At 67.3% G+C, this 113100-nt stretch carries 102 protein-coding genes, 3 tRNA genes and 1 pseudogene (2 of these 106 running past the window's edge); 75 read left to right on the top strand and 31 right to left on the bottom strand.

The genetic code is table 11. The features are described 5' to 3' along the window. Together MC375_RS13850 and MC375_RS13845 are read left to right on the top strand one after the other, a co-directional pair. On the top strand, positions 1–702 hold the 3' portion of the coding sequence (locus MC375_RS13850; RefSeq protein ID WP_242103984.1) for a succinate dehydrogenase iron-sulfur subunit. Its footprint begins 90 nt before the window's first position; 702 of the gene's 792 nt are visible here — the last part of the coding sequence; the start codon falls outside the window, past its left edge; the stop codon is at positions 700–702. 85 nt (positions 703–787) lie between these two features. After that, positions 788–1207: an MAPEG family protein gene (locus MC375_RS13845; protein WP_242103983.1), complete on the top strand. Its 420-nt coding sequence runs from the start codon at positions 788–790 to the stop codon at positions 1205–1207. Between the two features lie 9 nt (positions 1208–1216). On the opposite strand, the gene MC375_RS13840 is transcribed toward MC375_RS13845, so the two are convergent. Beyond that, positions 1217–1492: a polyhydroxyalkanoic acid system family protein gene (locus tag MC375_RS13840; protein ID WP_242103982.1), complete on the bottom strand. Its 276-nt coding sequence runs from the start codon at positions 1490–1492 to the stop codon at positions 1217–1219. A gap of 73 nt (positions 1493–1565) precedes the next feature. On the opposite strand from MC375_RS13840, the gene MC375_RS13835 reads away from it, so the two are divergent. The 5 genes from MC375_RS13835 (at position 1566) to aroA (ending at position 7596) form a co-directional block, all read left to right on the top strand. Then, positions 1566–2363 carry an FHA domain-containing protein gene (locus MC375_RS13835; RefSeq protein ID WP_242103981.1) on the top strand — a complete coding sequence of 266 codons (798 nt, stop codon included), beginning with the start codon at positions 1566–1568 and terminating at the stop codon, positions 2361–2363. Between the two features lie 59 nt (positions 2364–2422). Next, complete coding sequence (gene serC / locus MC375_RS13830; RefSeq protein WP_242103980.1) at positions 2423–3508, top strand: phosphoserine transaminase; 1086 nt, start codon at positions 2423–2425, stop codon at positions 3506–3508. A 479-nt stretch (positions 3509–3987) separates the two neighbouring features. Further along, positions 3988–5172, top strand: a complete 1185-nt coding sequence (gene pheA, locus MC375_RS13825; protein WP_242103979.1) for a prephenate dehydratase — start codon at positions 3988–3990, stop codon at positions 5170–5172. A gap of 4 nt (positions 5173–5176) precedes the next feature. Beyond that, positions 5177–6289, top strand: a complete 1113-nt coding sequence (gene hisC, locus MC375_RS13820) for a histidinol-phosphate transaminase (RefSeq protein WP_242103978.1) — start codon at positions 5177–5179, stop codon at positions 6287–6289. Then, positions 6286–7596 carry a 3-phosphoshikimate 1-carboxyvinyltransferase gene (gene aroA / locus MC375_RS13815; protein WP_242103977.1) on the top strand — a complete coding sequence of 437 codons (1311 nt, stop codon included), beginning with the start codon at positions 6286–6288 and terminating at the stop codon, positions 7594–7596. Before hisC ends, aroA begins: the two co-directional genes overlap by 4 nt. A gap of 78 nt (positions 7597–7674) precedes the next feature. Here aroA and MC375_RS13810 read toward each other — a convergent pair whose 3' ends face one another. Together MC375_RS13810 and MC375_RS13805 are read right to left on the bottom strand one after the other, a co-directional pair. Beyond that, positions 7675–8256 carry an energy transducer TonB gene (locus tag MC375_RS13810; RefSeq protein WP_242103976.1) on the bottom strand — a complete coding sequence of 194 codons (582 nt, stop codon included), beginning with the start codon at positions 8254–8256 and terminating at the stop codon, positions 7675–7677. An 87-nt stretch (positions 8257–8343) separates the two neighbouring features. Beyond that, on the bottom strand, positions 8344–9021 hold the full coding sequence (locus tag MC375_RS13805; protein WP_242103975.1) for an energy transducer TonB: 678 nt from the start codon (positions 9019–9021) through the stop codon (positions 8344–8346). 142 nt (positions 9022–9163) lie between these two features. On the opposite strand from MC375_RS13805, the gene serS reads away from it, so the two are divergent. Further along, on the top strand, positions 9164–10570 hold the full coding sequence (gene serS, locus MC375_RS13800) for a serine--tRNA ligase (RefSeq protein WP_242103974.1): 1407 nt from the start codon (positions 9164–9166) through the stop codon (positions 10568–10570). A gap of 58 nt (positions 10571–10628) precedes the next feature. Further along, a complete protein-coding gene (locus MC375_RS13795) occupies positions 10629–11402 on the top strand; it encodes a sulfite exporter TauE/SafE family protein (RefSeq protein WP_242103973.1) in 774 nt (257 codons plus the stop codon). A gap of 23 nt (positions 11403–11425) precedes the next feature. On the opposite strand, the gene MC375_RS13790 is transcribed toward MC375_RS13795, so the two are convergent. Beyond that, positions 11426–12007, bottom strand: a complete 582-nt coding sequence (locus MC375_RS13790) for an NAD(P)H-dependent oxidoreductase (RefSeq protein WP_242103972.1) — start codon at positions 12005–12007, stop codon at positions 11426–11428. A gap of 111 nt (positions 12008–12118) precedes the next feature. On the opposite strand from MC375_RS13790, the gene MC375_RS13785 reads away from it, so the two are divergent. The 3 genes from MC375_RS13785 to MC375_RS13775 all read left to right on the top strand — a co-directional run bounded on the left by MC375_RS13785 (position 12119) and on the right by MC375_RS13775 (position 14330). Beyond that, on the top strand, positions 12119–13126 hold the full coding sequence (locus MC375_RS13785; protein ID WP_242103971.1) for a LysR substrate-binding domain-containing protein: 1008 nt from the start codon (positions 12119–12121) through the stop codon (positions 13124–13126). A gap of 221 nt (positions 13127–13347) precedes the next feature. After that, a tRNA-Ser gene (locus tag MC375_RS13780) sits at positions 13348–13437 on the top strand. A gap of 242 nt (positions 13438–13679) precedes the next feature. Then, positions 13680–14330, top strand: a complete 651-nt coding sequence (locus MC375_RS13775; RefSeq protein ID WP_242103970.1) for a response regulator transcription factor — start codon at positions 13680–13682, stop codon at positions 14328–14330. A gap of 99 nt (positions 14331–14429) precedes the next feature. On the opposite strand, the gene MC375_RS13770 is transcribed toward MC375_RS13775, so the two are convergent. Continuing rightward, positions 14430–15818, bottom strand: a complete 1389-nt coding sequence (locus tag MC375_RS13770) for a hypothetical protein (protein ID WP_242103969.1) — start codon at positions 15816–15818, stop codon at positions 14430–14432. Between the two features lie 158 nt (positions 15819–15976). On the opposite strand from MC375_RS13770, the gene MC375_RS13765 reads away from it, so the two are divergent. The 5 genes from MC375_RS13765 (at position 15977) to MC375_RS13745 (ending at position 19391) form a co-directional block, all read left to right on the top strand. Next, positions 15977–16618 (top strand): hypothetical protein, encoded by a 642-nt coding sequence (locus tag MC375_RS13765; RefSeq protein WP_242103968.1) that lies wholly within the window; start codon positions 15977–15979, stop codon positions 16616–16618. 69 nt (positions 16619–16687) lie between these two features. Continuing rightward, complete coding sequence (locus MC375_RS13760; RefSeq protein ID WP_242103967.1) at positions 16688–17437, top strand: sulfurtransferase; 750 nt, start codon at positions 16688–16690, stop codon at positions 17435–17437. 30 nt (positions 17438–17467) lie between these two features. Then, on the top strand, positions 17468–17620 hold the full coding sequence (locus tag MC375_RS13755) for a hypothetical protein (protein WP_242103966.1): 153 nt from the start codon (positions 17468–17470) through the stop codon (positions 17618–17620). Between the two features lie 9 nt (positions 17621–17629). After that, complete coding sequence (locus tag MC375_RS13750; protein ID WP_242103965.1) at positions 17630–18880, top strand: threonine synthase; 1251 nt, start codon at positions 17630–17632, stop codon at positions 18878–18880. A 46-nt stretch (positions 18881–18926) separates the two neighbouring features. Then, on the top strand, positions 18927–19391 hold the full coding sequence (locus MC375_RS13745) for a hypothetical protein (protein WP_242103964.1): 465 nt from the start codon (positions 18927–18929) through the stop codon (positions 19389–19391). A 70-nt stretch (positions 19392–19461) separates the two neighbouring features. Here the strand turns inward: MC375_RS13745 and MC375_RS13740 are convergent, their stop codons facing one another. Continuing rightward, complete coding sequence (locus MC375_RS13740) at positions 19462–20298, bottom strand: helix-turn-helix transcriptional regulator (RefSeq protein ID WP_242103963.1); 837 nt, start codon at positions 20296–20298, stop codon at positions 19462–19464. 122 nt (positions 20299–20420) lie between these two features. Between MC375_RS13740 and MC375_RS13735 the strand changes: the two genes are divergently transcribed. Then, positions 20421–20831, top strand: coding sequence for a hypothetical protein (locus MC375_RS13735; protein WP_242103962.1), 411 nt, complete (start codon positions 20421–20423; stop codon positions 20829–20831). Between the two features lie 48 nt (positions 20832–20879). Here MC375_RS13735 and MC375_RS13730 read toward each other — a convergent pair whose 3' ends face one another. From MC375_RS13730 to MC375_RS13720, 3 genes are all read right to left on the bottom strand, one after another. Beyond that, a complete protein-coding gene (locus tag MC375_RS13730; RefSeq protein ID WP_242103961.1) occupies positions 20880–21635 on the bottom strand; it encodes a gamma-glutamyl-gamma-aminobutyrate hydrolase family protein in 756 nt (251 codons plus the stop codon). 75 nt (positions 21636–21710) lie between these two features. Next, a complete protein-coding gene (locus MC375_RS13725) occupies positions 21711–22913 on the bottom strand; it encodes an NAD(P)/FAD-dependent oxidoreductase (RefSeq protein WP_345779290.1) in 1203 nt (400 codons plus the stop codon). A 38-nt stretch (positions 22914–22951) separates the two neighbouring features. Further along, the gene (locus tag MC375_RS13720) at positions 22952–24913 is read right to left on the bottom strand and encodes a DEAD/DEAH box helicase (RefSeq protein WP_242103960.1); all 1962 of its coding nucleotides are present in this window, start codon (positions 24911–24913) and stop codon (positions 22952–22954) included. Positions 24914–25008: 95 nt separating this feature from the next. Here MC375_RS13720 and MC375_RS13715 point away from each other — a divergent pair, with 95 nt between their 5' ends. The 5 genes from MC375_RS13715 to MC375_RS13695 all read left to right on the top strand — a co-directional run bounded on the left by MC375_RS13715 (position 25009) and on the right by MC375_RS13695 (position 30977). Further along, on the top strand, positions 25009–26619 hold the full coding sequence (locus MC375_RS13715; RefSeq protein WP_242103959.1) for a protein adenylyltransferase SelO: 1611 nt from the start codon (positions 25009–25011) through the stop codon (positions 26617–26619). 81 nt (positions 26620–26700) lie between these two features. Further along, on the top strand, positions 26701–27354 hold the full coding sequence (locus tag MC375_RS13710; RefSeq protein ID WP_242103958.1) for a DUF5666 domain-containing protein: 654 nt from the start codon (positions 26701–26703) through the stop codon (positions 27352–27354). Between the two features lie 473 nt (positions 27355–27827). After that, positions 27828–29726 (top strand): ATP-binding cassette domain-containing protein, encoded by a 1899-nt coding sequence (locus tag MC375_RS13705; protein ID WP_242103957.1) that lies wholly within the window; start codon positions 27828–27830, stop codon positions 29724–29726. A 103-nt stretch (positions 29727–29829) separates the two neighbouring features. Continuing rightward, entirely contained in the window at positions 29830–30369 is a 540-nt protein-coding gene (locus MC375_RS13700; protein WP_242103956.1) for an SRPBCC domain-containing protein, read from the top strand. A gap of 2 nt (positions 30370–30371) precedes the next feature. After that, entirely contained in the window at positions 30372–30977 is a 606-nt protein-coding gene (locus tag MC375_RS13695) for a YdeI/OmpD-associated family protein (protein WP_242103955.1), read from the top strand. A 39-nt stretch (positions 30978–31016) separates the two neighbouring features. On the opposite strand, the gene MC375_RS13690 is transcribed toward MC375_RS13695, so the two are convergent. Then, positions 31017–32804, bottom strand: a complete 1788-nt coding sequence (locus MC375_RS13690) for a M14 family metallopeptidase (RefSeq protein WP_242103954.1) — start codon at positions 32802–32804, stop codon at positions 31017–31019. A 139-nt stretch (positions 32805–32943) separates the two neighbouring features. Between MC375_RS13690 and MC375_RS13685 the strand changes: the two genes are divergently transcribed. The 11 genes from MC375_RS13685 to MC375_RS13635 all read left to right on the top strand — a co-directional run bounded on the left by MC375_RS13685 (position 32944) and on the right by MC375_RS13635 (position 46269). Then, positions 32944–33576: a glutathione S-transferase gene (locus tag MC375_RS13685; protein ID WP_242103953.1), complete on the top strand. Its 633-nt coding sequence runs from the start codon at positions 32944–32946 to the stop codon at positions 33574–33576. Between the two features lie 142 nt (positions 33577–33718). Beyond that, complete coding sequence (locus MC375_RS13680) at positions 33719–35341, top strand: oligopeptide:H+ symporter (RefSeq protein ID WP_242103952.1); 1623 nt, start codon at positions 33719–33721, stop codon at positions 35339–35341. Between the two features lie 18 nt (positions 35342–35359). Beyond that, positions 35360–35971 (top strand): rhomboid family intramembrane serine protease, encoded by a 612-nt coding sequence (locus MC375_RS13675; protein WP_242103951.1) that lies wholly within the window; start codon positions 35360–35362, stop codon positions 35969–35971. An 88-nt stretch (positions 35972–36059) separates the two neighbouring features. After that, complete coding sequence (locus MC375_RS13670; protein WP_242103950.1) at positions 36060–36812, top strand: histone H1-like repetitive region-containing protein; 753 nt, start codon at positions 36060–36062, stop codon at positions 36810–36812. Between the two features lie 19 nt (positions 36813–36831). Beyond that, positions 36832–37116: a GNAT family N-acetyltransferase gene (locus tag MC375_RS13665; protein WP_242103949.1), complete on the top strand. Its 285-nt coding sequence runs from the start codon at positions 36832–36834 to the stop codon at positions 37114–37116. Positions 37117–37158: 42 nt separating this feature from the next. Beyond that, a complete protein-coding gene (locus MC375_RS13660; protein WP_242103948.1) occupies positions 37159–37872 on the top strand; it encodes a pseudouridine synthase in 714 nt (237 codons plus the stop codon). 207 nt (positions 37873–38079) lie between these two features. Further along, positions 38080–38292, top strand: coding sequence for a cold-shock protein (locus tag MC375_RS13655; RefSeq protein WP_242103947.1), 213 nt, complete (start codon positions 38080–38082; stop codon positions 38290–38292). Positions 38293–38510: 218 nt separating this feature from the next. Continuing rightward, positions 38511–39335 carry a DUF3298 and DUF4163 domain-containing protein gene (locus tag MC375_RS13650; protein WP_242103946.1) on the top strand — a complete coding sequence of 275 codons (825 nt, stop codon included), beginning with the start codon at positions 38511–38513 and terminating at the stop codon, positions 39333–39335. A gap of 56 nt (positions 39336–39391) precedes the next feature. Beyond that, entirely contained in the window at positions 39392–40513 is a 1122-nt protein-coding gene (cfa, locus tag MC375_RS13645; protein WP_242103945.1) for a cyclopropane fatty acyl phospholipid synthase, read from the top strand. 257 nt (positions 40514–40770) lie between these two features. Continuing rightward, on the top strand, positions 40771–45372 hold the full coding sequence (locus MC375_RS13640; protein ID WP_242103944.1) for a DEAD/DEAH box helicase: 4602 nt from the start codon (positions 40771–40773) through the stop codon (positions 45370–45372). Positions 45373–45420: 48 nt separating this feature from the next. Then, positions 45421–46269 carry a UdgX family uracil-DNA binding protein gene (locus MC375_RS13635; protein ID WP_345779289.1) on the top strand — a complete coding sequence of 283 codons (849 nt, stop codon included), beginning with the start codon at positions 45421–45423 and terminating at the stop codon, positions 46267–46269. Positions 46270–46318: 49 nt separating this feature from the next. Here MC375_RS13635 and MC375_RS13630 read toward each other — a convergent pair whose 3' ends face one another. Beyond that, complete coding sequence (locus tag MC375_RS13630) at positions 46319–47392, bottom strand: DUF1615 domain-containing protein (protein WP_242103942.1); 1074 nt, start codon at positions 47390–47392, stop codon at positions 46319–46321. A 286-nt stretch (positions 47393–47678) separates the two neighbouring features. On the opposite strand from MC375_RS13630, the gene MC375_RS13625 reads away from it, so the two are divergent. Both MC375_RS13625 and MC375_RS13620 read left to right on the top strand, forming a co-directional pair. Beyond that, positions 47679–47945 (top strand): DksA/TraR family C4-type zinc finger protein, encoded by a 267-nt coding sequence (locus MC375_RS13625; RefSeq protein ID WP_242103941.1) that lies wholly within the window; start codon positions 47679–47681, stop codon positions 47943–47945. A 108-nt stretch (positions 47946–48053) separates the two neighbouring features. After that, positions 48054–48308 carry a hypothetical protein gene (locus MC375_RS13620; RefSeq protein ID WP_242103940.1) on the top strand — a complete coding sequence of 85 codons (255 nt, stop codon included), beginning with the start codon at positions 48054–48056 and terminating at the stop codon, positions 48306–48308. Between the two features lie 150 nt (positions 48309–48458). Here the strand turns inward: MC375_RS13620 and MC375_RS13615 are convergent, their stop codons facing one another. Continuing rightward, positions 48459–48965 carry a hypothetical protein gene (locus MC375_RS13615; RefSeq protein ID WP_242103939.1) on the bottom strand — a complete coding sequence of 169 codons (507 nt, stop codon included), beginning with the start codon at positions 48963–48965 and terminating at the stop codon, positions 48459–48461. 167 nt (positions 48966–49132) lie between these two features. On the opposite strand from MC375_RS13615, the gene MC375_RS13610 reads away from it, so the two are divergent. Beyond that, on the top strand, positions 49133–49558 hold the full coding sequence (locus MC375_RS13610; RefSeq protein ID WP_242103938.1) for a hypothetical protein: 426 nt from the start codon (positions 49133–49135) through the stop codon (positions 49556–49558). A gap of 59 nt (positions 49559–49617) precedes the next feature. On the opposite strand, the gene MC375_RS13605 is transcribed toward MC375_RS13610, so the two are convergent. Further along, positions 49618–52650, bottom strand: coding sequence for an Rne/Rng family ribonuclease (locus tag MC375_RS13605; protein WP_242103937.1), 3033 nt, complete (start codon positions 52648–52650; stop codon positions 49618–49620). Positions 52651–53126: 476 nt separating this feature from the next. Between MC375_RS13605 and MC375_RS13600 the strand changes: the two genes are divergently transcribed. Then, positions 53127–54128, top strand: a complete 1002-nt coding sequence (locus tag MC375_RS13600) for an RluA family pseudouridine synthase (RefSeq protein ID WP_242103936.1) — start codon at positions 53127–53129, stop codon at positions 54126–54128. Between the two features lie 100 nt (positions 54129–54228). Here the strand turns inward: MC375_RS13600 and MC375_RS13595 are convergent, their stop codons facing one another. Beyond that, complete coding sequence (locus MC375_RS13595; protein ID WP_242103935.1) at positions 54229–54570, bottom strand: 4a-hydroxytetrahydrobiopterin dehydratase; 342 nt, start codon at positions 54568–54570, stop codon at positions 54229–54231. 100 nt (positions 54571–54670) lie between these two features. Here MC375_RS13595 and MC375_RS13590 point away from each other — a divergent pair, with 100 nt between their 5' ends. Together MC375_RS13590 and MC375_RS13585 are read left to right on the top strand one after the other, a co-directional pair. Then, complete coding sequence (locus MC375_RS13590) at positions 54671–55267, top strand: NfuA family Fe-S biogenesis protein (RefSeq protein WP_242103934.1); 597 nt, start codon at positions 54671–54673, stop codon at positions 55265–55267. Positions 55268–55321: 54 nt separating this feature from the next. Continuing rightward, a complete protein-coding gene (locus MC375_RS13585; RefSeq protein ID WP_242103933.1) occupies positions 55322–56968 on the top strand; it encodes a transmembrane repetitive protein in 1647 nt (548 codons plus the stop codon). 137 nt (positions 56969–57105) lie between these two features. On the opposite strand, the gene MC375_RS13580 is transcribed toward MC375_RS13585, so the two are convergent. Then, complete coding sequence (locus tag MC375_RS13580) at positions 57106–57555, bottom strand: cytochrome c (protein ID WP_242103932.1); 450 nt, start codon at positions 57553–57555, stop codon at positions 57106–57108. Between the two features lie 8 nt (positions 57556–57563). Then, positions 57564–57938, bottom strand: coding sequence for a cytochrome c (locus MC375_RS13575; RefSeq protein ID WP_242103931.1), 375 nt, complete (start codon positions 57936–57938; stop codon positions 57564–57566). Positions 57939–58310: 372 nt separating this feature from the next. Between MC375_RS13575 and MC375_RS13570 the strand changes: the two genes are divergently transcribed. The 3 genes from MC375_RS13570 to MC375_RS13560 all read left to right on the top strand — a co-directional run bounded on the left by MC375_RS13570 (position 58311) and on the right by MC375_RS13560 (position 66173). Next, on the top strand, positions 58311–59390 hold the full coding sequence (locus tag MC375_RS13570; RefSeq protein ID WP_242103930.1) for an efflux RND transporter periplasmic adaptor subunit: 1080 nt from the start codon (positions 58311–58313) through the stop codon (positions 59388–59390). Positions 59391–59536: 146 nt separating this feature from the next. Then, positions 59537–63067 carry an efflux RND transporter permease subunit gene (locus MC375_RS13565; protein WP_242103929.1) on the top strand — a complete coding sequence of 1177 codons (3531 nt, stop codon included), beginning with the start codon at positions 59537–59539 and terminating at the stop codon, positions 63065–63067. Between the two features lies 1 nt (position 63068). Then, on the top strand, positions 63069–66173 hold the full coding sequence (locus tag MC375_RS13560; RefSeq protein WP_242103928.1) for an efflux RND transporter permease subunit: 3105 nt from the start codon (positions 63069–63071) through the stop codon (positions 66171–66173). A gap of 16 nt (positions 66174–66189) precedes the next feature. On the opposite strand, the gene MC375_RS13555 is transcribed toward MC375_RS13560, so the two are convergent. The 3 genes from MC375_RS13555 to MC375_RS13545 form a co-directional block, all read right to left on the bottom strand. Continuing rightward, complete coding sequence (locus tag MC375_RS13555) at positions 66190–67401, bottom strand: TraB/GumN family protein (RefSeq protein ID WP_242103927.1); 1212 nt, start codon at positions 67399–67401, stop codon at positions 66190–66192. Between the two features lie 240 nt (positions 67402–67641). After that, complete coding sequence (locus tag MC375_RS13550; RefSeq protein WP_242103926.1) at positions 67642–68403, bottom strand: alpha/beta hydrolase; 762 nt, start codon at positions 68401–68403, stop codon at positions 67642–67644. A gap of 185 nt (positions 68404–68588) precedes the next feature. Beyond that, a complete protein-coding gene (locus MC375_RS13545; RefSeq protein WP_242103925.1) occupies positions 68589–69194 on the bottom strand; it encodes a TetR/AcrR family transcriptional regulator in 606 nt (201 codons plus the stop codon). Between the two features lie 105 nt (positions 69195–69299). Here MC375_RS13545 and MC375_RS13540 point away from each other — a divergent pair, with 105 nt between their 5' ends. Beyond that, positions 69300–70382: a diguanylate cyclase gene (locus MC375_RS13540; protein ID WP_242103924.1), complete on the top strand. Its 1083-nt coding sequence runs from the start codon at positions 69300–69302 to the stop codon at positions 70380–70382. Here the strand turns inward: MC375_RS13540 and MC375_RS13535 are convergent. Next, positions 70379–71263, bottom strand: coding sequence for a carbon-nitrogen hydrolase (locus tag MC375_RS13535; RefSeq protein ID WP_242103923.1), 885 nt, complete (start codon positions 71261–71263; stop codon positions 70379–70381). The genes MC375_RS13540 and MC375_RS13535 overlap by 4 nt on opposite strands. A 99-nt stretch (positions 71264–71362) precedes the next feature. Here MC375_RS13535 and MC375_RS13530 point away from each other — a divergent pair, with 99 nt between their 5' ends. Beyond that, positions 71363–71971, top strand: a complete 609-nt coding sequence (locus MC375_RS13530; protein ID WP_242103922.1) for a hypothetical protein — start codon at positions 71363–71365, stop codon at positions 71969–71971. Between the two features lie 72 nt (positions 71972–72043). Here MC375_RS13530 and MC375_RS13525 read toward each other — a convergent pair whose 3' ends face one another. From MC375_RS13525 to ykgO, 3 genes are all read right to left on the bottom strand, one after another. Next, positions 72044–73111: an agmatine deiminase family protein gene (locus tag MC375_RS13525; RefSeq protein WP_242103921.1), complete on the bottom strand. Its 1068-nt coding sequence runs from the start codon at positions 73109–73111 to the stop codon at positions 72044–72046. Between the two features lie 48 nt (positions 73112–73159). After that, positions 73160–73483: a hypothetical protein gene (locus tag MC375_RS13520; protein ID WP_242103920.1), complete on the bottom strand. Its 324-nt coding sequence runs from the start codon at positions 73481–73483 to the stop codon at positions 73160–73162. A 185-nt stretch (positions 73484–73668) separates the two neighbouring features. After that, positions 73669–73794, bottom strand: coding sequence for a type B 50S ribosomal protein L36 (ykgO, locus tag MC375_RS13515; RefSeq protein WP_010342887.1), 126 nt, complete (start codon positions 73792–73794; stop codon positions 73669–73671). Positions 73795–73929: 135 nt separating this feature from the next. On the opposite strand from ykgO, the gene cmk reads away from it, so the two are divergent. From cmk to galU, 7 genes are all read left to right on the top strand, one after another. Next, the gene (gene cmk / locus MC375_RS13510) at positions 73930–74613 is read left to right on the top strand and encodes a (d)CMP kinase (protein ID WP_242103919.1); all 684 of its coding nucleotides are present in this window, start codon (positions 73930–73932) and stop codon (positions 74611–74613) included. Positions 74614–74808: 195 nt separating this feature from the next. Beyond that, on the top strand, positions 74809–76497 hold the full coding sequence (gene rpsA, locus MC375_RS13505; protein WP_242103918.1) for a 30S ribosomal protein S1: 1689 nt from the start codon (positions 74809–74811) through the stop codon (positions 76495–76497). A 62-nt stretch (positions 76498–76559) separates the two neighbouring features. Beyond that, on the top strand, positions 76560–76862 hold the full coding sequence (locus MC375_RS13500; protein ID WP_242103917.1) for an integration host factor subunit beta: 303 nt from the start codon (positions 76560–76562) through the stop codon (positions 76860–76862). A gap of 105 nt (positions 76863–76967) precedes the next feature. Then, positions 76968–78146, top strand: coding sequence for a lipopolysaccharide assembly protein LapB (gene lapB, locus MC375_RS13495; RefSeq protein ID WP_242103916.1), 1179 nt, complete (start codon positions 76968–76970; stop codon positions 78144–78146). A gap of 4 nt (positions 78147–78150) precedes the next feature. Further along, the gene (locus MC375_RS13490; protein ID WP_242103915.1) at positions 78151–79152 is read left to right on the top strand and encodes a hypothetical protein; all 1002 of its coding nucleotides are present in this window, start codon (positions 78151–78153) and stop codon (positions 79150–79152) included. Continuing rightward, positions 79149–81056 carry a nucleoside-diphosphate sugar epimerase/dehydratase gene (locus MC375_RS13485; RefSeq protein ID WP_242103914.1) on the top strand — a complete coding sequence of 636 codons (1908 nt, stop codon included), beginning with the start codon at positions 79149–79151 and terminating at the stop codon, positions 81054–81056. Before MC375_RS13490 ends, MC375_RS13485 begins: the two co-directional genes overlap by 4 nt. After that, entirely contained in the window at positions 81056–81982 is a 927-nt protein-coding gene (galU, locus tag MC375_RS13480) for a UTP--glucose-1-phosphate uridylyltransferase GalU (protein WP_242103913.1), read from the top strand. Before MC375_RS13485 ends, galU begins: the two co-directional genes overlap by 1 nt. Positions 81983–82080: 98 nt before the next feature. Here galU and MC375_RS13475 read toward each other — a convergent pair whose 3' ends face one another. The 3 genes from MC375_RS13475 to MC375_RS13465 form a co-directional block, all read right to left on the bottom strand. Next, entirely contained in the window at positions 82081–83283 is a 1203-nt protein-coding gene (locus MC375_RS13475) for an acetyl-CoA C-acyltransferase (protein ID WP_242103912.1), read from the bottom strand. A 149-nt stretch (positions 83284–83432) separates the two neighbouring features. Next, a complete protein-coding gene (locus MC375_RS13470; protein ID WP_242103911.1) occupies positions 83433–85808 on the bottom strand; it encodes a 3-hydroxyacyl-CoA dehydrogenase/enoyl-CoA hydratase family protein in 2376 nt (791 codons plus the stop codon). 21 nt (positions 85809–85829) lie between these two features. Then, positions 85830–86456 (bottom strand): TetR family transcriptional regulator, encoded by a 627-nt coding sequence (locus MC375_RS13465; RefSeq protein ID WP_242103910.1) that lies wholly within the window; start codon positions 86454–86456, stop codon positions 85830–85832. Between the two features lie 244 nt (positions 86457–86700). On the opposite strand from MC375_RS13465, the gene ndk reads away from it, so the two are divergent. From ndk to MC375_RS13410, 11 genes are all read left to right on the top strand, one after another. Then, entirely contained in the window at positions 86701–87126 is a 426-nt protein-coding gene (ndk, locus tag MC375_RS13460) for a nucleoside-diphosphate kinase (protein ID WP_242103909.1), read from the top strand. A 34-nt stretch (positions 87127–87160) separates the two neighbouring features. Then, a complete protein-coding gene (gene rlmN / locus MC375_RS13455) occupies positions 87161–88357 on the top strand; it encodes a 23S rRNA (adenine(2503)-C(2))-methyltransferase RlmN (RefSeq protein WP_343223527.1) in 1197 nt (398 codons plus the stop codon). Continuing rightward, positions 88341–89174 carry a type IV pilus biogenesis/stability protein PilW gene (gene pilW, locus MC375_RS13450; protein WP_242103908.1) on the top strand — a complete coding sequence of 278 codons (834 nt, stop codon included), beginning with the start codon at positions 88341–88343 and terminating at the stop codon, positions 89172–89174. The genes rlmN and pilW overlap by 17 nt, the downstream gene beginning before the upstream one ends. Continuing rightward, on the top strand, positions 89171–89971 hold the full coding sequence (locus tag MC375_RS13445) for a helix-turn-helix domain-containing protein (protein WP_242103907.1): 801 nt from the start codon (positions 89171–89173) through the stop codon (positions 89969–89971). The genes pilW and MC375_RS13445 overlap by 4 nt, the downstream gene beginning before the upstream one ends. An 86-nt stretch (positions 89972–90057) precedes the next feature. Next, positions 90058–90696 (top strand): tetratricopeptide repeat protein, encoded by a 639-nt coding sequence (locus tag MC375_RS13440; protein WP_242103906.1) that lies wholly within the window; start codon positions 90058–90060, stop codon positions 90694–90696. A gap of 5 nt (positions 90697–90701) precedes the next feature. Further along, a complete protein-coding gene (gene bamB / locus MC375_RS13435; protein WP_277929492.1) occupies positions 90702–91919 on the top strand; it encodes an outer membrane protein assembly factor BamB in 1218 nt (405 codons plus the stop codon). A gap of 108 nt (positions 91920–92027) precedes the next feature. Further along, on the top strand, positions 92028–93428 hold the full coding sequence (gene der, locus MC375_RS13430) for a ribosome biogenesis GTPase Der (protein WP_242103905.1): 1401 nt from the start codon (positions 92028–92030) through the stop codon (positions 93426–93428). A 92-nt stretch (positions 93429–93520) separates the two neighbouring features. Then, complete coding sequence (locus MC375_RS13425; protein WP_242103904.1) at positions 93521–94093, top strand: molybdenum cofactor guanylyltransferase; 573 nt, start codon at positions 93521–93523, stop codon at positions 94091–94093. After that, complete coding sequence (gene glp / locus MC375_RS13420) at positions 94090–95316, top strand: gephyrin-like molybdotransferase Glp (protein WP_242103903.1); 1227 nt, start codon at positions 94090–94092, stop codon at positions 95314–95316. Before MC375_RS13425 ends, glp begins: the two co-directional genes overlap by 4 nt. Positions 95317–95331: 15 nt before the next feature. Further along, on the top strand, positions 95332–96474 hold the full coding sequence (gene moeB / locus MC375_RS13415) for a molybdopterin-synthase adenylyltransferase MoeB (protein WP_242103902.1): 1143 nt from the start codon (positions 95332–95334) through the stop codon (positions 96472–96474). A gap of 70 nt (positions 96475–96544) precedes the next feature. Beyond that, positions 96545–97678 carry a DUF2272 domain-containing protein gene (locus MC375_RS13410; RefSeq protein WP_242103901.1) on the top strand — a complete coding sequence of 378 codons (1134 nt, stop codon included), beginning with the start codon at positions 96545–96547 and terminating at the stop codon, positions 97676–97678. Between the two features lie 19 nt (positions 97679–97697). Here the strand turns inward: MC375_RS13410 and MC375_RS13405 are convergent, their stop codons facing one another. After that, positions 97698–98000 (bottom strand): DUF1244 domain-containing protein, encoded by a 303-nt coding sequence (locus MC375_RS13405; RefSeq protein ID WP_242103900.1) that lies wholly within the window; start codon positions 97998–98000, stop codon positions 97698–97700. 98 nt (positions 98001–98098) lie between these two features. On the opposite strand from MC375_RS13405, the gene folD reads away from it, so the two are divergent. The 5 genes from folD to tadA all read left to right on the top strand — a co-directional run bounded on the left by folD (position 98099) and on the right by tadA (position 103211). Next, positions 98099–98962: a bifunctional methylenetetrahydrofolate dehydrogenase/methenyltetrahydrofolate cyclohydrolase FolD gene (gene folD, locus MC375_RS13400; RefSeq protein WP_242103899.1), complete on the top strand. Its 864-nt coding sequence runs from the start codon at positions 98099–98101 to the stop codon at positions 98960–98962. Positions 98963–99111: 149 nt separating this feature from the next. After that, the gene (gene guaB, locus MC375_RS13395; protein WP_242103898.1) at positions 99112–100572 is read left to right on the top strand and encodes an IMP dehydrogenase; all 1461 of its coding nucleotides are present in this window, start codon (positions 99112–99114) and stop codon (positions 100570–100572) included. Positions 100573–100631: 59 nt separating this feature from the next. Then, positions 100632–102197 (top strand): glutamine-hydrolyzing GMP synthase, encoded by a 1566-nt coding sequence (guaA, locus tag MC375_RS13390; protein WP_242103897.1) that lies wholly within the window; start codon positions 100632–100634, stop codon positions 102195–102197. A 3-nt stretch (positions 102198–102200) separates the two neighbouring features. Beyond that, positions 102201–102710 carry a DUF1993 domain-containing protein gene (locus MC375_RS13385; RefSeq protein WP_242103896.1) on the top strand — a complete coding sequence of 170 codons (510 nt, stop codon included), beginning with the start codon at positions 102201–102203 and terminating at the stop codon, positions 102708–102710. A 6-nt stretch (positions 102711–102716) separates the two neighbouring features. After that, positions 102717–103211, top strand: a complete 495-nt coding sequence (gene tadA, locus MC375_RS13380; RefSeq protein WP_242103895.1) for a tRNA adenosine(34) deaminase TadA — start codon at positions 102717–102719, stop codon at positions 103209–103211. 6 nt (positions 103212–103217) lie between these two features. Here tadA and MC375_RS13375 read toward each other — a convergent pair whose 3' ends face one another. Next, on the bottom strand, positions 103218–103718 hold the full coding sequence (locus MC375_RS13375) for a DUF2721 domain-containing protein (protein ID WP_242103894.1): 501 nt from the start codon (positions 103716–103718) through the stop codon (positions 103218–103220). 39 nt (positions 103719–103757) lie between these two features. Here MC375_RS13375 and orn point away from each other — a divergent pair, with 39 nt between their 5' ends. Next, a complete protein-coding gene (gene orn / locus MC375_RS13370) occupies positions 103758–104330 on the top strand; it encodes an oligoribonuclease (RefSeq protein WP_242103893.1) in 573 nt (190 codons plus the stop codon). Here orn and MC375_RS13365 read toward each other — a convergent pair. From MC375_RS13365 to ppsA, 3 genes and pseudogenes are all read right to left on the bottom strand, one after another. After that, entirely contained in the window at positions 104327–105280 is a 954-nt protein-coding gene (locus tag MC375_RS13365; protein ID WP_343223529.1) for a mechanosensitive ion channel domain-containing protein, read from the bottom strand. The genes orn and MC375_RS13365 overlap by 4 nt on opposite strands. Positions 105281–105405: 125 nt before the next feature. Then, a pseudogene (locus MC375_RS13360) lies at positions 105406–106443 on the bottom strand (putative PEP-binding protein); the annotation flags it as partial. Further along, on the bottom strand, positions 106437–107906 hold the full coding sequence (gene ppsA / locus MC375_RS13355) for a phosphoenolpyruvate synthase (protein WP_277929491.1): 1470 nt from the start codon (positions 107904–107906) through the stop codon (positions 106437–106439). The gene ppsA and the pseudogene MC375_RS13360, both read right to left, overlap by 7 nt. A 113-nt stretch (positions 107907–108019) precedes the next feature. On the opposite strand from ppsA, the gene MC375_RS13350 reads away from it, so the two are divergent. The 6 genes from MC375_RS13350 to MC375_RS13325 form a co-directional block, all read left to right on the top strand. Continuing rightward, on the top strand, positions 108020–108841 hold the full coding sequence (locus MC375_RS13350) for a pyruvate, water dikinase regulatory protein (protein WP_242103892.1): 822 nt from the start codon (positions 108020–108022) through the stop codon (positions 108839–108841). A gap of 142 nt (positions 108842–108983) precedes the next feature. Beyond that, a complete protein-coding gene (locus MC375_RS13345; RefSeq protein WP_242103891.1) occupies positions 108984–109508 on the top strand; it encodes a DUF1249 domain-containing protein in 525 nt (174 codons plus the stop codon). A gap of 21 nt (positions 109509–109529) precedes the next feature. Next, a tRNA-Ala gene (locus MC375_RS13340) sits at positions 109530–109605 on the top strand. Positions 109606–109661: 56 nt separating this feature from the next. Continuing rightward, positions 109662–109737 (top strand) — tRNA-Glu (locus MC375_RS13335). Between the two features lie 914 nt (positions 109738–110651). Further along, positions 110652–112484, top strand: coding sequence for a copper resistance system multicopper oxidase (locus MC375_RS13330; protein WP_242103890.1), 1833 nt, complete (start codon positions 110652–110654; stop codon positions 112482–112484). Continuing rightward, positions 112481–113100, top strand: the 5' portion of a protein-coding gene (locus MC375_RS13325; protein WP_242103889.1) for a copper resistance protein B. The gene runs 400 nt beyond the window's last position; the window shows 620 of its 1020 coding nt (coding positions 1–620); it begins with the start codon at positions 112481–112483; its stop codon lies off the right edge, out of view. Before MC375_RS13330 ends, MC375_RS13325 begins: the two co-directional genes overlap by 4 nt.

The following is a 113100-nucleotide window of genomic DNA, read 5'->3' as shown; positions in this document are numbered from 1 at the left end:
AAGGTCTACCGCTGGAATCCGGAGGACGGCGAGAACCCGCACACCGACACCTACCAGGTCGATCTGGACAAGTGCGGGCCGATGGTCCTGGACGCGCTGATCAAGATCAAGAACGAGATCGATCCGACGCTCACCTTCCGCCGGTCCTGCCGCGAGGGCATCTGCGGCTCGTGCGCGATGAACATCGACGGCACCAATACCCTGGCCTGCACCAAGGCGATCGACGATTGCGGCAAGGGCAGGGGCGAGGTTCCGGTGTATCCGCTGCCGCACATGGACGTGGTCAAGGACCTGGTCCCGGACCTGACCCATTTCTATGCGCAATACGCATCGATCCAGCCCTGGATCCGCACCCAGAGCGCGCCGCCGCCGGATCGCGAACGCCTGCAGTCGAAGGAAGATCGCGCGAAGCTGGACGGCCTGTACGAATGCATCCTGTGCGCCTGTTGCAGCACCAGCTGCCCGAGCTACTGGTGGAATGGGGAGCGCTACCTCGGGCCGGCCGTGCTGCTGCAGGCCTATCGCTGGATCATCGACTCGCGCGACGAGGACACCGGCGCACGTCTGGACGACCTTGAAGACCCGTTCAAGCTGTACCGCTGCCACACGATCATGAACTGCGCGCGCACCTGCCCCAAGGGCCTCAATCCGGCCAAGGCGATCGGCGAGATCAAGCAGCTGATGCTGGCGCGGCAGGTCTGACGCCTGTGTAGGAGCGCCACTTTGGCGCGACAGCCTGCATGATTGTTCCGGCGCGCCGCAGTGGCGCCGGATCCCGGGAGCGACCATGAACAACGCAATCTGGTGGCCCGCCGTGGGAATGGCGGCTTTGACCTGTGCCGTCTGGTTTCGCATGTACTACGTGCGCATCGGGCAGATGAAGCGCGAGCGGATCCACCCCCAGTCGGTGGCGACTTCGGCCGAGGCGGCAGCGAGGCTTACCGACAGCCGCGCCGCGGACAATTTCCGCAACCTGTTCGAATTGCCGGTGCTGTTCTACCTGGCGCTGGCGTTGGCCGCGCAGGCTGGCCTGGTGGATACGGCCGTGGTGCTGATGGCGTGGACGTTCGTGGCGCTGCGGGTCGTGCACAGCGCGATCCAGTGCGGCTACAACAAGGTGATGGACCGCTTTTACGTCTATGCGGCCGGCGCCTTCGTACTGTGGGCCCTTTGGCTGCTGCTGGCGGTACGCCTGCTGCTGGGCTGAGCGGGTGGCTCAGCTGAAGCGTTCGCCCAGCACCCGCCGGATTTCGCTTTCGATCGGCCCCTTCAGCGCCGACAGCAGAAAGCCCAGCTGGGCGGTGACGTGCAGGTGTTTAGCTGCGAGCGCGATCCTCCCGTCCACGCCCGAACGGGTGAAGCTCAGGGTATCGCCTTCCCAGGCGTATTCGATGTCGAAGCGCTGCGCGAGCTTCTTGGCCACTTCCTCCACCGCCTTGCGGGCCTTGGGCAGCGGCATGGAGTGAGGGTGGCGGATGTCGATGCCGGGCATGCCTGTCTCTGCGTTTGCGTGATCGGCAAAGCCTAGCATCCGACCGCGGCCCGGCGTGCTAGATTCCCGCCGCGTGGATAACCTCAAGCTACGAGTCACCGAAGACGGCACGGAGTTGTCGCTGCACGAGGGCGTGCAGGCGATCGCGCGCGATGCGGCAGGACTGCATGCCGCGGCGGACGACGCCGATGCGATCGTGCGCTTCTGCCTGGACCGGCGCGGGGTTTGGCTTGCGGTCGCCGAAGGCGCGGGCAGCGTGCACGTGAACGGGCGCCGGGTGCGGCGCATGGCCATGCTCCGGGTCGGCGATGCGGTGTACGTGGACGGCGTGGAGATGGTGCTGACGCGCGACCAGCCGATTGCGCTGCCCGACGATGCACTGCCCGCCGACCTGCAGGCGCCGCCCGGAGACCTCCGGGTCGTCCTGCGCGGGGTGGGGGGCAAGCATCACGGCCGCAGCTTCACCCTGGAGCATCCGCGGCTGGTGGGCAGCGCCGCCGAAGCGGACATTCGGATCGACGACCCGGCGTTCGCCGAGCGCCATGCCCAGCTGTCCCAGGTGGGTGCGCAGATCGTCCTGCGCGACCTCGGTACGCCCGATGGCAGCCTGCTCAACGGCCAGCCGGTCCGCGACGCATTGCTGCGGCCGGGCGACCAGCTCGTGTTCGATGCCCAGCATCGGTTCGTGGTGGAAGGCCCTGGCGCGACGGCCAAGCCGCTGGCGGCCGGGATCGGGCTCGAGGTCGAGGACGAGACGCAAGCGCGAACGCCCCGCGCCCGCACCTGGCGGCGCTGGCCCTGGCTGTTGCTGGCCGCGTTGCTGACGGCCGGCGCGCTGGCGCTGTTGCTGCTGTTCGGAGCCGCACGCTAGCGACGCGCCCTGCTGCAGTGCGGCATACTCGGTGCTCTCCGCATTGCCGATATGCCCGCATGCCCCGTGTCTTCAATTTCAGCGCCGGCCCGGCAACCCTGCCCGAAGCAGTGCTGCGCCAGGCCCAGGCCGAAATGCTCGACTGGCACGGGCTGGGCGCCTCGATCGTGGAGATCAGCCACCGCAGCGCCGAGTTCATGCAAGTCGCCGAGCGCGCCGACGCCGATTTGCGCACCCTGCTGGCGATCCCCGACAGCCATGTCGTCCTGTACCTGTCCGGCGGCGCCACCACCCAACAGGCGTTGATCGCGTTGAACTTCGCCGGCGCCGGGCAGACTGCCGACTATGTCGTCAGCGGGCATTGGAGCAAGACGGCGATCCGGCAGGCAGCACCGTATGTCGCGGTGAACATCGCCGCCAGCAGCGAGGAAGATCGGTTCCGCTCGTTGCCAGGACGTGAAGGCTGGCGGCTGTCGCCCGATGCCGCTTACGTGCACATCACCGCGAACGAAACCATTCATGGGGTGGAATACCGCACCACGCCGGAGGTGGGCGATGTGCCGCTGTTCGCCGATTTCAGTTCGTCCATCGCGTCCGAGCCGCTCGACGTGGCGAAGTACGGACTGATCTATGCCGGCGCGCAGAAGAACCTGGGTCCGGTCGGCATCAGCGTCGTGATCGTGCGCCGCGAGCTGCTCGAACGCAGCGGCCAGCATCGCGCGGAGATTTTCGACTACCGCGCGCACGCGGCGCGCGATTCGATGCTCAACACGCCGCCCACCTGGAACTGGTACATGCTCGGGCTCACTGTGCGCTGGATGCTGGAGCAGGGTGGGGTCGATGAGTTCGCGCGACGCAATGCCGAGAAAGCCGCACTGCTGTACGCGACGATCGATGCCGGCGACGGTTTCTATCGCAACGAAATCGAGGCTTCCGTACGCTCGCGGATGAACGTACCCTTCTTCCTGCACGATCCTGCGCTGGACGCGATGTTCCTTGCCGAGTCGCGCGCTGCCGGATTGATGGCGTTGAAGGGACACAAGGCGGTTGGCGGCATGCGCGCGTCGCTGTACAACGCGATGCCGGTCGAAGGTGTGCGGGCGCTGGTCGATTTCATGCGCGATTTCCAGGCGCGGCATGGATGAAGGCTTTGCCGGTTTCTTCCAGAAGTCAGTGCATCCGGAAACCCGGAGGGCGCCGGCCATGGATGGCCGGCGTTTTCGGATCGAGGCAGGATGCCGAGTCCGAAAATTCCCGCGGCACCGCAAACGCCTTGAGCGGTTTTGACGTCACGAGGAAGGTGCTTTCTTTTGGTTACTTTTCTTTGCACCAGCAAAGAAAAGTAACTCGCCGGAAGGCGAAAGCCCTGCTCTTCAGTGGCTAAATCCGGTGCGGCATATTGCGAAGAGCAGGATCAACGGCGTTTCGCCCTTGCGGGCGAGTTACTTTCTTTTGCTGGCCCAAAAGAAAGTAACCAAAGAAAACGGCCTCCTCGTGAGATCAAGATCGCTCAAGGAGGGCGGAGTGACGTCGCCATTTTCGGACTCGCCATCCTGGCTCGGTCCGAAAACGGCGGCCATCCATGGCCGCCGCCCTCCGGGTGTCCGATTCAATTGAGTGCGTGATGAAAAATCAGAAAGCAAAAAGCAACAAGAAGGCGGAGTCGGAGAAGCCGACGAAGAAGCAGCCCGCCGCATCGGGCAAACCTGCCAAGAAGGAGGCGTCCGCCGCAAAGCCCGAGCTCGCCGAGGTTCGCGCGCAGATCGACGGGATCGATCGCCGCATCCAGGAGCTGATCGCCGAGCGTGCGCAGTGGGCGCACCAGGTGGGCAAGGCCAAGGGCAAGCTGGCGGCGGCGGTGGACTATTACCGGCCGGAGCGCGAGGCGCAGGTGCTGCGCCGGGTGGTGGACCGCAACGACGGACCGCTGTCGGACGAAGTGCTGGTGCGCCTGTTCCGCGAAATCATGTCGGCCTGCCTGGCCCAGCAGGAGCCGTTGAAGATCGGCTACCTCGGGCCGGAAGGCACGTTCTCGCAGCAGGCGGTGCACAAGCACTTCGGCCATTCGGCGCACGGACTGCCGCTGGCGAGCATCGAGGAAGTGTTCCAGGAAGTGGCGGCCGGGCACGCCGATTTCGGCGTGGTGCCGGTGGAGAATTCCGGCCAGGGCACGATCCAGGTCACCCTGGACATGTTCCTCACCTCGCCGCTGCGCATCTGCGGGGAAGTCGAACTGCGGGTGCACCAGCACCTGCTGTCGCGCAGCGGGCGGATCGAGGACATCGAACGGATCTATTCGCACCCCATGTCGCTGGCGCAGTGCGGCGGCTGGCTGCGTGAGCACCTGCCCAAGGCGGAACGGATCCCGGTGTCGAGCAATGCCGAAGCGGCGCGCCGCGCGCGCAATGCCGACGACGCTGCAGCGATCGCCGGCGAGTCGGCCGGCCACGTGTACGGCCTGAAGAAGATCGCAGGTCCGATCGAGGATCGCAGCGACAACACCACCCGCTTCCTGGTGCTGGGGCGTGAACTGTTTCCGCCCTCGGGCCACGACCGCACCTCGCTGCTGGTCTTCATCCGCGACCGGCCGGGCGCGCTGTACGGGGTGCTGGAACCGCTGGCGCGGCGCGGCATCAGCATGAACCGGATCGAGTCGCGGCCTGCGCACGGCCATCTGTGGCAGTACGCGTTCTTCATCGACGTGGCCGGCCATATGGACGAATCGCCGCTGAAGGATGCGCTTGCCGAAGTGGGGGAGCACAGCGGCGAGGTGCGCGTGCTCGGCTCCTATCCGGTGGCGGTGCTCTGACGCCATGATCGACTTCGAAACCCTGGCGCGTCCTGGCATCCGCGACCTGCGCGCGTACGACCCGGGACACGACCTGATCTCGCTGCGGCGCCGCTTTGCCGAGGCCCAGCTGGTCGAACTCGGCTCGAACGAGAATCCGTACGGCGCCAGCCCCCTGGCCAGGCAGGCGGTGGTCGATGCGCTGGCCTCGATCCACATCTACCCAGATCCACTGGGCGGCGACCTCAAACGTGCGCTTGCGGCCACGCACGGCGTCGACACATCGCGGATCCTGCTCGGCAATGGCTCGCATGAGCTGCTGATGCAGTTCGCGCAGGTGTTCGCCGGCCCCGGCGACGATGTCGTGGCCTCGAAGTTCGGCTTCGCGGTGTATTCCCTGGCGGCGCAGGCGGCCGGCGCCAGGCTGCAGCCGGCGCCTGCGCACGGGCGCGACCATCCGATGCCGCGGGGCCACGATCTTGCGGCGCTGCGGGCCGCGATCGGCCCGCGTACCAAGCTGGTGTACCTGGCCAATCCCAACAATCCCACCGGCACCTGGTTCGGGGGCGAGGACTTCGAGGCCTTCCTCGACGACGTGCCGGGCAATGTCATCGTGGTCGTCGACGAGGCCTATGCGGAGTTCGTCGACGCGCCCGACTACGCATCCGCGCTGCCTCTCACCGCGCGGCACCGCAACCTGGTCGTCACCCGCACCTTCAGCAAGGCCTATGCACTGGCCGGACTGCGGGTGGGATTCGCGATCGCCGACCCCGGCCTGATCGCGGTGATGGAGCGGGTGAGGGAAAGCTTCAACGTCAACGCAGTGGGACTGGCCGCCGCGGAAGCGGCGCTGGCCGACACCGCCCATCTGCAGGCGTCGCTGGCTGGAAATGCGGCCCAGCGTGCGGCGCTGGCCGAGGCGCTGCGCGCGCGTGGCCTGAAGGTTTCGCCTTCGCAGACCAATTTCCTGCTGGTCGAGTTCGGTGCGAATGCATCGCGGATCGAAGCGAACCTGGTCGCCCGCGGCGTCGTGCTGCGACCGATGGTCGGCTACGGCCTGGGCGAATGCCTGCGCATCACCGTGGGCACCGAAGACGAGAACCGGCGCCTGCTCGAAGCGCTGGACGGGTCCGCATGAGCGCGCGACAGGACTGGATCTGCAGGCCAGGCACGGCGCTGCGGGAGCAAGTCGCCTTGCCCGGCGACAAGTCGGTCTCGCACCGCGCGATCATGCTGGCCTCGCTGGCCGACGGCACCTCGCGCATCGACGGATTCCTCGAGGGCGAGGACACGCGCGCCACCGCAGCCATCTTCGGCCAGCTGGGGGTGAGGATCGATGCGCCATCCGATGGCGTACGGGTGGTTCATGGCGTCGGCATCGACGGCTTGCGCGCACCGGACGCGCCGCTGGACTGTGGCAACGCCGGTACCGGCATGCGCCTGCTGACCGGCTTGCTGGCGGGGCAGGGCTTCCCGTGCACCCTGGTCGGCGATGCCTCGCTGTCGAAAAGGCCGATGCGGCGGGTGATCGATCCGCTGGCCCGCATGGGCGCGCGGATCGACGCCGGGGCAGCTGGAGTTCCGCCGCTCACCATCCACGCAAACAGTTCTCTGCAAGGCATTGACTACACAAGTGAAATCGCCAGCGCGCAGGTAAAGTCCGCGATCCTGCTGGCTGGCCTGTATGCGCGCGGGACCACGGTGGTGCGCGAACCGCAGCCCACCCGCGACTACACCGAGCGCATGCTGGCCGCGTTCGGGTACCCGATCGAATTCGAGCCAGGAACGGCACGCCTCGAAGGCGGTCACCGGCTGCACGCAGTCGACGTGCAGGTGCCCGCCGACTTCTCGTCGGCTGCGTTCTTCATCGTCGCCGCAACCCTCATCCCGGGCTCGGAGCTGCGCCTGCCGCGCGTCGGCATGAACCCGCGCCGGACCGGCCTGCTGCATGTGCTCCGGGCCATGGGCGCTGACATCACCGAAACCGCTGCGCGCGAGGAGGGCGGAGAACCGGTCGCCGACCTGCTGGTGCGGCATGCGCTACTGCGTGGGATCGTGGTGCCACAGGTGCATGTGGCCGACATGATCGACGAGTTTCCCGCATTGTTCGTGGCCGCCGCCTGTGCGCAGGGAGACACCGTCGTGACCGGCGCTGCGGAACTGCGGGTCAAGGAATCCGACCGCATCGCAACCATGGCGGCCGGCCTGCGTGCTCTGGGGATTGGCGTCGACGAGGCGCCGGACGGCGCCACCATCCACGGCGGAGCCTTGCGGGGCGGGACGATCGACAGTCATGGCGACCATCGCATCGCCATGGCCTTCGCCGTGGCCGCGCAGCGTGCCGCAGGTCCGGTCGCGATCCATGACGTGGCCAACGTGGCGACCTCGTTTCCGGGCTTCGACCGGCTGGCGAAGCAGGCCGGTATGGGGCTCGAAGCCGGATAGCCGTTTTCGGTCACCGCCCGGCATGCCGGGTGGCCGGCCGCTCCCTCCGCCTTGGGCGGAGGGAGACAAGCGTGCCGACTACTGCTGCTGCAGCTTGAACTCGACCGGCACCTCGACCACGGCGGCGACCTTCTTGCCGTCCTTGATCGCTGGGTTGAAGCGCCACTGGCGCACGGCGTCCACCGCGGCGCGGTCCAGATCGCGCGAGCCGCTGCGACGCGCGACCTCCACATTTGTGGGCACGCCGTTGGCGTCCACGTCCACGCGCACGAGCACGGTGCCTTCTTCCTGGTTGCGCGCCGCCGCGGCCGGGTACTCGGGCTCGACCCGTGCGATGGGGGTCACGTCGCGGTCGGCAGGGACCTTGGGACGCGCGGCTTCGCGGGTCCGTTCGCTGCGCCGGCGCTCGTTGGCCGCGGCCCGCTCGCGTTCGGCCTGCGCGGCGACTTCCTCCTGGCTGGTGATCGCCGGTTCCACCGTGGGCGTGGTTGCGGACAGATCGGGACCGGGCTGCATGCTGCGGTTGTAGTACCACCAGCCGAGCGCGGCCAGGGCGAGCAACAACAGGATCCAGATCAACGGACTGACGCCGCGGCGTGGCTCCTCCGGCGGCAGCGGTTGCGGGTTGAGGTCGCTGGTGCCTTCTCTCGGGTCGGACATGGCGTACTCCTCGTCACGGGACGCGGCGAGGGTTTCACATGGTTTGTTCAGCTTCCGTCACGAGCCAGACCGGGGATGCGCAGCGGTTCAGGGATGGAATTCGATCGGAATCAGGACTTTCGAGGCCACCGACTGGCCGTTGCGGACCGCCGGGCTGAATTCCCAGCGCCGCACGGCGCGCACCGCCTCGCGGTCGAGCGCACGCGAGCGGCTGCTTTGCACCACATCGACCTCGGCCGGGCGGCCTTGGGCATCGACCTGCACCTGCAGCAGCACCGTGCCCGCCTCGCCACGCTGCGCGGCCGACGCCGGATACTCCGGTGGAGGGCTGCGGAGCGGTTTGGCACTGGCGTCCGGACGCGCGGCGGCCACCGGTTCGGAGGGTGCGGCCGGTGCCGCGGGGATGACCGGCTCAGCGCTCGAGGGCTCATCCGGCAACGGAAAGCCGCGGCTGTCGACCTGTTCGGGTTGCCCGGCCGATACGGCGGAATCCCCGGCTTCACGGCCCGGAGCGGCATCTTCGCCCCCCACCGCATCCGGCGTCGGAAGCGGCTCGAAGACCTGGTCGGCGCGTCCGCTGACGGGGGCATCGCCCGCGCGGAAGAACCCGTCGTCCTCGCCCTGGCCCACGATCAGCAGGAACAGCACCAGGCCCACGCCGAACGCCATCCCCGCCAGCAGCAGCGTGCGACGCGACAGGCCGGAGGGCAGGGCAAACCAGGGCTTGCGCGAAGGCGGAGGTGCCACGGGCGGAGTAGAAGCCATTGCGATCTCGTGTCGGGGGACGACGCATTTTCGCACGCGGCCGCGGCATGTCCGGGCGCACCGGCTTTCGCCGAGGCCGGCGCGGAACACCTCGCCTTGCGGACACGCGATAATCCGCATTCACCAATGCCAGCGATGTCCGATGCTCGACCCCGCCCTGCTTCGTTCCGATCCCGCCGGCCTCGCGCAGCGCCTATCGACCCGCGGCTACGTCCTGGACGTCCCCGCGGTGGAGGCGCTGGAAGTCGATCGCAAGCGCCTGCAGGTACGCACCCAGGAGCTGCAGAACCTGCGCAATACCCGCAGCAAGGCGATCGGCCAGGCCAAGGCGCGGGGCGAGGATGTCACGTCGCTGATGGCCGAAGTGGCCGGTTTCGGCGAGGAACTCAAGGCTTCCGAAGCCGATCTGGAGAGGATCCGCCACGATCTCGAGCAGATCACGCTGGGCATTCCGAACCTGCCCGACGCGTCCGTGCCGCCGGGCGAGGACGAATCGGCGAATGTCGAAACGCATCGCTGGGGCACGCCGCGCCGCTTCGATTTCGCGGTGCGCGACCACGTGGAACTGGGTGCGCGCGATGGCTGGCTGGATGGCGAAACCGCGGCCAAGCTCTCCGGCGCACGGTTCACGGTCCTGCGCGGTCCGATCGCCCTTCTGCACCGTGCGCTGGCCCAGTTCATGCTGGACCTGCACGTCCATGAGCACGGCTACCAGGAAACCAACGTGCCGCTGCTGGTCAACGCCGAGTCGATGCGCGGCACCGGCCAGCTGCCGAAGTTCGAGGACGATCTGTTTGCGACGTTACGCAGCGAATCTCCCGGGACCTGGATGCTTAGCGAAGAGAACTTCCGGGCATTTGCCAACATCGTGAGTCACGGCAAGGGAGGAAAGATTTCCTTTGAAGACATCGCAGATGACGCGAAGCTTCTCGCTAGGTCGTATGTCGACAAGTACCTCATTCCTACCTCAGAAGTCCCGCTCACCAACATCGTCCGCGATGAGATCGTCGACGAAAGCCGCATGCCGCTGCGCATGACCGCGCATTCGATGTGCTTCCGCTCCGAGGCCGGCAGCCATGGCCGCGATACCCGGGGCATGATCCGGCAGCACCAGTTCGAGAAGGTCGAACTCGTATCAATCGCCAAGCCCGATGAAAGCGAGGCCGAACACGAGCGCATGACCCGCTGCGCCGAAGTGGTGCTGGAGAAGCTCGGTCTGCCGTACCGGCGTGTGCTGCTGTGCACCGGCGACATGGGATTCGCTGCGCGCAAGACCTACGATCTGGAAGTCTGGCTGCCCTCGCAGGACAGCTACCGCGAGATTTCCTCGTGCTCCAACTGCGGCGATTTCCAGGCCCGGCGCATGCAGGCGCGCTGGCGCAATCCGGCGACGGGCAAGCCCGAACTGGTGCACACCCTCAATGGGTCCGGGGTCGCCGTGGGGCGCGCCCTGATCGCGGTGATGGAAAATTACCAGCAGGCCGACGGGTCGATCGAAGTGCCCGAGGTCCTGCGACCTTACATGCGTGGCCTGGACCGCATTTCCTGACGGCCTCGAGCCAGGCGTCGTGGCATAAGCAGCGGAGATTGCCCGTCGGCGCAAGCGCATGGAATTCCTGATTCCCAGCACCGTTGCACTGCTGGCCTCGCTGCTGACCTTCTTTTCCGGATTCGGCCTGGGTACGCTGCTGCTGCCGGCGTTCGCGCTGTTCTTCCCGGTCGAGCAGGCCGTGGCGATGACCGCGGTGGTCCACTTTCTCAACAACCTGTTCAAGCTCGCGTTGACCGGACGCCACCTCGACCGCGGCGTACTGCTGCGCTTCGGCGTGCCGGCGGTCGCGGCGTCGCTGCTCGGCGCCTGGTTGCTGGTGAAGCTGGCCGGTGCGGCGCCCGCATTCGGATGGTCCGGCTTCGGACGCAGTTTCAACGTCACACCGGTGGAACTCGTCGTCGGAGTGCTGCTGCTCGCGTTCGCGTCGGTCGACCTGGTGCCGCGCTGGCGCGATGCCAGCTTCGACCCGCGCTGGATGCCATTGGGAGGCGTGCTCAGCGGTTTCTTCGGCGGCCTGACCGGCATGCAGGGCGCGCTGCGATCGGCCTTCCTGTCCCGCGCCGGCCTGGACAAGCATGCGTTCATCGGTACCGGCGTGGCGCTCGCCTGCCTGATCGACTTCAGTCGACTGGGCGTGTACGCAGGTTCGTTCGGCGCGCAGATGCACGCGCTGGACTACGGCGTTCTGGCAGCGGCGGTGCTTGCAGCGACGCTCGGGGCACTGCTGGGCAACCGGTTGCTGCACAAGGTCACCATGCCTGGTGTGCAGCGCGCGGTTGCCGTGATGCTGTTCGTGGTGGCGGTGGGAATGATGTCCGGACTGCTGTGAGCCGGGATCGGGCGGGCGTCCGGCTACGCGGCGTCCCTCAGCGGCGCCAGCAACGAAGCCTTGGCCGTGGCGAGCGCCTGTTCGCGATGCTGCGGCGAGAGGCCGACGCCTTCGGCGCGCACGAATTCGATGTCGTCGATGCCCAGGAACCCGAACAGCTGGCGCAGGTAGGCCTCCTGGAAATCGGCCGGGCTGCTGTCGCCATAGGCGCCGCCGCGGCCACTGGCCACGATCACGCGCTTGCCGGCCGCCAGGCCTTGCGGGCCCTGCTCGGTGTAGCGGAAGGTCTTGCCCTTGATCGCGATCCGGTCGATCCAGGCCTTGAGGGTGGAGGGAATGCCGAAGTTGTACATCGGCGCTCCCAGCACGATGACATCCGCGTCCAGGAATTGCTGCAGCAGTCGGTCGTCCTGCGCCGCCAGGACGGAATCAGTACGGGCGAGTGAGCCTCCGGTCAGGTGGGGAACCGGGTCGGCATCCAGGTCGCGGTACTCGACCGTGGCAACGGGGAAACGGGCCCGCAAGTGGGCGACGATCGCAGCGCCAAGTTCCCGGGTGACGGACTGGTCGCCGAGGGCGCTGGAGTCCAGATGCAGCAGTTTCATGGGATTGTCCTCCGGCGGCGGGGTGCCGCCCGGTCGATAAGATGCGTTGTTGCCTGTGTGGAATAAAGGTGATCAAATATCACGTACTGTTCCATCCATGGAAAAAGAGCCATGCAGGACCTGAACGACCTCTACTACTTCAGCGCCGTCGTGGACCACGGCGGCTTTGCCGCCGCCGAACGGGCGCTGGGCATTCCCAAGTCGCGCCTGAGCCGGCGTATCAGCCAGCTGGAGAACGAGCTGGGCGTGCGCCTGCTGCAGCGTTCCACCCGCCGCTTCGCGGTCACCGACGTGGGCCAGAGCGTGCATCGCCATGCGCAGTCGATGCTGGCGGAGGCCCAGGCCGCGCGCGAAGTGGTGGACCGGCTCAGCGCCGAACCGCGCGGGCTGGTGCGGGTGAGCGTGCCGGTCGGACTGGCGCAACAGCAGATGCCGCAGCTGCTGCCCGAGTTCCTGGCGCGCTACCCGCAGGTGCGGCTGCAGCTGCATGTCAGCAACCGCCGCGTGGATGTCATCAACGAGGGGTTCGACGTCGCCATTCGGGTGCGCAACAAGCTCGACGACGACGGCAGCTTGGTCATGCGCAGCTTCGGCCAGATCCAGGAGCTGCTGGTCGCCAGCCCGCAGTACCTCAAGCGCGCCGGCCGCCCGACCGAACCCGAACAGCTGCACGACCACGTCACCCTGTCGATGAACGAAGACGAGGCCAGGCAGCGCTGGGAACTGCAGCGCGATGGCGAGGTCAGGCGCATCGACCTGAAGCCGCGCGTGTCCGGCTTCGACTTCCCCATGCTGATGGCGCTGGCCAAACAGGGTCTGGGAATCACCATGCTGCCCGAAACCCTGTGTGCGGATGCGGTGCGCAACGGTGAGCTGGAAGTGGTCCTGCCCCAATGGCGACTGCCGCAGGGCATCGCGCATGCCGTATTCGCATCGCGCCGCGGCCTGCTGCCGGCGGTGCGGGTGCTGATCGATTATCTGGCCGAGAAACTGCCGCCGCTGATCGAGGCTTCGCGCCTGGACTGCCAGAACTGCCCCAAGCCCGGCACCGACGCCGCTGCCAATTCCAAGGCTGCGGCCCGGCCTTCGCCGCCAACCGCGCATGCGACAATGCGCTGAGGGATGGCCGCACTGTCGAGTCGAAGGGCATTGGCCTTGCCTGTGAGCCGTAGTCGGGATGACGCGGCCGCGAGCTGATGGTCTGGCGCCCGATTGAACCGATCCTCCGGAGAGATGGCCGAGCGGTTCAAGGCACCGGTCTTGACTGCGCAGGCCGAAGGCCGGAGCGAACATCGGCCGCAGGCCGATGGTCAAACCGGCGAATTACACTGAAAGCCCTTGGAGAGATGGCCGAGCGGTTTAAGGCACCGGTCTTGAAAACCGGCGTGGTAGCGATACCACCGTGGGTTCGAATCCCACTCTCTCCGCCAAAACATTTCGAACATGGGATCGCTTCGGCGCGCATATCCAACGCGATCGCGCAGCGCGAGGGCGCACGATTCGTGATGCGTCAGAGCCGGGTGCCGGTCCAGAAGACTGCTGTGGCAGCGGACCATCGGGTGCTCGAATCCGGCCTTGTCCGGTCATGACAGCGGCGTCGGGCGCCACGCTTGCCGCCCTTCGACCCCGGCGCTAGGCTTCGGCTCCAGGAGCAGCACGGGGGTAAACAGGGATGACGATCAAGGTATTCATGGTGGACGACCATGCGCTGGTGCGCACCGGCATGCGCATGATCCTGTCGGCGCAGGTCGACATCGAGGTGGTGGGCGAGGCCGAGACCGGGGAGGCCGCGCTGCCCCAGATCCGCAAGCTCAAGCCCGCCGTCGTGCTGTGCGACCTGCACCTGCCCGGCATCAGCGGGCTCGAGGTGACCGAACGCATCGTGAAGGGCAAGTACGGCTGCCGGGTCATCGTGGTGTCGGTGCTCGAGGACGGGCCGATGCCCAGGCGCCTGATCGAGGTGGGTGCGTCGGGTTATGTCGGCAAGGGCGGTGATGCCGAGGAACTGCTGCGCGCCGTGCGCGACGTGGCCAGCGGCAGGCGTTATCTCGCCAGCGGGGTGGCGCAGAATCTTGCGCTTGCCGGGATCAGCGGCGGCTCCACGCCGCTGGATGCGCTGAGCGTGCGCGAGGTTCAAGTCGCCATGCTGCTCGTGCAGGGCCTGCGCCAGCAGGACATCGCGCTGCGGCTCAGCCTGAGCCCGAAGACGATCAACACCCACAAGAGCAATCTGTTCCACAAGCTCGGGGTCCAGGACAACATCGCCCTGACCCGGCTGCTCGGCCAGTACGGCCTGGTCGATCCGACCCAGGTCATGTCGTAGCGCGTCAGCGCGCGGATCCTTCCGCGCGCTTGCTTTCGTGTCCCGCTGTGCCTGGCTGGCACATGCCAGCCCGACCCGCGTGCCAGCTACACGTGCCAGCTACAGATGCTGCAGGTTGAGGATCGCCGACAGCACGTTTTGCAGGATCAGGTAGTTGCCGTCGACGTAATTGCCGTAGCGGTAGCTGCGCCCATATCCGTCGTCATAGCCACGACGGAAACCCTGACGGAAGTAGTAGTTGTACTCGCGCGGGTTCACGTAATAGCCGTAGTAGCCGTAATTGGCGTCCTGGTAGGCATAGGCGTTGCGGTAATCGGGCCGCCACCCGTCCAGACGGTCGGCACGGCCCGCGCGGTAGCCTTCCTGGTAGCCATAGCGGATCGCCTGGCGCAGCACGTCCGCGGCGTAGCGGTTGATCTGGTAATAGCGGCCTTCGCGGTAATAGCGATAGCTCGCCGGCGTGTAGTAATACGGATCCCGGTCGTAGCTGTAGCGCAGGGCGTTCCAGCGCGCCTGTTCGGCGCGCAGGCGGCGGTAGTAGTCCTGCTGGTAGCGATACTGCTGGATCCGCCGCTGCTGTTGCAGGGTGAGATAGCGCTGCCGTTCCGCCGCCTGGCGCGCCGCGACGTAACGGGCGTACTCGGCGCTGCGCTGGCGCTGCTCGCTGATGCGGCGCATGCGCTCGGTGTCCGAGACGCGCTGGCGCTCGCGTTCCCTGTAAATGCGGGATTCGTCGCGACGGTCATCGCGGCTCTCGCGGCTACGCCGCTCGGCAAAGTCACGGGTGTCGCGCGCGCGTACGGCGGTCTCGCGCTGTTCGCGCTCGCGGCGATCGCGCACGTCGGCGGCGCGACGCTGCTCGGACAGGCGTGATGCGTCGAGCCGGCGACGTTCAGCCGATGCGCGTGCATCCTGCGTGCGGCGCGTCTGGTCGCGGTCTTCCAGCTGGCGACGTTGCGCCTGTCGGGTCCGCTCATCACGGACATCGCGTTGCCGCGCCTCCCGCCGTGCATGCTCGCGCGCCAGCGACTGCTGCCGCTCCTCGAGCTGGCGCCGTTCCAGCTGCCGTGCCTGTCGTTCGCCCGCCGTGCGCTGCGCCTGTTCGCGGCGCAAGGCTTGCTGCCGGTCCTCCGACTGGCGTCGTTCGGCCTGGCGCTGCTGCGACGCGCGCTGTTCCTGCTGACGCCTGACCGCCTGTTGGCGCTGCAGGGCCTGGTCGCGCTGGCGGACGCTGCGCTGCTGGGCTTCGGCCTGGCGGCGCTGGTTGTCGCGTGCCAGGCTTTCACGGGCCCGGTTGGTTTGCGACTGTGCTGCCTGCTGCCGCGCCTGCGCCTTGGCTGCGTCCTGGCGCTGCTTCGCGACCTGCTCGCGACGCGCAGTGCGTTCCTCGCGATCGCGCTGCGCGTCCTGGGCGGCCGCGGGCAGGGCGCCGGCTGCCAGCAGCAACGCCAGCCCCGTGCCGAGCAATGGTTGGATGCGGAGGTTCATGTGAAGGTCCCACGGAGTTCGACTGAGGCCAAGTACGCGGCCGGACGGCTTAACCGCCCATGAGATCGGCCGTCGAAGGGCAATGGCATTCAGGCCGTGCTTACCGACCCAAGCTCCGCCGGTGGCGAGGCAGGCACCGCGCCGCCACAATCGGGCCCATGCAGATCGCCGAACTGTCGTTGCCAGTTGCCATGATCGATGCGCTGCGGTCCGCCTATGCGACGCCGCCGCGTGCCTATCATCACTTCGGGCACGTCGAAGCGGTCCTGGGCCACTACGGCGAGGTCGCGTCAGGCCCCGGTTGGGCGCAGCCGCGCGAAACAGCGCTGGCGGTGCTTTACCACGATGCGGTCTACCACGCCGGCGCCGGCGACAACGAAGCGCGTTCGGCCGAGCTCGCGCGCCAGCACATCGCGCACTGGCTGCCGCATGGCGCGGTGGATGCCGGGCGGGTCGCCGAGCTGATCGAGCTGACCGCCCGCCACGGCCGGTTCGCGCCGGCCGATTTCGGCGCAGGGCCCATCGCCGACGACACCCGGCATTTCCTGGATTGCGACATGGCGATCCTCGGCGCGCCACCGGAAACATTCGACCGCTACGACAGGGCCATCGCCGAGGAGTATCGGGGCGTGGCACCCGCATGGCTGTATCGCCGCAAACGCCGTGCCTTCCTCCGGTCTTTGCTGGAACGCGAGCGTATCTACCTGAGCGATTTCTTCCACGCACGGCTGGATGGCGCTGCGCGGGCGAACCTGACGCGCGCCATCGCCCGGAAACCGGCCGTTGGGGCGCGCGACTAGAATGCCGCCCATTGATGCGCACCGCCCCGCAGCAGCGGGCGTCGCGCCGCCCACCGCAAAGGCGAAACCGTGATCCGGAATCTGGCGGCTTACCACTTCGTCGCCATCGACGATCCGCAAGCGCTGGCCGCATCCATCCGCGCGCAGGCCGGGGCGCTCGAGCTGCGCGGCACGGTGCTGGTGGCAGGGGAGGGTCTCAACCTGTTCCTGGCTGGAGCGCCGCAGGCGATCGAGGACTTCGTCACCTGGCTCCGCGGCGATGCGCGGTTCGTGGATCTTTCGATCAAATGCAGCGAAAGCGCGCATGTACCGTTCGCGCGGCTCAAGGTGAAGGTCAAGCGGGAAATCATTGCCTTCCGCCGCGAAGGTGCCTCGCCGCTGACCGGTCGGGCCCCAGGCGTTGCCGCGCAGACGCTCGCGAGGTGGATCGCGCGCGGCAGGGACGATGCGGGAAGGCGGCTTGTGCTGCTCGACACCCGCAACCGCGAGGAAGTCGGCTACGGCAGCTTCGCAGGCGCGCTCACTCTGCCGATCGACAACTTCACCGAGCTGCCGGCCGCGCTGGAACCGCATCGGGACGCGCTCGCCGACGCCACGGTGGTGAGTTTCTGCACCGGCGGTATCCGCTGCGAAAAGGCCGCGCTATGGATGCGGGCAAGCGGATTGGGGCACGTGCTGCAGCTCGACGGTGGCATCCTGGGCTACTTCGAGACGGTCGGTGGCGCGGGCTACGACGGACGATGCTTCGTGTTCGACGGACGGGTCGCGCTGGATCCGGAGCTGCGTCCGCTGGTCGACCAGGCGCTCGACCCTGTGTAGTCTGCGCAGCGAACTTCGCGGAGTAACGACATGAGCTGGCTGGGCATCCTCATTGCCATCATCGCAGCGTGGCTGGCGATCAAGGTGCTCGGCTTCGTGCTCAAGCTGGTGCTCTGGGGGGTCGTGGCGCTGGGCCTGTACTGGTTCGCGGCGCCTTACCTGGGCCTGCCCGTACCCTTCTGACTGCAGCCGATGTCCTACGTGCGCTGCCTGCGTGGATTGGGTTCGGGCATCGAATACTCCGCCGACCGGCCGATGAATCTGGATCCCGCCGATGGCAGGCCGGTGGAGATGGTGCTCGACCTGGAGCGTCTAACCGCGGAGCGGCCGAACGCGACCTGGTACGACCCGTCACGACAGGACATGTGGCGCTTCGGCGCGCTGATGGCGCTCGACGCCTCCGATCCAGAAGATGCGCGGCACCTCGTGCCGCTGGGCGAAGGCCACACACCACTGCTCGACTACGCGGCGCACCCGGTGGCGCGCAGCGGCGGCTTGCGCCTGCAGCTGAAGGAAGAAGGCAAGGCGCATCCCGGTTTCGGCGCCAATCCAACCCAGAGCTTCAAGGACCGCGGCATGGCCATGGTGGCGGCGCAGGCCCGGCGTCTGGGGCTGTCTAAGTTGGCCGTGCCGACCCAGGGCAACGCTGGCGATTCGTTGGTGCGTTACGCGCTGGCAGGCGGCTTTTCTGTCGTGGTCGCGATGCCCGACGACACGCCGATGCCGATCCTCGGCAATGTCGCCGCGGCGGCGTTGCGCCGTCCCGATCGGGTGAAGCTTGAACTGGTCGGCCCGACCATCCGCGAAGCCGGCGCCCTCTTGAAGGAGAAGTACATACCCCAGGGGTATTTCTCCGTGGCCACCTTCCAGGAGCCGGGCTGGCGCATCGAGGGCAAGAAGTCGCTCGGCCTCGAGCTCGCCGAACCGGCGCCCGGCGACACACGCTGGTCGCTGCCCGATGCGGTGATCTATCCCACCGGCGGCGGCACCGGCGTGCTCGGCATGTGGAAGGCCTGGGATGAACTCGAGGCGCTCGGCCTGATCGGTCACGCCCGTCCGCGCATGCTGTGCGTGCAAAGCGAGGCGACGCCGCCGCTGGTACGGGCTTTCGAGACCGGCGCCGACGACACCACGGCATTGCCCGCCGGCGACACCCTCGCCACCGGCCTGAACGTCCCCGGCGGCATCGGGCATTTCCGCGTGCTGCAGATCATCCGCGCCAGCGGCGGCGCCGCGGTCGCCGTGGCCGAGGACGACATCGCCCGTGAACTGTCGCGCACCTGGCGCGAAATGCGCGACTGGATCTCGCCCGAGGGCGCGGCCTGCCTCGCGGCGCTGCCGCAACTGCTCGATCGAGGTCTGGTCAGGCGCGGCGAGCGCGTGGTCGCGGTCAACACCGGCTCGGCGGAGAAGTACCTGCCGGCGTTGCGCCATCTGCTCTGATGTGGGCTTGCGCGGTTCGCAACCTTTCCTCTGTATAGGCTCAACCATGACCTCCAGCCCGATCGACCCCGAATGGCAGCACGACACCCAGGACATCGGCAGGCTGGTGCGTGCGGTGTACGCCTGCATCTCCGGCCCGGCCGGCGCGCCGCGCGATTGGGACCGCTTCCGCTACCTGCAGCATCCGCGCGCCACGAGCCTGCGCACCGTGGTCGAAGCCGATGGCAGTACGCGCGCGGCGGTATTCGACGTCGAATCGTATATCGCCGATGTGGAGCCCTTCTTCGCCAGCAACGATTTTCACGAGATCGAGATCGAGCAGCGCGTGCAGGGCTTCGGCGAGGTGGCCCACGCATGGAGCCTGTACGAAGCGCGGCCCTCGCCGGATTCGCCGGTGCTGCTCAAGCGCGGCGCCAACAGCATCCAGCTGTGTCACGAGCACGGCCGCTGGTGGATCTTCAGCACGATCTGGGACAACGAGCGTCCTGGGCTGACCTTCGATCTGTGGTGACCTTCGCGGTGTCGTGGACAGATCCCCGCGCCGGGATTCCCAGCGCGGCCTATCGCGCGCAAGGCGCGCTCTATCTGCCGCCGGTTTTCTTCGGCCGCAGTGAGAGCGGGAAGCGCAGCACCCGGCCGACCAGCGACATCGTGCGCAGCGCGGTCGCGGTCTTGGGATTGGCCGGGAAGAACGATTCGATCGCCAGTTCCGACAGCGTGACCTCCACCGGTGTGCCGAACACGGTAGTGGTGCTGAGGAACGCGAGCTCGCCGACCTCGGTGCGCAGCCGCATCGGAACCACGAAGGCGCCAGGATTCGGCGCCGGGTCATGCTCCGGAGCCGGGTAGGTCAGCAGTTCCCGCAGCAATGCCTCCAGCACCGGATCGCCGGTGCTTTCGACCTGCTGCTGCAGCCGCTGCAGCAAGTGCGCGCGCCATTCCCCCAGGTTGACGATGCGTGGCGCGACGCCTTCCGGATGCAGGCTCAGCCGCAGCACGTTGACCGGCGGCTCCAGCAGATGCGGTGCGACGCCCTTGAGGAACGGCGCCACCGCCCGATTCGCGGCCTGCATCTGCCAGTGGCGATCGATCGCCAGGGCGGGATACGGCTCGTGCCCGCGCAGCACCAGATCGATGGCGCGGCGCGCATCCTGCAACGCCGGATCGTCGAGCCGGCGTTCGCCGTAGACCGGCGCGTAACCAGCTGCGACGAAGAGCTGATTGCGCTCGCGCAGCGGGACGTCAAGGCGATCGCTCAGGCGCAGCAGCATGGCGCGGCTGGGTAGGGAGCGCCCGGTTTCCATGAAGCTGAGGTGGCGCGAGGAAATATCGGCGAGACCGGCGAGGTCGAGCTGCGAGAGATGGCGGCGCTGGCGCCAGTCGCGCAGCTGATCGCCGACGGGGCGTGGCTGATTCATGGGCGCCACGATAGCCGAGCGCGATGCGCGGATGCATTACCTCCGGGGTAATCGATCCGCGTCGTGCGGCTGTGCAGGATGGCGGCCGTGGCAACGTCCCGTCCCAATCCAGGAGCCTGGTCATGAACTTCCGCAATCTCATCGCCCATCCCCGTTTTCTTTCGCGCGTGCTGCTGGTCGATGCGGTCGCCACCGGCGCCACCGCAGTACTGCTGCTGGCGGGCGCGGAGTTCCTGCAGCCGCTGCTGCAACTGCCGGCCGCGTTGCTGCGGGGCGCCGGACTGTTCCTGGTTCCGTTCGTGGTGTGGGTGGCGGCGATGTCGCGGATGGCGCGGGTGCCGCCTCGCGCGATGGCGGCGGTGGTCGCGATCAACGCGGCGTGGGTCGTCGCCAGCGTCTGGCTGGTGGCCGGCGGCCCCTACCAGCCGAGCGTGCTGGGCATCGCGTTCGTACTGGTCCAGGCGGCCGCGGTGGCGGTGTTCGCCGACCTGGGATGGTTCGGGCTGCGGGCGGTGCGCCGCGCTCAGGCCTGATCGGGCGCCGCGGGTTTCGTCCTGGCAAGGCGCCGCCGGGTGCGGCGCCTATGCGAACTCGCGCGAGGGCAGGGTGTAACGCCGTTGCGGCCGTCCCACCAGGTCGAGGAATTCCTCGAAGACGCGCCCGGCCCTGGCCTGCATCACGGCGATGTGTGTTTGCGTCTGCGCTCGGATCGTTTCGGCGTCGTGCGGCAGACCGGATGCAGCCAGTTCCTCCCGGTAGGCCGGATTCGAGAGCCAGCGCTCGATCAACGCGGCGTCCACCTCGGGATGGAACTGGAATCCGTAGGCGTTGTCGCCCCAGCGGAACGCCTGCTGTTCGCAGGTATCGCTGCGTGCGAGATGGACGGCGCCGTCGGGAATCTCGAAATGTCGTCCATGCCACTGGAATACCCGCGGCTCCGCGCCCAGCGGCGCCAGCACCGGATCCTCGCGCCCGGCCGCCGTGGCCTGCACGGGATACCAGCCGATCTCCGGGGCGACGTGGCGCCGCACCGGTGCGCCCAGCGCGTGCGCCAGCAGCTGCGCGCCGAGGCAGATACCGAGCACGGGCCGGCCCAGTTCCAGCATGCGCCCGATCGCGCGCAGCTCGGTCACCAGGTGCGGGCGCTGCGCCTGATCCTCCACGTTCATCGGCCCGCCCAGCACCACGAGGCCGCGATAGCGTTCCACGTCGGGCTGCGCATCGGGCTCGCGCTCGAAATTGACGAAACGGATCCGGTGCCCGCGCGCCCGGATCAGCGGATCGAGCGTGCCGAGCGGTTCGGCGGCGACGTGCTGGAAAACAAGGATCCGGGGCATGCCGTTAATAAACCCGAGCGAGGCGCGAGGATCAAGTCGTGGGGCAGCTTCGGGAGGCGCTGCCGCATTCTCCCGTTACGACAGCAGGGCGCGTCCCGCCGCGTGGCCGGAAGCCCAGGCCCACTGGAAGTTGTAACCACCAAGCCAGCCGGTGACGTCGACCACCTCACCGATGAAGTACAGGCCGGGCACATGACGCGACTGCATGGTCGAGGAAGACAGGCCATCGGTATCGACCCCGCCCAAGGTGACCTCGGCGGTGCGATAGCCCTCGGTGCCGCTGGCGACCAGCGGCCAGGCCGACAGCAGCCCTGCGACCGCACCCAGCTGCGGTTCGTCGAATTGACGCAGCGGGCGTAGCGGCTGCAGCGGCACGAGCGAGGTTTCGCACAACCGCTGCGCGAAACGCTTGGGCAGCAGCTCGGCCAGGATCGTGCGCAGCTCGGTCGCGGGTCGCCGCTTGCGCTCGGTCCGCAGTCGTTGCAGCGCGTCATCGCCCGGCAGCAGATCGATACGCAAGGAGTCGCCGGGCCGCCAGTAGGAAGAGATCTGCAGGATCGCCGGTCCGCTCACGCCGCGATGGGTCAGCAGCATGGCGTTGCGGAACGCGACGCCGTTGCAGGAAGCTTCCACCGGCAGCGCGATGCCGCTGAGGTCGGCGATTTCCTCGAGCGGCCGCCCGCTCAGCGTCAGCGGTACCAGGCCGGCGCGGGTGGGCAGCACGGCGTGGCCGAATTGCCGCGCCAGCGCGTAACCGAAGCCGGTCGCACCCATTTTCGGGATCGACAGTCCTCCGCTGGCTGCGACCAGTGCGTCCGCCTCGAAGCTTCCCTGGCTGGTACGCAGCGCGAAGCCGCCGCCATCGCGATGGGCGACGCGCTCGATACTGCAACTGGTCCTGATCTCCACGACCCCGGCCGTGCATTCGGCCAGAAGCATCGCCACGATCTGCTTCGAAGACTCGTCGCAGAACAGTTGCCCGAGTTCCTTCTCGTGCCAGGCGATGCCATGGCGATCGACCAGGTCGACGAAGTCCAGCGGCGTGTAGCGGGCCAGCGCAGACTTGCAGAAGTGCGGATTGGCGGAGAGGAAGTTCGCCGGGCCCGTGCCGGTGTTGGTGAAGTTGCAGCGGCCGCCGCCCGACATCAGGATCTTCTTGCCGACCCGGTTGGCGTGTTCGATTACCAGCACCCGCAAGCCCCGGTGCCCGGCGACCTGCGCGCACATCAGTCCTGCGGCACCGCCGCCGATCACGATGGCGTCGAACCGTCCGCTCACGCCATCCACGGGCTATGTGACGCCGTGACCGCCTGCCGTCACCGCGGGCCCTTGCGCTTGGCGAACCCCGGCTTGCGCGGGGGCGCCTGCGGTTTGCCGGCGAAGGGCCGTTTGGCGCCGGGGCCGCGCGGTGCACCGGCATCGGCTTCGCCTGCGCGGCTCATGCGCAGCGGGCGGCCGGCCACGCGCGTCTTCTTCAGGATCTCGAGCACTTCGCGCGGCATGCCTTCGGGCAGATCGACCAGGCTGTGGTCGTCGCGGATGTCGATCCGGCCGATGTAGCGGCTCTCCAGGTCGGCTTCGTTCGCGATGGCGCCAACGATGTTGCCCGGCTGCACGCCGTGCTGATGGCCGACTTCGATGCGGAAGGTCTCCATGCCCACTTCGGGCTCGCCCGCAGATTTCTTCGGACGGCGCGCGGCCGGGGCTTCCTCGCCGGCGAACATCGCCTCACCTGTGTTGACGTCGAGGCGGGGCGGGCGCGACTTGTGCGCCGCGGGCGCACCGGGTTCCGATGCTGGGGGACGTTCGTGGCCGCGTGAAGCGGGACGGCGTTCGGACTGCGGCGCGCGTGGATAGCGCTCGTCGGCGGAACGCGCCGTGCGCTCGGGTCGTGTACGCCCCGGGCGCTCATGCGGCGTGCGCGGCTCGTATGCGGCCTTCGGACGCTCCGGCGCCGGTTCGAGCAGCAGCGGGGTCTTGCCCTGCACCAGATGGGCCAGCGCCGCGGCGATTTCGACCGCCGGCACGTCGTGTTCGCGCTCGTAGCGCTCCACCAGCTCGCGGAATATCGACAGGTCGCTGCTTTCCAGCGCGGCGCCGATTTTGCCGAGGAATTTGGCGACGCGTTTCTCGTTGACTGCGTCGACGCTGGGCAGCTGCATCGGCTCGATCTTCTGCCGGGTGGCACGTTCGATCGCGCCCAGCATGCCGCGTTCGCGCGGCGACACGAACAGGATCGCCTCGCCGCTGCGCCCGGCGCGGCCAGTGCGGCCGATCCGGTGCACGTAACTCTCGGTGTCGTAGGGGATGTCGTAGTTCAGCACGTGGCTGATGCGCTCCACGTCCAGCCCGCGTGCGGCCACGTCGGTGGCGACCAGGATGTCGATGCGCCCGTCCTTGAGCGACTGGACCATTTTCTCGCGCTGCTTCTGCTCCACGTCGCCATGGATGGCGGCAGCGGACAGGCCGCGCGCGGCGAGTTTTTCCGCAAGCTCCTGGACGCCGAGCTTGGTGCGCGCGAACACCAGCAGGCCGTCGTAGGTTTCCGCCTCCAGGATGCGGGTCAACGCATCGAGCTTGTTGACCCCGCTGACCATCCAGTACCGCTGGCGGATGTTTTCAGCGGTCGAGGTCGTCGACTTGATCGCGATCTCGACCGGCTGCTTGAGATAGGTCTGGGCGATGCGCCTGATCTGCGCCGGCATGGTGGCCGAGAACAGCGCCACCTGGCGCGACTCGGGGGTCTTCTTCAGCACCGCCTCGACGTCGTCGATGAAACCCATGCGCAGCATTTCATCGGCTTCGTCCAGCACCAGGCAGCGCAGCTGCGACAGGTCGAGCGAACCGCGCTCCAGGTGATCGATCACCCGGCCGGGCGTGCCGACGACCACGTGCACGCCGCGCTTGAGAGCGGAGAGCTGTGGCCCGTAGCTCTGCCCGCCGTAGATCGGCAGCACGTGGAAGCCGGGCAGGTGATGGGCGTATTTCTGGAAGGCCTCGGCGACCTGGATCGCCAGTTCGCGGGTCGGGGCCAGGACCAGGGCCTGCGGCCTGGTCTGGGCCGCGTCGATGCGCGCCAGGATCGGCAGGGCGAAGGCCGCGGTCTTGCCGGTGCCGGTTTGGGCCTGGCCGAGCACGTCGCTGCCCGCGAGCAGCGGCGGGATCGTGGCCGCCTGGATCGGCGACGGCGTCTCGTAGCCCACCTCGGACAGCGCGCGCAGCAGGGACTCGGGCAGGCCGAGGGAAGTGAAACTGGCGGGCGTAGGCTCGGCGTTCATGCGCCCAGTCTATCGCGCGCGCCGCCATCGCCGCGGCAAAAGCCGCTTTTCGGGGCCCGACGCCACTCCACGGAGCCACGCATACACTGCAGCGCATGGAACTCACCCGCCTGCGCTTCGACAACGCGTTCCGACGCGAATTGCCCGGTGATCCCGAAACCGGTCCGCGCGTGCGCCGGGTCGAGGGCGCGGCGTGGTCGGAGGTCATGCCCGAACCTGTCGCGGCACCCGTCGTTCTGGCGCACTCGCGGGAGATGGCCGCCACGCTCGGATTCAGCGAAGCGGAGGTGGCGTCGCCGGAGTTCGCGCAGGTGTTTGGCGGCAATGCGCTCGCCCCGGGCATGCAGCCCATCGCCACCAACTACGGCGGCCACCAGTTCGGCCATTGGGCCGGGCAGCTGGGCGACGGGCGCGCGATCACGCTTGGCGAGGCAATCGACGCGTCAGGCAGGCGCTGGGAGCTGCAGCTCAAGGGTGCCGGGCCCACGCCGTATTCGCGCACCGCCGACGGGCGTGCGGTGCTGCGCTCCTCGATCCGGGAATTCCTGTGCAGCGAGGCCATGCATCACCTCGGCGTGGCGAGCACGCGGGCGCTGTCGCTGGTCGGCACCGGCGAGGCGGTCGTGCGCGACATGTTCTACGACGGCCATCCGAAGCCGGAACCGGGCGCGATCGTGTGCCGGGTGGCGCCTTCGTTCCTGCGCTTCGGGCACTTCGAGCTGCCCTATGCGCGCCAGGACCTCGGATTGCTCGCGCGCCTGGCGGACTTCTGCATCTGGCGCGATTTTCCACACCTGCTTGGCGAACGCGCGGGCGAGCGCCTGGGCAGCCTGCGCGAGAACGGGGTGTTCTCCGAACGCATGCGCGCCGATTGGTTCGGAGAGGTGTGCGAGCGCACGGCGCGGCTGGTCGCGCACTGGATGCGTGTCGGATTCGTCCACGGCGTGCTCAATACCGACAACATGTCGATCCTCGGGTTGACCATCGATTACGGTCCGTACGGATGGATCGACGACTACGACCCGGACTGGACGCCCAATACCACCGACGCGGGCGGCCGCCGCTACCGCTTCGGCTGGCAGCCGAAGATCGCGCACTGGAACCTGCTGCGCCTGGCGCAGGCGCTGTCGCCGCTGTTCACGGATGCCACGCCGCTGCAGGCAGGGCTCGACCAGTTCGCAGCCAGCTACACACAGGCGGATCGGGACGACATTGCCGCCAAACTCGGCTTGCGCACGTGCAGGGATGACGACATCGACCTGGCGCGCGACCTGCACGCCCTCTTGCAGGCCCACGAGGTGGACATGACGCTGTGGTTCCGGGCGCTGGCGGACGTGGATCCGGTCGCGCCGTTGCTGCAGCCGCTGGAGGAGGCGTTCTACGATCCGGGCAAGCGCCATGCGGGCGGGGACGCACTCCAGACCTGGCTGGAACGTCATGCCGCTCGCGTCCGCGAAGAGGCGTGGCCGGCGCCGGAACGGCGTGCCCGCATGCACGCGACGAACCCCAAATACGTGCTCCGCAATTACCTGGCGCAGCAGGCGATCGACCGGGCGGAACAGGGCGATCCCTCCGGCATCGGCGAACTGCTCGAGGTGCTGCGCAGGCCTTACGAGGATCAGCCGGGGCGCGAGGCGTTCGCCGCCCGGCGTCCGGATTGGGCCCGGGACCGGGCCGGCTGCTCGATGCTGTCCTGCAGTTCCTGAATCGGCCCGTCGTGATGCGATGTTCAGCGGCGCGGGCGGCAAGATGCGCGGCGTCCTATGTCGCATCGCAGGAGGTTGTCCATGGCTACTGTTCGTCTTCCGCTTGGTTCATGGGCGCGCCTGGCCGCACCCGCGCTGTTGCTGCTGCTCGGGGCCTGCGCGTCGGTGGGCGACTACGGAACCGGTTACCCCGATCGCGGCTATCCGCAGCAGGCCTCGCGCCAGGCCCTGGTTGGCGAAGTGCGCAACGTCGATCACGGCAACCGCCGCTTCCTGGTGCAGGAGCAGAACGGCGGGCGCGCCGACGTCGCTTACGACGAACGTACGCGCCTGGTCTACGAGGGCCGCGAGCAGCCGGTCGCCGGGCTCGAACCGGGCGACCGCGTACGCGTACTGGCCAGCCGCGATGGCGGACTATGGCGGGCCGAGGACATCGAGGTGCTGCAGGACGCACGCAGCGGCGGCAGCTCGGGCGACGGCTACGGCACGGAGCGCCGCGGCGCGATCAGCTACGTGGATTCCCGCACACGCGAGATCCGCTATACCGAGGGCGGATACACCGGCGGCGAACAGCGCGTGAGCTACGACAGCCGGACGCTGGTGGAGTATCGCGGCCAGCGTTACCCGGTCGATGCGCTGGAGCGCGGCGATCTGGTGCGCATGAGCCTGCGCCGGGGCGAGCGGGGCTGGGTGGCCGACCGCATCCTGGTGGAGGTCAGTGCCCGTGAACGCTGACGATTAGCTCGCTCGCTGACGCCCAAGAAAAAAGCCGGCTTATTTGCCGGCTTTCTTCTCCTTCTTCGCCGCGCGCTTTTCCTTCAGCGACTTTTCCGGCTTCTTCTTGTCTTCTTTCTTCTTGTCCAGACCCTTGGCCATGGCGCGCTCCGTGGTTTTGCCCGGCGCAAGCCTACTGCGAGTCCGGGCGGCCCGCTAGACTAGGGCCTGCTAGCGCTATGGGCATGGGCCGCGCCGGGTTTGCGCGTGCGCACGCCAAGGAAGAGCGAGGAAGTGGATGTGGATCCACGCCCGAGTGATGACGCCGGCGTGCGTGCGCGCAAACCCGGCCCTACGGGTTCGCTCTGAGGGGCCGCCAGCCGGCGTCCCGCAGCTTGACCAGACGGCCAGTCTGCCCTGCGCTGCGCAACACCACCTGACAGCCCCTCAGAACGAACGCGACCCATGCCCATAGCGCTAACAGGCCCTTGGCCATGCCTCTGATCACCTTGAACGGCGTCGACTATGGCGTCGGCGGCCCGCTGCTGCTCGAACATGTCGACCTGGCCATCGAGGCCGGGGAACGCATCGCCCTGATCGGCCGCAACGGCGCGGGCAAGTCGACCCTGCTCAAGCTGTTGGCAGGGGACCTGAAGCCGGACGATGGGGCGGTCCGGGTCGAAGGCGGCCGCCGCATCGCGCGCCTGGAGCAGGAAGTGCCCCAGGACGCCGCCGGGAGCGTATTCGACGTCGTGGCCACGGGCCTGGGCGAGCTGGGCAGGCTGCTGGCCGAATACCACCATCTGATCGAATCGCTCGCTGCCGGGACCGACACGGGCGATACCGAGGCGCTGGCCGCGGTCCAGGCGCGGATCGAAGCGGCGCACGGCTGGTCGCTCGACCAGCGTGTCGCCGATACCCTGACCCGGCTGGGGCTGGACGGCGATGCCGACTTCGCACGCCTGTCGGGCGGCATGAAGCGACGCGTCCTGCTGGCCCGGGCCCTAGTTTCGGCGCCCGATCTGCTGCTGCTGGACGAGCCGACCAATCATCTCGACATCGAGGCCATCGACTGGCTTGAGGGCTTCCTCAAAGGCTGGAGCGGTGCGCTGGTGTTCGTCACCCACGATCGCCGCTTCCTGCGCGCGCTGGCCACCCGGATCGTCGAGATCGACCGTGGCCGGGTCACGAGTTGGCCGGGCGACTGGGACAACTACCAGCGTAGGCGCGAGGAGCGCCTGAATGCCGAAGCGCAGGAGAGCGCGCGCTTCGACAAGCTGCTGGCGCAGGAAGAGGCCTGGATCCGCCAGGGCATCAAGGCGCGCCGCACCCGCGACGAGGGCCGAGTGCGCCGGCTCGAGGCGATGCGGGTGGAGCGCGCGGCGCGGCGCGAACAAGCCGGCAATGTGCGCATGCAGGCGGCCAGGGCGGAAGGCTCCGGGAAGAAGGTGATCGAGGCGCGCGGCGTCTCGTTCGCGCACGGCGCGGTCCCGATCGTGCAGGACTTCAGCACCACCATCCTGCGCGGCGACCGGATTGGACTGATCGGGCCGAACGGGAGCGGCAAGACCACGCTGCTCAAGCTGCTGCTGGGCGAGCTCGCGCCGCAGGCCGGTGAAGTGCGGCTCGGCACCCAACTGCAGGTGGCCTATTTCGACCAGTACCGGTCGACCCTGCGCGAGGACTGGAACGCGATCGAGAACGTCGCCGGCGGCCGCGAGTTCATCGAGATCGGCGACAGCCGCAAGCACGTGCTCGGTTACCTGCAGGATTTCCTGTTCACGCCCGAGCGCGCGCGCGCGCCGATCACCCGGCTGTCGGGCGGCGAACGCAACCGGCTGCTGCTGGCGCGGCTGTTCGCGCAGCCATCCAACCTGCTGGTGATGGACGAGCCGACCAACGACCTCGACGTGGAAACTCTGGAGCTGCTGGAGGAACTGCTGGCCGACTATGCGGGCACCCTGCTGCTGGTCAGCCACGATCGCGATTTCCTCGACCATGTCGTGACTTCGACCCTGGTCATGGAGGGTCAGGGCCGCGTTGGTGAATACGTGGGCGGATATAGCGACTGGCTGCGGCAACGCAGCGAGCCTGCAGCAACTCCGCCGCCCTCGAAGCCGGGTGCCGCTGCGACCAATCCGGTAAAGGCCACGCCATCCGCGCCGCCGCGTCGGCGCCTGGGCTTCAAGGAAACCCGCGAACTCGAGCAGCTGCCGGGCCGGATCGAAACGCTGGAAGCGCGACTGGCCGCGCTGGGCGCTGCGATGCACGAACCTGCGTTCTACCAGCAGGACGCCGCCACGATCGTGGCCCGCAATGCAGAGCTGGCCACGGCCCAGGCCGAGCTGGACGCAGCGTACGCGCGCTGGTCCGAGCTGGAATCGGCTTCGTAGCGGAGGCGCAGGCGCAGCCCGCCGCAGTGGCGACACCGTGGGGCGGCTTGCCTTTCGCCAGGCCGCGCGCGTTAATCGCCGGGACGCGGCCACGGGGATAACGATGCGCCTGATTCGCGCAGCACTGCTGGTCGTTGTGGCGGCGCTTGCCGCGCCGGCCGCGGCTGAGGTCAAGGACGCCACCGCGACCGGATTCACGGTCGAGAACGTAAGCACGGCACCAGTGGACCCGCAGGCCGCGTGGCGGGCGCTGATCGGCGACGTCGATCGCTGGTGGCCCAAGGACCACAGCTGGTGGGGTCAGGCTTCGAAACTGTCGATCGATCCGCGCGCGGGCGGCTGCTTCTGCGAGGACGCAGGCGTACAGCAGGCGCAGCACATGCAGGTCAGCTTCGTCGACCCGGGCAAGCTGCTGCGCATGACCGGCGGGCTCGGGCCGCTGCAGGGGATGGGCCTGCATGGCACGCTCGAGTTCCGTCTCGCGCCCGAGGGCGAGGGCACGCGCATTACCCTGTGGTACCGGGTCGGCGGCTACGCGCCGGACGATCTGTCGAAGCTCGCGCCGGTGGTGGACAAGGTGCAGGCGATGCAACTGGCAGGCCTGGCCGATTTCCTGGCCACGGTGCGTGCCGCGGAGGAATGACCATGGGCAGTCGCGATCCGCGCATCGATGCGTACATCGCCAAGGCTGCGCCCCTCGCGCAGCCGATCCTGCAGCGCATCCGCGATGTGGTGCACGAGGCCTGTCCCGAGGTCGAGGAAACCATGAAATGGTCCGCGCCCAGCTTCGTCTATGCCGGAGGCATCCTCGCCGGCATGGCCGCGTTCAAGCAGCACGCCTCGTTCGGCTACTGGAAGCACGCACTGGTCATGGGCGAAGGCGCGCAGCGCGACGGGATGGGCAGCTACGGCAAGATGGCTACGCTGAAAGACGTGCCATCGAAACGCCGGCTGGTGGCCGATATCCGGCGCGCGATGCAGCTCAACGAAGCGGGCGTCAAAACGCCCGGACCGCGCAAGGCGGCCGCGCCAAAACCGCCACCCGAAACGCCGCCCGACCTGCTTGCGGCGCTGGCGAAGAACCGCAAGGCCAGGACGACCTTCGAAGCGCTCGCGCCGAGCCACAGGCGCGAGTACGTCGAATGGATCACCGAGGCCAGGCGCGACGAGACGCGGGCCCGGCGTCTGGCGCAGACCGTCGAATGGCTGGCCGAGGGCAAACGGCGGAACTGGAAGTACGAGGCCTGCTGAGCCCGCCCATGCCGCGCATGAAGCGGCCGACAGGCCGGCCTAGCGCGGCATCGAATCCGTGCGCAGGACCGGATACAGGTTCAGGCGCGCGTCGTAGGCGCTGTGCCGGCGGTAGAAGAAATCCAGCCGCGCCGCCGGCGATTTCGCGAATTCCGGGTCCTCCTTCAGCCTGCGCTCGAACGCGGCCTTCAGCGCCGGATCACGGGCAAGCATCTCGCGCGCCACCTCCTCGGCGACGTACCCCTCCATGTACTCCTTCTGTTCGAAGGCATTGTTGAATTCGCCCCAGCCGAGCAGGGAGTCGGGTGCTAGCGGTTCGAGCAGTCCCATCGCCAGCCGGGCTTTGGGCTGCGCGATCGGCACGAACAGCGTGCCTGCGGCGATCTCCTGCGTCCGCTTCGCCCAGGCGCCTTCGGCGGTGAGCCGCTGATGGCCCTCGACCGAACTGGCGGCGAAGCTGGCCTTGGTCGCGCGCCATTCCTGGACCTTCGTGCCGGGCTGGGTACGCTCGATGCGGCGGAACGCGATGCCGTGCAGCGCCAGCTTCGGCTCGACCAGGGCCGCGAAGGCAGGGGGCACCAGATAGCCGGCGCGCGGGGCTGGCACCGACAGCGAAGGCAGCACCTCGTCGCGCAGCGGAATCTTCCACACCTGCGGCCGGGCCTCGTCGTAATGCGTCATCAGCGCGCCGGAGATGTCGGACGGGGTGCGTGTATAGGCGTAGCCGCGGAAATCAATGGTGCGGACCTTGGCGCTAGCCTCGTACTGCAGCGGCACCTGGGCGCCCGCCAGCCGCGATGCGCGGCGGTCGGCCGCTCGCGCGGTGGGGATCCAGGTTGCGCCGTCCCGCACCGCCAGCTCGACCAGGTCGAGCACGGTGTTGCGGGTGATACGCACGCGTGTGGGGTAGTCCTTCCACGAATGGGTTTCCACCAGCACCGCCATCCGGTTGCGCAGCGGGAAATACCCGTGCGAGAAGCGTGGGGTCGGAACCCCGTCGGCGAAACCGCTGGCCGGATCGTCGTCCTTGACGAACGCGGGATAGAACGCCAGCGGCAGCGAGCCCTGCGCGGCGAGCCGCTCGATGATCCCGTCGCGCAGCGCGCGGCCGAGCTTGCGCAGCCTGGCATCGCCGGAATTCACCGGCTCGGCGGTGATCGCCACGTCGTGCTCGAACTTGGCCCCGTCGGTGACGTGCAGGTCCATCGTCACGATCGGGTCCCAGATGTCCACGAGCCGCAGCATGGCCTGCATTTCCGGCGCGTCGGCCTTCATGTAGTCGCGGTTGAGGTTGTAGTTCTGGGCCGTCGTGCGCCAGCCCATCTCCTCCGGACCGCGCTGGTTGGGGCGATTCCAGCGACCGAAGCGTTCGTGCCCGTCCACGTTGAACACCGGCACGAACAGCAGCACGACCTTCTCCAGCGCGCCCGGCGCCGCCTCTCCGTCGAGCATCTGGCGCAGCAGCTGGAAGCCGGCGTCCTTGCCGTCGATCTCGCCGGCGTGGATGCCGCCCTGGGCCAGCAGCACCGGCAGTCCGCGTTCGCGCGCCTGCTGCGGCGACAGGGCGCCGGACCTCGAGGCCACCAGCAGCTTCATCGGCCTGCCCTCGGGCGTGGTCCCGAACGTTTCGCAGCGCACCGCATCCGGATAGGTCGACGCAAAGGCGTCGCACAAGGCCATCACTTCGTCGTAGCGGCCGGTTTTCGTGAATCCGGAGCGTTCGGCCAGCGTCGCCAACGACGTGTCCGGCTTCGCCACGGGGGCGGCCGCAAAGGCCGGGGACAGGCAAGCGAGCAGCAGGGCGAAGACAGGGCGGCACGGCGTCATGCGGTGGGTCCGATGCAGGGGTGCGACATCGTAACCGCCACGCGATCGGGCTTCACGATGGAAGGGCCGACCTGCTGCCGGCGTCGTGTCAGCAGCCGGACGCTTAGACTTGCGGCCTCTCCCGCTCAACGAGGACCGCATGGACCGTTTGTACTACGCACCGGGCGCCGCCAGCATGCTGGTGCACTGGCTGCTGATCGAACTCGACATTCCGCACGCGCTGGAGCTGGTGGATACGGCCGCAAAGCAGCAGAAGAGCCCCGAATACCTGGCCCTGAATCCAAACGGCGTGGTGCCCACGCTGGTGATGGGTGGCGTGCCGCGGTACGAGGCGGCCGCGTTGGCGATGCTGCTGGCCGACCGGCACCCGGCGTCCGGGCTGGCTCCACTGGTGGAGGAGCCGGACCGTGCCGGTTACGTCCAGTGGATGTTCAACCTGGCGAACATGGTCCAGCCGCTGTTCCGGCAGTGGTGGTATCCGCAGGAACCGGCGGGCGAGGCGAATGCCGACACGGTGCGCAAGCACTGCGTGCCGCGCATCGAGGCGGAGTGGCAGCGCATCGACGCACACCTGGCGGCGAACGGCCCGTACCTGCTCGGCGATCGGCTGTCGGTCGCCGACTTCTACCTCACCATGCTGATGCGCTGGTCGCGCAACATGCCGCGGCAGGCGATCGAGTGGACGCATCTTGGCGCGCTCGCGTCGGCGATGAAGGCGCGCCCGTCGTTCAGGACTTTGTACGAACGTGAAGGCCTGACCGAATGGTCGTAGCTGGGAGCGGACCTGGCCGCGAATGCTCTTGTGCTTGTGGGTGGGCCAACGGGATTCGCGGCCAATGCCGCTCCCAAAGTCGTGACTGCCCTCGCTCCCACGCTTGGGTTAGGCTTGCCCGGCCTGAACCACGGACCGCCGAATGACGACGATCGCCGCTGACGCACCGCCCAGGGCCCGCCTGCCTAGGCAGGTGCCGTACATCATCGGCAACGAGGCCTGCGAGCGGTTCAGCTTCTACGGGATGCGCAACATCCTGGTGCAGTTCCTGATCAGCAGCGTGATCCTGGCCTACGTTCCCGAAGGCGAACGCGAAGGCGCCGCCAAGGACATCTTCCACAGTTTCGTCATCGGTGTTTATTTCTTCCCGCTGCTGGGCGGCTGGTTGTCCGACCGGTTTTTCGGCAAGTACAACACCGTGCTGTGGTTCTCGCTGGTCTACTGCGCCGGTCATGCCTGCCTGGCGCTGTTCGACGACAATCGCCAGGGCTTCTACACCGGGCTGTTCCTGATCGCGTTGGGTTCGGGCGGGATCAAGCCGCTGGTGGTGTCGTTCGTGGGTGACCAGTTCGACCAGTCGAACAAGTCCCTGGCGAAGATCGTGTTCGACTTCTTCTACTGGACGATCAACTTCGGCAGCTTTTTCGCCTCGCTGCTGATGCCACTGTTCCTGCGCAACTACGGGCCGGCGGTGGCGTTCGGCATTCCCGGCGTGCTGATGTTCATCGCCACGCTGATCTTTTGGCTCGGCCGCAAGCAGTACGTACGCGTGCCGCCGACCCGGGGCGAGGACCCGGATTCGTTCTACAACGTGGCCCGCACCGCCTTGACCTCTCAGGCGGCCGGGCAGGGCAGGCCTGGCCTGGCGGTCGCCATTGCCGGCGGGGTCCTCGCCGTGGCGATCCTGCTGTGCTGGGCGCTGCGACCGGCGTTCTGGCCGGAGGATTTCGGCTTCGTCATCAGTGCCTGCGTGGCGCTCGGGGTGCTGATCGCCTTCGGCGGCATCGGCGTGTCGATGCAGCTCGAGCGCGCGCGCGGCAGGCACGCGGACGCAGCCGTCGACAGCGTGCGCGCGGTGCTGCGGATCATCATCGTGTTCGCGCTGACCACGCCGTTCTGGTCGCTGTTCGATCAGAAGGCCTCCACCTGGGTGATCCAGGGCAAGGCGATGACCGTGCCGCACGACCAGTGGTGGTGGCCGAGCTTCCTGGTGAAGGAAGCCGGTCAGATGCAGGCGCTCAACCCGTTGCTGGTGATGCTGATCATCCCGTTCAACAACATCGTGCTGTATCCCGCGCTGCGGCGGATGGGCTGGGAACCGAGCGCGCTCAGGCGCATGGGCTGGGGCATCGCGTTCTCGGGCTTTGCCTGGATCGGCGCAGGCCTGATCCAGCTGAGCATCGACAGCGGTGCATCGACGTCGCTGGCCTGGCAGATGCTGCCCTACCTGCTGCTGACCTTCGGCGAGGTGCTGGTGTCGGCCACCGCGCTCGAGTTCGCCTACAGCCAGGCCACCCAGGGCATGAAGGGCATCATCATGGCGTTCTGGTACCTCGCCAGCACCTTCGGCAGCCTGTGGGTGCTGATGACCAACGCGGCGGTGCGCAACGACGGCGTTACCACATGGATCGCCGGTACCGGGTACAGCGAGAACGCGTTCCTGATGTTCTTCTTCGCCGCATTCGCCTTCGCCGCTGCGGCGGCGTTCGCACTGTACGCGCGCAATTACCGCATGCAGGACAACTACCGCCCCGTGGCGGCCTGACCGGCAAGGACTCCACCGATGCCCATCGCCACCTTCCTGCTGATCGGCGTCACCGTGCTGGTGTCGTGGCAGGCGTTCAACAACCGCGTGCTGCTCGACCGGCTGATCCTGTGGCCACCCGCGATCGACCGCAACAGGCAGTACGACCGCCTGGTGACACACGGCTTCATCCATGCCGACGGCCAGCACCTGCTGTTCAACATGATCACGCTGTTCTTCTTCGGACGCGCGATCGAGCCGGTGTTCGTGGAGAAGATCGGCCTGGTCGGCTTCATCGCCTTCTACCTGTCGGCGATCGTGATCGCGATCCTGCCGACCTACATGAATCACCGCCACGACAGCGGCTACCGCAGCCTGGGTGCGTCCGGCGCGGTTTCGGCGGTGCTGTTTAGCTACATCCTGTTCGCGCCTTGGTCGCTGATCTATGTGTTCTTCCTGCCCGTGCCGGCGGTGCTGTATGCGGTGGCCTATATCGGCTACTCGATCTGGATGGACCGGCATGGCACCGACAACGTCAACCATAGCGCCCACCTGTGGGGCGCCGCGTACGGCGTGATGTTCACCCTGCTGCTGGAGCCGGACGTGCTCGGACTCTTCATGCAGCGGCTGATGCAGCCGTCTTTCCGCTGAGTCGGTTGTTCGCCGGCGTGACTGGCGCGGCATCATTGTGGGGCCTGTAGATCGCATCGCCTCGAGCGCCCGCGATCACTTCGCGTGAATGGACGGCGTGGTAACTGGTCACGTGTCCCCGCAATCCGCCGCAGAGGAGCGAAGCATGGCAACACGCAAAAAACCCGCCGCTCGCAAGGCTGGCACGAAGCAGACCACGAAGAAGACCGCCCCCAAGACCGCCGCGAAGGCTGGCGCGACGAAACGCCGGGCCGTCGCGAAGAAAACCCCGGCAAAGGCCGCGAGTCGTACCGCGGACCGGAAGCCATCGGCGAAGAAGGTCGCAGTCAAGAAGCCTGCAGCCAAGAAGACGGCACAGAAGCCGGCAACCAGCAAGAGGCCGGCGATCAAGAAATCGGTGGCCAAGAAGTCAGTGGCCAAGAAGTCAGTGGCCAAGAAGTCAGTGGCCAAGAAGTCAGTGGCCAAGAAGTCAGTGGCCAAGAAGTCAGTGGCCAAGAAGTCAGTGGCCAAGAAACCGGCAGCCGGCAGAAAACCGCCGCTAAAGAAAGTACCTGCGAAGCAGGGCACCGGCAACGCTGCCCGCAAGCGGAAGATCACCCCCGAACAGGCGCTGGCCAACACCCGCGCGCTGCTCGAAGCCAAGCATGAGCACGACCGCCAGCCGCCGCCCTGGCAGGCGCTGGGTGCTGCTCCGGGACAGGCGCCGCAGCCTGGCTTCCAGTCGGACGAGGCCGCCCAGAAGGCGGGTGAACTGCATGCGGGCGAGAGCCGAATGCAGGCCATCCAGGGCAGCATCGGTACCCAGGGTCGCCACAACCAGGGCAAGCGCGACAGCCGTTGAGGCGGGCGCCAGACATCCCATGACTGGAATCGCTGACCGGATCCGCCACGACGCCGCTGCGCGACGCTTCAGCGTCGTGGTCGACGACGAGGAGGGCTACCTCCAATACAAGGCGGGCGAGGGCGCCATCGTCATCACCCACACGGCCGTACCTGAGGCGATCGGCGGGCGCGGCATTGCCGGCGCCCTGGTGCAGGCGGCGCTCGAGTACGCGCGCGCGGCCGGCCTGAAGGTGATCCCGCGCTGTTCCTACGCAGCACGCTACTTCGACACGCACCCCGAGTACGCCGACCTGCGGGAATAGCCGGTTCCGAATGCGGCGCGCTTGTGACAGCATGCGCGCCGCATGCGCCTGAACAAATACATCAGCGACACCGGATTCGCCTCGCGGCGCGAGGCGGACCGCCTCATCTCCGAGGGCCGGGTCACGGTCAACGGCCTGCGCGCGCGCATCGGCGCGGAGCTGGGCGAGGAAGACGACGTCCGGATCGACGGCAACCGCCTGCAGGCGCGCACCGCGGCCAAGGGTCGGCGCCGGCACGTGTACATCGCGCTCAACAAGCCGGTCGGCATCACCTGCACCACCGAAGCCGGGGTCAAGGACAACATCGTCGACTTCGTAGGCCACGCCGAGCGCATCTTCCCGATCGGCCGGCTGGACAAAGATTCCGAAGGCCTGATCCTGCTCACCAGCAACGGCGACATCGTCAACCGGATCCTGCGCGCCGAAAGCCGGCTGGAGAAGGAATATCTGGTGGTCGTGAACCATCCGGTCACGCCCGAGTTCCTGCGTGGCATGAGCCGCGGGGTGCCGGTGCACGGGCAGGTCACCCTGCCGTGCAAGACCGGCAAGCTGGGGAGCCAGGGCTTCCGGATCGTGCTGACCCAGGGTCTCAATCGCCAGATCCGGCTCATGGCCGCGCACTTCGGCTACCGGGTCAAGCAGCTGCTGCGGGTGCGGATCGGCGGCGTGAAGCTGGGCCACCTCAAACCCGGGCAGTGGCGAAACCTGACCGATGCGGAGCTGCGCGGCCTGGTTCCGGACCTGCAGGACTGGTAGCCCTGCCCGGGGTCATGCCGCCCATTCACATTCGCGCTCAAAAGTGATGTATCGTGCGCGCACTGTTTCAAGCCGGGATCACGGTACATCGTGGCTCCGATGCGGTAGATCCTGTGATCCGCTACATCGTTCGCGTTACCCCTTGCTCGACAGTCTCGGCCGCGACCGTGGCCGTGTTCCATCAAACTGTTTCAAGGAGTTACGCAAATGGCCGACGAACGCCAGAATGGCACCGTCAAGTGGTTCAACGACGCCAAGGGTTTTGGTTTCATCACCCCCGAAAGCGGTCCTGACCTGTTCGTGCACTTCCGCTCCATCCAGGGCACCGGCTTCAAGTCGCTGCAGGAAGGCCAGCGGGTCAGCTTCAAGGTAGTGCAGGGCCAGAAGGGCCTGCAGGCCGATGAGGTGCAGGCGGTCTGATCCGTCTGCAAGGCAAGACCATGGAAACCCGGCTCCGGCCGGGTTTTCTTTTGGAAGGAGTTACGTCTCGTGTGTTTCCAGGGCCGCTGCGGCGGCCTGGTAGCAGTTGCGACGGATACTTGATCGCGGCGCGGTTTTCTTTTGCCTGTGTGGATGACGGCATCACATCGTCCGCGCTAACGTTTCGCCCCAATACGTTGCGAACGATGGATCGACCGATGGCACGCGTCTTGGGGAATCGACTGCTCCTCCTTGCCCTGTGCGCCGTGCTGGCAGCAGCCTGCCGGCGCGAGGCACCGGCACCCGAACCCGCGGGTCCGGCCCCCGCAACCACCACGACGGCGCCGCCACCCGCGGTGCAGCTCAAGGATGTGTCCGAACGCGATCCGCGCTACATCGTCGGCATCAGCTACCCGCCCACGGTCAACAAATACCCGGGACTGGCGGCGGAACTGAAGAAATATTCCGATGCCGCGCGGACCGAGTTGCAGCAGGCCGTCGATGGCCTCGGGGCGGAGCCGCCGCCGGCACCTTACGACCTGTCGCTGAGCTTCACCCAGCTGGTGGAAACGCCGGGCGTGGTGGCGATCGCGGCCGATGGCAGCAGCTATACCGGTGGCGCGCACGGCAATCCGCTGATCGCGCGCTTCGTCTGGCTGCCACCCGAGCAGCGCCTGTTGACCGCGGCCGAGCTGATCCCCGACCCGAAGGCCTGGCAGGCGATTTCGGACTACGCCCGCGAACAGCTGCATACCAGCCTGTCCCAGCGTATCGACGCCGAGGACATGGACCCCGCCGAACGAGCCGATCTGCTCAAGAACGCCGGCCGCATGATCGAGGAAGGCACGCTGCCCGACGCCGCAAACTTCGCCCAGTTCGAGCCGGTGCTTGCCGCCGACGGCCGCATCCGCGCCCTGCGCTTCGTGTTTCCGCCCTACCAGGTCGGACCGTACGCCGACGGCACCCAGACCGTGGAGGTGCCGGCGAACGTGCTCTTGCCGAACGTCGCGCCCGCCTACCGCGGTCTGTTCGCCACCGGCTGAGCCGAGGCAGCCCGGATGCAAAACCGGCGGCTGCGGGTGGATAATCCCGCGCAGTCATGCGCACGCACGACCGCTATCGCCGGCGCCTGCAGGCCCTGCTCGGGCCGGCCGACGTGCGCCTGGACGGAGACCGCGACTGGGACATGCAGGTCCACCACCCCGGTTTCTACCCGCGGGTGCTGGCGCAGGGCTCGCTGGGTCTGGGTGAGGCCTACATGGACGGCTGGTGGGATGCCCGCTCGCTCGATGGGCTCCTGTTCCGTCTGCTCGACGCGCATGTGGACGAGCAGGTCCACAGCCTGGCCGATGCGTTCGACGCCATTCGCGCCTGGCTGACCAACCAGCAGGATCGTCGGCACAGCTTCGAGATCGGCGAGCGCCATTACGACCTCGGCAACGATCTTTACCGGGCCATGCTCGGGCGCCGCATGGTCTACAGCTGCGGCTACTGGCGCCGTGCGGAAGACCTGGACGCGGCGCAGGAGGCCAAGCTCGACCTGATCTGCCGCAAGCTCGGTCTGAAGCCGGGCATGCGCGTGCTCGATATCGGCTGCGGATGGGGCGAGGCGCTCAGGTTCGCGGCCGAGCGCTATGGGGTCAGCGGCGTGGGCATCACCGTGTCGAAGGAACAGGCCGCGCTCGCCCGCGAGCTTTGCGCCGGCCTGCCGGTGGAGATCCGGCTGCAGGATTACCGCGAACTGGACGAGCGTTTCGACCACGTTTTTTCGGTCGGCATGTTCGAGCACGTCGGGGTCAAGAACTACCGCGCCTATTTCGAGGTGGTGAAGCGCAGCCTGCGCGGCGATGGCCTGTTCCTGCTGCACAGCATCGGCAGCAACGTCTCGCGCCACCGGACCGACCCGTGGATAGGGCGCTACATCTTCCCCAATTCGATGCTCCCCTCCGCCGCGCAGATCGCCAGGGCGGTCGAAGGCCTGTTCGTGATCGAGGACTGGCACGGTTTCGGCACCGACTATGACCTCACACTGCAGGCGTGGCGCGCGAACGTGGAAGCGGCATGGGATGAACTGCCTGCGCGCTACGACGAGCGATTCCGCCGCATGTGGCGCTATTACCTGGCGGGCTCGATGGCCAGCTTCCGCGCGCGCCGTATCCAACTGTGGCAGGTGGTGCTCTCGCCACGCGGCGTGCCAGGCGGCTACCTGGCGCCGAGATAGTCCCTTTCCCCCGCCGCCGGGCGAAGAGCAGCTCTGGACCCGCATCGAGGAAGCCTGGGCCACCGCCTTGGCTTCCGCAGACGGGAATCCGCGCGGGTAAAGCTGGCGTTAGCTCCGACGGACGGCGCTCGTAGCCGGGCTGCGTCGCATGATCTGAGATCGGGTGCGCGCAACCTGCGTCGATGCAGGGTCAATTCCGTTTGGTGTTCCAGGACGCAGTTCACCCAGCCGCCGCCGCGGGCTGGGATAATTCCGCGATGCAGCGCACGCACTATCCGCCGCCGCTGGATGGATTCCACCCGGCGGTCGCTGCCTGGTTCGCGGAAACCTTTCCGAGGCCGACCCAGGCGCAGGCGCTCGCCTGGCCGGCGATCCGCTCCGGGCGCCACGTGCTGGTGTCCGCGCCGACCGGTTCGGGCAAAACCCTCACCGCGTTCCTGGCGGGCATCGATGGGCTGGTGCGCGATGGTCTGGCCGGACAGCTGCAGGACGCGGTGCGCATCGTCTATGTCTCGCCGCTCAAGGCGCTGTCGAACGACATCCACGTCAACCTGGAACTGCCGTTGCAGGGCATCCGCGAGCAGCTGTCGCGGATGGGCCTGCCGGATGTCGAGATCCGCACCGCGGTGCGCACCGGCGACACCCCGCAATCCGAACGCGCCGCGCTGCGCCGGCAACCGCCGCACATCCTGGTGACCACTCCCGAGTCGCTCTACGTCCTGCTGGGCTCCGAGTCCGGACGCGCCATGCTGGCACCCGCCCGCACCGTCATCGTTGACGAAATCCATGCCGTGGCCGACGACAAACGCGGCAGCCACCTGTCGCTGTCGCTGGAACGTCTGGAGGCGTTGTGTGGACGCCCGCTGACCCGGATCGGGGTTTCAGCGACGCAGAAGCCGATCGAGGAGGTGGCGCGGTTCCTGATCGGTGCAGGGAATCTGGTCGACAGGCGGCCTGAGCCGGATTGTGGGAGCGGCCTGGGCCGCGATTGCTCTTTTCTGGACCACGACGGCGAACGGCATTCACGGCCGAGGCCGCCCCCACAGGGATCGGTGCCCGGCTGTGAAATCGTCGACATCGGCTATACCCGGCAGCGCGACCTGGCCCTGGCATTGCCGTCGACCCCGCTGTCGGTGGTGATGAGCAACGAGCAGTGGGAAGAGGTCTACAGGCAGATCGCGGAACTCGCCGGCGCGCACCGCACGACCCTCGTCTTCGTCAACACCCGGCGCATGGCCGAACGCGCCGCGCGCCATCTCGGCGAACTGCTGGGCAAGGAGCATGTCGCGGCCCATCACGGCAGCCTCGCCAAGGAGCTGCGCCTGGATGCCGAGCAGCGCCTCAAGCGTGGCGAGCTGAAATTGCTGGTCGCCACGTCGTCGCTGGAGCTGGGCATCGACATCGGCGACATCGACCTGGTCTGCCAGCTCGGTTCGCCGCGCGCCATTGCCGCGTTCCTGCAGCGCGCCGGCCGCGCCGGGCATCACGTCGGAGGCATTCCGAAGGCGCGTCTGTTCCCAGCATCGCGCGACGACTTGGCCGAATGCGCGGCGCTGCTGGATTGCGTGCGGCGCGGCGAACTCGATGCGCTGCGCATCCTGACCGCGCCGCTGGACGTGCTCGCCCAGCAGATCGTGGCCGAGGTGTCCTCCCAGGAATGGGACGAAGACGCACTCTACGACTGGTTGCGGCGCGCATGGCCGTATCGCGACCTGTCGCGCACGGACTTCGACGCGGTGGTGCGCATGATCGCCGAAGGCTACGCGAGCCGTCGCGGCGTGCGTGCCGGCCTGGTGCACCGCGATGCGGTCAACCGCAAGCTGCGTGGCCGTCAGGGCGGGCGCATGACCGCGGTGATGTCGGGCGGCACCATCCCCGATACCGGCGACTACACGGTGGTGCTTGAACCCGAGGCGGTCACGATCGGCAACGTGAACGAGGATTTCGCCATCGAGAGCATGGCCGGCGACATCTTCCAGCTCGGCAATACCAGCTACCGGGTGTTGCGCATCGAGCCGGGCCGGGTGCGCGTGGAGGATGCCCAGGGTGCGCCGCCGACGATTCCGTTCTGGCTCGGAGAGGCGCCCGGGCGCACCGATGAACTCTCGTTCGGCGTGTCGCGGCTGCGTGAGGAAGTGACCCAACGCCTGGCCCGAAACCAGTTCCCCGCGGTGGCGTTGGAGGAAGGGGCACCGACAGGCGAGGGCGCTCCCTCCACCGATGCCGGGCCCGCGCTTGCCGAGTCGCCGCCGCCCGTGGCCCGCGACAGCGCAATGGCCTGGCTCACGGGCGCGCTGGGGCTCCCGTACGACGCTGCCCAGCAGCTGCACGATTACATCGCCGCGACCCAGGCCGCGCTGGGCGCGCTGCCTACCCACAAACGCATCGTGCTCGAGCGCTTCTTCGACGAGTCCGGCGGCACCCAGCTGGTCATCCATTCGCCATTCGGCAGCCGCGTCAACCGCGCCTGGGGCCTGGCGCTGCGCAAACGCTTCTGCCGCAAGTTCAATTTCGAGCTGCAGGCGGCGGCCACCGAAGACGCGATCGTACTGTCGCTCTCCACCAGCCACAGCTTTCCGCTGATCGAAGTCGCCAGCTATCTGCATTCGTCCTCGGCGCTGGACGTGCTGATCCAGGCGCTGCTGGACGCGCCGCTGTTCGGGGTGCGCTGGCGCTGGAACGCCACCACCGCGCTGGCGCTGCCACGCTTCCAGGGCGGCAAGAAGGTGCCCGCACAGCTGCAGCGGATGAAGTCCGAGGATCTGCTGGCCAGCGTGTTTCCCGACCAGGTCGCCTGCCTGGAGAACATCGTCGGGGAGCGCCAGATCCCCGACCACCCGCTGGTCGCGCAGACCATGAACGACTGTCTCTACGAAGCCATGGACGCCGCCGGCTGGCTGGAAGTCCTGCGCGGCATGGAGTCGGGGGAGATCGAAGTCATCGCGCGCGATCTCACCGCACCTTCGCCGCTGGCCATGGAGGCGATCAACGCCAAGCCCTACGCCTTCCTCGACGATGCGCCGCTGGAGGAGCGCCGCACCCAGGCGGTGCAGTCGCGTCGCTATACCGATCCGCAGGAAGCCAGCGACCTGGGTCGCCTGGATCCAGCCGCGATCGAGGCGGTGCGAGAACAGGCCTGGCCCACGCCGCGTAGCGTGGACGAAATGCACGAAGCGCTGCAGGCGCTGGGTTTTGTCACCGCGGTGGAAGCCGATGCCAACGCTTCGTGGAACGACTGGCTGATGGCGCTGGCCAGGGACCAGCGCGCCACCCGCGTCGGCGGCGAGGCGGGCGGCCTGTGGACCTGCGCCGAACGCCTGCCGCAGCTGCGCGCGGTGTTTCCGGATGCGCCGCTGTCGCCGCCGATCGAGCCACCACCGGGGTGGGACGCCAGCGGGCACACGCGCGAATCGTCGGTGACCGAACTCATCCGCGCGCGACTCGGGGGTCTGGGGCCGGCCACGGTCACTGCGCTTGCGCAGGCCCTGCCGGTGCCGCGCGCCGAGATCGACGTCGCGCTGCTGCAGCTGGAAGGCGAAGGCGTGGCGATGCAGGGCCGTTTCACCACCAACAATGCGGCGGCCGAGATCGAGTGGTGCGAACGTCACCTGCTCGCGCGCATCCATCGCTACACGCTGGCGAAGTTGCGGAAGGAGATCGAACCGGTCGAACCGCGCGAGTTCATGCGCTTCCTGTGCGACTGGCAGAAAGTGTCCAAAGGCACGCAGGTCAGCGGCCCGGAGGCGCTGGCGGGCGTACTCGCCCAGCTGGAAGGCTATGAAGCCCCGGCAGCAGCGTGGGAGGGCGAACTCCTCCCCGCACGCGTAAGCGATTACTCCATCGCCTGGCTCGACGATCAGTGCACGGCAGGCCGCACGCTCTGGACGCGCCTACGCGCCGCTTCCGTGGACGCCGAAGCCGCGCGTGCGCCAGCTTCGGTCCGCACCACGCCCATCGTCCTGCTGCCGCGCCGCCATGCGGGCCATTGGACATCGCTGACTTCCGGGAGCGATGCCGCGCCGCTGTCGTCGCGGGCGCAGCGCGTGCTCGATCACCTGGGCTCGCATGGCGCCTCGTTCTTCGACGACCTGGTCGACGGCGCCCGTCTGCTGCAGGCAGAACTGGAAGATGCACTGGCGGAACTGGTCGCCCGTGGACGCATCCACTGCGACAGCTTCGCCGGGCTGCGTGCGCTGTTGATCCCGGCGTCCAGGCGCACCAGCGGTCGACGTGGCCGTCGCGCCTCGCTGTTCGGGCTGCAGGACGCCGGGCGCTGGGCCGCCGTCCCGGTGGCGGCAGAACCTTCGCGCGTGGTGGCCACGGGCACCGCCGAACACGTCGCACGCACCCTGCTGCGCCGCTACGGCGTGGTCTGCTGGCGGTTGCTCGAGCGCGAGGCCGCCTGGCTGCCGCCGTGGCGCGAACTGGTGCGGGTCCTGCACCGGCTCGAGGCGCGCGGCGAGATACGCGGCGGGCGTTTCATCGCGGGGCTGTCCGGCGAACAGTTCGCACTGCCGGAAGCCATCGCCCTGATGCGCCAGGTGCGCAGGCGCGCGCGCGATGGCGCGTTCGTCCGCGTGTCGGCGGCCGACCCGCTCAACCTCGCCGGCACGCTGTTGCCAGGCGAGAAGGTGCCGCGCCTGCCCGGCGCCCGCCTGCTGCTGCGCGACGGGCTGGTGGCCGCCACCCTGGTCGCCGGCAATATCGAATTCGTGGACCAGGGCCTCACGCCCGACGAGCAGGCCGAGGCGCGGCGGCTGCTGCGGGGCGAGTCGTCGCATCGACTGCAAGCTTTCGGCGAAGGCGATTTCGATGCGGACATGCCGCTCACAGCTGCTGGCGCAGCTTTCTCGGATTGAGCTTGCAAGCACTTGCCGCATGACCCAGGCCGTAGCATGGCCTCGTAGATGCAACCGGGGATTCCCCGCCTTTTTGGCGAGCACGCGGGTACCGTTACGCCCCGTCGACGCGCTGGCCACGCGATGGCGTCGATACTCTGCACAGGGCTCAAGCCGAGCCGATTCTCACTATCGCAGGGAATCATCATTTCGTCCGGCGCGCACCTGGTCTTCTACGCGCCGAGTACGAGGAATCAGACGATGGCCAAGCGCAAGCCCGCGAACACGGAGTCGCGTGTCCGGACAACGGTGAAAGCACCGATGACCACAGGCAACAGTCTGGCCGCGCTGCGCTCCGCCGCGAAGGGTTGCCGCAACTGCGAGCTGTGGAAGGACGCGACCCAGACCGTGTTCGGCGAAGGTCCGGCCAGGGCGCGGGTGCTGGTAGTGGGGGAACAGCCGGGCAACGAGGAGGACCTGCAGGGGCGGCCGTTCGTCGGTTCCGCCGGCAAGCTGTTCGATAAGGCGATCGCCGAGCTCGGCCTGGATCGGTCTGCGATGTACGTTACCAACGCGGTCAAGCATTTCCGCTTCGAGATGCGCGGCAAGTTCCGCCTGCATCGCAGCCCCGCGTCGGCACATGTGCGCGCATGCCATGCCTGGCTGGAAGGCGAGCTGAGTCGGATCAAGCCCGATATCGTCGTTTGCCTGGGCGCGATCGCCGCCAAGGCTGTGTTCGGCTCGGGGTTCGGCCTGATGCGCGAGCGTGGGACATGGCAGGAACTGCCGGGAGGTGCGCGTGGCTTCGCGACCGTGCATCCGTCGTGGGTGTTGCGCCAACGCGATTCGGCTGGACGGGAGCAGGCCTACCGCGACTTCGTCGCCGACCTGGAACTGCTGGTCGAGTCGCGGAGCTGATCAGTGGCCATGGCGGGCGATGCTGTTGTCATCGCCATAGCCGGTGTGATCAGGTCCGGCTGGCGAACGCCCTGTTCATGCAGCGCTGGTAGCGCGTCTGCACCCGGGTGGCGAACCATTCGGTGGTCAGCTCGCGCGTGATCTTTGGGCTTTGCAGGGTGATCCGCGGGATCACCGCACGCGGCAACGCGCGACCGGCCCGCTGCTCGGCCAGCGCAAACACACGCCGATAGAGCTCGGTCCGTTCGAACTCCAGTCGATCGCCTGCGAGCAGTTGCCTGTGGATCGCCTCGTGGCTCATGTCGAGCTGCGGCGCCAGGGAGCGCACTGCAGCTTCGGTGGCACCGACCCGGCCGCCTTCGAGCACGATGTCGCCGTCCAGCGCTAGCGCCACGCCGCTGGCCTCGGTCACTGCGGCCTGGAACGCCGCGTTGCGGCTGGCATACCAGCCGGCGTTGAAGTCCGCGAAACGATGGATGTGGCGATCGTAACTGGTCGGATAACCGAGCAGATGGGCGATCCCAAAGTACAGGCCGCCACGGCGCGTGAACACCTCATGCCGGATCGAGTCACCGCCGGCGTAGGGATAGCCGTGTTCGCGCGCATGGCGCTGGGCGAAGTCGATGCTGACCTGCATCGGGCCGCCGGTGCGTACCGGGTTGCTGGCGCCCAGCAGGCGCCTGCCCAGCGGCAGCTTCGCGATCATCTCCTCGTACAGGCCGCTCAGCTCCCTCTCGGTGCGCACGCGCTCGAGGCGTTCGCCGAAGCTGCGTCCATCGGCAGATTTCAGTTTCAGCGCGGCGCTCACCACGAATCGCGGAACCTTCTTCTGTGCCGCCCGCCGGCCGATTTCCGCGCGCGCGATGCGCCCCAGTCCCGGAACCACGGGATCGGCACGATAGGTCGATTCCTGTTCCGTCACCGCCAGTGCCGCACACAGATTTTCGGTGCTCGGCGGAATATCGAGCAGCTGGAAAGCCGATTGGATGTCCGCGGCCCAGCCCTGGCGGTCGCTCACGCTTGCGGGAATCAGCTGCGCCAGCTGCGCGCGTACCTCGGCGGGTGCCCGTGGCGGCGCGCGTACCGGGCGCTGTGCCGAACACGCCGCGAACAGAGCGAGCATCAGAAGCAGGCCGCAGCGGCCGACTGTGCGGAGGCCATGCCTGGGATTTTCGTTGCTGAAGGGAACGGTCAATGCGTTACCAATCTGCGTGCGATCTGCCCGGGGAGATACTCCACCATCATCTGCAATCCCATTCCGCCTGCGCCCGATGCCGGCATCCTACCTTGGCACGAACCGCGCGCCAGACGAGGTTTTGACGTGGCGTCAGTGCCGGCCCGACCGTATCGAAGAACTATTCATCCGGCCTGCGCTAAGGTTCGAAAATTCCAGCAACGGGAGACTCGCGATGGCCACCGGTTGGGCCGGCGACGGCGCGGTACAGGACCAGATCGACGCGACCATCAAGGACGCGATCCAGCGTGCGCGCAGCCAGCTGCCCAGCGGACCCGGCCTGGAACGCTGCGAGCAATGCGACACCCTCATTCCCGAGGCGCGGCGCAAGGCGATCCCGGGCGTACGCCTGTGCGTGCCATGCCAGGAAGCGCACGATGCCGAGGAGGCGGGCTTCAGCGGTTACAACCGGCGCGGCAGCAAGGACAGCCAGCTCCGCTGAGGCGTTGCCGGATCGGCGCATGAATGCTTCAGGCGCCGCCGCCACGCCGGTTCCTGAATTCGTGCGGGCGCAACGCCTTCGTAACAGGCGCGCCCGCATATTTACGGCATGAACCACGCCCAGCTGTCCAGCGCTCTCAAGGCACTCGAGCGCGACCTGCCGACCCTGTGCGCAGGCGCGGATTTCCAGCCCAGGTTCGAGGCGCAGGTCGCCCGGCTTTCCGCACAGGCCGAGGATCCCGACGATGCGCTGTACGTGATCGAACGCGCGGACACGATGCTCGGGGATTTGGGCATCGACTGGGCGCGTGGCGGTGAGTTCAACCCGCGGCAGCCGCCTGCGTCGCCGGATCGATCCTCTTGATCTTCAGTATGGGTGGCCATGACCCTGCGCGGCGCGCGCACGGTCGCGCACGAGTTCGCCCGTCGCCGCCGGCACGATCTGCCCGATATCCGTATCGGTCCTAGGGTCAGCGCGTCGCCGGCCGACAACTGCATCCATGGCCGTGAAGACTCACGCGCGCCTGGCCGGAACCGCGTCGCGATAGCGGAACGTCAACCAGATGCCTACCGCGATCGCGTAACACAGGTTGGGGATGAAGGCGCGATCCAGGCTGGTGACATGCGTGGTGAGCGCGATGTAGTTGGTGTAAGCCGCCTGCGATGCGGTGAACGCCGCCACGATCAGCATCGTGCGTACCCAGACCGGATTGCCGATGCGCATCGCCAGGATCGTGGCTTCGGAAACCGCCACGCCGATCAGGAAGGGCATCAAACCGCCAATGAGAGCCAGGCTCAGCAGATTGTCCTGGACGCGCGCTCGCAGCATCAGGTCCGCGAAGGTGACGCCAAGCGGCCGGCTCAGCAGGAACAGCAACAAGCCCGAGCAGAATGACATCACACGAACGTATTGTTCGGCGCCGCTGGAGGCCATGATGACCTTGATCGCGATCCACAGCTGGCTGGAAATCGTCAGCAGGATCAGTACCTGCTCGAGTACGGTGAAGGCATCCCATCGCATGCGTACGGTCGCGTCCAGGCGGTTGCAGGCAGGATAACCGCAGCCGTCACGCCTGTCTGCCGACGACGCTTCCTGACCCGGTCCGGAACACCGGTCCATCCGCCGTCAACGAAACCAGCCGCGCGCGGTTGTTCCTGGGGCGCGTTGTGCGCCAAAGGAGAGCCGACATGACGAAATCCTGGTTGATGACTGCCATCCTGGCGGCGTTGGTCGCCACCGGAAGTACCGATGCAGTAGCGGCGCATCGTGACCGCGACAACAACCCGCCGGGCCCGCGTGGCGGTGCCGGCACCAACTGGGAGAATCCGCCCGGTTGGCGGGGCGGCCCCGGTGCATCGCCGGACTATCGCTATTGGCGCCACCAGGGACATCGCGTCCGCTTCGACCGCGTGTCCGCCGGGTACTACTACAGCCCCGCATACGGCTACTGGCACCCCGCGTACGGGTTCTGGAATCAGGTCGCGCGCTGCTGGCTGGATGCGGACGACAATCCGCCCGGGCCACGCGGTGGCCGGGGCACGAACTGGGAAAATCCGCCCGGCTGGCGTGGTGGCCCGGGGGCATCACCGGATCGCTTCGCGCGCTGCCGATGAGCCTTGGCTGCGATGGCGGGGCGCGGTACTGGTCACCGCGCCCCGCGTTGCCTCGTCAATCAGGCCCCGCGTTCGCCGGCTGCGGCCTTGCCGTCTTCGGACTCCCGGGTGACCGCGTTGGCCGCGGCCTCCGCCGGATCGGCGATGTTCGCGGGCGCCGCGGGTAGCGGATCGAACAGACCCGGAACAGCGACCTCGGTTTCTACATTTTCCATCGCGCCCGATGCGGCCGACGTCTGTTCGGGGGTCACGGTCTCGTCAGCGGAGGGGAGTACCGGATCCACCAAAACCACGTTGTCGCTGGGCGCAGGTTCGATCGGATCGACGGGCGAGGGCGCAACGTCGGTTTCGGCAGCCACCAGCGCATCGATTTGCTCGGAGGCATCGATCCCGGCAGGTTCGGTCTGCTCGTCCGCGGGAGGCCGGGACCCGATCTGCGGCGCGGCAGGGTACTGCGTGTCGGCGAGTTGAGGCGCAGTCAGGTCGGCGCCCGGTGCCTGCATCTGGTCGGTTTGGTCGGGTCGTCGCGAATGCTGCTCGCGCTCCGGCGCGACGACCTGCAACGCCGCTGTTTGCGTGTCGATCAGGCGCGTTGCCTGCGGGTCCTGTGCCCGTGGCGCATCGCCACCCACGATCTCGAGCGCGCCCTGCCTGGAATCGATCAGCCTCACCGGCGCGGGAACGTCCTCGAAATCGAACTCCGGCTGCGAGTCGCTGGCCGCCAACGTGTGACCGTCCGCAGCGTCGTCCTGCAGCGCCTCGATGGCGTCGGCGGCAGCGCCCGTGGCCATGGCCTCGCCTCCCTTGCGACGGCGACGGCCACCGCGGCGTCCGCGCCTGCGACGTCCGCTGCCTTCGGCGCCGGCCTGGCTTTCGTCATCGTGGGCATCGGTGCCCACGGTCGTGGACGCGACCTCGGACGCGTCGGCGGCCGCGGTCCGCACGTTGGCGGATGGGGCTTCCTGACGGACTGGGCTGGTGGTCGGGGTAGGGGCGGGCACGCTCACGGCAGCGCCGGGCTCTGCGGGCACCGACGCGATGTCCTTGCGCGCAGCATCTTCCGCCGCGCGCAGCTGGCCCGGTTCGACCGGTCTGGCTTCCTGGGTCTGCGGCTTGGCCTGCTTCTGTGGGCCTGCCTGCCTGGGTTGCTTCTGCTTTTGCGCCTTGTCCTGCTTGGGCTGCTGCGCCGGCTGCGGTTGCGGCTGCGCCGGTGCCTGTGCACGCCGCTCGTCGCGGCGTGATTGGTCGCGACCCGGGCGGCTGCCGCGCCCGTCGCGCTCGCGGCGCTGGCCATCGCGGCCTTCCCGCTTCTGGCGTGCGTTCTCGTCGCTCTGGCGGGTCGCCGGTGCGGCCGCGGCCGTAGCGGAAGTACCGCCGAACATCGACTTCAGCCAGCCAACGAGGCCACCGCTGGCAGGTGCCGCCGCGACCGGCGCTGGCGCGGGCGCCGACACGGCCACCGGTTCCGGACGCGGTTCGCGGATCGGAGCGGGCTGCGCCGGCTTGACGTTGCGCACCGCGGCCGGCGGCGGCACGTTGAGATTGGCCTTGGTCAGGGCGATGGTGCTCAGCTTGCGCGGGGTCCCGCGCTGATAGCTGGGCCTGGACGATTCCTCGCCCAGTTCGTTCTCACGCAGACGCGTGACCTCGTAGTGCGGAGTTTGCAGCTGCTCGTCGGCGACGATCACGATTGGAGCCTCGTGGCGCTGCTCGATCTCGGCCAATGCGCGGCGCTTCTCGTTGAGCAGGTAGTTGGCGATCTCCACCGGCGCCTGCACCAGCACCTGGCCGGTGTTGTCCTTCATCGCGTGCTCCTCGGCGACGCGGATGATCGACAGCGACAGCGATTCCACGCTGCGCATGCGGCCATGGCCTTCGCAGGTGGGGCAGACCAGCTGGCTGGATTCGCCCAGGCTCGGACGCAGGCGCTGGCGCGACATTTCCATCAGGCCGAAGCGGGAGATCCGGCCCAGCTGCACGCGGGCGCGGTCGTACTTGAGCGCGTTCTGCAGCTTGTTCTCGACGTCGCGCTGATGCTTGTTCGACGACATGTCGATGAAGTCGATCACCACCAGGCCGCCCAGGTCGCGCAGCCGCATCTGGCGCGCGACTTCCTCGGCCGCTTCCAGGTTGGTGTTGAACGCGGTTTCTTCGATGTCACCGCCCTTGGTGGCGCGCGCTGAGTTCACGTCGATCGCGGTCAGCGCCTCGGTCTGGTCGATCACCAGGGCGCCGCCGGAGGGCAGGCGCACCGTGCGCTCGTAGGCATTCTCGATCTGGGACTCGATCTGGAAGCGGTTGAACAGCGGGGTGTCGTCGGTGTAATGCTTGAGTTTGCGCAGGTTGTGCGGCATGACCTGCTGCACGAATTCCTTCGCTTCCTCGTACATCTCCGGCGTGTCCACCAGGATTTCGCCGATGTCGGCACGCATGTAATCGCGCAGGGCGCGGATGATCAGGCGCGACTCCTGGTAGATCAGGAACGGGGAGGGCTTGCTCAGCGCAGCCTCGGCCACCGCCCGCCAGATGCTGAGCAGATAGTCCAGGTCCCACTGCAGTTCTTCCGCGTCGCGGCCCACGCCGGCGGTGCGGATGATCACACCCATGTCGTCGGGAATGGTCAGCGCATCCATCGCCTTCTTCAGCTCGGCGCGATCGTCGCCCTCGATCCGGCGCGAGACGCCGCCGGCCGTGGGCGAGTTCGGCATCAGCACCATGTAGCGGCCGGCCAGCGAGATGAAGGTGGTCAGCGCGGCGCCCTTGTTGCCGCGCTCCTCCTTGTCGACCTGGACGACGACTTCCTGGCCTTCGCGCAGCAGTTCCTTGAGCGAACCCTTGTTGGGGTCGACGCCGGACTGGAAGTAATCGCGGGAAATTTCCTTCAGCGGCAGGAAGCCGTGGCGCTCGGCGCCGTACTCGACGAAGGCGGCTTCCAGCGAAGGCTCGAGCCGGGTGATGCGGCCCTTGTAGATGTTGGACTTCTTCTGTTCCTTGGACGGCTGCTCGATATCGATGTCGTAGAGCGTCTGGCCGTCGACGATCGCCACGCGCAGTTCTTCTGCCTGCGTGGCATTGATCAGCATGCGTTTCATTGTTGCGTTCCTCGCGCGCTTCAGCACGCGGAACGCCGAGGCGTTTCGTCTGGACCTGCAACCGGCGGCCGGCCGCGCAAGGCGCAGCGGCAGCCCGATGTTTCCAGCGCTGCAACACCACGGCATGCCGCGGGAGCGCTTCATTCTTCTGGTGTGTTACTGGGCCGGCGGCGCTTTTGGCCGGTCACTGGGCGGGTTGGGTCGCCCGTCAGGACCAGGCCGCGGCATCGCGCGGGACATGTTCTTGCGCAGGCATCCTGCATTCCATCCGGAAGCAGAGCCTGGCGATGGCCGGGTTTGCCGATCAGCCGCTAACATGTCCGCCCCTGGGGCGGTGGCCGCGCACTGCATCGGAATTCGCGGGAGCGGGGTTTTCGGCCCATGCCGGCGGACAGCAACGCTGTCGAACGGCGACAACTCCCTAGCGAAATCAAACCTTTATCTCGCGGGCTGAGTGTAACAGACCAAGGCCCACGATGACCCGTTCAGATTCCAAGACCACGGACAGGCCCGCCGGTGCCGGCGTGCGCCTGGTGCGCGTGCCGGAGGACCGCGCCGGGCAGCGTCTCGACAACTTCCTCCTGGGCGAGCTCAAGGGAGCGCCCAGGTCATTGATTTACAAGGTGGTGCGCAGCGGCCAGGTCCGGGTCAACGGCGGCCGGGCCAAGGCCGAGCGCCGGCTCGAGACTGGGGACGAGATCCGGATTCCCCCGGTTCGTCTCAGCGAGGCCGGCGACAAGGGTCGGCCGGCGCCGGGGCTGCTGGAGGCGATGGCGGCCAGCATCGTGTTCGAAGACGCGCGCCTGCTGGCGATCAGCAAGCCCTCAGGAGTGGCCAGCCACGGCGGCAGCGGCATCGGCTTCGGGGTGATCGAGACCCTGCGGGCATTGCGCCCGGACGAAACACTGGAGCTGGTGCACCGACTCGACCGGGACACATCGGGCCTGATGGTGGTGGCGAAGAAGCGCTCGGCGCTGCTCGAATTGCAGGCCCTGATGCGGGAAGACCCTGCCGATGGGAAGCCGGGCATCAGCAAGCGCTATCTCGCGCTGCTGGTCGGCCGGATGCCGGACGGGGTGATGTCGGTGGACGCGCCGCTGCACGTCGGGCTGCGCCAGGGTGGCGAGCGGCACGTGCAGGTCGTATCGGATAGAAGCGGCGCAGGCGGCAAACCGTCGCTCAGCCACTTTCGGGTCCTGGAGCGGCGCGGTGGGCACAGCTATTGCGAAGTGCGGATCGAGACCGGCCGCACCCACCAGATCCGCGTGCATGCCCAGCACATCGGCCATCCGGTGGCGGGCGACGACAAATACGGCGAGCCGGAGGTCAACCGGCGGCTGCGGGAGCAGGCGGGCCTGCGGCGACTGTTCCTGCATGCCGCGTCGTTGGAGTTCGCTCTCGACGCGGGCAGGACGCCTTACGTGCTCAATGCGCCGCTGGCACCGGAACTGATGGATGTGCTGGATCGGCTGGCCTGACGGCGTTGCGGGTTGCACGCCAGAGGGGCGCCGGATCGTTGGCCTCGCGCACGCGACACGAGTGGCGCCGCGCGCATCTTGCCGGTTGGGGTAATCGGAATCAGGAGGCCAGCGCGTCGGCCTTCGCCGCACAAATGAAGTCGTTCTCGCTCAATCCGCCCACGTCGTGGGTCGAATAACGCACCACGACGCGGTCGTAATGCACGCCGAGGTCGGGATGGTGGTCTTCGCGGTTGGCCATGTGCGCCAGCGCGTTGACGAAGGACATGGTCCGGTAATAGTCCTTGAACGCGAAGGTCCTGGACAGCGCATGGCCGTTCTCGGCGATTTCCCAGCCGGGCAATTCAGGCATGAGTTCGCGGATCCGGGCTTCGCCCAGCCGGTGCTCGCTGCCCTTGCGGGGAATGCAATGGGCCTGGGCCAGGGGGATAAGATCGGTCATCACGGGCTCCTCCCGCTGGAGCATGAACGCCGGATGGCGGCTGGAACGCCCTGCGTGCAGCCATGGGCGGACGGATGAGTCAGGCCGATAGAATACGCCCATGATCCAGATTACCGAATCCGCGCAGACCCACTTCCGCAAGCTGATCGAGCGCGAGGAGATCGCCGGTCTTGGCGTCAAGCTGGCCGCAGTGAACCCGGGCACCGCGCATGCCGACGTGCGTCTTGAATTCGCAGAAAGCGCCGACCTGCAGGGCGATGAATGGGCGATCGACTGCGAAGGCTTCACCCTCTGGCTCGACGCCGCAAGCGCACCGTTCCTCGATGGCGCGCTGATCGATTACGAACACAAGACGACCGGCGGCCAGCTGCAGATACGCGCGCCGAAGATCAAGGGCGAAGTGCCTTCGGAATCGGCCTCGCTGGTGGAGCGCGTGCGCTGGGTGGTGGAGCACGAGATCAATCCGCAGCTGGCGCAGCACCGCGGCAACGTGGCCGTGCAGGAAGTCACCGCCGAAGGCGTGGTGGTCCTGCGTTTCGGCGGCGGCTGCCATGGCTGTGGCATGGCTGATGTCACCCTGAAACAGGGCATCGAAAAAACCCTGATGGAGAAGGTGGAGGGCGTGACCGCGGTTCGCGACGCGACCGATCACGACAGCGGCGCCGCGCCGTACATCGCGCGGGACCACGCCGCTTGAGCGCACCGCCGCAAGATGCGCACCGCGCGTCCTGACGGCTGAAGGCGGCGCGGCATGTATTCGTCCCACGAACTGATCGAGGCGCTGCTCGCGCGGGGCCGCAAACGCCTGTGGTTCCGCAACCAGGCCGAAGAAACTCCGCCGGGCGAGTTCCCACCCGGCTGGAAAGCATGGTTCGCGTCCATGCGCGAACGCGCCGGCGCGGTCACCGGCGCAACCGCCGAGGCCATCGTCGCGATTTTCCTGCGGCGCGAGCTGGCGATGCCGGCCCCGCGCAGTGCCGACCTCAACCGCTGGCAGGCGTTCGGCGCGCTCTGGCGTCAGCAGTGGCATGCATCGGAGCCGGAAACCGCGCGCGATCGCATCGTCGCCGTGGTCGTCACCTTGCTGGTGCATCTGGTGCTGGCGATCCTGCTGTTGTGGATCGCCTATGTGCGTTTCATGGGCATGCCCCCGCCGCCCGGCGAGGATGTCGTGCAGGTGGAATACATTGGCGAAGGCACACCCGAGGAAACCGGAGGCGGCGCGCCTGCGGCCGAAACGATCATCGAACTGCCCGAGGCCGCGGCAGCCGCACGCCCGGATGCTGCCTCCGAACCGGCGCCGGCCGCTCCGGCGGCACCGCCCACGGAACCAACTCCACAGCCGCCGTCCGAAGCGCAGGCGCAGCAGCCGCTCGTGGTGACCGAGACGCCCGTACCCGATTCCGATTTCGTCGTACCGCCCACCACGCCGCCCGAGCTGCAGGTGACCACGCCGCAACTCGAACGCCCCACCTTGCAGGCGATCGAGCGCGAGGTGCAGGTTGTCGAGACGCCAACCCCGCCTGCGATCAGGCCACAGGTCGCCGAAAGACCCGTGGAGGTGCCACAGGTACAGCCGGCCCAGGTGGAGGTACGTACGCGCGATGTGCCGTTGCTGCCCCGCCCGCAAGCCATCCCCCAGGTGGCCGAACAGACGCAGCCGGCCCCACGCATCGACGCGCCGGCGCAGCAGGTCCGCGCACGGGACATCCCCCTGGCGTCTTCCAGCGGCCAGCAACGCACGCCCCAGCCGGCCACCGGCACCGCACCTGCGGCGACCCCGTCGCCGTCCGGGACTTCGCCCTCGTCCAGCGCATCCACACCGAGCGGTCGGCCCGCCGCGAGCAGCGGCAATCGGCCCGCGGCAGCCACGGCCGGACGCGGGGCCAGCCCGATCGCACCGCCGGGTGCCTGGCCCACGCCGCAGCGTGGGGACGACTGGGGCGAATCCGATCGCAATCGGCCTGGTGGCAACGCCGGGACGCAGTCGGGCCTGTTCAATGCCGACGGCAGCCCGAAGCTGCCACCGGGTACTGCGGCGCCCGGCGGCGGCTTCCCCCCGGGTAGCGACAACTGGACGCGGGACCAGCTCGATCGCTACGGCACCTGGTCCAAGCGTCCACCGATCGGCTACGAGCCGACCCGCTTCGACCAGTACTGGATTCCCAGCGGCACGCTGCTGGAAGAGTGGGTGCGGCGCGGCATCAAGAGCATGGCGATCCCGATCCCGGGAACCTCGAAGAAGATCAACTGCACCATCTCCCTGCTGCAGCTGGGCGGGGGATGCGGGATCAGCGACCCGAACCTGCAGGATCAGGAAGCCATCGCCCGACCGCCGCCGGACATCCCGTTCAAGCCCGAACTCCAGGAAGACCAGGACGCGCTCAAGCAGCCGTAACCTGGCGCTATCCCCGGCGGCCGGTGTTCCTGGCGCCCGCTCACCGGAATCCACGTCGGCGTGCTTCGAGCGGCGATCCGCCATGGAAAAGGGGCCTCGCGGCCCCTTTTTCTTCTACCCGACGCGACGATCCGCTCTCAGTTCGTGCCGTGCAGGTCGCGCAGCTGGCTCGGACGCGAGCCGAAATAGGCGGCCAGGTCGGCGATCTGCTGGTCGCTCAGGTCCTTGGCCTGCTGCGACATCAGCGCGTGCTCGCGGTCGCCATCGCGGTACATCTGCAGCGAGTGCGCGATGTAGTCGTGGTACTGGCCGCCCAGCTTGGGATAGGTCGCGTCGATCGGCGCGTTGCCGTCCTTGCCATGGCAGTCGATGCAGGACTGGCCGGTGGCCTTGCCCCTGGTGTTGGCCTGTTTTTCGCCCGCGTCGATGTGTCCGGGGGGCAAGCCTGCGGACGACGAGGTGTGTCCCTCCGCACGGTCGGCGGCGGAATGCTCGGCGGGCGTATCGCCCGACGAACACGCGGCCAGGGCGAGCGCAAGCAGGGAGGCGGTGAGGAGGATGCGGGTCCGGGTCATGGTCGTGGTCATGGCAGGGCTCACGGCTTCAGGCCCGACAGATAGGCGGCGATATCGGCGATGTCCTGCTCGGAAAAGCTCTGCGACTGCGCCTGCATGGTGGGGTGCTTGCGCGTGCCCCTGCGGTACTCGCCCAGCGCGTTGAACAGGTACTGCTCGGACTGCCCGCCGATCCGCGGCACGTGGTAGTTCGGGTACGCGTTCTTGTAGCCGGTGACGCCGTGGCATCCCTGGCAGGTGTAGGTAAGGGCCTTGCCACGGGCCGCGTCGCCCTGGAGTGCGCCCTGCACCGGCGCCGCGGGCTGGCTTGCCGGGGCTGGGGTCTGCGCTAGGGCGGTCGGGGCTAGTACGCAGGCAAGCGCAAGGCAGGCGGCGATCGGCAACGGTCGCGTCATGTCGTGGTTCCGCAATCCTGATGGCTGGAAAACTGGCTGTCGCTGCGCCGCGAACCCCTGCGTCGCGCAATCCGGACAGTATAGCCGGCGCGTCCAAATCGTTCACGGTCTGTCCGGACGGTGCGGCATACGATCGGAAAACCGCAAGTTCGCCCGCAATCGCCATCGTTGGCGCTGGGATGCAACCGCCGTGCGGCCTCGCGCATCCCTTGGAGCATCGGGTTCGAGCGTGACTTTCCGCACCATGACTTAAGGCGGATGTCATCGAGCCTTTGGGTGATATACCTTGCTACAACACCATTGGGGCTAGCGATCATGTCCGTGTCGAACCATTCTGCCGCCTCGCGTCCCTCGCGAGCCGGGCTTCCTGCCATGTCGGCGGCACTGCTGCTGGCCCTGATCGCCGTCCTCGCCGGATGCAAGAAGGGAGGCGAGGCCCAGGCCAAGGACAAGGAAGACAAGGGGCCCGAGGCGGTACCGGTGGAAGTGGTCGCGGTGGCACGTCGCCCGATCGCCGCGAGCTATTCCGGGACCGCGCCGCTGGAAGCCCGCGCCGAATCCCAGGTGGTCGCCAAGACCTCCGGCGTCGCCCTTGCGGTGCTGGTGGAGGAAGGCCAGATGGTGCGTGCCGGCCAGGTGCTGGTCCGGCTCGATCCCGACCGCGCACGCCTGCAGGCCGCGCAGAGCGCGGCGCAGATGCGCAAGCTGGAAGCCAACTACGCGCGCTCGACCCAGTTGTCCAAGCAGCAGCTGATCAGTGCGAACGATTTGGACCAGCTCAAGTACGACCTGGAGAACGCGCGGGCCGTCAACCGCCTGGCGAACCTGGAACTGTCCTATGCCAACGTGGTCGCGCCGATCTCCGGCGTGATCGCCTCGCGCTCGATCAAGACCGGCAACTTCGTCCAGATCAACACCCCGATCTTCCGCATCGTCGATAACTCGCGTCTGGAAGCCACGCTCAACGTGCCCGAGCGCGAACTGGCGACCCTCAAGCCGGGCCAGCCGGTGTCGATGCAGGTCGATGCCATCCCCGGCCGGAAGTTCGAGGGCGTCGTCGATCGCGTCGCGCCTGTGGTGGACTCGGGCAGTGGCACGTTCCGCGTGATCGCCGCCTTCGCCGGTGGCGGACTGCTCCAGCCCGGCATGTTCGGGCGCGTGCGCATCGACTATGACCAGCGCGCGGATGCGATCGTCATCCCGCGGGTTGCGCTGCTGGAAGGCGAGGGCGATCCGGCCGTGTTCACCGTGCGCGCCGGCAAGGCGGTGCGGGTGCCGGTGAAACTCGGTTACGTCGATGGCGCCTGGGCTGAACTGCGCTCGGGTCTGAAGCTCGGTGAGCCGGTGGTCACCGCGGGCAAGGTCGCATTGCGCGATGGCAGCGCGGTGCAGGTACTGGGTCAGCCCGAGACGAGGACCGCGGCGGCACCGGCCACCACCAAAAAGCAGTAGCCCAAGAGGCCGCAGCCGATAGTTCCTGCGCGGCCGGGGCGTAGCGCCCCGGATCGCGAGCGCCAACCCCGAATCGCAACAGCCACATACACGTCGAGCCGCGCGAATCCGCGGAGCACCGATCACCACACAGGTCGCACTGGCGCATGAACACAGGTTCCGAGCACAAGTCCTCCCATCCGCCGGTGCCCGGATCTGGCGCCGGTTTCAGCCTGGTCGAGTTCTCGACCCGTCGCCGGGTGACCGTGGCGATGGTGACCCTCACCTTCGTGATGTTCGGCCTGATCGCGCTGAGCGAGCTGAAGGTCAATCTGCTGCCGGACCTGAGCTACCCGACGCTCACCGTGCGGACCGAATACGCCGGCGCCGCACCGGCCGAGATCGAAACCCTGATCAGCGAACCGGTGGAAGAGGCCGTGGGCGTGGTCAAGGGCCTGCGCAAGCTGAAGTCGGTTTCGCGCACCGGACAGAGCGACGTGGTGCTCGAGTTCGCCTGGGGCACCGACATGGACCAGGCCAGCCTCGAGGTCCGCGACAAGATGGAGATCGTGCAGCTGCCACTCGAGGCCGAGCCTCCCGTGCTGCTGCGCTTCAATCCCAGCACCGAGCCGATCATGCGCCTGGTGCTCGCGGCGAAGGGTGGGGATGATGACAGCATCCGCCGTCTGACCGAATTGCGCCGCTATGCCGACGACGATCTGAAGAAGAAGCTCGAGCCGGTCGACGGCGTGGCTGCGGTAAAGGTCGGCGGCGGTCTCGAAGACGAGGTCCAGGTCGACATCGACCAGCAGAAGCTGGCCCAGCTCAACCTCCCGATCGACACCGTCATCCAGCGACTGCAGCAGGAGAACGTCAACATCTCCGGTGGGCGGCTGGAGGAAGGCACCCAGCGCTACCTGGTGCGCACGGTCAACCAGTTCGCCAGCGTCGAGGAGATGCGCGAGATGCTGGTGACCACCCAGAGTGCGGGTGGCGGCGGCGCTGCGAGCGCAGCCGAGGAAATGGCGCGCGTTGCCGCCGCCTCGGGCGACGCGGCTGCGATGGCCGCGGCCGCGCGTGCGCAGAGCAGTTCGAGCAATTCGACGACGATTGCCGGCGGCATGCCGGTGCGTCTGAAGGACGTCGCCGACGTGCGCCAGGGTTTCAAGGAGCGCGAAGCAATCATCCGCCTGGGCGGCAGGGAAGCGGTCGAGCTGGCCATCTACAAGGAGGGCGATGCGAATACCGTCGCCACCGCGGATGCCATCTCCAGGCGACTCGAACAGCTCAAGGAGCAGATGCCCGCGGACATCGAACTGACGGTGATCGACGACCAGTCGCAGTTCATCCGTCACGCCATCAGCGACGTCAAGATGGACGCCGTGATCGGCGGCTTCCTGGCGGTGCTGATCATCTTCCTGTTCCTGCGCGATGGCTGGAGCACGTTCGTGATCGGCCTGTCGTTGCCGGTCTCGATCATCGCCACCTTCTTCTTCATGGGCCAGTTCGGGCTGAGCCTCAACGTGATGTCGCTGGGCGGCCTTGCGTTAGCCACGGGCTTGGTGGTGGACGACTCGATCGTGGTCCTGGAATCGATCGCCAAGGCGCGCGAACGAGGTCTCGGAATCCTCGAAGCCGCCATCGCCGGTACCCGCGAAGTGAGCATGGCCGTGGTTGCGTCCACGCTGACCACGATCGCCGTGTTCCTGCCGCTGGTGTTCGTGCAGGGCATTGCCGGGCAGCTGTTCCGCGACCAGGCGCTGACGGTGGCGCTGGCGATCTTCATGTCGCTGATCGTGTCGATGACGCTCATCCCGATGCTCAGCGCGCTGCGGGGTCGTCCTTCCGGAAGTTTCGCTGAAGAACCGCCGCATCCGCGCTGGCAGCCGCGCGCGAAGTGGCAGAAGTCAGTCGCAGTCGGCAAGCGCGGAATCGGGTTCGCATTGCGTGGGTTCTTCTACGGCCTGGCCTGGCTCGTGGTCAGGCTGTGGTGGGGCATCGGCGCCGTTGTCGGCCCGGTGATGCGCAAGTTCAGCGATCTGGCGATGGCCCCCTACGATCGCGCCGAGCGCGGCTATCTGCGGTTGCTGCCCAATGCCCTGCGCAGGCCGACCCTGGTCCTGGTACTGGCGGCGGCGGCGTTCTTCGGTGCCCTGATGCTGGTGCCGATGCTCGGCGCGGATCTGATCCCGCAGCTGGCGCAGGACCGCTTCGAAATGACGGTGAAGCTGCCGCCGGGCACGCCGCTGCGCGAGACCGATGCGCTGGTGCGCGACCTGCAGGTTGCGCACAGCAAGGACGAGGGCATACGTGCGCTCTACGGCGTCAGCGGTACCGGCACGCGGCTGGACGCCAATCCAACCGAAAGCGGAGAGAACATCGGCAAGCTGAGCGTGGTGATGGCCGATGGCGGCAGCAAGGAACTGGAAGCGGCCGAAACCGAGAAGCTGCGCGCGAGCATGCGCAACCACCCCGGCGCGCAGGTCGACTTCGCAAGGCCCGAACTGTTCAGTTTCTCGCCGCCGCTGGAAATCGAGCTGCAGGGCCAGGACCTGGAGGGCATCGAGCGCGCCGGGCAGCAGCTCGCGGCGATGCTGCGCAAGAACCCGCACTACGCGGACGTGAGCTCGACCGTGGAGGAGGGCTTCCCCGAGATCCAGATCCGCTTCGACCAGGATCGTGCCGGGGCTTTGGGCCTGTCGACGCGCCAGATCGCCGACGTGGTGGTGAAAAAGGTGCGCGGCGACGTCGCCACGCGCTACAGCTTCCGCGACCGCAAGATCGACGTGCTGGTGCGCGCGCGCGAAACCGATCGTGCCTCGATCGACGACATCCGCCGGCTGATCGTGAATCCGGGCAGCGGTCGCCCGGTCACGCTGGAGTCGGTGGCCGATGTCGTTGCGACCACCGGTCCAAGCGAGATCCATCGTGCCGACCAGGTGCGAGTGGCGATCGTCTCGGCCAACCTGCGCGGCATCGACCTGGGCGGCGCGGTGCAGGAACTACAGGACATGGTGGACGAGCAGCCGCTGGGCGCCGACGTGCGCATGCATATCGGCGGCCAGGGCGAGGAGCTGCAGCAGTCGATCAATTCGCTGATGTTCGCGTTCGGCCTGGCGATATTCATGGTCTATCTGGTGATGGCATCGCAGTTCGAGTCGCTGCTGCACCCGTTCGTGATCCTGTTCACCATCCCGCTGGCCCTGGTGGGCGCGGTGCTTGCCCTGTTCCTGACCCGCTCGCCGGTATCGGTAGTGGTGTTCATCGGCTTGATCCTGCTGGTCGGGCTGGTGGTCAAGAACGCGATCATCCTGATCGACAAGGTCAACCAGCTGCGCGAGGCCGGCGTGGCCAAGCGTGAGGCGCTGGTCGAAGGCGCACGCTCGCGCCTGCGCCCGATCATGATGACCACGCTGTGCACGCTGTTCGGGTTCCTGCCGCTCGCGCTGGCCTTCGGCGAAGGCGCGGAAGTGCGTTCGCCGATGGCGATCACGGTGATCGGCGGCCTGCTGGTTTCGACCTTGCTGACCCTGGTGGTGATTCCGGTGGTGTACGACCTGCTCGATCGGCGTGCGGATGCCTATTACCGCGAACGCGGACGCCGTGCGCGACGCGAGGCGCGTGAAGTGGCCGAGCACGTGGCCCATGACCAGGATCCGCTGGACGACGCCGATGGCCTGACCGAAGGAGCGCGCTGACGTGAGCGTCGCCGAACTCAGCATCAAGCGTCCGGTCACTACGGTGATGTTGTTCGTGTCGCTGTTCGTGATCGGGCTGATCGCGGCGATCCGGTTGCCCCTGGAAGCGTTCCCGGAGGTCTCGCCGCCCTTCCTCTTCGTGCAGCTGCCGTATCCGGGTTCCACCCCGGAGGAAGTCGAGCGCACCGTGCTGCGCCCGGTGGAAGAGGCGATTTCCACCATGACCGGCATCAAGCGCATGGATGGGCAGGCCAATTCGGAAGGGGCCCAGATCTTCCTGCAGTTCTCGGACTGGGAGCGCGATGTCGCGATCGCCGCATCCGAGGCGCGCGAACGCATCGACGCGATCCGCGACGACCTGCCCGACGACCTGCAGCGCTACAACGTGATGAAGTTCAGCACCACCGACGAACCGGTGCTGCGCGTGCGTCTGGCCAGCGCGACCGACCTGACCGGCGCGTACGCGATGATCGATCGCGAGTTCAAGCGCCGGATCGAGCGCATTCCCGGCGTCGCCCGGGTGGAGGTCACCGGCGCCGCCCCGAACGAGGTCGAGATCGCGATCGAGCCCGACCGGCTCACCGCCCATGGCATCAACCTCAACGACCTGACCACGCGCCTGCAGGCAGTGAACTTCTCGGTATCTGCCGGCCAGATCGAGGACGGCGGGCGCCGCCTGCGGGTGCAGCCGGTGGGCGAGGTCACCGATCTGCAGCAGCTGCGTGATCTGGTGCTCGACACCCGCGGCACCCGGCTGGGTGATATCGCTGACGTGCGTCTGAAACCTTCGCGCCTCACCTATGGGCGCCGCCTCGACGGGCGTCCCGCCGTCGGCCTGGACATCTTCAAGGAGCGCAACGCCAACCTGGTCGACGTTTCGCGCAATGCGCTGGCCGAAGTCGAGGAAATCCGCAAGGATCCTGCGCTCAGCGATATCCGCGTCATCATCATCGAGAACCAGGGCGAAAGCGTGACCTCGTCGCTGATCGAGCTGGCCGAGGCCGGCGGCATCGGCCTGGTGTTGTCGATCATCGTGCTGTGGTTCTTCCTGCGACATTGGCCCTCGGTGGCGATGGTCAGTCTGGCCATCCCGATCTGCTTCGTGATGACGCTGGGCTTCATGTACTTCATGGGCGTCACTCTGAACATTCTGTCGATGATGGGCCTGCTGTTGGCCGTCGGCATGCTCGTGGACAACGCCGTGGTGGTGGTGGAGAGCATCTACCAGGAACGGGAGAAGATGCCCGACCAGCCGCGCCTGGCTTCGATCATCGGGACGCGGCACGTCGCGATCGCGCTGTCGGCCGGCACCCTGTGCCACTGCATCGTATTCCTGCCCAACCTGTTCGGCGAGCGCAACTTCCTGAGCATCTACCTGGGTCAGATCGCGATCACGATCTCGGTGTCGCTGCTGGCGTCCTGGCTGGTGGCCGTGAGCCTGATCCCGATGATCTCGGCGCGCCTGAAGACGCCTCCCGCGCTGCATTCGACCACCGGCGTGATCCCGCGATTGCAGAAGCGTTACGCGGGGCTGTTGCGCTGGACCCTCGAGCACCGGGGCTGGAGCGTGGCCGGCATCCTGCTGATCGTGGCAGTGAGCATCGCGCCGATGGTGCTGACCAAGAAGAACATGTTCGGCGGCGACGACGCCGGCGAGGTCGACCTGTACTATCAGTGGAAGGGCGCCTACACCAAGGAGCAGATGTCCGGCGAGGTGCTCAAGGTCGAGCGGTTCCTCGACGAAAACCGCAAGAAGTTCCACATTACCCAGATCTATTCCTATTTCAGCGAGGAAGGTTGGGGCGGCACCAAGATCACCTTCGACACCAAGGATGCGAGCACGACCAAGCCACTGGTGGAAGCGATCCGCAAGGCGCTGCCCAAGTCAGCGCGCGCCAACATAGGCATCGGCAACCAGGGTGGTCCCGGCGGGGGTGGCGGACCGGGCGAGAACGTGTCGGTACAGCTCACGGGCGATTCGTCCCAGGTGTTGGCCGAGCTGGCGCGCGACATCGTGCCGATTCTGGCCAAGCGCAAGGAGCTGCGGGACGTGCGCGTGGATACCGGCGACCAGAACAGCGAGCTGTCGGTCCGGGTCGACCGCGAGCGGGCCGCTGCGTTCGGATTCAGCGCGCAGCAGGTGGCGCAGTTCGTCGGCCTCGCGTTGCGCGGCGCGCCGCTGCGCGAGTACCGCAGCAACGATACCGAGGTGCCGGTGTGGGTGCGCTTCGCCGGCGCCGAGCAGTACGGTACCGGCGACCTGGAATCGTTCATGGTGCGTACGCCCGACGGCCGCTCGGTGCCGCTGCTGGCGATGGTGGACGTGGCGGTGCGCCCCTCCGCCACCCAGGTGTCGCGCGCCAACCGCCAGACCACGCTGGCGATCCAGGCCAGCCTGGGCGAAAAGGTGACCATGCCCGATGCGCGCAAGGCGATGGAGGAAACCCTCAAGGGCGTGGCTTTCCCGGCCGGGTACGGCTTCACCTTCGAGGGTGGTGGCTTCCAGGACGAGGACGACGCCAACAAGCAGATGATGTTCAACCTGCTGATCGCGCTGGTGATGATCTATGTGGTGATGGCAGCGGTGTTCGAATCGCTGCTGTTCCCGTCGGCGATCATGTCCGGCGTGCTGTTCTCGGTGTTCGGCGTGTTCTGGCTGTTCTGGATCACGAGCACCGAGTTCAACATCATGGCTTTCATCGGCATCCTGGTGCTGATGGGTGTGGTGGTGAACAACGGCATCGTGATGATCGAGCACATCAACAACCTGCGCCGGCGCGGCCTGTCGCGCACGGACGCGCTGGTGGAAGGCAGCCGGGAACGCCTGCGTCCGATCCTGATGACTATGGGCACGGCGATCCTGGCGATGGTGCCGATCGCGATCGGCGATACCGCGATGGCTGGCGACGGGCCCGCGTATTACCCGATGGCGCGCGCCATCGCCGGCGGCCTGGCGTTCTCCACGCTGGTCAGCCTGCTGTTCCTGCCCACGATCTACGCGATGCTCGACGACCTGCGCAATGCGACCGCGCGCGGCATGCGCAAGGCGCGGCTGCGCAGGGGCGAGCAGCTGCCCGCGGCGGTGGCTGCGATCAGCGTCGATTGATGGCCTTTTTGCAGGTTCAGCCGGCCAGCTTCGCCAGCATCCTCGCGCCGCCGGTCCACACGCCGATGGCGGTGCCGAGGCTGGTGAGGAAGAAATTCAGCAGGACGCGCGAGACGCGGTTGCGCCACCAGCCCCTGAGTGTCTGCACGTCGTCGCGCAGGGCCATGAAGTCGGCGTAGGTCGGCTTGCGTACCCAGGCTTCGATCAGGCCGCTGATGGTGCCCGAAGCGAGCGCAGGATGCAGAGGCGTGACCGGCGACGAGATGAAGGCGCCGAGGATGCTGAGCGGATGGCCACCGGCGACGGCGCAGCCCAGCGCGCCCAGGCCACCGGTCCACAGCACCCAATACAGCATCAGGTCGGTGCCGACATCCAGGCCGCCGCGCCAGAAACCCCAGGCGAAACCGCCGAGTACGAAGGCCGTCAGCAGCAGGGTGAACCAGGGGACTTTCGATTTCTCGGCGACGCTGTCCAGCTCCGCGCGCAGGGCTTCCGGGTCGCCATGCTCCTCGCGCAGGTGCTGCGCCAGCCCCTGCAGGTGTCCGGCGCCGACCACCGCCAGCACGTGCCTGGCATCGCCGCTCGTTTCGCGCAACCTGGCCGCCATGTAACGGTCGCGCTCGGCGATGACCGTTTCGTACAGGGCAGGGTTCTCCGCGGCGAACTCGCCGAAGCTGGCCTCCAGCAGGTCGCCCTGCTTGAGTTTCTCGATCTCGTCGTGGCCGACTTCCTCGTCGGCGAACAGCGACGCCATCAGCCCGCCGCCGAGTTTGGCGCGCGCCCACCAGCCAAGCTTCTGCGATGCGCGCCTGAACGTGATGCCGACGTCGCGGTCGATCAGGTTCATCGGCAGGCCGCGCGCATGCGCTTCGGTGACCGCTGCCTTGAGCTCCGCGCCAGGTTCGATGCCCAGCTGCTCGGCCAGCCGCCGCTGGTACGCCGCCAGCCCCAGGTTGGCCGCGAACAGGGCGGCCTTGCCCTCGCGCAATACCTTGACCAGATCGAGCTTGCCCATGGCGTCGGGCTCGCTGATCGCGCGCAGCCGGCCTTCGTCCAGCTCGACCGCCACACTGTCGAATTGCCCGCTGTCGATGGCCGCGCGTACCGCATCCACGCTCGCGCGGGACACGTGCGCGGTGCCGAGCAGGGTGTAATGCACGCCTTCGCGCTCGACAATCGCATGCGGTTGTCCTGCGAGAAATGGGGGCGTTGCGGGGTCTGCGGCCATCGGCTGCGTCGGAGGGGAAGGGCCGCGCAGCATAGCGTTCCCGGCTGGCCCGGCAAACCGACCGCTCACATGGGCATGTCCGCGATACGAAAGCGTGCGAAGGCGAGGACCGTTGCGATTTCGCCGCTTCGACGTTCGATCATCCACTGCTTGTGCCCGGACGCGAAGAGGAGACCCGGCGCGCTATCCGAGGGATTGGTCAGGTCGTCGCATTCATCCGCCCAGGCGCAGCTGCGGTACTCATGCGAATCCGTATGGCAGATTCGGGCTGGACACCACCCGCTGGCCGACAGTCTCGCCGCGCAGGAACCGCAGGCTGGCGGCAATCACGCTCTGATCGTCGGCGATGCGATGGTGGCCCAGGCCGCGCGTGCTCACGAGCCACGAGTCAGCCCAATAGCGCGCATAGCGTTCGCCTTCCGACCAGGGCACCTCGCGATCTTCCAGGTCGTGCACGATCAGCGCCGGTTGTGCGATCCGCGGCGCCAGGTTCTGCGCCTGCAGTTCCTCGACGGAAAACCGCATGCTGCGCTCGAACATCGCGAACATCCGCCGGCTCAGGTGGCGCGCCAGCCCGACCATGCGCGCGAACTGTTCGGCCATCACCAACGGATCGGCCGGCGGCGCGATCAGCACCGCCCGTCTTGCCTGCAAGCCGTGCGCGAGTGCGACCGCTGCCGCGGCTCCGCCGAGCGAGTGTCCGATCACGGCTGCCGCAGGCCCATAGCGGCGTCCAACCGCGAGCAGGTGACAGGCGAACTCCGGAAGGTTGGTCTGGGTGCCGTCGCTTCTGCCATGCGCGGCCTGGTCGAAAGTCACCACCGCGTAACCCGCGGCGCGCAGCGGTGCGATCCAGTTCGCAACCCGTGTGCCGTGGCTGGACCAGCCATGCGCGAACAGGACATACGGTTGGTGCAGCGGATCGCCCCAGCGATAGACGTGGATGGAGAGACCGTCGATCAGGAGATCCGTCTCCTGCGCGTCGTATGTGGGCGCGGTCATCGCGCGTCGTCGCGCAGACGGGTGCGGCAGGGTGAACAGGCGCCCGGCCCGTTGTACCGCCGTGCTCGGCATGAACCAGCCCTGCAATCGGAAGCTGGTTCGCAGGGTCGCGAGGATCAGATAGTTGCGAACGATCGTGCTAATTTTCGTGGAGGAAGCAGGCATGCGAGCACCTCATCCAGCGATCAGGCGGTGGGGGAATGGGCGGCGATCCAGCGCTCCAGCGCAGCATCGCCGTGGCGGCGTGCACGCTCGTAGCCGAACAGGCCGGCCTCGTGCAGCATCGCCAAGGGCATCGCGTACAGCTCGAATGCGTACTGGTCGGTGTCGCCGTCGCGCAGATGGCCGCAGTCGATCGCGAGCTGCGCTGCGCGTTGCAATTCGGAGCGCCAGCGCTGTTCGTTGTGCAGCACCTGATCGCGCAGCGGGCCCGGACGGTCGTCATACTCGCTGACCGATCCCACCAGCACGCAGCCGCCGGCTTCCAGTCGCCCCCATTCGAACCAGTTGCGCATGATCGCGCGCAGCCGCGGGAGCCCACGTGGCTGCGACAGGGCGGCAATCAGTACATATTCTCCGAACCGCGTCGCCGCAGATTGCAGCACCGCCAGCTGCAGTTCCTCGCGCGAGCCGAAGTGGGCGAAGACTCCGCTCTTGGACATGCCGACCGCCTGTGCAAGCGGGCCGAGCGACAACCCCTCGATGCCGGCGAAACGGGCGATCTCATAGGCCCGGTCGAGGATCGTTTCGCGGGTGGCGGCACCCTTCGGGGTTGCGGTCAGCGCATTCATGCACAAAGACTAGCACGACCGTTCGTTTTATTTTAGCCGTTCGTCGGTTTGGTCTACGCTTGCGCCAAGCTGGCCGAGCCGGGATGGCGGGGGCGAAAGGCGCGCATGAGCGAGGTTGGCATCTCCGCCACGGCGGCCAAACGGCTCGCGCATGCGCGATTTGCCTGCCGTATCTACAAGATGCGGGCGCTCGGACTGGGCACCGGCTGCATTGCGGTGGGGGGCGTGCTCTACGGCAACGGCGCTTCGTGGCCGTGGTGGGTCGCGTTGGTCGCCAATGGCGCCGTATGGCCGAGCTTCGCCTACTGGTGGGCGCGCCGCAGTGCCGATCCCCGGCGCGCGGAATTCCGCAACCTGACGATTGATTCGGCTGCAGGCGGCGTCTGGATCGCGGCCATGCAGTTCAACCTGATGCCGAGCCTGCTACTGGCGGTGATGCTCTCGGCCGACAAGATCGGGGTCGGCGGCTGGCGCTTCTTGCCGCGGACCGCGACCGCGCAGGCGCTCACCTGCGCGGTCACCTGGAGCCTGCTGGGGTTTCCGTTCCAGCCGCAGACCACACTGGTGGAAATGCTGTGGTGCATTCCGTTCGTGCTGGCGTATCCGCTCGCGCTGAGCACGCTGACCCATGCGCTCGGACGCGAAGTCGTGCGCCAGAACCGCATGCTCGAACGGTCGAGCAGGACGGACCCGCTGACCGGCCTGCCGAACCGGCGGCACTGGGAGGAGGCGGTGGCGGCGGAGTGCGCGCGGAGCGAACGCAGTGGCGGTCCGGCGGCGTTGCTGATGCTCGATGTCGACCTCTTCAAGGAAGTCAACGACCGTTACGGTCATCCGGTGGGCGATCGTGTCCTGCAGCAGGTCGCGCAGATCGTGCAGGCGGTTGTCCGCGAGGTGGACACGCCGGGACGCTTCGGCGGCGACGAATTCGGCGTTCTCCTCACAGACGCGTCGATGGCCGATGCCGAGCAGGTCGCGGAACGGATCCGCGCCGCAGTGGCGACGCTGCGCCTGGCCCATCTGCCCGAACGCATGCTCTCGGTCAGCATCGGCGTCGCCGCCAAGCCGCAGTTCGCGAGCGCCGGCGAATGGATCCGGCAGGCCGACCTGGCGCTGTACGCGGCCAAGCGGGAGGGACGCAACCGGGTCGCCTCCAGCGCAATGGATCCGGATATCGGGGAAGACTAGTCGCGATAGCGTTTGAGCAGGTCGCCGTAGGCGTCGATCCTGCGGTCGCGGAGAAATGGCCAGATCCGGCGCACGTGTTCGCTGCGCTGCAGGTCCACCTCGGCCATCAGGATCTCGGGCGCATCGCCCGCTTCGGCCAGGAATTCGCCCTGCGGCCCGAGCACATGACTGGCGCCCCAGAAGTCGATCCCGGCTGCATCCAAGGGCGACTGCTCATGGCCGACCCGGTTGCAGCTGAGCACCGGAAGCCCGTTGGCCACGGCGTGGCCGCGATGGCTGAGAATCCATGCATTACGTTGACGATCCTTCTCGGCCTGCTCGTCGTTCGGGTCCCAGCCGATCGCGGTGGGGTAGAGCAGCAGCTCCGCGCCGGCCAGCGCCATGAGCCGCGCGCCCTCCGGATACCACTGGTCCCAGCACACGAGCACGCCGAGCCGGCCGACAGAGGTATCGATCGGCTCGAAACCGAGGTCGCCCGGAGTGAAGTAGAACTTCTCGTAGAAGCCCGGATCGTCCGGGATATGCATCTTCCGGTACTTGCCCGCGATGCCGCCGTCGACATCGAACACTACGGCGGTGTTGTGGTACAGCCCGGCGGCGCGTCGTTCGAACAGCGAGCTGACCAGCACGACGCCATGCTGCTTTGCCAGGTTGCCCAGGCGCTCGGTACTCGGTCCGGGGATGGCTTCAGCCAGGTCGAATTCATCCACCGATTCGTGCTGGCAGAAGTAGGCGCCGTTGTGCAGTTCCTGCAGCAGGACCAGCTTGGCCCCGCGCCTGGCCGCCTCCGCCACGCGCGTTTCAATGACCGTCAGGTTGGCGTCGGCATCGCCGTGGTTGCGCTCCTGGATCAAGGCGACAGGGAGGGTGTTGCGCTTCATCGTCATCTGCGGTTCTGGTGGCGTGGTTATGGTACCCGCATGCACAGACCATCCCTCGCGCAATCCCTAAGGGCCGGTGCCATGGCGATTGCCCTACAGATGGGCCTGGCCGCGTGCGACGCGGCACCTTCCGACGCGCAGCCGCCGCAAGCTGCATCCAGTCCGGCAGCAAGCACGAGGGAGCCCTTGCTGCCGGCCCCATTGCCCAATGCAACATCGGCGCCTCGAGCGGGCGATCGAGAGGAGCCGGGCCACTACACCAGCCTCGCGCCGGCCGATTGCAAGGTCATCGACACCGACGAGGAAGCGGGTGGTTCCACCTCGATCTGCCCAGGCATGGGCGGCTACACGCTGCGGGTGCTGGATGGCGACGCACGCATGTCGATCGATGTGATCGCACCGGATGGTGGCCGCCATCCACTCGATCTGTGGACCGTGGCCAGTGGTGCTTTCAGCAGCCTGGGGCCGCGTGCGGAATGGCGGTTCGCCGTGGATGACCGGGTGCCGACCGCATTGATCGTGCGTTTCGAAGCGTACGAGTTCCCGGAGCAGCCCGAACGCACGACGTCCTATCTGCTGGTCGCCAGGTTGGCAGGCAAGGACACGTGCCTGACCGCTCGGATCGCTCCAGGCTCGAGTCAGAATCTCAAGGCCCGCGAGGCCGCAGATCGTGCTGCAGGCGCTCCGTGCCTGCGGCCGGATGCGTGATCCGGCCCGACAGCTATCTGGTCCTCAGCCTGCATCGCGCCGGATCGCGAGGTGCAGGCCCATCGCACGCCGTCAACCGGCAAATGCAGCGGAACTTGCACGATCGTCGGTGAGCAGACCCTGCGGCAGCTGCATGGTGATGCAGTGCAGGCTGCCGTTCTGCCAGATCAGCGCACGGCAGGGAACAGGCACGATTTCCCGATCCGGAAACGCCTGCGCCAGGACTGCGGCAGCGGCGGCGTCCGCGTCGTCGCCGTAGGCGGGCATCAGCACGGCACCGTTGACGATCAGGAAATTGGCGTAGCTCGCGGCCAGGCGCCTGCCCGCATCGACGATCGGCCTGGGCCAGGGCAGCGGAAACAGGCGATAAGGGTGGCTGTCGCGGGTACGGAGCGCGGCGATTTCGTCGGCCATTGCCTTGAGCTCGACGTAGTGGGCATCGTCAGGGTCATCGCACGCCTGGAACACGATCGCATCCGTGCCGGCGAAGCGGGCGAGGGTGTCGATATGGGCATCGGTGTCGTCGCCTTCCAGGTAGCCGTGGTCGAGCCAGAGCACGCGCTGCTGTGCGAGCCAGTCCGACAAACGCGCCGTCAGCTCTTCACGCGAGGCGTCCGGATGCCGTTCGTGCAGGCACTGCCAGGTGGTGAGCAGGGTTCCGGCACCGTCGGTGTCGATGGCGCCGCCCTCCAGCGCGAAATCGATCTGCTGGCGTTGCGCGCGTTCGAATACATGTTGCGCATCGAGCGCCTGGACCAGCCGGTCGTCGCGACTTGCCTCGAACTTGCCGCCCCAGCCGGTGAAGCGAAAGTCGAGCAGCCGGAAACCGTCGCTCCCGCGCAGGGATATGGGACCCGAATCTCTCAGCCAGGTGTCGTCGTATTCCACCGTCACGAAGCGGACCCGCGCCATGTCGGCGCGCGCCGAACGCAGGCGCGCCTCGGCATAGGTCTGCAGGTCGTCGTCGGCGACGCAGATCACGATGTCCTCGAATCGCACGATCGCGGCGACCAGTGCGACGTAGGTTTCCTCGACCTCGTCCAGGCGTTCGGCCCAGTCGGTGCCGGCGTGCGGCCAGGCGAGGAGGACAGCCGACTGCGGTTCCCACTCTGCGGGGAAGCGCTCTGTGGAAGCGATCATAGGCTCAGAGCCCGCGCGCGGCGGCGCGGGACGCGGCGAGGTGGGACATCAACGGATTGGTGGCTTGGGGCCGACCTCGGTGGGATCGGCCTGTACCGCCACGGCGTCGATCACCTTGTTCTTCTCGAAATACACGACGAAATTCGGGTAGCGCCAGCGGTTGATGGTGGGCCACTGCCGCTTCTGTCCGCCGCGCGGGTCGAGGCGGTCCGCCGGCGCGCCGAAGCGGGCCTGGACCTGCTCCATGCTCATGCCGCGTGCCGGCAGCGCCATCGTTTCTTCCTGCACGCGTTCGATCAGCAGGGTTTCGGCGCATGCCAGGCTCGGCAGGGCAAGAGCAAGTGCTGCGAAGACATACGAGGCAGGTTTCATGGCGGGACTCCCCTGTGGTGATGGCCGGATTGTAGGGGCGAACGGGGGATTTCAGCCTACCCCGGCGATCGCAAGGTAATGTGAGCACGCGTCGACACGAAAAAGGCCGCATTTCTGCGGCCTTTCGACGCGTACACCTAAGGGTGTGCGCTCAGCGGAGGCGCGCCTTGGGCGCGCCCTTGAAATCAGCGCTGACGCGCCTTGAAGCGCGGATTGCTCTTGCAGATCACGAAGACCTTGCCGCGACGGCGGACGACCTTGCAGTCGCGGTGGCGGGCCTTCGCCGACTTCAGGGAGGACAGGACCTTCATGATGGAATCTCGGCTGAAATGTGGATGGAGAAACGAAGCCGCTCATTCTAGCCTGACTTTTCCCATCGATTCAAGCGCTTGCAGCCATTTGTGGCGATCGCTCGCTAGAATGGCGGTCACCTAGGGGAGCCGACCATGCCCAAGACCGTGCCGGTACTGACCATCGATGGGCCTTCCGGGTCTGGCAAGGGCACGATCAGCCGCCACGTCGCCCAGGCCCTGGGCTGGCACTACCTGGATTCGGGTGCGATCTACCGTGCGGTGGGACTGGCGGCGGCATGGGAACAGGTCGATCTGGGCGATCCGGACGCGGTTGCCGCTTGCGCAGCCCGGGCGGACATCCATTTCGAGACCGGGGTCGGCTCGGGCGAGCCGCGGGTCATCGTCAATGGCAAGGACGCCACCCATCAGCTGCGCATGGAGACGGCCGGTGCGGCTGCCTCGGCGATCGCGGCGATGCCCCCGGTGCGCGCGGCGCTGCTGGAGCTGCAGCGCGGGTTCCGCCGCCCGCCAGGGCTGGTGGCCGATGGCCGCGACATGGGCACGGTGATCTTCCCGGATGCCGCAATCAAGGTGTTCCTGACGGCCAGCGCCGAGGAGCGCGCCCAAAGGCGCTATAAACAATTGAAAGACAAGGGAGTTTCGGTTACATTGGCCGGTCTGCTGGGCGAAATTCTCGCTCGCGACGCCCGCGACGCCAGCCGCGCGGTGGCGCCGTTGCGGCCGGCCGATGACGCCGTGCACATCGACACCACCGGCCTGGGCATCGACGCGGTCGTCGCGCAGGTGCTGGCCCTGGTGCCGGCGCACGGGGGCTGAAATCCGTCCGGCAGGCGTGTCGCGGCAACGCGGCGCACAGTTTCACTTGCAGCACTGCTTCATCGGCCCGTCGCATCCGCGGCGGTTCTTCAACTTCCAGCACTCATGGCAAAGCGCAATCCCGCGCAAGCCGACAACGGGTGGGTCTGTTCGAGCGTGCTCGCGCCGGCCTGGATATCAACGAGATTTTCATCAATGACCGAATCATTCGCAGAACTGTTCGAAGCCAGTCAGGCCAACCTGGCCAAGCTCAAGCCGGGCGCCATCGTCTCCGGAATCGTCGTGGAAGTGCGCAACGACGTGGTGGTGATCAATGCCGGGCTCAAGTCCGAAGGCATCGTGCCGATCGAACAGTTCCGTAACGACGCAGGCGAGATCGACGTGGGTGTCGGCGACACCGTCAAGGTGGCGCTGGACTCCCTCGAGAACGGCTTCGGCGAAACCGTCCTCTCGCGCGAGAAGGCCAAGCGCGCCATGGTGTGGGACGAGCTCGAGGAAGCGCTCGAGAAGAACGAGACCATCGTCGGCCGCATCAGCGGTAAGGTGAAGGGCGGCTTCACCGTCGACATCAAGGATGTCCGCGCGTTCCTGCCCGGTTCGCTGGTGGACGTGCGCCCGGTGCGCGATCCGGTGTACCTGGAAGGCAAGGAGCTGGAATTCAAGCTTATCAAGCTCGACCGCAAGCGCAACAACGTGGTGGTTTCGCGTCGCGCGGTGGTCGAGAGCGAGCATTCCGAAGAGCGCGAACAGCTGCTCGAGAAGCTGGTCGAGGGCGCGGTGCTCAAGGGCGTGGTCAAGAACCTTACCGACTACGGCGCGTTCGTGGACCTGGGCGGTATCGACGGCCTGCTGCACATCACCGACATGGCCTGGAAGCGCGTGCGCCATCCGTCCGAGGTGGTGGAAGTGGGCCAGGAAATGGACGTGCGCGTGCTCAAGTACGACCGCGAGCGCAACCGCGTCAGCCTGGGCCTGAAGCAGCTGGGCGAGGATCCGTGGGACAACATCGCCCGCCGCTATCCGGCCAACAGCCGCGTCTACGGCAAGGTTAGCAATGTCACCGACTACGGCGCGTTCGTGGAGATCGAGCCGGGCGTCGAGGGCTTGGTCCACGTGTCCGAGATGGACTGGACCAACAAGAACGTTAACCCGTCCAAGGTCGTGCAGGTCGGCGACGAGGTCGAGGTGATGGTGCTGGACGTGGACGAGGAGCGTCGCCGCATCTCGCTGGGCATCAAGCAGGTCACCAGCAATCCGTGGGAGACCTTCGCCGCCATTCACAAGAAGGGCGACAAGGTGTCCGGCCAGATCAAGTCGATCACCGACTTCGGCGTGTTCATCGGCCTGGACGGCGGCATCGACGGCCTGGTCCACCTGTCCGACATCAGCTGGAACTCCACCGGCGAGGACATCGCGCGCAATTTCAAGAAGGGCGACACCCTGGAAGCGGTGGTGCTGGCCGTGGATCCGGAGCGCGAGCGCATCTCGCTGGGCGTCAAGCAGCTCGAGCAGGATCCGATGGGCCAGTACGTGGCCAGCAACGCCCGCGGCGCGATCGTCAAGGGCACCGTGAAGGAAGTCGATGCCAAGGGCGCCACGGTCGAGCTTTCCGACGGCGTGGAGGGCTACGTCGCCGCCCGCGACATCTCGCACGATCGGGTCGAGGACGCTTCGCACGTGCTCAAGGTGGGCGATGAGATCGAAGCCAAGATCATCGGCAACGACCGCAAGACCCGCGTGATGCAGCTGTCGATCAAGGCCAAGGACGAAGCCGAGACCAAGGAAGCGCTGGCCGAGTACAACAAGTCGGCTGCCGATGCTTCCAGCGGCACCACCAGGCTGGGCGCGCTGCTGCGCGAACAACTGGAAGGCAAGTCCGAGTAAGGCAGACCAGCGGCGGCGCTCCGGATCCCGGGGCGCCGTCCGTTTCGGCCGATGGATCCGCGATGACCAAATCCGAACTGATCGAAGTCCTCACTGCGCGCCAGGGGCATCTCAAGGCCGACGACGTCGACCTCGGAGTGAAGGCTCTGCTCGACATGATGGGCAGTGCGCTGGCCAGCGGCGAGCGGATCGAGATCCGCGGCTTCGGCAGTTTTTCCCTGCACTACCGGCCCGCCCGCACCGGGCGCAATCCCAAGACCGGCGACGCCGTGCCGCTGCGCGGCAAGCACGTGCCGCATTTCAAGCCCGGCAAGGAACTGCGCGAACGGGTCAGCAGCGTGATGCCGCTCGAAGACGAGGAATAGTGGCGAGCCTGCGGGCGCTACCCGGCTTCGGTTAAGCTTCGGCGATTCCAGAAGCACATCGCAAAGTCCCTGCAACCAGGACGGCGGCGATCGACGGCGAGACCGATGGCATTCCTCAACGAATGGTTCTGGTGGGTCCTGCTACTGCCGAGCGCGGCGCTGTTCGGCTGGGTGATCGGCCGGCGTGGTGGCGAACGTCACAGCGACAGCCAGGTCAGCAAGCTTTCGACCACGTACTTCCGCGGCCTGAACTACCTGCTCAACGAACAGCCTGACAAGGCGATCGAGTTGTTCCTGCACATCGCGGAACTCGACAAGGAAACCTTCGAGACCCAGGTGGCGCTCGGGCATCTGTTCCGGCGTCGCGGTGAGGTCGATCGTGCGATCCGCCTGCACCAGGCGCTGGTACAGCGCTCCGATCTCAGCGATGCACAGAAGGTCCAGGCGATGCTTGCGCTGGGCGAGGACTACATGCGATCCGGACTGCTTGATCGCGCTGAGACCGTCTTCAGCGACCTCGCCAAGATCGACCAGCGCGCGCCGCAGGCATTGCGTCATCTGATCGGTATCTACCAGGCCGAACGCGATTGGCCCAAGGCGATCGAGAACGCGACCCGCTACGAGGCCGCCACCGGCGAGCCCATGGGCAAGCTGATCGGCCAGTTCGAGTGCGAGTTGGCCGAGAGACTGCGCAGCAATGGCGACATCGAAGGCGCGCGCGCGGCCGTGGCGCGTGCCTACCAGGCCGACTCGGCCTCGGTGCGGGCGGGCATGATCGAGGGCCGTATCGACCTCGAGGCAGGCAACGATGCCTCGGCGATCCGTGCGTTCGAACGTGCCGCACGGCACGACGCGGACTACCTTCCCGAAATACTTCCGCCGCTCCTGGCTGCGTACGCGCGCGTGGGCGACAACTCGGGAGCGCGCGCCTTTCTTTCCGAGATGAGCGAGCACTACCGCGGCATTTCACCGGTGCTGGCGCTCGCCAGGCTGGTCGAGAACGAAGACGGGGTCTCGGCGGCCCGTGCCTACCTGGCCCAGCAACTCAAGGACCGTCCATCGGTCCGCGGCGAAGCGGCCCTGATCGATCTTACGCTGGCCGAACAGGCCGATCCGACCACCACCCTGCAGGATCTCAAGCACATCACCGACCAATTGCTGGTGCGCAACCCGAGCTATCGCTGCACCCGCTGTGGTTTCGGCGCGCGCAGCCATCACTGGCAGTGCCCGAGTTGCAAGGAATGGGCCACGGTGAAACCGCTGTTGAACTACGCGGTGGTGTGAGCGGATGCCGGCAGGGCTGAGCGGCTGGATCCTGCTGCATCTCGCCATCGTCCTGGCCGGAACATGGCTGGCGCGGCGCTATGCCCTGGCGCGCCGGCTGGTGGATGAGCCGGGGGAGCGGCGCAGCCATGAGGTCGCCACTCCACGTGGCGGAGGTATCGCGATCGTCCTGGCGATGCTGGTGGCGCTTGCCGCCCTGATGTTGAGGGTTCCGGCATGGCTGCCCCAACTGCTGGCGGTTGCCGGCGGCCTACTGCTGGTCTCCGCGATCGGGTGGATCGACGACCATCGCCCGCTCTCGCCGTGGCCGCGGTTGGCCACCCATGCGGTGGCGGCCCTGTTGCTTGCTCTGGCCAGCATCATCGCCGGGGGCGGGCTCGCGGCCTCGCTGTACGTGTTTGCGCTGACCATGGTCTTGGTCAATGTCTGGAACTTCATGGACGGCATCGACGGCCTGGCGGCAAGCCAGGCACTGCTGGTGGCCCTGCTTTTCGCGCTGGCGGCGCCGGCAGGCAGCCCCGCAGTGTGGGTCGCCTGGGCGCTGGCATCGGCTTGTGCCGGCTTCCTGCCGTTCAATTTCCCGCGTGCGCGCATCTTCCTGGGCGATGTGGGAAGTGGTGCTCTGGGCTACGCACTGGCGGCCCTGGTGGCCCTGGGGTTCCGTGGAGGCCCGGCGCAGCTATGGGTCTTGCTGCCGCTATCCGCTTTCCTCCTTGACGCCACCTTGACCCTGGGGGCGCGCATCGTCCGTGGCGAGCGTTGGTGGACGCCCCATGTGCAGCACCTCTACCAGCGGCTGGCGCGCCATTGGCAGGGCCACAGACGCGTCACGTATCTCTATGCCGGCTGGACGCTGGCGGCAGGCGGAATAGGGTGGTGGATGCGTTTCAGTGACGCGACGACTATCATGCTCGCCGTTTGTACGTGGTACCTGCTGGGGACCGGTACCTGGATGTGGTCGATGCGCGTCGCCACGCGTTCCTCGAAAGGAGTAGTGACTGGATGAGCGGCTGGAAGGACCTTGCCCGCGTCGGATTCCCAAGGGCGGCTGTTGTTGCCCATGACCTGTTGATGGTCTGGCTGGCCTGGTACGGCCTCCACCAGTTCCGCTACGCGATCCAGCCCAATGCCCCCGTACTGCCCTATTTGTCGGCCGAGATCCTGCTGGTTCTGGCGGCCCAGGGCCTGGTGTTCTGGCAGGTTGGCCTGTATCGCGGCATCTGGCGCTTCGCCAGCGTTCCCGACCTGATCAATATCTTCAAGGCCAGCCTCTATGGCCTGCTGGCGGTCGTGCTCGCGCTGTTCCTGTACAACCGTCTTGACCCGGTACCGCGCAGCGTGCTGGTGCTTTACCCCGTGGTGTTGACCGCGCTGCTGGGGATGCCGAGGCTGCTGTACCGCAGCTGGAAGGACCAATCGCTCAACCGGACCGACAAGGCTGCGCTGCGGGTATTGATTCTCGGCGCCGGCCGGGCCGGCGAGACCCTGGTACGCGACCTGCGCCGTGCCGGCTCATATCAGCCCGTGGGCTTCCTGGACGATGCCGCCAAGCTACGTGGGAGCCAGCTGCAGGGAGTGCCGGTCCTGGGGAAAATCGAAGACGTCGAACGGATCGCACCAGAGACCGCGGCGAAGCTGCTCGTGATCGCGATGCCCTCGCTCGACGCGGCGGCGATGCGTCGGGTGGTGAACGCCTGCGAACGCACCGGCTTGCCGTTCCGCACCGTACCGAGGCTCGACGATCTGCTCGAAGGACGCTCCCTGCCGGGCGAGCTGAAGGAAGTCGCGATCGAGGACCTGCTTGGACGCAAGCCGGTGACGCCGGACTGGAAGGCCATCCGCGGGTGGCTCGGCGGTCGCAGCGTGCTGGTGACCGGTGCCGGCGGCTCGATCGGGGCCGAACTCTGCCGACAGTGCGCCCGCCACGGCGCCCGCCAGATCACCCTGGTGGAAATCGACGAGCTGGCCCTGACCACGACCGAGGCGGAACTGCGGCGCGACTTCCCGCAGGTGCAGTGCGTGCCGATCCTCGGGGATTGCGGCGATGCCGCGGTGATGCGGTTCGCGATGGGGCGCTCCTCGCCCGATGCGGTATTCCACGCTGCCGCCTACAAGCAGGTTCCGCTGCTGGAAGCACAGCTTCGGGAAGCGATTCGAAACAACGTGCTGGCCACCGAGACCGTCGCCGCGGCCAGCCGGGAAGCCGGCGTGGGTACGTTCGTGCTGATTTCCACCGACAAGGCGGTCGACCCGGTCAACGTGCTCGGTGCTACCAAGCGTCTGGCCGAGATGGTATGCCAGGCCCAGGCGGAGGACTGCGCGACCCGCACCGTCACCGTGCGCTTCGGCAACGTGCTCGATTCGGCCGGTAGCGTGGTGCCGCTGTTCCGCGAACAGATCCGCAGCGGTGGTCCGGTCACGGTCACGGATGCGGAGGTCACGCGTTATTTCATGACCATCCCCGAAGCATGTCAGTTGATCCTGCAGGCTTCCTCCACCGGCTCGCAACATGCGATCTATACCCTCGATATGGGCGAACCGGTTTCGATCCGCATGCTGGCCGAGCAGATGATCCGGCTCGCGGGCAAGCAGCCCGAGCGGGATATCGCCATCGTCTATACCGGCCTGCGCGCCGGGGAAAAGCTGCATGAAACGCTGTTCCATGCCGACGAACGCTATCGTCCGACGTCGCATCCCAAGATCCTCCAGGCCGAAGCGCGTGAAATCGTCGGCGAGCGCATCCACGCAGCCAATGTCCGTCTGCGCGATGCGGTTGCGCGTTATGATCTGGAGGAGCTGGCCCTGACTCTGCGCGAGTCCGTGCCGGAGTTCCTGCCAATGAATGAGGTGCGTGAGTCGAACGGCGGTACGGTGGTAGCGTTTCCTGCCCGCCACGCACGGAAGATCTGATGCCCGATACAAACAAGACCGCACGCGCGCGAGCGCGCATCCGCCATGCCGTCTTCCCGGTCGCGGGATTGGGGACGCGCTTTCTGCCCGCGACCAAGACGGTACCGAAGGAGATGCTGCCGGTCATCGACCGTCCGCTGATCCAGTACGCGGTCGACGAGGCGATCGAAGCCGGCTGCGATACGCTGGTGTTCGTCACCAACCGTTACAAGCATGCGATCGCCGACTATTTCGACAAGGCGTACGAACTGGAGCACAAGCTCGAACGCGCGGGCAAGCATGAACAGCTCGCATTGGTGCGCAAGATCCTGCCCGATGGCGTGCGCGCCGTTTTCGTCACCCAGGCCGAGGCGCTTGGGCTAGGCCATGCGGTGTTGTGCGCCAAGCCGATCGTGGGCGACAACCCCTTCGCCGTGCTGCTTCCCGACGATCTGATCTGGAGCAGCGGCGATGGGGCGTTGAAGCAGATGGTCGATCGGGCAGGCCAGACCGGTGGAAGCGTGATCGCCGTGCAGGATGTGCCACGGGATCAAACCAGCAGCTACGGCATCGTTGCGACCGAAGGATTCGACGGACGCGCCGGAAGGATCCGAGAGATCGTGGAGAAGCCGAGCCCGGAGGATGCGCCGAGCACCTTGGCGGTGGTCGGTCGCTACGTGCTCAATCCGGCCATCTTCGACCTGCTGGAGCACACCGGACGCGGGGCAGGCGGGGAGATCCAGCTGACCGATGCGATCGCACAGCTGTTGTCGCGGGAAACCGTGGAGGCGTTCCGCTTCCGTGGTACGCGCTTCGACTGCGGAACCCATATCGGTCTGGTCGAAGCGACGATCCGTTACGCGCTCGACCATGAGGTGATCAGCGATGCGGCCCGACAGGTGATGCAGAGCGCGCTCGACGAACTCGGTGTCGAGGACCTGAAGTAACCGCGCCGCGGCGCCGCGCCGCGAGGCAAATCGCCTGCGATGACATCACGACGCGCCGCAGCGCACGCGCGCCGTGGCCCCGGCCGGCCGCTTCTGCCTCAAAGCGCCTCGAAGATGCCCGCAGCACCCATGCCTGTGCCGATGCACATGGTGACCATCCCGTACTTCTGCTTGCGTCTGCGCAGCCCGTGCACGATCGTCGCGGTGCGCACCGCGCCGGTGGCGCCGAGCGGATGTCCCAGTGCGATCGCGCCGCCGAGCGGATTGACCTTGCCCGGGTCAAGCTCCGAGTCTCTGATCACGGCCAGCGCCTGCGCCGCGAATGCCTCGTTGAGTTCGATCCAGTCGAGCTGATCGCGATTCAGGCCGGCCTGCTTGAGTGCCTTGGGGATCGCGGCGATCGGGCCGATGCCCATCACTTCCGGACGCACCCCGGCCACGGAGAAGCTGATGAAACGCGCCAGCGGCGTGAGCCCGTAATCCTTGACCGCCTGCTCCGAGGCCAGCAGGACGGCCGCGGCGCCATCGCTCATCTGCGAGGAATTGCCCGCGGTGACGCTGCCGCCGAACTGCGCGTTGCGGAACACCGGGCGCAGCCTGGCCAGGCCTTCGAGCGATGTATCGGGGCGCGGTCCCTCGTCGTTGTCGACCACGCGCTTCTTCAGCTGCACGGTGTTGCCCGTGAGATCCGGCGCGTGCGACATCACCTCGTAGGGCGAAATCTCGTCCTTGAACTCGCCCGCATGGATCGCGGCAATCGCCTTCTGATGCGAGGCGAGGGCGAAGGCATCCTGCTCATCGCGGGAGACCTTCCATTCCTCGGCCACCTTTTCGGCGGTGATGCCCATGCCATAGGCGATCGCGACATGGTCGTCCTCGAACACCGAGGGCGACAGGGCGACCTTGTTGCCCATCATCGGCACCATTGACATCGATTCGGTGCCACCAGCCAGGACCAGGTCGGCGTTGCCGAGGCGGATTTCGTTGGCCGCCAGGGCGACCGCCTGCAGGCCGGAGGAACAGAACCGGTTGATGGTCTGTGCCGCGACGGTATCGGGCAGCCCCGCCAGCAGCACGCCGATGCGCGCCACGTTCATGCCTTGCTCGCCTTCGGGCATGGCGCAGCCGATGACGGCATCCTCGATGCGCGTCAGGTCGATCCCCGGCGCCTGCGCCACGACGCTGCGCAGCACGTGCGCGAGCATGTCGTCCGGCCGAGTATTGCGGAATACGCCGCGCGGCGCCTTGCCGACCGGGGTGCGGGTGGCAGCAACGATGTAGGCGTCCTGGATCTGTTTCATGACTTTCTCCGAAAGCCGGGATTGGGGATACGGGATTGGGGATTCGCAGAAGCGATTCCTCTATCCAGAACGTTCCTTCCACCCGGCGATATTTGAAGGGAAGCGGCAGGAGTTCGCGCTTGCGAATCCCCAACCCCCGATCCCGAATCTCAGTTCCTCAGCGGCTTGCCGGTCTTGAGCATGTGCGCGATGCGCTCCTGGGTCTTGGGCTGTTGTGCGAGCTCGACGAAATGCTCGCGCTCCAGCCTGAGCAGCCACGCTTCGTCCACCAGCGAGCCGCGGTCGACCTTGCCGCCGCACAGCACCGTGGCGATGCGGGTGGCGATTTCGTTGTCGTACTCGCTGATGAAACGCCCTTCGAGCATGTTGACCAGCAGCATGCGGAAGGTGGCGATGCCGACATCGCCCGCGACCTGGATCTGGCGCGCAGGCAGGGGCGGGCGGTAGCCGCGCTCGGCCATGGCGCGGGCCTGCGCCTTGGCGATATGCAGCAGCTCAAAGGCGTTGAACGCGACGATGTCCTCGCCGCGCAGCAGCCCGAGCTCCTTCGCCTCGACAGCGGACGTCGAAACCTTGCCCATCGCCACGGTCTCGAAGGTCTTCTTGAGCTCGGCGAACACGTCTCCGCCCGGGCCAGCCGCGTGCGCTGCGCGTACGGCCAGTTCCTTCAGGCCCCCGCCGGCGGGCAGCAGGCCGACACCGGCTTCCACCAGGCCGACGTAGCTTTCCAGATGCGCCACGCTGCGCGCGGAGTGCATCTGGAATTCGCAGCCGCCGCCCAGCGCCAGCCCGCGCACCGCGGCGACCACCGGCACCAGCGCATACTTGATCCGCTGGCTGGTGGCCTGGAAGTCGGCGACCATCGCCTCGAAACCGGACAGGTTGCCGGCCTGCAGCAGGCCCAGTGCGCCGGCGAGATCGGCGCCGGCGGAGAAGGGCTCCTTCGGCTGCCACAGCACCAGGGCGGCGAACTTGCGCTCGGCAATGCCAATGGCTTCCTGCAGGCCGGACAACACCTGATCGTTGACCGTGTGCAGCTTGGTCTTGAACGAGACCACGGCCACCTCGTCGCCCGGGTCGGCCCACATCCGCACGCCGTCGTTCTCGAACACGGTCTCGCCAGGATCGAATCGCTCGCCCAGCAGCGGGTCCGGGAAGCGCTGGCGCCTGTAGACCGGCGAGGCCGAGCGCGGCAGCTTGGCATCCTTGCCGGGGCTGTAGCTGCCTTCGGCGCCGTGCACGCCCTCGCGTCCATCGAACACCCAGTCGGGCAGCGGCGCGGGGCTCATGGCCTTGCCGGCGACGATGTCCTCGGCGATCCAGTCCGCCACCTGTTTCCAGCCGGCGGCCTGCCAGGTCTCGAACGGACCCTGCGTCCAGCCATAGCCCCAGCGAATGGCGAAGTCGACATCGCGGGCCGTTTCGGCAATGGATTCAAGCTGATACGCGCAGTAATGGAACAAATCCCTGAATACCGACCACAGAAATTGCGCCTGCGGATGCTGGCTCGCGCGCAGGCGTGCGAACTTCTCCGCCGGATTCCTGAGCTTGAGAATCTCGACGATCTCCGGGTCCGCCGTCGCCGTCGCGGCTCGGTAATCCTGCGCCTTCAGGTCCAGCACCAGGATGTCCTTGCCCTGCTTACGGAAGATGCCGGCCCCGGCCTTCTGCCCGAGTGCGCCCTTTGCGATCAGCGCCTCGAGCCACTTGGGCGCCTTGAAATAGGCGTGCCATGGATCGTCCGGCAGGGTGTCGGCCATGGTCCTGATGACGTGGGCCATCGTGTCCAGGCCGACCACGTCGGAGGTTCGGAATGTCGCGGATTTGGGCCGGCCGATCAGCGGGCCGGTGAGGGCATCGACCTCATCGAACCCCAGGCCGAACTCGGTGGTGTGATGGATCGTGGCCAGGATCGAGAACACGCCGATCCGGTTGCCGATGAAGTTCGGCGTGTCCTTGGCCTGCACCACGCCCTTGCCGAGTTGGGTGGTGAGAAAGGTTTCCAGGGCCGCAAGCAGCGCCGGCTCCGTGGTCCGGGCCGGGATGAGCTCGGCCAGGTGCATATAGCGCGGCGGGTTGAAGAAGTGCACGCCGCAAAAGCGATGACGCAGTTCTTCCGGAAGAACCTCCGCCAAAGCATTGATCCCCAAGCCCGAGGTGTTGCTGGCAAGCACGGCATGGGCGGGCACATGCGGAGCGATGCGGCGGTACAGGTCCTGCTTCCAGTCCATCCGCTCGGCAATGGCCTCGATGATCAGATCGCAGCCCTCGAGGGCCGCAAGCCCGCTCTCGTAGTTGGCAGGCGTGATCCCCTCGGCCAGGGTTTTGCTGGCCAGCGGCGCGGGCGAGAGCTTGGCCAGGTTCGCGATCGCCTTCAGGACCACACCATCGGGATCCCCATCCTTCGCCGCCAGGTCGAACAGGACCGTATCCACGCCCGCGTTGGTCAATTGGGCGGCAATCTGCGCGCCCATGACCCCGGCGCCCAGCACCGCGGCGCGGCGGACAAGCAATTTCTCAGACATGTTGTTTAAGACCTTGAATAATTAAGCAGTTTCAGCACGGAAGCCGGCAGCGGCAAAGCGGATCAGGGCGCGCGCGGCGCGCTCGCGGTGCGCCGCTTCGCTCACCCCGGACGGGCGCTTGATGAGCCCGAAGTCGGCCATCGCGTAGGTCAGCGATCCGGACAGGAAATCGAGTCGCCAGTACAGCTCTTCCTTGCCAAGTTCCGGCACGCAAGCGCCGATGGCCTTGGCGAACTCGCGCAGCACGTGGCCGTACTGGTCGGACAGGAACTTGCGCAGCGACTCGTTTTTTTCGGCATAGGCGCGGGCGATGACCCGGATGAAGGCGCCACCGCCGTGGCGGTCCTGGGCCAGGGCGAGGGCGGGCTCGACGAAGGCCGCCAGCACCGGCTCCAGCGCGCCGGGATACTGCTCGCAGGCGGTTTTCAGGGCCGCCATGCGCTGCGCGCTCATCTCGTCCATGCGCCGGCGGAAGACCTCGTTGACCAGGTTCTCCTTGCTGCCGAAGTGGTAGTTGACCGCGGCGATATTCACGTCTGCCCGGCTGGTCACCTCGCGCAGCGAGGTGCCGGCGAAACCCTGCTGGGCGAACAGTTCTTCTGCAGCTCCGAGGATCCGGTCCTTGGTGGAAAACTGGGTGGTCGACATCGGCAGGGCTCCAAGCGCATGCTTCAAACGATTGTTTGATCGTACGTCCGGGGTCGCCTTGCGGTCAATCCTGTCCTCCCTGGCGGCGTGCAAGCGACGTCAGCAATCCGTTAGAATTACCGTAGCCTTGTCGGCTAAACCCGCGTCCACACGCGGGTTTTTCTCATTCCCATCTGTTATCCTCGGGCCCGAACCTGACGCGGAGCGTCAGGTCCTGGGGCCCGCCTGACCGGAGAAATTCCACATGGCGCTGGAGCGCACCCTGTCGATCGTCAAGCCCGATGCCGTCGCCAAGAACGTCATCGGCGAGATCTATTCGCGTTTCGAAAAGGCCGGCCTGAAGGTCGTCGCCGCGAAAATGAAGCATCTGTCGAAGCAGGAAGCCGAAGGCTTCTATGCCGTGCACCGCGAGCGTCCGTTCTTCAACGCGCTGGTGAACTTCATGATTTCCGGCCCGGTGATGGTGCAGGTGCTCGAAGGCGAGGGCGCGGTGCTCAAGAACCGCGAACTGATGGGCGCGACCAATCCCAAGGAAGCCGCCGCCGGCACCATCCGCGCGGATTTCGCGGACAGCATCGACGCCAATGCAGTGCACGGTTCCGATTCGCTGGAGAACGCCGCGATCGAGATCGCGTACTTCTTCCCGGCGACGGACGTCTACGGCCGCTGAAGCGAGGAACATAGTGAAAAGGAACGAGGAACTAGTGAAGGCGGGAGCTGCGAGTGATGAACTCGTTTCCAGTTCCTCCTCGCTAGTTCCTGCTTCCAAGACCAACCTGTTCGACTTCGACCGCGTCGCGCTCGAGGATTTCTTCGAGCAGGTACTCGGCGAGAAGCGCTACCGCGCCCACCAGGTGATGAAGTGGATCCATCACCGCTATGTCACCGACTTCGACGGCATGACCGACCTGGGCAAGGCGCTGCGCGCCAAGCTGCAGGAGCATGCGGAAGTGCGGGTGCCGGAGGTCATCTTCGACAAGGCTTCCACCGATGGCACCCACAAGTGGCTGCTCGGCATGGACCCGAAGAACGCTATCGAGACGGTGTTCATTCCGGCCGATGGCCGCGGCACCCTGTGCGTGTCTTCGCAGGTGGGGTGCGCGCTCAACTGCCAGTTCTGCTCCACCGCGACCCAGGGATTCAACCGCAACCTGAGCACGGCCGAGATCATCGGCCAGGTGTGGGTGGCGGCCAGGCATCTGGGCAACCTGCCGCACCAGCGCCGCAGGCTCACCAACGTGGTGATGATGGGGATGGGCGAGCCGCTGGCGAACTTCGACAACGTGGTGCGCGCGATGAGCATCATGCGCGACGACCTGGGCTACGGGCTGGCCAACAAACGGGTGACCCTGTCGACCGCCGGCATGGTGCCGATGATCGATCGGCTGGGCGAGGTTAGCGACGTATCTCTCGCCATTTCCCTGCATGCGCCGAACGACGCGCTGCGCAGCGAACTCGTTCCCTTGAACAAGAAATATCCGATTGCCGAACTTATGGAGTCTGCCAAGCGCTACGCCCTGCGCAAGCGCGGGACCTCGATCACCTTCGAATACACGCTGATGAAGGGCGTCAACGACCAGCCGGAACACGCGCGCCAACTCGCAAAGCTGATGCGCCAGTTCGATAACGCCCTGCAGATGAAGGACGCGGCCAAGGTCAACCTGATTCCGTTCAACCCGTTCCCGGGCACCCGCTTCGAGCGCTCGGACGAGGCGACCATCCTCGCGTTTCAGAAGCAGCTGCAGGTGGCACGCGTGCTGACCACCGTGCGTCGCACCCGCGGAGACGACATCGACGCGGCCTGCGGCCAGCTCAAGGGCCAGGTCATGGATCGCACCCGTCGCCAGGCCCAGTTCCGCAAGAGCCTGCAAGACAAGGGCATCGATGATGCGGCTGCGTAGCGCTGCAGTCCTTGCCCTGGTTGCCGTGCTGGCTACGGGCGGCTGCGCGAGCATGAGCCGCAAGTTCACCTTCATGCGCCCGGAAATATCGCGCAAGGATTCCCGCCAGGTCGCGCCGGATTATGACGTCCGTCCGGACAGCAAGGCGCGGCGCGGCGGGCAGACGGCCCGCGACCGGGTGGCGCTGGCCGAACAGCGGATGCGGGCGGGGCAGCTGGCGGAAGCCGAAACCGAAGCCCGGGCTGCGCTCAAGGCCGATCCGAAATCGCCCGACGCCTACACGATCCTGGCGGTTCTCGCCGACGAGCGTGGCCAGCCCGCGCAGGCCGGCGGCTATTACGCCAAGGCAGCGGAACTTGCGCCCACGCGCGGCGGGGTGCTCAACAACTATGGTGCCTGGCTATGCGGCAACGGACGCGCGGCCGAATCGCTGGCGTGGTTCGACCGGGCAATCGCCGATCCGTCCTATCCGTCGCCGGCATCGGCGCGCGCCAACGCCGGGGCCTGCGCCCTCGACGCCGGCCAGGACGCTCGCGCCGAGCGCGACCTGCGCATGGCGCTGAGCCAGGATCCGACCAACGCCACCGCGCTGGCCGCGATGGCCCGCAGCGCATATCGCGCGGGTCGATACCTCGAAGCCCGCGCCTTCAGCGAGCGCCGCCTTGCAGCGACGCCGCCGACGAAGGAGATTCTGCAGCTGGCTTCGCAAATCGAGCAGAAACTGGGCGATAATCAGGCGGCTGCGCGCTATACGCAGCAAATGACCGCACAATCGTCGCAAGAGGCGGTGCGGTCGGGGGAGACGGGCGAGCAATGACCTCAGGCAACGATACGCAGTTCCCCGAGCATGGCATCGGTGCGCGCCTGCGCAGCGCGCGCGAAGCGGCCGGTCTCAGCGTGGCCGATGTCGGCCAACAGCTGAAGATGCCGGCCCGGGTCGTCCTCTCGCTCGAGGCGGAAGACTGGGGCCGTCTCGGCGCTCCGGTATTCGTGCGCGGGCAGCTGCGCAGCTACGCGCGGCTGCTGGGGCTCCCGGTCGACCAGGTGGTGCAGGTGTCGGAACTGGCGCCCGTGGTGGCCACCGAGCTCACGCCGCGCACCTATACGCCGCGAATGCAGCGGGTCGCCGAACAGGCCTCGCGACGCGCGGTGTACATCGTGCTCACTCTGGCGCTGCTGGTGCCGATCTGGGTCGCGACTAGGCCACAGATCGAGCAGGTCGCGCGCGAGGCGACGCCACTCGATGCGCCCGCCGACCCGCGGCCAGCGCGCAATGAATCCGCTCCGCGCAAACCCGCTGCGCCGATGCTGCGGGCTTCGCTGACGCCCCTCCCGACGCGTCCGGCCGCCGCCGCCTTGTCGCTGCAGTTCCAGGGCGACAGCTGGGTGGAAATCCGCGGTGCCGACGGGCAGGTGGTGGAGTCCGGCCTGCTCAAGGCCGGAGAACAACGCAGCTATCGGGCGGGCGAGGTGACTCGGGTCAAGCTTGGCAATGCGACCGCTGTACGCGTGCTACATGAAGGCGACGTTCAGGATCTGGCCCCGTACCTGCGGGCGAGCGTCGCGCGGTTTGCGGTATCCTCCGACGGTTCGCTCGCGCCTCCAGCCGAGTAAGGCATCACCCGGCGGCGCCGGGTCAGGGCCCTTGTTCCGAACTCCCTCCCCAGGTGCCTCCGGCGCCGACTACCGAATTGCATCGTATGGCGATAGACGAACTGCTCGACGAGCACGAACAAGGCGAACGCGTCCGCAGCTGGCTGCGAAGCAACGGCGGCGGCATTCTCGGCGGGATCCTGTTGGGCCTGGCGGCCATCGGTGGCTGGCAGTGGTGGCAAAAGCAGCAGCACCAGCAGCGCGCACAGGCCGGCGAACGCTACCAGTCCGTCCTCAAGTCGCTCGAAGGCGGCGATCCATCCAAGGCGAAGGCGCAGGTTTCTGCACTTGATGGAACCGCCTACGGCACGCTCGCCGCGATGGTGCTGGCCAAGAGCCAGGCCGATCTGGGGCAGCGCGATGCGGCCATCGCCACCCTGCGCGCGGCGCGCAACGGTAGTGGCAGCCTCGATCCCGTGCTGGAGCAGCGCCTGGCGCGGCTGCTGATCGACGCGGGCAAACCCCAGGAAGCGCTGGCGCTGCTCGCCAACGCATCCGGTGCCGGTGCGCTTGAAACGCGTGGCGACGCCGAATTCGCCGCCGGCAAGCCGGACGCGGCGCGGGCCAGCTATCGCAAGGCGCTCTCGACGACCGATGAGGCCTCGCCGCAGCGCCGCCTGCTGGAACTGAAGCTATCCGAAGTCGGCGGCTCCGCCGCGGACACCTCCGCAAAACCCGAGGCCTGAGCTTGATGACTTCCCCCGCATCGGGTCGGCGCGCCGACCGCACGCGTACGTCCCACTTTCCGCGCTTCGCCCTGCTTCTCGCCGCGGTGATGGCCACGGCCGGCTGCAGCACCATCAAGGGCTGGTTCGGAGGCGACGACGAAAAGAAGAAGGCCTCGGAGCCGGCCGAGCTCACCGAGTTTACCGCTACCGCTTCGGTCAGCAGGTTGTGGTCCGCCAAAGCGGGCAAGGGCGAGCGCCGGATCGCAGCGCGCCAGGGGCCCGCGATCGCGGACGGCCGGGTGTACGCGGCTGCGGTGGAAGGCGGCGTGCGCGCGTTCGATCTGCAGTCGGGCGCGGTGGCATGGCACTACGCTTCCGAGCTGCCGCTTTCGGGCGGACCGGGAGCCGGCGATGGGCTGGTCGCGGTGGGGAGCCTGGAGGGCGACGTGATCGCCCTCGATGCGGCCAGCGGGGCCGAGAAGTGGAAGGCCAAGGTGGGCAATGAAGTGATCGCGGCGCCCGCAATCGGACAGGGCATGGTGGTCGTGCACAGCAACGACGGCCGAGTGACCGCTTTCGACGCCGCAACCGGCGAACAGCGCTGGTTCTGGACCCACGAGCAACCCACCCTCACCGTACGCGGCATCGCCAGTGTCACGCTGGGTCCTGGGTACGTGTTCGTCGGCAACGACGACGGGACGGTGACCGCCCTGTCGCTGGCCGATGGCCGGCCGCTGTGGGACGCGCAGGTGGCGGCTCCCGACGGCCGCACGGAACTCGACCGCATGGCCGATGTCGACGGCGGTCCGATCCTGGACGGCGCGGTGCTGTATGCGACGAGCTACAAGGGCAAGACCGTGGCGATCGAGGGCCCCAGCGGCCGGGTGCTCTGGTCGAGCGACAGTGGCGGCCCGGGACGCGTCGGCGTCGGCAGCGACAGACTGGCCGTGTCGGACCGCAATGGCGTGGTGTGGGGCCTGGACAAGACAACCGGCGGCGGGATGTGGCAACAGGGCGCGCTTGCCCGCCGCAACCTCACCTCGGCCACGGTGCAGGGCAACTATGCCGTGGTGGGCGATTACGACGGGTACCTGCACTGGCTCCGGCTCGAGGACGGCGCGCTCGCCGCGCGCATCCGCGCCGGTGGCGAAACCTTGCGATCCACCCCGGAGGTATCCCCCGACGGCGTGCTGGTCGTTCAGGACGTGGAAGGCGAACTCAGCGCCTATCGCGTCCAGTAAGAACGCGTCCGGTCGCCCGGCGCCAATCCCGATCGCTTTCCACGCCCCGGGCGGCCGCGCTGTCCGGGGCGATGTTTTTCCCCTCCCTCCGGCGCTTATCCTGATCCGATGTTGCCTCTCGTCGCCCTGGTCGGCCGTCCCAATGTCGGTAAGTCGACCCTGTTCAATGCGCTGACCCGCACGCGCGATGCGCTGGTCCACGACCAGCCCGGGGTGACCCGCGATCGCAACTACGGCGTCTGCCGTTACGACGAAGCGCACCCGTTCGTCCTGGTCGATACCGGGGGCATCGCGGGCCAGGAAGAAGGCCTGGCGGGCGCCACCGCGCGCCAGGCACGGGCCGCGGCGGAGGAAGCCGACCTGATCCTGTTCGTGGTCGACGGACGCGAAGGCCCGAGCGCGCTCGACGAGGAAATCCTGGCCTGGCTGCGCAAGGTGGACACGCCGGTGTTGCTGACGGTCAACAAGACCGATGGCATCGATGTGCAGGCCGCGCTGGCCGAATTCGCCCGCTTCGGGTTCCGTGACGTGCTTGCGGTGTCGTCCGCGCACAAGCGCGGCATCGATGAACTGGTCGGTCACGCCGTCCAACGCCTGCCCGAAGATGGCGATGCCGAACTCCTGGACGACGATCCCGGACGGGTGCGCATCGCGTTCGTCGGCCGCCCGAACGTCGGCAAGTCCACATTGGTGAACCGGATCCTCGGCGAGGAACGGATGATTGCGTCCGAAGTCGCCGGAACCACCCGGGATTCGATCGCGGTCGACCTCGAGCGCGACGGCCGCAAGTACCGGCTGGTCGATACCGCCGGCATCCGACGCAAGTCGAAGGTGGAAGAAGCGGTCGAGACCTTTTCGATCATCAAGACGCTGCAGGCGATCGAGCAGTGCCACGTCGCGGTGATCATGCTCGACGCCACCGAGGGCGTGACCGAACAGGACGCCAGCGTGCTTGGCGCGGTGCTCGACTCGGGGCGCGCGCTGGTGATCGCCGTGAACAAGTGGGATGGCCGCAGCGACTACGAGCGCCAGCAGGCCGAGGCGCTGCTCTCGCGCAAGCTCGCATTCGTCGACTGGGCCGAAGCAGTCCGGATCTCGGCGCTGCATGGGTCGGGGCTGCGCGAGCTCTTTCGCGCGGTGCACCGCGCGTACGCTTCGGCGACCCGCAAGTTCAGCACCAGCGAGGTCACGCAGGCCATCGAGGCGGCCTACGAGGCCAATCCGCCATCCGTGGTGCGGGGCCATGTTCCCAAGCTGCGCTTCGCCCATCCGGGCGGCGAGAACCCGCCGACCTTCATCGTCCATGGCACGCGTCTGCGTACCTTGTCCGATAGCTACAAGCGCTATCTGGAAAACTTCTTTCGCAAGCGCTTCAAGCTGGTCGGCACGCCGGTGCGTTTCATCTTCAAGGAAGGCGACAACCCGTACAAGGACAAGAAGAACGTGCTCACCGACCGCCAGGTCGCGCGCAAGAAGCGTCTGCTGCGGCACGTCAAGAAGCGGGGGTGAGCGCAGGCCGCGCCGTGCGCGGATGCCCGAACCGGAGCGTCGGGGGCCATCGCCCCGACCTACAATGCCCGATCATGCCAAGTGCTCCGATCATGGCCGAGGTCACTCTCGGCATCCTCGCCGGCGGACGTGCGACGCGCCTGGGCGGGGTCGACAAGGCCTGGCTCCAGCGCGAGGGCCTGTCGCAGGTGCTGCGTCTCAGCGAGCGGTTCCGGCCGCAGGTCGTGGAGGTCGTCGTCAGCGCCAATCGTGACCTGCAGCGCCATGCAGCCGCAGGCCTGCGCGCCATCGCCGACCGCGAGCAGGACATCGGTCCGATGGGTGGAATCGACGCGCTTGCGCACGCCTGCACGACCCCCTGGCTGCTGACGATCCCGGTGGACCTGGTCGATATCAACGACTGCCTGCTCCCCAGCTTGCTGGCGGCAGGTAATGCGGGGACGGGCGCGTATGCCGAGGACGACAATGGCGCGCAGCCGCTCGTGGCGCTGTGGCGGGTCGCCGACTTGCGCCGTGGGCTTGCGAGCGCGATCGCATCGGGCGACTACGCCGTGCAGGCCCTGCAGGCCCGGCTGCAGATGCGCCTGGTCCGGTTGCCGGGCGTGCGCTTGGGTAACCTCAACACTCCGGCGGATCTCGCCGCCGCCGGCATCGATCACCCATGAGCGCCGACTCCCTGCCATTTCCCAGTCGTATCGGTTTCGATGAGGCCGAGGCGATTGTTCGCCACGTCGCTGCGGCTCGGCGGCTGTCGGTGGAGCGCCAGGCGCTGGCGCGTGCGCACGGCCGGATCCTGGCCGAGGACATCGCGGCGGCATTGCCGCTGCCGGCCTTCGACAACAGCGCGATGGATGGCTTCGCACTGCGGCATGCCGATCTGTCGGCAGGGCAGACACGGCTGCGCCTGGTCGGGGAGCAGTTCGCCGGTCCTGCGATCGACCTGGTGGTCGGCGCCGGCGAGTGCGTCCGGATCACCACCGGCGCGCCGATGCCCGCGGGCAGCGACACGGTGGTGATGAAAGAGAACACATCCCTGCAAAACGGCGAGGTGATCGTGCCCGTGCCGCCGCGGCCCGGACAGCACGTGCGCCGCGCAGGCGAAGACGTCGGCACGGGCGATACCGTGCTGGCGGCGGGACAGGTGCTCACACCGGCGCGTATCGCGCTGGCAGCTGCGCTTGGCATCGCCGACGTGCAGGTCTCGCAGCGGCCGACCGTGGCCGTATTCACCACCGGCGACGAGCTGGTCGAACCGGGCCTGCCGCTGGCGCCGGGCCAGATCTACAACTCCAACCGCGAGCTGCTGATGGGCCTGCTACGCGCGGATGGTCTGGAACCCACGGCATGGCCGACGCTTCCCGACGACCCCGGCAGGATCGCCGCGATGCTCCGCGATGCCGCGTCCAGCTTCGATCTCGTCATCACCTGCGGCGCGGTGTCTGCGGGCGAGAAAGACCATATTCCCGAGCTCCTCCAGCACGAAGGCCGGGTGCACTTCTGGAAAGTGCGGATGCGGCCCGGAATGCCGCTGCTGTTCGGCGAGCTCGGTCAGGGCGCGTTCCTGGGGCTGCCCGGCAATCCGGTGTCGGTACTCGCCACATGGCTCGCGCTGGGGCGTACTCTCATCGACGGTCTGCAGGGCAGGGCCGAGCCGCGTCCGCGGCTGTGGGCGCGCCTTTCCGGGCCGTGGAACAAGCGTCACGAGCGTCTCGAATTCCTGCGCGGCCGCCTGCGTTCGAACCGCGACGGCCTGCTGGAAGTGGAACCCAACCCTGCCGACGGCTCGCACCGCATGCGCGGGGCGGCCGACAGCGACGCACTGATCGTATTGCCCGAGGGCGAACGCCTGTTCGCCGCCGGCGAGGCGGTCGAAGTGCTGCCCTATTAGCCCAGAGGTGTTCGCATGAGCGTCCCGCAGATCAGTCCGCGCGAAGCGCGCCAGCTCGCCGAGCATGGCGCCGCGCTGGTGGACGTGCGCGAGGCGCACGAGCACGCGCAGGGCATGGCCGAAGGTGCCCTGGCCATTCCCCGGGCCGAACTCGAGCGCGATCCGGACCGCCACTTTCCCGACCGCAGCCGGCCGATCGTGCTCATCTGCCAGGCCGGTGGCCGCTCGCTGCTCGCCGCGGAGGTGCTGCAGCGCGTGGGTTATCTGCAGGTGTCCTCGGTGCACGGCGGCATGAACCAGTGGAGCGCGGTTGGCCTTCCGGTGAGCGCGCCTGCTCCGGATATCGATCACGATTTCCACGAACGCTACGCGCGCCATCTGCTGTTGCCGCAAATTGGTGCTCAAGGCCAACGCCGGCTCGAAGCGGCGCGTGTGCTGGTGCTCGGTGCGGGCGGACTGGGCTCGCCCGCGGCGTTCTACCTGGCCGCCGCTGGCGTCGGGCACCTGCGCCTGGTGGACAACGATCTGGTCGAACGCAGCAACCTGCAGCGCCAGATCCTGCACGTCGATGCCGACATCGGGGTCCCGAAAGTGGACTCGGCGCAGGTCCGGCTTGCCGCGCTCAATCCCCGCACCCGGGTCGAAGCCGTACAGGCACGATTACAGGCGGACAACGTCGAGCACCTGCTCGCCGGAGTCGATGTCGTGATCGATGGTGCCGACAACTTCCCGGCGCGCTACCTGCTCAACGATGCCTGCGTGAAGCTGGGGATTCCGCTGGTGTACGGCGCGGTGCACCGGTTCGAAGGGCAGCTGGGCGTCTTCGATGCCGGGCGCCACCGCGGCCAGGCGCCGTGCTACCGCTGTCTGTTCCCCGAGCCGCCGCCGCCCGAGGCCGCGCCGAACTGCGCCGAGGCCGGCGTGCTCGGCGTGTTGCCTGGGGTCGTGGGCCTGCTGCAGGCCACCGAGGCGATCAAGCTGCTGCTTGGGATCGGCGAACCGCTGAGCGGACGCCTGCTGCATTTCGACGCTCTGAGCATGCGCTTCCGCGAGACCCGGCTGGCACCCGATCCGGACTGCCCGGTCTGCGCGCCGCATGTGGTCTTTCCTGGCTATATCGACTATGCCGCGTTCTGCGCGGGTGCCGTGGCAACGTGACGTGCGCGCCGCGTCAACGGCCGGCGCATCGCTTCGGGTAACCTGTGCCGCCCTTCGCCACGGAATGACGATGCGTCGCCTGCTGTTGCTGCTTGTGCTGTGCCTGTTCGCATCCCCGCTGTTCGCGGCCGATCCGTGCCCGCTGCTGCGCAACCAGAAGAACGCGCCAGACGTGGCCACGCGCATCGCCGCCTGGGCGTGCGAGGCCAACCAGAACTGGTACGCGCCGTTCATCGATGCCGATGGCAAGGTCAACGGCGTGAGCATCTACGAGGCCGAAGCCAGCGCGCTGGCGAACAGCGTCGAAGCCTGGCAGCAGGTGGCGATCTACTGGAACGACAGCGGTCTGTTGCCGCAGGCCTACGGTCGCCCCGGCGCCAGCGAATGTGCCTATGCGAATACCTCGCGTTATCCCTCGCCCTCGTGCAGGGCGTTCGTGATCGATACGCCGTGGTCGGCGGCGTTCGTGTCCTGGGTGATGCGCCGGGCCGGCGTGCCCGGCTTCAACGGCTCGCCCAGCCATGTGAACTACGTGCGCGACGCCTACCGCAACCCGACCCAGAGCGCGTATCAGATCAGCGATCCGCGTGCGTCGAAACCGGCGCCGGGGGATTTGCTGTGCTACGTGCGGGTCTCCTCGCGCGTCTATGGTTTCGGCGACCTGGCGACCCTGCTCAGCTCCGCGAACGGGGAAGGGCTGAACATGCATTGCGACATCGTGGTGGGGACGCGCGCCGGCAACCTGGCCTACCTGGTCGGCGGGAACGTGGCCCAGGCGGTCACCCTGCGCATGTTGCGTCTGGCGCCCAACGGTTATTTCTCCGACTTGCCGATGCGCACCATGAGCGACCTGCCATGCGCGCCCGATATCCCGGCGGGCTGCAATGCCAACCGCCAGGACTGGTCGGTGCTGCTCAAGCTGCGTCCGGCCGCGCAGCTGGCCACGCTGCCGCCACCTTATGTGCCGCCGCCGAGCCAGGTGCTGCCGCGTGCGTCGGCCCAGCAGTGCTGCGTGAATTGCGTCGTCGGCTCCGGGATTCCGCGCTGCCCGGCCGGCGGCGCGCCGGCCCCGGTCCAGACGCCGGATCCGGACCCCGGCAAGCAGGTGCCGTCGGCCCCCGCGCAGCAATGCTGCGTCAACTGCACGGTGGGTTCGGGAATTGCGCGTTGCCCGGTGAACGCTCCGGCATCGCAAACGCCGTAAGGCCAGCGGGCGCCGCCGCTCAGGGCGCCTGCTTTGCCTGCGCCGCCTCGAAGGCAGCCAGTTGTTCCGGGGTCGCGTCGCGCTGGTGCCGGGCTTTCCACTGCGCGAACGGTTCGCCATAAACCGCCTCGCGGGCGGCGTCGCGGTCCATGGCGATGCCGCGTTCGGCGGCTGCCTCGCGGTACCAGTCGGCCAGGCAATTGCGGCAGAACCCGGCCAGGATCATCAGGTCGATGTTCTGCACGTCCGGCCGCTCGTGCATCAGATGCTCGCGCAGGCGACGAAAGGTGGCGGCTTCGAGTTCGGTATTGGCTTTGGACATGGCGGGTTCTCCTTCGCTGGCATTGTAGGAGCGCCACAGCGGTGCCTACATCGCCTGTCGAATCGGGGACAATACGCATCTCCCCAGCGAAGTCCCCCATGACCGCACGCATCCTCGATGGCCGCCGCATCGCCGATGAACTGCTCGACGACCTCAAGACCCAGGTCGACGCGCGGGTGGCTGCGGGCAGGTCGCGACCGGGCCTGGCGGTAGTGCTGGTGGGACAGGATCCAGCCTCGCAGTCCTACGTGCGCAACAAGCGCCGCGCCGCGCAGAAGGTCGGCATCGAGGCCTTCGACTTCGATCTGCCCAGGGACACGACCGAATCCGAGCTGCTGGAGCTGATCGAGCGGCTCAACCACGATCCGGCCGTGCACGGCATCCTGATCCAGCTGCCGCTACCGGGCATCCCCGACGCCAGCCGCCTGATCCAGCGGATCGACCCGGGCAAGGATGTGGATGGGTTCCACCCCGAAAACGTCGGCCATCTGGCCCTGCGCGAGTTCGGCCTGCGTCCGTGCACGCCGCGCGGGATCACCACGCTGCTGGCGTGGACCGACCGGCCGGTGCGGGGGCAGAGCGCGACGATCGTCGGCGTGTCCAACCACGTCGGCCGGCCGATGGCGCTGGAACTGCTGATCGCCGGCTGCACGGTGACCAGCTGTCACAAGTTCACCCCGGCCGATGTGCTGAAGCGGCACGTCGGCGAGGCCGACATCCTGGTGGTCGCGGTCGGCAGGCCGGGGCTGATCCCCGGCGACTGGGTGAAGCCGGGCGCGGTGGTGATCGATGTCGGCATCAACCGGCTCGAGGACGGCCGCCTGGTCGGCGATGTGGGCTTCGACGCGGCTGCCCGGCGTGCCAGCTGGATTACCCCGGTGCCGGGCGGGGTGGGGCCAATGACTGTCGCAACGCTGATGCAGAACACGCTGGAAGCCGCAGAGGCGGCAGATTCCGCATAGGGTGCGCCCCGGCGCACCGTCCCAGGCACATCATCATGCCGGGGTGGTCGAAGCGGTGCGCCAAGGGCACACCCTATGACCCTCTTCCACAAGCGGGAGAGGCGGGAAAACCGTTACAATGACGCGCTTCCCCACATTCGGGTTTGCCGATGCTCCGCATCCAGGCTGAAGCACTCACCTTCGACGACGTCTCCCTCGTCCCCGCGCATTCGACTGTCCTGCCCAAGGACGTTTCCCTTGCCACCCGGCTGACCCGCGGCTTGCGCCTGAACCTGCCGATCATCTCGGCCGCCATGGACACCGTGACCGAAGCGCGCCTGGCCGTGGCCATGGCCCAGCTCGGCGGCATCGGCATCCTGCACAAGAACCTGTCGGTCGAACGCCAGGCGGCTGAAGTGGCCCGGGTCAAGAAGTTCGAGGCCGGGGTCATCCGCGAACCGTTCACCGTCGGCCCCGACACCACCATCGGCGAGGTGCTCAAGCTCACCCGCGCCCGCAACATCTCCGGCGTGCCGGTAGTGGACGATGCCGGGCAGCTGGTCGGCATCGTCACCGGGCGCGACATGCGGTTCGAGAAGAAGCTCGACGATCCGGTCCGCCACATCATGACCAAGAAGGATCGCCTGGTGACCGTGCGCGAGGGCGCTGCGGACGACGAGGTGATCGGCCTGCTGCACAAGCACCGGATCGAGAAGGTACTGGTGGTGAACGACGAGTTCGCGCTGCGCGGCCTGATCACGGTGAAGGATATCCAGAAGAAGTCCGACAACCCCAACGCCGCCTACGACAGCAGCGAACGCCTGCTGGTGGGCGCCGCGGTGGGCGTCGGCGGCGACACCGATCAGCGGATCGAGGCGCTGGCCGCCGCAGGCGTGGACGTGATCATCGTCGACACGGCGCATGGCCATGCGCAGGGCGTGATCGACCGCGTCGCATGGGCGAAGAAGGCCTTCCCGCAATTGCAGGTGATCGGCGGCAACATCGTCACCGGCGATGCAGCGCTGGCGCTGATGGATGCCGGCGCCGACGCGGTGAAGGTCGGCGTCGGCCCTGGATCGATCTGCACCACGCGGGTGGTCGCCGGCGTCGGCGTGCCGCAGGTGACCGCGGTGTCGATGGTGGCCGAGGCGCTGCAGGACCGCATTCCGCTGATCGCCGACGGCGGCATCCGCTATTCGGGCGACATCGGCAAGGCGATTGCCGCCGGCGCGTCCACGGTGATGATCGGGGGCCTGTTCGCCGGCACCGAAGAAAGCCCGGGCGAAACCGAACTGTTCCAGGGACGCAGCTACAAGAGCTACCGCGGCATGGGTTCGCTGGGGGCGATGGAGAAGGGATCCAAGGACCGCTACTTCCAGGACGCGAGCGACGCCGACAAGCTGGTGCCCGAAGGCATCGAAGGACGCGTGCCGTACCGAGGCTCGTTGGCGGGCGTCGTCCACCAGCTGGCCGGCGGCCTGCGCGCCACCATGGGCTACGTGGGCTGCGCGACGATCGAGGACATGCGCACCAAGCCGCAGTTCGTGAAGATCACCGGCGCAGGGCAGCGCGAAAGCCACGTGCACGACGTGCAGATCACCAAGGAACCGCCGAACTATCGCGCCTCCTGATGCAGTCCTGGGAAGGGAGACGCAAGTTTCCCTTCTTCGTTTGAGAACACGAAAAACCGATGACCAACATCCATACCGACAAGATCCTGATCCTCGACTTCGGCGCGCAGTACACGCAGCTGATCGCACGCCGCATCCGCGAGATCGGGGTGTATTGCGAGATCTGGGCCTGGGACCACGACCCGGCGGAAATCGCCGCATACGGCGCGAAGGGCATCATCCTCTCGGGCGGGCCGGAATCGACTACGGAATTCGGCGCACCCAAGGCTCCGCAGGAAGTCTTCGACAGCGAGCTGCCGATCCTCGGCATCTGCTACGGCATGCAGACCCTGGCCGCGCAGCTGGGCGGCGCCACCGAAGCCGCCGACGCGCGCGAGTTCGGTCATGCCGAAGTCGAGCTGGTCGCGCATGACGCCCTGCTCGGCGGCCTGAGCGACCACGATGGCGAACCGCGCATCGATGTGTGGATGAGCCACGGCGATCACGTCGCGCAGGCGCCGCCGGGCTGGACGGTCACCGCCGTCACCGAGCGCATTCCGGTTGCGGCCATGGCCAACGAGGCCAGGCGCTGGTACGGCGTCCAGTTCCATCCCGAAGTCACCCATACCAAGCAGGGCCAGACCTTGCTGCGCCGCTTCGTGGTGGAGGTGTGCGGCTGCCAGACGCTGTGGACCGCTGCCAACATCATCGAGGACCAGATCGCACGCGTGCGCGAGCAGGTCGGCAGCGACGAAGTCATCCTGGGCCTGTCGGGCGGGGTGGATTCGTCGGTGGTCGCAGCGCTGCTGCACAAGGCGATCGGCGATCAGCTGACCTGCGTATTCGTCGATACGGGCCTGCTGCGCTGGCAGGAAGGCGACCAGGTGATGGCCACCTTCGCCGAGCACCTGGGCGTCAAGGTGCTCCGGGTCGACGCGGCCGACCGCTATTTCGACAAGCTCGAGGGCGTTGCCGACCCGGAAGCCAAGCGCAAGATCATCGGCAACCTGTTCGTCGAGATCTTCGACGAGGAATCGCACAAGCTCGCCAATGCGCGGTGGCTGGCCCAGGGCACCATCTATCCGGATGTGATCGAATCGGCCGGCAGCAGGACCGGCAAGGCGCATGTGATCAAGAGCCACCACAACGTCGGCGGGCTGCCTGCGGACATGAAGCTCGGCCTGGTGGAGCCGCTGCGCGAGCTGTTCAAGGACGAGGTGCGCCGCCTGGGCGTGGAACTCGGACTGCCAAGGGAGATGGTCTACCGGCATCCGTTCCCCGGGCCTGGGCTGGGCGTACGCATCCTTGGCGAGGTGAAGCGCGAATACGCGGAATTGCTGGCCAAGGCCGATCACATCTTCATCGACGAACTGCGCCAGGCCGATCTGTACGACAAGACCTCGCAGGCCTTCGCGGTGTTCCTGCCGGTGAAGTCGGTTGGCGTAGTCGGCGATGCCCGCGCCTACGAATGGGTCATCGCGCTGCGTGCGGTCGAGACCATCGACTTCATGACCGCGCACTGGGCGCAGCTGCCTTACGATTTTCTCGGCAGGGTTTCTAACCGAATTATCAATGAGTTAAGAGGCATTTCTCGCGTTGTTTATGACATCAGCGGAAAGCCTCCGGCCACCATCGAATGGGAGTAGTGCGTGACGCTTTCGCTGTATGAGGTTTCCATCCCCGCGCTGGTCCGCGGCCTCGAGAATCTGTCGATGCAGATCGACAAGGCGGTCGCATTCGCCCGCGATCACGGCATCGACGAGGCCGAACTCGTGCATGCGCGCCTGGCGCCGGACATGCTCGACTTCGCCGGTCAGGTGCAGCGTGCCAGCGATACCGCCAAGTTCGGCGGCGCGCGACTGTCGCAGGGCCAGGCGCCCGGCTTCGCGGACGAGGAGACGACCCTGGACGAGCTGAAGGCGCGCATCACCAGAACCGTCGCGTACCTGCAAGGCGTTGCCGCCGCGGACATCGACGGCGGCGAGCAGCGGGAGATCCGTTTCAAGGCCGGGCAGCGCGAACTCAAGTTCACCGCGCAGGATTACGTGCGCAGCTTCCTGTTGCCGAATCTGTATTTCCATCTCGCCACCGCCTACGGAATCCTGCGCCACAAGGGCGTCCCCTTGGGCAAGCTCGACTATCTCGGAAAGATCCAGTAGCGGACGATGGAACCGGAACCCAACGCCGATCTTCGCTGGATGCGCCAGGCGCTGGCACTGGCGGATCGTGCCGAGCACCAGGACGACGAAATTCCGGTCGGTGCGCTGGTGGTAGATGCAGAAGGAAATATGCTCGGCGAGGGCTGGAACCGCAACATCAGCGAGCATGACCCTTCCGCGCACGCCGAGATCATGGCGATGCGGCAGGCGGGCAGGGCGCTGCGCAACCACCGGCTTGTCGGCTGCACGCTGTACGTCACCCTGGAGCCTTGCGCGATGTGCGCGATGGCGATGGTCCATGCGCGGGTCGCGCGCCTGGTCTACGCTGCGACCGATCCGAAGACCGGAGCGGCGGGCAGCGTATTCGACCTGCTCTCCGATCCGCGGCATAACCATCGTGTCGAAGTCGTTGGCGGGGTCATGGCCGCCGAGGCAGGCGCACGCCTCACCAACTACTTCCGCCGAAAACGGGGCAAGCCGCTCTTGCAGGGCGGGTCTTGACCCCCCCTACGGTTCTTCGTCTTCCTGTTTCTCCTCACGCCTGCGCATGCGCGCGATCGCATGCCGGTGATCCATTTCCTCGTCGATCACCTTCACCGCCAGCACCGACTCGCGCGCCAGGTACAGGCTCGCCGCGAACAGCGACAGCACGCCGAGCACCGCCATGATCGTGGGCAGCGCCACCGCGCGATAGCCGACGATGGCGTCGGCCGCGACGCTCAGGCTGGTGCCGACGAAAAAGCTGATCGCCGCGTAGAGCAGCTGGCTTCCGCGCAACACCAGGCGGCTGCGGAGGCGCTGGATCTCGATGCGCCGCTCGAGCACGCTGCGGTACTCCGGGTCGCTGGTGTCCTCAAGTTCCTTGAGTACGGTGCGCAGGCGATCGATCACCCGCGCCAGGCGTTGATTGGCCGACATCAGCAGCGAGGCTGTGGCGGTCAGGAAGAAGGCCGGCGCCAGCATCGCGGTCAGGATGGCGTAATGGGCGAAGGCGGGATTGGTCGGCATGCCGGGTATCATGCCGCGACCCTACCGGCAGCGCGAGCGATGACGACAGCCAACGGCAAGGAAGGACGCCTGATCTGGATCGATCTGGAGATGACCGGACTGGATACCGACCGGGATTCGATCCTGGAAATCGCCACCGTCGTCACCGACTCGCAGCTCAACGTGCTGGCGGAAGGTCCCGAGTTCGCCATAGCCCAACCCCTAGCGATGCTCGAGGGGATGGACGACTGGAATCGCAAGCAGCACGGCAAGTCCGGGCTGTGGCGGCGGGTGTTGGAGGAGGGGGTGCCGATGGCCGAGGCCGAAGCGGCCACGCTGCGCTTCCTGGCCCAGTGGGTGCCGGCGAACACCTCGCCCATGTGCGGCAATTCGATCTGCCAGGACCGTCGCTTCCTGCACCGGCTGATGCCGCGGCTGGAGAAGCACTTCCATTACCGCAACCTCGACGTCAGCACCCTCAAGGAACTCGCGCGACGCTGGGCGCCGCAGGTACTGGCGGGCGTGTCCAAGGAAAGCGCGCACACCGCGCTCAGCGACGTGCGCGATTCGATTGCCGAACTGCGCCACTACCGCAAGCACATGGCGGCACTGGCCGTCGCTCCAGCGCCTTAGGGCGCAGGTGGCTTCTTCGGACGGTCGCCGTCGTCGGCGACCGCACGCATCAGGATCTCCGCGATCGGACGCCCATCGGCGTCGCGATGGTAGACGTGCAGATCGCGCTGCGGATAGGGGATGTTGATGCCGTGGCCAATGAGGTCGTTGCGGATGGCTTCAGTGACCCGGCTCGAGGCTTCGCCGAAATCCGTGTTCCTGGCATACGCATACAACATCAGGTCGACCCCGTTTTCGGCGAGGTTCTTGACCTGGACGAAGGGTGCGGGCTCGTCGACCACGAGCGGTTCGCGCCGCGCGATGTCGAGCAGCAATTCGCGTGCCTGCTTCAGGTCGTCCTCGTAGCCCACGCCCACGGGGATCTCCATGCGGCGGGTGGGCAGAGTGGTGTAATTGATGATCGGCGCGGTGGTGATCTCGCTGTTCGGAAGCACGATCACGCGCTGGTCGAAGGCGTGCAGGCGGGTCTGGAACACCCGGATTTCCTGGACGATGCCTTCCTCACCCGCGACGACCACATGGTCGCCGAGGCGAAACGGTCGCAGCACGATCAGCATCACGCCGGAAGCGATGTTGGAAAGCGAATCCTTCAGCGCCAGGCCGACCGCCAGGCCCGCGGCGCCGAGGAGCGCGAACATCGAGGTGGTCGGCACGCCGATCGCGCTGAGCGCGGTGATCACGACCAGCACCAGCATGGCCGCGTAGCCGACGTTGCGCAGGAAGCCGATCAGGGTCGCATCGACGCGGGCCCGTCCGAGGACCCTCTCCAGCGCAAGGATCAGCCGCCGGGCCAGCCAGCGCCCGACCAGGAAGATGACGACTGCGGCCAGCAGCTTCAGGCCCCAGGTTTCCAGCAGCTGCATCCAGTCGACGCCGCGGAACTGCTGCACGATCGCGCTGGTGTCCTTGGGCGCAGGCACGGCGGGTGCGGCCGGGGTTTGCTGCAACATCGTTCGCTCCGGAATGCAGCACGCCCCTGTTCGGGGCGTGCGGGTTGGATCGCGGGGATGGTAACAACGCCCCGGTTAAACGACTGCAAGCCGCCCGGGCTGTGGCAAACGGCTGATGACCCGGCTCAGCTGGCCTTCGATTTCGCCAGCCTGAGCCAGGTATCGACCACGGTGTCGGGGTTGAGCGAGACCGATTCGATGCCCTGGTCCATCAGCCATTGCGCCAGGTCCGGATGGTCGCTCGGTCCCTGGCCGCAGATACCGATGTACTTGCCCTTGGCGCGAGCGGCGCGGATGGCCATGGACAGCAGTTTCTTCACCGCGGGGTCGCGTTCGTCGAACAGGTTGGCGACGATGGCCGAATCTCGGTCCAGGCCCAGGGTCAGCTGGGTGAGGTCGTTGGAGCCGATGGAGAATCCATCGAACAGGTCGAGGAATTCGTCGGCCAGCAGCGCGTTCGAAGGCACTTCGCACATCATGATGACCTTCAGGCCCCGCTCGCCCTGTTCGAGGCCGTTCTCCGCCAGCACCTCCAGCACCTTGCGGCCCTCGTCGAGCGTGCGCACGAAGGGGATCATGACCCACAGGTTGTCCAGGCCCATGTCCTCGCGCACGCGCTTGACCGCTCGGCACTCGAGCGCGAACGCGTCGCGGAACGACGGGTCGACATAGCGGCTGGCGCCACGGAAGCCGATCATCGGATTTTCTTCGTGGGGCTCGTAGCGGGCGCCGCCGATGAGATTGGCGTACTCGTTGGACTTGAAGTCCGACAGCCGCACGATGACCGGGTTTGGGGCCACCGAGGCAGTGATGGTGGCGATGCCCTCGGCCAGGCGATTGACGTAGAAATCCACCGGCCCGGCGTATCCAGCCATTCTTTCGTCGATCTTCTTCTTGGTTGCAGCATCCTGCTGTGCGTACTCGAGCAATGCCTTGGGATGCACGCCGATATGGCTGGCGATGATCATTTCCAGACGCGCCAGGCCGATGCCGGCATTGGGCAGCTGGCCAAAGTCGAACGCGCGCTCCGGGTTGGCCACGTTCATCATGATCTTCAGTGGCGCCGGCGGCATGTTGCCCAGGTCGGTGGTGACGCGTTCGAAGGGCAGGGCGCCGGCGTAGATGAAGCCGGTATCGCCTTCGGCGCAGCTCACGGTCACCTCGCTGCCGTGGGGGGGGGGCGGGCGGGCGCCGCCCGGGCCCCCACCCCCCCCCCCCCCCCCCACCCGGGTTTGTTGACGCGGTTAGCGCCTTCGGCGCACCTCCGGGCCCCCGGGCTGCCGGCGGCGCCGCGCTCGCGCGCGTCGCCGGTACCGACCACCGCCGGCACGCCCAGTTCGCGGGCGATGATCGCGGCGTGGCAGGTGCGGCCGCCACGATTGGTCACGATCGCCGAGGCGCGCTTCATCACCGGTTCCCAGTCGGGATCGGTCATGTCGGCCACCAGCACGTCGCCGGCTTGCACGTGGTTCATGTCCTCGAGGGTACGCACCACGCGCGCCACGCCGCTGCCGATCTTGCTGCCGATGGCGCGGCCTTCGGCCACCACCTGGCCGCGTTGCGACAGGGTGTAGCGCTCGATCTGGGTGACGTGCGCGCGCGACTTCACCGTCTCCGGACGCGCCTGCAGGATGTAGAGCTTGCCGGTGATGCCGTCCTTGCCCCATTCGATGTCCATCGGACGGTCGTAGTGCTGTTCGATCACCAGCGCCTGCTTCGCCAGTTCCTGCACGTCGGCGTCGGAGATCGAGAACTTCGAGCGCAGCTCGGCGGGCGTCTGTTCGGTGCGCACGCGCTCTCCGGGTTCGTCCGAATACACCATGCGCAGCTGCTTGCTGCCCAGCGAGCGGCGCAGGATCGCGGGCTTGCCCTGGCGCAGGGTCGGCTTGTAGACGTAGAACTCGTCGGGATTCACCGCGCCTTGCACGACCATTTCGCCAAGCCCGTAGCTGGCGGTAATGAACACCACGTCGCGGAACCCGGATTCGGTGTCCAGGGTGAACAGCACCCCGGCGGAGCCGACATCCGAACGCACCATCAGCTGCACGCCGGCCGACAGGAACACGTCTTCATGCTTGAAGCCGTGGTGCACGCGATAGGCGATGGCACGGTCGTTGTACAGCGAGGCGAAGACTTCCTTGACCTTGCGGACTACATCGTCGGCGCCGGTGACATTCAGGAAGGTCTCCTGCTGGCCGGCGAAGGACGCATCGGGCAGGTCTTCCGCGGTCGCGGACGAACGCACCGCCACCGCGACATCGTTGCCGTTGGACGCGGCTCCGCCCTGTTCGGCGCACAGCCTGGCATAGGCGGTGCGGATGTCCCGGTCCAGCTCCGGCTGCAGCGGCGCATCGATCACCCAGCTTCGGATTTCCGTACCGGCAGCAGTGAGCGCCCGGACATCCTCCACGTCCAGCGTCGCCAGCCGGTCGTAGATCCGCTGGTGCAGGGTGTTGTGCGCGATGAAGGACTTGAACGCGTCGGCGGTGGTGGCGAAACCGCCGGGCACCGACACACCGAGCCCGGAGAGCTCGCCGATCATCTCGCCGAGCGAGGAGTTCTTGCCGCCGACCTGGGCGAGATCGGTCAGGCGCAGGTCGTGCAGCCACAGGATGTTGGCGGTCAAGGTGGGCTCCGGGGTCGCGGGCGGCGCGGTTGCACCGGTGATAACGGGCGAAAGCGGCTATTTTAGCCGGTGCCAGAATCCGGCCTTCCAGCCCGGAACATGAAACCGCTTCCATGAGCGCGACCCGTCCCGTGTTCTATGTCTCCGATGGCACCGGGATCACCGCCGAAACCATCGGCCACACCCTGCTGACCCAGTTCACCGGCCTGCAGTTCGCGACCGATCGCATTCCCTTCGTGGATACGATCGAGAAGGCGCAGGCGGCGGCCGAAGAAATCCGGGAGAGCGGGGTGCAGGCGGGGCTGCGTCCGATCGTGATCAATTCCTGCGTCGACCCGGACCTCAATGCGATCCTGGCCGGCAGCGATGCCTTGATGCTGGATGTGTTCGCGCCATTCATCGAGCCGCTGGAACGCGAGCTGGGAACCCAACGGCTGTCCCGGGTCGGCCAGGCGCATGGCATGGTCGACTTCGAGACCTACCACCGGCGCATCAACGCGATGAACTATGCGCTGACCCACGACGACGGGGTCAGCATGGATTACACGGACGCCGACGTGATCCTGGTGGGCGTGTCGCGGGCAGGCAAGACCCCGACCTGCGTTTACCTTGCGCTGCACTACGGCATCCGCGCGGCGAACTACCCGCTCACGCCCGACGACCTGGATGGCGAGCGGCTGCCGGCAAAGCTGCGCGCGCATCGCAGCCGGTTGTTCGGGCTGACCATCGACCCGCAACGCCTGCACCAGATCCGCCAGGAACGCCGGCCGGATTCGACCTATGCGCAGCTCGATACCTGTCGTCGGGAAGTGGCCGCCGCCGAGTCGATGTTCCAGATGGAACGCATTCCCGTGCTGAGCACGACCCACGCCTCGATCGAGGAGATCTGCAGTCGCCTGCTCGAGGAACTGGGGATCAACCGCGAGATGTTCTGAACGGGGCCAAACGCTCGCACGCGGTGCGGCTCGCAACGAAAAACCCGCGCAAGGGCGCGGGTCGAGTGGAACTTCACGTTAGCCCTCATCGCGTGATCCGTCAATGCTGCCCGGATCGTTCCGCGCCGTGTAGGATCGGGTCATGGCAGAAGTTCTCGCCCGCGTCGCGCGGCTCCCCCGGATCGGCCGGTTCGGCTGGCTGATGGGGCTGTACGCGGAAAACTATCGCAAGCTCGTACGCCTGTTCGAACCCGCCGATCTGGTCGCGGGCAACTACGTCTCGCAAGGCACCGATGGCCTGGCCTTGTGCCTGCATGTGATCGAACAGCATCGCTACACGGTGGAGCTGCGCATGACCTATGCGCTGCGCGATCCGGTCACCGGCGAACCCGATCCGTCCGCGTTCCTGCGCCTGTACCGCGATGCCCGCCAGGTCGAAGCCACGCACTGCTATATCGGCCGGCGCTGGCAGGATGTGATCGGGATGTACCCGCCGCCGGCCGAGGTCATCGGGCACCGGCTGCGGATGAACACCTTTCTCGGCAAGTGGCTCGACTACCTGGCCGAGCGCGGCCATGGGGTTGCGACGCTGGTGCGGGTCGAAAACGACTCAGCCGCCGCCGAGCCGGATGTCAAAGCCTTGACGCTGACTTCCACGGATCGTTAAACTTTCGCGCTTTCCAGCCGTGGGGCCATAGCTCAGCTGGGAGAGCGCCTGCATGGCATGCAGGAGGTCGCCGGTTCGATCCCGGCTGGCTCCACCACGGTTCCAGAACCAAAGGACTTTCGGACTGCCTCGTCCGAACCGTCCCTGTACAACGTCCCCATCGTCTAGAGGCCTAGGACATTACCCTTTCACGGTAGCGACCGGGGTTCGAATCCCCGTGGGGACGCCACTTCAGAACGCCCGCGCAAGCGGGCGTTCTTCTTTCCCAGCCACGGGGATGAGAATCCCGCGGGGTTCGACTGCAGCCGCGCAGCGGCTGCGAACACCGGCGCAGCGTGCCGATGGCCTGAAGGGCGCGCCGCAGGCGCGTAATCCCCGTGGGGGCGCCAGCTCAAGACCCGGCTTCGCTGGGACTTTTGCGGGTGCGCGACTGCGGTAGGTTCCGAGTCTGCGCCGCAGAGGCGCCTTGCGGTGCTGCTGGCATCTTCCGGGAATGCGGCGCGCAGTCACGTGAGAAGCCGCCCGGTACTCGAGCCGGCCTCGACGCGGCAGGACGTGAGCCAATGCTGGAGTCCGTTCAGAGTTCACGAATCATCTACTTTGCCCGCGTCGCGGCGCGCTAAAGTAGACGCATGTCGTTCTGGCCGCTCCTGACGCGCGTGCTCCTGATCGTTGCCTTCGTCCTCAACGGGACCACGGCGGTGGCAGGCGCAGCGACTATCGGTGGCACCCATGCGTCCAAATCGGAAGCCGCGCGGAATTCGGCGCCTTCCGCTGGCCACGCTTGTCATGAAGGCGTCGAAGCAACGCCTGCGGCGGACGAGGCGCCGCAACGGACGGGGCCCGACCAGCAGTCGAAGCATCCGGCACCCGACTGCTGCACCCAGTCGAGCTGCAGTTGCGCGTGCATGGGTGCGCAGGCCGGTGCACCTACCGCTCATGATGGATCGGTTACCCCACGCAGCGACAGGCTGATGTCGCCGGTAGCCAAGGGGCATATAGAGCCCGCGACTTTGCACCTGATCCGACCTCCCATCGGCTAAGCGTCCGATGCGCCGTTTCCGGCGCCCCTGACCTGTGCGCTACCGGCGCACGCGTGGCTCCGCAGGTTGCGGACGCCGCAGACGCTTCCATGGAGTTCGTATGTCTACCGATCCGATCCCCCCCGGGCGCCGCGTCCGCACCTCGCGACGTCGCTTCGTTCAGGGTCTCGCCGCAGGCGGCGCGGTCGCGAGCCTGGGCCTGTGGCCCAAAGCTGGCTGGGCGCTCGACTCGCCTGCAGGCCAGGGCGTCCTGGCCGGGACGGAGTTCGATCTGTCCATCGGCGAAACGCCGGTGAATTTCACCGGACGCACCCGTCCGGCCATTACCGTCAATGGCTCGCTGCCGGCGCCTCTGCTGCGCTGGCGCGAAGGCACCACGGTGAACCTGCGGGTGACCAATGCGCTACCGGCCGGTTCGATCCATGGCCACGAAACCTCGATCCACTGGCACGGCATCCTGCTGCCGGCGAACATGGACGGCGTGCCGGGCCTGAGCTTCGCCGGGATCCGCCGTGGCGAGACCTATCACTACCGATTTACGGTCAAGCAGGGCGGAACCTACTGGTACCACAGCCATTCGGCTCACCAGGAGCAGGCCGGTCTCTACGGCCCGCTGGTGATCGATCCGCTCGAGCCCGAGCCCTTCGCGTTCGACCGCGACTACGTGGTCATGCTGAGTGACTGGACCGACCTGGATCCGGCAGCGTTGTTCGCCCGCCTGAAAAAAATGCCGGGGCACGACAACACCTACAAGCGCACCGTTGGTGATTTCCTCCGCGACGCCGAGCGCGATGGTCTCGCTGCGACGGTGGCCGACCGGAAGATGTGGGGCCAGATGCGCATGACGCCCACCGACCTGTCCGACGTCAATGCGAATACCTATACCTACCTGATGAACGGCACGACCTCGCTCGGCAACTGGACCGGGCTGTTCCGGTCCGGCGAGAAGGTCCGCCTGCGCTTCATCAACGGCTCGTCGATGACCCATTTCGACGTGCGCATTCCCGGCCTGAAGATGACGGTTGTCGCGGCCGACGGCCAGTACGTCCACCCGGTGACGGTGGACGAGTTCCGCATCGCCACGGCCGAAACCTTCGATGTGATCGTCGAGCCCGCTGGGCAGGACGCGTTCACCATCTTCGCGCAGGACATGGGCCGCACCGGCTATGTCAACGGCACGCTGGCGGTGCGCGAAGGCCTGCGCGCGCCGGTGCCCGCCGTGGATCCACGCCCGATCCTCACCATGGGCGACATGGGCCATGGCGGCATGGGCCACGACATGTCGGGCATGGACCACGCGGGCGCAGCGATGCCCGCACAACCAGCCGCAGGCGATGCGCATGCCGGGCACGACATGTCGGCCATGCAGCACGAAGGCATGGCGGGAATGGACCACGGCAGCGGCGCAATGCAGACCCACCCGGCCAGCGAATCGGGTAACCCGCTGGTGGACATGCAGACCATGTCGCCCGTGCCCAAGCTGGACGATCCGGGCATCGGCCTGCGTGGCAACGGACGCCAGGTGCTCACCTACGCGATGCTGCGGAGCGCGTTCGAGGATCCGGACGGTCGCGATCCGGGCCGGACGATCGAGCTGCACCTCACCGGCCACATGGAACGATTCGCCTGGGGCTTCAACGGGCAGAAGTTCTCGGATGTCGAACCGATCCGCCTGAACTACGGCGAGCGCATGCGCATCGTCCTGGTCAACGACACGATGATGACCCACCCGATCCACCTGCACGGCATGTGGAGCGATCTGGAGGACGAGGACGGCAACTTCCTGGTGCGCAAGCACACCGTCGACATGCCACCGGGGAGCAAGCGCGCCTACCGCGTGCGCGCGGACGCGCTGGGCCGGTGGGCCTATCACTGCCACCTGCTGTACCACATGGAGGCGGGAATGATGCGGGAAGTGAGGGTGGAGGAATGACCATGCGTACCCTTGCTTTCGCAACACTTGCGGCGGCCCTGCTGTTTGCCGCCCAGGCGGTGGCCCAGGACCACGCGCAGCACCAGATGCCTGTGCCAGCGGCGCAGGATCATACGCAGCACCAGACCAAGCCGAAGCAACCTGCGAAGGCCAAGCCTGCGCCCAAGAAAAAGCCAAAGGCAAGCCGGGAGCCAGCACCGGTTGACCATGCCGCCATGGGGCATGCCATGCCCACAGCCCAGCAGCCCGGCGAGCCAGTCGATCACGCGGCGATGGGGCATACGATGCCGACCCCCAGCGACGAACCGCGTACCCCGATTCCGGAAGTCACGGACGCCGACCGGGCGGCAGCGTTTGCGCATGCCGGCAACCACGCTGTGCACGACAACACCATCCAGTATTACGTCCTGTTGGACCGGCTCGAAGCGTTCGACGCGGATGAAGGAACCGGCCTGGAGTGGGAAGCGCAATCCTGGATCGGGACCGACCTCAACAAGCTGTGGCTGCGCAGCGAGGGAGAGCGGACTGGCGGCCACACCGAAGCGGCGGATCTGGAGGTGCTGTACGGCCGCGCCTTCGCTCCCTGGTGGGATCTGGTCGCGGGCGTCCGCCACGA

The sequence above is a fragment of the Lysobacter sp. M2-1 genome (assembly GCF_022662495.1).
Classification (GTDB): domain Bacteria; phylum Pseudomonadota; class Gammaproteobacteria; order Xanthomonadales; family Xanthomonadaceae; genus JAKPBU01.
This window is presented reverse-complemented; position numbering and strand designations above follow the sequence as displayed.

Coding starts and splice junctions, on each gene's coding strand:
- MC375_RS13615 (WP_242103939.1), bottom strand. CDS start 48,965: ATGCGATGGGATGCCTTCACCGTACTCGAGCAGGTACTGATCCTGCTG.
- MC375_RS13545 (WP_242103925.1), bottom strand. CDS start 69,194: ATGAATGCGCTGACCGCAACCCCGAAGGGTGCCGCCACCCGCGAAACG.
- MC375_RS13425 (WP_242103904.1), top strand. CDS start 93,521: ATGGCCGAGGTCACTCTCGGCATCCTCGCCGGCGGACGTGCGACGCGC.
- MC375_RS13840 (WP_242103982.1), bottom strand. CDS start 1,492: ATGCCCGGCATCGACATCCGCCACCCTCACTCCATGCCGCTGCCCAAG.
- der (WP_242103905.1), top strand. CDS start 92,028: ATGTTGCCTCTCGTCGCCCTGGTCGGCCGTCCCAATGTCGGTAAGTCG.
- MC375_RS13680 (WP_242103952.1), top strand. CDS start 33,719: ATGACGACGATCGCCGCTGACGCACCGCCCAGGGCCCGCCTGCCTAGG.
- MC375_RS13750 (WP_242103965.1), top strand. CDS start 17,630: ATGTCCTACGTGCGCTGCCTGCGTGGATTGGGTTCGGGCATCGAATAC.
- MC375_RS13620 (WP_242103940.1), top strand. CDS start 48,054: ATGAACCACGCCCAGCTGTCCAGCGCTCTCAAGGCACTCGAGCGCGAC.
- MC375_RS13790 (WP_242103972.1), bottom strand. CDS start 12,007: ATGAAACTGCTGCATCTGGACTCCAGCGCCCTCGGCGACCAGTCCGTC.
- MC375_RS13795 (WP_242103973.1), top strand. CDS start 10,629: ATGGAATTCCTGATTCCCAGCACCGTTGCACTGCTGGCCTCGCTGCTG.
- lapB (WP_242103916.1), top strand. CDS start 76,968: ATGGCATTCCTCAACGAATGGTTCTGGTGGGTCCTGCTACTGCCGAGC.
- MC375_RS13475 (WP_242103912.1), bottom strand. CDS start 83,283: ATGAAACAGATCCAGGACGCCTACATCGTTGCTGCCACCCGCACCCCG.
- MC375_RS13740 (WP_242103963.1), bottom strand. CDS start 20,298: ATGAATCAGCCACGCCCCGTCGGCGATCAGCTGCGCGACTGGCGCCAG.
- MC375_RS13490 (WP_242103915.1), top strand. CDS start 78,151: ATGCCGGCAGGGCTGAGCGGCTGGATCCTGCTGCATCTCGCCATCGTC.
- MC375_RS13405 (WP_242103900.1), bottom strand. CDS start 98,000: ATGTCCAAAGCCAATACCGAACTCGAAGCCGCCACCTTTCGTCGCCTG.
- MC375_RS13485 (WP_242103914.1), top strand. CDS start 79,149: ATGAGCGGCTGGAAGGACCTTGCCCGCGTCGGATTCCCAAGGGCGGCT.
- MC375_RS13530 (WP_242103922.1), top strand. CDS start 71,363: ATGGGCCTGGCCGCGTGCGACGCGGCACCTTCCGACGCGCAGCCGCCG.
- MC375_RS13625 (WP_242103941.1), top strand. CDS start 47,679: ATGGCCACCGGTTGGGCCGGCGACGGCGCGGTACAGGACCAGATCGAC.
- moeB (WP_242103902.1), top strand. CDS start 95,332: ATGAGCGTCCCGCAGATCAGTCCGCGCGAAGCGCGCCAGCTCGCCGAG.
- pilW (WP_242103908.1), top strand. CDS start 88,341: ATGATGCGGCTGCGTAGCGCTGCAGTCCTTGCCCTGGTTGCCGTGCTG.
- guaB (WP_242103898.1), top strand. CDS start 99,112: ATGCTCCGCATCCAGGCTGAAGCACTCACCTTCGACGACGTCTCCCTC.
- MC375_RS13770 (WP_242103969.1), bottom strand. CDS start 15,818: ATGAACCTCCGCATCCAACCATTGCTCGGCACGGGGCTGGCGTTGCTG.
- guaA (WP_242103897.1), top strand. CDS start 100,632: ATGACCAACATCCATACCGACAAGATCCTGATCCTCGACTTCGGCGCG.
- MC375_RS13670 (WP_242103950.1), top strand. CDS start 36,060: ATGGACGGCGTGGTAACTGGTCACGTGTCCCCGCAATCCGCCGCAGAG.
- MC375_RS13715 (WP_242103959.1), top strand. CDS start 25,009: ATGGAACTCACCCGCCTGCGCTTCGACAACGCGTTCCGACGCGAATTG.
- MC375_RS13675 (WP_242103951.1), top strand. CDS start 35,360: ATGCCCATCGCCACCTTCCTGCTGATCGGCGTCACCGTGCTGGTGTCG.
- MC375_RS13785 (WP_242103971.1), top strand. CDS start 12,119: ATGCAGGACCTGAACGACCTCTACTACTTCAGCGCCGTCGTGGACCAC.
- MC375_RS13410 (WP_242103901.1), top strand. CDS start 96,545: ATGCGTCGCCTGCTGTTGCTGCTTGTGCTGTGCCTGTTCGCATCCCCG.
- MC375_RS13570 (WP_242103930.1), top strand. CDS start 58,311: ATGTCGGCGGCACTGCTGCTGGCCCTGATCGCCGTCCTCGCCGGATGC.
- MC375_RS13600 (WP_242103936.1), top strand. CDS start 53,127: ATGACCCGTTCAGATTCCAAGACCACGGACAGGCCCGCCGGTGCCGGC.
- tadA (WP_242103895.1), top strand. CDS start 102,717: ATGGAACCGGAACCCAACGCCGATCTTCGCTGGATGCGCCAGGCGCTG.
- glp (WP_242103903.1), top strand. CDS start 94,090: ATGAGCGCCGACTCCCTGCCATTTCCCAGTCGTATCGGTTTCGATGAG.
- hisC (WP_242103978.1), top strand. CDS start 5,177: ATGATCGACTTCGAAACCCTGGCGCGTCCTGGCATCCGCGACCTGCGC.
- MC375_RS13685 (WP_242103953.1), top strand. CDS start 32,944: ATGGACCGTTTGTACTACGCACCGGGCGCCGCCAGCATGCTGGTGCAC.
- galU (WP_242103913.1), top strand. CDS start 81,056: ATGCCCGATACAAACAAGACCGCACGCGCGCGAGCGCGCATCCGCCAT.
- MC375_RS13330 (WP_242103890.1), top strand. CDS start 110,652: ATGTCTACCGATCCGATCCCCCCCGGGCGCCGCGTCCGCACCTCGCGA.
- MC375_RS13775 (WP_242103970.1), top strand. CDS start 13,680: ATGACGATCAAGGTATTCATGGTGGACGACCATGCGCTGGTGCGCACC.
- cfa (WP_242103945.1), top strand. CDS start 39,392: ATGCGCACGCACGACCGCTATCGCCGGCGCCTGCAGGCCCTGCTCGGG.
- MC375_RS13470 (WP_242103911.1), bottom strand. CDS start 85,808: ATGTCTGAGAAATTGCTTGTCCGCCGCGCCGCGGTGCTGGGCGCCGGG.
- ykgO (WP_010342887.1), bottom strand. CDS start 73,794: ATGAAGGTCCTGTCCTCCCTGAAGTCGGCGAAGGCCCGCCACCGCGAC.
- MC375_RS13365 (WP_343223529.1), bottom strand. CDS start 105,280: ATGTTGCAGCAAACCCCGGCCGCACCCGCCGTGCCTGCGCCCAAGGAC.
- MC375_RS13500 (WP_242103917.1), top strand. CDS start 76,560: ATGACCAAATCCGAACTGATCGAAGTCCTCACTGCGCGCCAGGGGCAT.
- ndk (WP_242103909.1), top strand. CDS start 86,701: ATGGCGCTGGAGCGCACCCTGTCGATCGTCAAGCCCGATGCCGTCGCC.
- MC375_RS13445 (WP_242103907.1), top strand. CDS start 89,171: ATGACCTCAGGCAACGATACGCAGTTCCCCGAGCATGGCATCGGTGCG.
- MC375_RS13735 (WP_242103962.1), top strand. CDS start 20,421: ATGAACTTCCGCAATCTCATCGCCCATCCCCGTTTTCTTTCGCGCGTG.
- MC375_RS13695 (WP_242103955.1), top strand. CDS start 30,372: ATGGGCAGTCGCGATCCGCGCATCGATGCGTACATCGCCAAGGCTGCG.
- MC375_RS13525 (WP_242103921.1), bottom strand. CDS start 73,111: ATGATCGCTTCCACAGAGCGCTTCCCCGCAGAGTGGGAACCGCAGTCG.
- MC375_RS13595 (WP_242103935.1), bottom strand. CDS start 54,570: ATGACCGATCTTATCCCCCTGGCCCAGGCCCATTGCATTCCCCGCAAG.
- MC375_RS13700 (WP_242103956.1), top strand. CDS start 29,830: ATGCGCCTGATTCGCGCAGCACTGCTGGTCGTTGTGGCGGCGCTTGCC.
- aroA (WP_242103977.1), top strand. CDS start 6,286: ATGAGCGCGCGACAGGACTGGATCTGCAGGCCAGGCACGGCGCTGCGG.
- MC375_RS13720 (WP_242103960.1), bottom strand. CDS start 24,913: ATGAACGCCGAGCCTACGCCCGCCAGTTTCACTTCCCTCGGCCTGCCC.
- MC375_RS13690 (WP_242103954.1), bottom strand. CDS start 32,804: ATGACGCCGTGCCGCCCTGTCTTCGCCCTGCTGCTCGCTTGCCTGTCC.
- MC375_RS13665 (WP_242103949.1), top strand. CDS start 36,832: ATGACTGGAATCGCTGACCGGATCCGCCACGACGCCGCTGCGCGACGC.
- MC375_RS13465 (WP_242103910.1), bottom strand. CDS start 86,456: ATGTCGACCACCCAGTTTTCCACCAAGGACCGGATCCTCGGAGCTGCA.
- MC375_RS13630 (WP_242103942.1), bottom strand. CDS start 47,392: ATGCTCGCTCTGTTCGCGGCGTGTTCGGCACAGCGCCCGGTACGCGCG.
- MC375_RS13705 (WP_242103957.1), top strand. CDS start 27,828: ATGCCTCTGATCACCTTGAACGGCGTCGACTATGGCGTCGGCGGCCCG.
- rpsA (WP_242103918.1), top strand. CDS start 74,809: ATGACCGAATCATTCGCAGAACTGTTCGAAGCCAGTCAGGCCAACCTG.
- MC375_RS13765 (WP_242103968.1), top strand. CDS start 15,977: ATGCAGATCGCCGAACTGTCGTTGCCAGTTGCCATGATCGATGCGCTG.
- MC375_RS13540 (WP_242103924.1), top strand. CDS start 69,300: ATGAGCGAGGTTGGCATCTCCGCCACGGCGGCCAAACGGCTCGCGCAT.
- bamB (WP_277929492.1), top strand. CDS start 90,702: ATGACTTCCCCCGCATCGGGTCGGCGCGCCGACCGCACGCGTACGTCC.
- MC375_RS13535 (WP_242103923.1), bottom strand. CDS start 71,263: ATGAAGCGCAACACCCTCCCTGTCGCCTTGATCCAGGAGCGCAACCAC.
- MC375_RS13655 (WP_242103947.1), top strand. CDS start 38,080: ATGGCCGACGAACGCCAGAATGGCACCGTCAAGTGGTTCAACGACGCC.
- MC375_RS13745 (WP_242103964.1), top strand. CDS start 18,927: ATGACCTCCAGCCCGATCGACCCCGAATGGCAGCACGACACCCAGGAC.
- MC375_RS13845 (WP_242103983.1), top strand. CDS start 788: ATGAACAACGCAATCTGGTGGCCCGCCGTGGGAATGGCGGCTTTGACC.
- MC375_RS13440 (WP_242103906.1), top strand. CDS start 90,058: ATGGCGATAGACGAACTGCTCGACGAGCACGAACAAGGCGAACGCGTC.
- MC375_RS13805 (WP_242103975.1), bottom strand. CDS start 9,021: ATGGCTTCTACTCCGCCCGTGGCACCTCCGCCTTCGCGCAAGCCCTGG.
- MC375_RS13575 (WP_242103931.1), bottom strand. CDS start 57,938: ATGACGCGACCGTTGCCGATCGCCGCCTGCCTTGCGCTTGCCTGCGTA.
- folD (WP_242103899.1), top strand. CDS start 98,099: ATGACCGCACGCATCCTCGATGGCCGCCGCATCGCCGATGAACTGCTC.
- MC375_RS13375 (WP_242103894.1), bottom strand. CDS start 103,718: ATGCCGACCAATCCCGCCTTCGCCCATTACGCCATCCTGACCGCGATG.
- MC375_RS13635 (WP_345779289.1), top strand. CDS start 45,421: ATGCAACCGGGGATTCCCCGCCTTTTTGGCGAGCACGCGGGTACCGTT.
- serS (WP_242103974.1), top strand. CDS start 9,164: ATGCTCGACCCCGCCCTGCTTCGTTCCGATCCCGCCGGCCTCGCGCAG.
- serC (WP_242103980.1), top strand. CDS start 2,423: ATGCCCCGTGTCTTCAATTTCAGCGCCGGCCCGGCAACCCTGCCCGAA.
- MC375_RS13580 (WP_242103932.1), bottom strand. CDS start 57,555: ATGACCACGACCATGACCCGGACCCGCATCCTCCTCACCGCCTCCCTG.
- MC375_RS13810 (WP_242103976.1), bottom strand. CDS start 8,256: ATGTCCGACCCGAGAGAAGGCACCAGCGACCTCAACCCGCAACCGCTG.
- MC375_RS13550 (WP_242103926.1), bottom strand. CDS start 68,403: ATGACCGCGCCCACATACGACGCGCAGGAGACGGATCTCCTGATCGAC.
- MC375_RS13350 (WP_242103892.1), top strand. CDS start 108,020: ATGAGCGCGACCCGTCCCGTGTTCTATGTCTCCGATGGCACCGGGATC.
- cmk (WP_242103919.1), top strand. CDS start 73,930: ATGCCCAAGACCGTGCCGGTACTGACCATCGATGGGCCTTCCGGGTCT.
- MC375_RS13585 (WP_242103933.1), top strand. CDS start 55,322: ATGTATTCGTCCCACGAACTGATCGAGGCGCTGCTCGCGCGGGGCCGC.
- MC375_RS13650 (WP_242103946.1), top strand. CDS start 38,511: ATGGCACGCGTCTTGGGGAATCGACTGCTCCTCCTTGCCCTGTGCGCC.
- MC375_RS13640 (WP_242103944.1), top strand. CDS start 40,771: ATGCAGCGCACGCACTATCCGCCGCCGCTGGATGGATTCCACCCGGCG.
- MC375_RS13660 (WP_242103948.1), top strand. CDS start 37,159: ATGCGCCTGAACAAATACATCAGCGACACCGGATTCGCCTCGCGGCGC.
- MC375_RS13755 (WP_242103966.1), top strand. CDS start 17,468: ATGAGCTGGCTGGGCATCCTCATTGCCATCATCGCAGCGTGGCTGGCG.
- MC375_RS13520 (WP_242103920.1), bottom strand. CDS start 73,483: ATGAAACCTGCCTCGTATGTCTTCGCAGCACTTGCTCTTGCCCTGCCG.
- MC375_RS13610 (WP_242103938.1), top strand. CDS start 49,133: ATGACGAAATCCTGGTTGATGACTGCCATCCTGGCGGCGTTGGTCGCC.
- orn (WP_242103893.1), top strand. CDS start 103,758: ATGACGACAGCCAACGGCAAGGAAGGACGCCTGATCTGGATCGATCTG.
- MC375_RS13555 (WP_242103927.1), bottom strand. CDS start 67,401: ATGGCCGCAGACCCCGCAACGCCCCCATTTCTCGCAGGACAACCGCAT.
- MC375_RS13590 (WP_242103934.1), top strand. CDS start 54,671: ATGATCCAGATTACCGAATCCGCGCAGACCCACTTCCGCAAGCTGATC.
- MC375_RS13565 (WP_242103929.1), top strand. CDS start 59,537: ATGAACACAGGTTCCGAGCACAAGTCCTCCCATCCGCCGGTGCCCGGA.
- MC375_RS13710 (WP_242103958.1), top strand. CDS start 26,701: ATGGCTACTGTTCGTCTTCCGCTTGGTTCATGGGCGCGCCTGGCCGCA.
- MC375_RS13730 (WP_242103961.1), bottom strand. CDS start 21,635: ATGCCCCGGATCCTTGTTTTCCAGCACGTCGCCGCCGAACCGCTCGGC.
- pheA (WP_242103979.1), top strand. CDS start 3,988: ATGAAAAATCAGAAAGCAAAAAGCAACAAGAAGGCGGAGTCGGAGAAG.
- MC375_RS13605 (WP_242103937.1), bottom strand. CDS start 52,650: ATGAAACGCATGCTGATCAATGCCACGCAGGCAGAAGAACTGCGCGTG.
- MC375_RS13345 (WP_242103891.1), top strand. CDS start 108,984: ATGGCAGAAGTTCTCGCCCGCGTCGCGCGGCTCCCCCGGATCGGCCGG.